Here is a 105,367-nt window from a genome sequence, read left to right on the forward strand (position 1 = left end):
GGAGTCGTCGGCAGCGTCAGATGTGTATAAGAGACAGCCCCCGTACAGCGCCCGCCCCCTCCGAAAGGCACACCGTGACGCAGGACGACGACCTCCTCACCCGGGCCCAGGCCTGGCTCGACGAGGACCCCGACCAGGAGACCCGCGAGGAGCTCGCGCGGCTCATCGAGGCCGGCAGGACCGGTACGGCGGACGAGCTCGCCGTCCGCTTCGCCGGCACGCTCCAGTTCGGCACGGCCGGACTCCGGGGCGAGCTGGGCGCCGGGCCCATGCGGATGAACCGCTCGGTGGTCATCCGCGCCGCCGCCGGCCTCGCCGCGTACCTGAAGGGCAAGGGCCGGGACGGCGGCCTCGTCGTCATCGGCTACGACGCCCGCCACAAGTCGGCCGACTTCGCCCGCGACACCGCCGCCGTGATGACCGGCGCCGGGCTGCGCGCCGCGCTGCTCCCCCGCCCGCTGCCGACGCCCGTCCTCGCGTACGCCATAAGGCACCTGGGGGCCGTCGCCGGCGTCGAGGTGACCGCGAGCCACAACCCGCCGCGCGACAACGGCTACAAGGTCTACCTGGGCGACGGCTCGCAGATCGTGCCGCCCGCCGACGCGGAGATCGCCGCCGAGATCGCCGCCGTCCGCTCGCTGCACGACGTGCCGCGCCCGGAGGACGGCTGGGAGACCCTGGGCGACGAGGTGCTCGACGCCTACCTGGAGCGTACGGACGCGGTCCTGACGCCCGGCTCGCCCCGTACCGCGCGGACCGTCTACACGGCCATGCACGGCGTCGGCAAGGACGTCCTGACGGCCGCGTTCGCGCGCGCCGGCTTCCCGCCGCCCGCCCTGGTGGCCGAGCAGGCCGACCCGGACCCGGACTTCCCGACGGTCGCCTTCCCCAACCCGGAGGAGCCGGGCGCGATGGACCTCGCCTTCGAGGCGGCCCGCGCCGTGGCCCCGGACCTGGTGATCGCCAACGACCCGGACGCCGACCGCTGTGCGGTGGCCGTGCCGGACCCGGCCGCCGAGGGCGGCTGGCGGATGCTCCGGGGCGACGAGGTGGGCGCGCTGCTCGCCGCGCACCTGGTGCGCCGGGGCGTCACGGGCGTCTTCGCCGAGTCGATCGTCTCGTCCTCGCTGCTCGGCCGGATCGCGGAGGCGGCGGGCGTCGGGTACGAGGAGACGCTGACCGGCTTCAAGTGGATCGCCCGCGTCGAGGGCCTGCGGTACGGCTACGAGGAGGCGCTCGGCTACTGCGTCGACCCGGAGGGCGTCCGCGACAAGGACGGCGTCACGGCCGCGCTGCTCGTCACCGAGCTGGCCTCGGTGCTCAAGGAGGAGGGCCGGTCCCTGACCGACCTCCTGGACGACCTAGCCGTGGAGCACGGGCTGCACGCCACGGACCAGCTGTCGGTGCGGGTCGAGGACCTGGGGATCATCGCGCACGCGATGGCCGCGTTGCGCGAGCGCCCGCCGGTCGCCCTCGCCGGTCTGACGGTGGTCTCGGCCGAGGACCTGACGAAGGGCACGGAGGCGCTGCCGCCCACGGACGGGCTGCGCTACCACCTGGAGGGCGACCACCGGGCCCGGGTGATCGTGCGCCCCAGCGGCACCGAGCCCAAGCTCAAGTGCTACCTGGAGGTCGTGGTCCCGGTGGACGGCGCGGACGCGCTGCCGGCGGCCCGCGCCACGGCCGCGGAGCTGCTCGGCGCGCTCAAGCGGGACCTGGCGGAGGCGGCGGGGCTGTAAGCCGCCGACACACGGGCCGGGGCCGGTACGGAATCCGCTTCCGTACCGGCCCCGACCCGTCTCCGGGCGTCCGTCCGCTCAGCCCGTCGCCGCCAGGACCACCAGGAGCAGCAGTCCGGCGACGGCGGGCGCGATGATCTCGTACGCCCAGCGCACCTGCGGCCCGCCCTGCGCCTCCGGGCTGCTCGCGTGGCGCTCGGCGAGCTCGCGCAGGTCGGCGACGGTCTGGTCGGTGGGCGCGGTGCGCGAGGCGCTCTGCCGTACGTCGGCGGTGACGGAGGTACGGCCGTGGGGGTCGTCCTGGGAGGCGCGGGCGGCCCGGCGGGCGGCCTTCTTGCGCTGGCGCAGCGAGACGGGGACGGCCCAGAGCTGGTACTTCTCGCCCTCCTGGGTGAAGGCCTCGCTGGAGTACCCGGCGCGGACGTCGGCGACGGAGGCCCAGGGCAGCGTGATCGTGCGGAACGGGTTGCGGATCCGCAGCCGCCGGTCGTCGGCGTACACGGCGGGCCGGATCGTGAAGGCGACGATCAGCGGCACGGCGAGGACGAGCCCCGCGAGCGCGAGCCAGGGGGCGCGGCCCTCGCCGCGGAGCATCGCGTCACCGGCGAACACGGCCGCGAGCACCAGCAGGAACACCCCGCTCGCGATCCCGAGGGGCGACCGGAAGACCCGGTCGGCGTAGGACTGCTCAGGTGTCGACCCGGAGCTCGGCTCGTGGCGCGGCTCGGGGGTCGGCTCAGGGGTCGTCATGCCGCCGATTCTGCCTCAGCGACCGTGCGGGAGCTCGGGCGGCCCGCACGGCCACGGGGCCGGCGCACAGGACGGTGCCGCCGGTCCGGCGCCCGCCGGCCGGCTCCCCGACGCGTGGAACGGCTCCCCCCGCGCCGTCCTCCGCCTGTGACCTCGCGCTCCGAAGCCCCTCTCCCCTGTACAGGTCGCTACGCGCGTAGATATGCTCGACTGGTGACCATGCCCACCACTGCACCCGCAGCTCTCGCATTCGCCGACGTGACCGCGTCCGACAGTGCGCTGCGCCGCTTCCTCCACGGGCTGCCCGGCGTCGACGCCGTCGGCCTGGAGGCGCGCGCCGCGTCCCTCGGCACCCGCTCGATCAAGACCACGGCCAAGGCGTACGCCATCGACCTGGCCATCTCCATGATCGACCTGACGACGCTCGAAGGCGCGGACACCCCGGGCAAGGTCCGGGCGCTCGCCGCCAAGGCCGTCAACCCCGATCCGACCGACCGCACGACCCCGACGACCGCCGCCGTCTGCGTCTACCCCGACATGGTGGCCGCCGCCAAGGCCGCCCTCGCGGGCTCGGACGTCAAGGTCGCCTCGGTCGCCACCGCCTTCCCGGCCGGCCGCGCCGCGCTCCCCGTGAAGCTCGCGGACACCGCCGACGCCATCGCCGCCGGGGCCGACGAGATCGACATGGTCATCGACCGTGGCGCCTTCCTCGCCGGCCGCTACCTGGAGGTGTACGAGCAGATCGCCGCGATCAGGGCGGAGTGCGGCGACCGCGCCCGCCTGAAGGTGATCTTCGAGACCGGCGAGCTGTCCACGTACGACAACATCCGCCGCGCCTCCTGGCTCGGCATGATGGCCGGCGCGGACTTCATCAAGACCTCGACCGGCAAGGTCGCGGTCAACGCCACCCCGGCCAACACGCTCCTCATGCTGGAGGCCGTGCGCGACTTCCGCGCCCAGACCGGCGTGCAGATCGGCGTGAAGCCGGCCGGCGGCATCCGCAACACCAAGGAAGCGATCAAGTTCCTGGTGCTCGTCAACGAGACCGTGGGCGAGGACTGGCTGGACAACCACTGGTTCCGCTTCGGCGCCTCCAGCCTGCTCAACGACCTGCTGATGCAGCGCCAGAAGCTGGCGACCGGCCGCTACTCCGGCCCCGATTACGTGACGGTGGACTGATCAACATGGCATCTGCATTCGAGTACGCGCCGGCGCCCGAGTCCCGGTCCGTCGTCGACATCGCCCCCTCCTACGGCCTGTTCATCGACGGCGAGTTCGTCGACGCGGCCGGGGGCAAGGTCTTCAAGACCGTCTCCCCCTCCACCGAGGAGGTCCTGTCCGAGGTCGCCCGCGCGGGCGCCGAGGACGTGGACCGCGCGGTGAGGGCGGCCCGCAAGGCCTTCGAGAAGTGGTCCGCGCTGCCCGGTTCCGAGCGCGCCAAGTACCTCTTCCGGATCGCCCGGATCATCCAGGAGCGCAGCCGCGAGCTGGCCGTCCTGGAGACCCTGGACAACGGCAAGCCGATCAAGGAGACCCGCGACGCGGACCTCCCCCTGGTCGCCGCGCACTTCTTCTACTACGCGGGCTGGGCCGACAAGCTCGACCACGCCGGCCACGGAGCGAACCCGCGTCCACTGGGCGTGGCCGGCCAGGTCATCCCGTGGAACTTCCCGCTGCTCATGCTGGCGTGGAAGATCGCCCCGGCGCTCGCGACCGGCAACACGGTCGTCCTGAAGCCGGCCGAGACGACCCCGCTCTCCGCCCTGTTCTTCGCGGACATCTGCCGCCAGGCCGGACTGCCGAAGGGCGTCGTCAACATCCTCCCCGGGTACGGGGACGCGGGCGCCGCCCTGGTCGAGCACCCGGACGTGAACAAGGTCGCCTTCACCGGCTCGACCGCCGTCGGCAAGGCCATCGCGCGCTCGGTCGCGGGCACGGACAAGAAGCTGACCCTGGAGCTGGGCGGCAAGGGCGCCAACATCGTCTTCGACGACGCCCCGATCGACCAGGCCGTCGAGGGCATCGTCAACGGCATCTTCTTCAACCAGGGCCAGGTCTGCTGCGCGGGCTCGCGCCTCCTGGTCCAGGAGTCGGTCCAGGACGAGCTGCTCGACGCGCTCAAGCGCCGCCTGTCCACGCTCCGCCTCGGCGACCCGCTGGACAAGAACACCGACATCGGCGCCATCAACTCCTCGGAGCAGCTGGCCCGCATCACCACCCTGGTCGAGCAGGGCGAGGCGGAGGGCGCCGAGCGCTGGTCGCCCGCCTGCGAACTCCCCTCCTCCGGTTACTGGTTCGCGCCGACGCTCTTCACGGGCGTCACGCAGGCGCACACCATCGCCCGCGACGAGATCTTCGGCCCGGTCCTGTCGGTGCTCTCCTTCCGTACGCCCGACGAGGCCGTGGCGAAGGCCAACAACAGCCAGTACGGCCTGTCGGCGGGCATCTGGACGGAGAAGGGCTCCCGCATCCTCGCGGTGGCGAACAAGCTCCGGGCCGGCGTCGTCTGGGCCAACACGTTCAACAAGTTCGACCCGACCTCGCCCTTCGGCGGCTACAAGGAGTCGGGCTTCGGCCGCGAGGGCGGCCGTCACGGTCTGGAGGCCTACCTCGATGTCTGACGCGAACCGTCTGAGCGTCTTCAAGACCTACAAGCTGTACGTCGGGGGCAAGTTCCCCCGCTCCGAGAGCGGCCGGGTGTACGAGGTGACCGACTCCAAGGGCAAGTGGCTGGCGAACGCGCCCCTCTCCTCCCGCAAGGACGCCCGTGACGCGGTCGTCGCCGCCCGCAAGGCCTTCGGCGGCTGGGCGGGCGCGACCGCGTACAACCGCGGCCAGATCCTCTACCGCGTCGCCGAGATGCTGGAGGGCCGCAAGGGCCAGTTCGTGCACGAGGTCGCGGACGCCGAGGGCCTGTCCAGGAACAAGGCGGCCGTCCTCGTCGAGGCCGCGATCGACCGGTGGGTCTGGTACGCGGGCTGGACCGACAAGATCGCCCAGGTCACGGGCGGCGCCAACCCGGTCGCGGGCCCGTACTTCAACCTCTCCACCCCCGAACCGACCGGTGTCGTCACGGTCCTGGCCCCGCAGGACTCGTCCTTCCTGGGCCTGGTCTCGGTGATCGCGCCGGTGATCGCGACGGGCAACACGGCCGTGGTGGTCGCGAGCGAGAGGGCCCCGCTCCCCGCGCTCTCCCTGGGCGAGGTGCTCGCCACCTCCGACCTGCCGGGCGGCGTGGTCAACATCCTCTCCGGCAAGGCCTCCGAGATGGGTCCGCACCTCGCGGCCCACCAGGACGTCAACGCGATCGACCTGACGGGCGCGTCCGACGACGACCTCGCCCGCGAGCTCGAGATCGCGGCGGCGGACAACCTGAAGCGCGTCCTGCGCCGCCGCACCGAGGACTTCGCGGAGTCCCCGGGCACGGACCGCATGACCGCGTTCCTGGAGACGAAGACGGTCTGGCACCCGACGGGTAGCCTGGGCGCCTCCGGCTCCTCGTACTGAAAGACGCGTGGGGAAGGGCCCCCGGGACGACCCCGGGGGCCCTTCCCCGCGTCCGCGTTACGGGAGCAGCCCCTGCGTCAGCGGTCCGACCACCGGCAGGTCCGCCACGGCCCCGCCCCTGGTGACGTGGTCGGTGACCAGGTTCGTGCCGACCGGCTTGAAGTCGGCGACCTGGGTGCCGAGTCCGTTGTCGAGGGGGTCGACCCCGGTGCCGGCCAGCGGGTTGAGCTTGAGCTGGGTCAGCGGGCCCAGGGCGTAGCCGACCCCGTCGAGCGCGCCCGTGCCGGCCGCGCCCGTGTCCGTCCTGGTCAGGCCGTCGAGCGGCAGCGGCACCGGGGCGGCGGCCTGGGCCCCGGCCCCCGCGCCGACCAGCGCGGCGCCCGCCGCCGTGACGGTCAGTCCGGCCTTGAGCAGGGCGCTGCGACGGGAGGTGCTGGGGGCTGCGTGACGCGCCATGGCGTTCCTTCCAGGGGGTGTTCGGGCGGACACCGACAGTAGTGGAGGTGTGACGCCCGATACCAACGCCCTCCCTGGGGGTCCCCTGCACGGGGGAATGCCTCACACTGGTGTTCCGTGAGTTCCCAACCGATCCCGACCCGGGTCGTCCTGCTGACGGGCCCCTCCGGCTCCGGCAAGTCGTCCCTCGCCGCCGTCACCGGCCTCCCGGTCCTGCGCCTCGACGACTTCTACAAGGAGCACGACGACCCGTCGCTCCCGCTCGTCGCCGGCAGTTCGGACATCGACTGGGACTCGCCGCAGTCCTGGGACGCGGACGCCGCCGTCTCCGCCGTCGTCGAGCTGTGCCGCACGGGGCGGACCGACGTCCCCGTGTACGACATCGCCACCAGCTCCCGGACGGGCCGGGAGGGTCTGGACATCGGGCGGACCCCGCTGTTCGTGGCGGAGGGGATCTTCGCGGCCGAGATCGTGGCCCGCTGCCGCGACCTCGGCGTCCTGGCCGACGCGATCTGTCTGCGCGGCCGCCCCTCGACCACGTTCCGCCGCCGGCTCGCCCGGGACCTCAGGGAGGGCCGCAAGTCGGTGCCGTTCCTGCTGCGCCGGGGCTGGCGCCTGATGCGGGCCGAACGCGCGATCGTGGCCCGCCAGGCGGAGCTGGGCGCCCACCCCTGTGCCAAGCCGGAGGCCCTGGGCCGGCTGGCCGCCGCCGCGGCGGGCCGCCACCGCACCCCGGCCGCCCGCCCGTAGGGGCTCCCCCGACACGCGAGGACGCGCGAGAACACGCAAGAAGCGGACCGTACGAGACCCCCGGGCCCGTACGATCCGCTTCTTCCTTTTCCCCCGTACCCCCGTACGGTTCCCCCGTGCTTCCCCCGCGAGCCCCGTTTCCCCCGTGGGCTCCCGTGGGTCCCCCCCCTGCTTTCCCCCGTGTTTCCCCCCGGCCTTCAGGCCACCAGCTCGCCGAAGGACTCCTCCTCGTCACGGCCGAAGCTCAGCACCTCGTCCTCGCGCAGTCGCCGCAGCGAGCGCCAGATGCTCGACTTCACCGTGCCGACACTGATGTCCAGGATCTCCGCGATCTCCGGATCGGTCCGGCCCTCGTAGTACCGCAGCACCAGCATCGTGCGCTGGAGCTCGGGCAGTCGGGCCAGCGCCTGCCACAGGACCGCGCGCAGTTCGGTGCCCCGCATCGCGTCCGTCTCGCCGACCGTCTCCGGCAGCTCCTCGGTGGGGTACTCGTTGAGCTTGCGGCGGCGCCAGGCGCTGATGTGCAGATTGGTCATGGTCCGGCGGAGGTACCCTCCGACCGCGGCCTTGTCGCTGATCCGGTCCCAGGCGCGGTACGTGGAGAACAGCGCGCTCTGGAGCAGGTCCTCGGCCTCGAAACGGTCACCGGTGAGGTGGTAGGCGGTGGCGTACAGGGAGGCCCGACGCTCCTGGACGTAGGCCGTGAACTCGGCCTCCGAACAACCGGGGCGTTCCCCCGTGGCCTCCCCGTACACCGCTCCCCCGTCAGCGACGGCCACCATGTACGGCGCCTTGCGCTGACGTCCGACGCTGCGAACGCACCCCCGTCCGTTCTGCGCGCCGGACTTCTCCGTGCTCCTGACGACATCGTGGAGACGCGTGACAACTGCGCCGGAGTTCGTGCTGTGCAGTGCGTTCATCTCGCGCCCCCCGTCGGCTGGAGTGTGTTTCGGTCCGTGTGCCAAGAAGCTTGCCCCGGGGACTTCATGGCGCTGTCCGCCGACTGTCACAGGCGTGTCACAGGGCCTGTCGCGGACAGCGTGCTTCCCGACGGTCGAACTCGGACGGCCGCATGGGACAGAATGCTGCCGTGCCTTTTCTGTTGCTGATCGAGGACGACGACGCCATCCGTACGGCCCTTGAGCTGTCCCTGTCCCGGCAGGGCCACCGGGTGGCCACCGCCGCCACGGGCGAGGACGGCCTCCAGCTGCTGCGCGAGCAGCGGCCGGACCTGGTCGTGCTCGACGTCATGCTGCCCGGCATCGACGGCTTCGAGGTGTGCCGGCGGATCCGCCGGACCGATCAGCTGCCGATCATCCTGCTGACCGCGCGCAGCGACGACATCGACGTGGTCGTGGGCCTGGAGTCCGGGGCGGACGACTACGTCGTCAAGCCCGTGCAGGGCCGGGTCCTGGACGCCCGCATCCGGGCCGTGCTGCGGCGCGGGGAGCGGGAGTCGACGGACTCGGCGACGTACGGCTCGCTGGTCATCGACCGGTCCGCGATGACGGTCACCAAGAACGGCGAGGACCTCCAGCTGACCCCGACCGAGCTGCGGCTGCTCCTGGAGCTGAGCCGGCGGCCCGGACAGGCGCTGTCCCGGCAGCAGTTGCTGCGGCTGGTGTGGGAGCACGACTACCTGGGCGACTCGCGGCTCGTGGACGCCTGTGTGCAGCGGCTGCAGGCCAAGGTGGAGGACGTGCCGTCCTCCCCGACCCTGATCCGCACCGTGCGCGGCGTCGGCTACCGGCTGGACGTCCCTGCGTGAGCAGAGGGATCCTCGCGCGGCTGCGCCTCTCCAGTCTGCGCCTGCGGCTCGTGGTCGTCTTCGCCCTGGTCGCGCTCACCGCCGCCGTCGCCGCCTCCGGCATCGCGTACTGGCTCAACCGCGAGGCGGTGCTCACCCGCACCCAGGACGGGGCGCTCAACGACTTCCGGCAGGAGATGCAGAACAGGGTGGCGACGCTGCCGCTGCGGCCCGGCCAGGAGGACCTGGGGCGGACCGCCGAGCAGATGGCGAGCGGCAGCGCGGGCTACCAGGTGCTGCTGCTCGGGGAGCGTGACGAGGGCAAGCCGGTCGTGGGCGCCTCGGACCCGGACGACTTCACCCTGGCCGACGTGCCGCTCTCGCTGCGCGAGGCCGTGGACACCCGGCGGCCGGTGACGGACGCCAACCCGTATCCGTACCACCTGTTCTGGCAGCGTACGGAGCGGGGCGGGACGCCGTACCTGGTCGGCGGGACGCGGATCGACGGCGGCGGGCCCGCCGGCTACATGTTCAAGTCGCTGGCGGCGGAGAAGGCCGACCTGAACTCGCTGGCCTGGTCGCTGGGGATCGCCACCGCGCTCGCGGTGGCCGGTTCGGTGCTGCTCGCGCAGGTCGCGGCGACGACCGTGCTGCGTCCGGTGCACCGGCTCGGGGAGGCGGCCCGGCAGCTCGGCGAGGGCAAGCTGGACACCCGGCTGCGGGTGACCGGCGCGGACGAACTGGCCGATCTCACCCGGACGTTCAACGGCGCGGCCGAGTCGCTGCAGAAGAAGGTCGCGGACATGAGCGCGCGGGAGGAGTCCAGCCGCCGCTTCGTGGCCGACATGTCGCACGAGCTGCGGACCCCGCTGACCGCCCTGACGGCCGTCACGGAGGTCCTGGAGGACGAGCAGGACGCCCTCGACCCGATGATCGCGCCCGCGGTGGCGCTCGTGGTGAGCGAGACCCGGCGCCTGAACGACCTGGTGGAGAACCTGATGGAGGTGACCCGCTTCGACGCGGGCACCGCCCGGCTCGTCCTGGACGACGTGGACATCGCCGACCAGATCACGGCGTGCGTGGACGCGCGCGCGTGGCTGGACGCGGTGGAGCTCGACGCCGAGCGCGGGATCGTGGTGCCGCTCGACCCGCGCCGGCTCGACGTGATCCTGGCGAACCTGATCGGGAACGCGCTCAAGCACGGCGGTTCGCCGGTGCGGGTGTCGGTGCGCACGGAGGACGGGGAGCTGGTGATCGCGGTCCGCGACCACGGCCCCGGCATCCCCGAGGAGGTGCTGCCGCACGTCTTCGACCGCTTCTACAAGGCGAGCGCGTCCCGGCCCCGGTCGGACGGCAGCGGTCTCGGCCTGTCGATCGCCATGGAGAACGCCCTGATCCACGGCGGTTCGATCACGGCCTCGAACTCGGTGGGCGAGGACGGGGAGGTCGACGGCGCGGTGTTCGTGCTGCGGCTGCCCCTGGACGCCTCCGGGATCACCAGCGAGGTGAAGACCCGCAGCGGCCGGGGCGAGGTGGAGGAAGCGTGAGGCTCCGTACCCGCGGGGGCACGGCCCTCGGGAGCGCGGTCGGCGCGGTCGCGCTCGCCGCCCTGGTCGCCGGCTGCGGGATCAGGACGACGTCGGTCCCGGTGGACGCGGGCGCGGCCCCGTCCCGGGTGCCGTGCAGCGTGGCCGAGGACGGTACGGCGGGGACCCCGGCCGGAAGCGTGCCGGTCCGGGTGTTCCTGGTCTGCGGCTCGCAGCTGGAGACGGTGGACCGCCGGTCGCCGCTGCCGGAGGGGGAGGCGGACGCCGATCCGGTGCGGACGGCCCGGCTGCTGCTCTCGCAGCTCCTCGCCGTGCCCTCGGAGGCCGAGCAGGAGGCCGGTTTCACGACCGCGGTGCGCGGTCCGCTGACGGTGGGCGGCGGGCGCCGGGGCGATCCGGCGGGCACGCTGCGGCTGAGCCGGCAGCCGGAGGACCTGGCGCCGGTCGCGCTTTCGCAGCTCGTCTGCTCCTTCGGGGAGGGCGCGGCGGGGGCGGGCGACCGCACGGCCCTGCTCGGCGGCCCCGGTCCGTACGCGCCGAAGCGCTACCGCTGTACGGCGGAGCTGCGCGAGCGCCCGGAGTCCGTGCCGCCGACGGCCCCGCCGCCGACCGCGACGGCCTCGCCCTCGGGGCCGGTCCCGGGGTCGCCCCCGGCGGTCCCGACCGGCTGAGTCGTCGCGCGGCGGAACCGATTCCGCTCCCGGGCACGTCTTGGGGGGCGTGCAGCGTCAGGGTTCGGGCGGCAGTGCCGCCGTGGTCGTCCGCGCGACGGGGTTCGTCCTCCTCGTCGCGCATCTGCTGCTCGTCGCCTGGATCAGTCTGCGCCCACGGGACGTGGCCTGGGTGACCGCGCCGAACACGGTCCCCCTGGACGGGCTGCGGGCCGATCTCGCGCTGGGGTCCGCCGAGGCGGCCCGGCTGATCGGTGAGGGCCTGCTGCTGCTCGCCCCGCTCGGGGTGCTGCTCCCGATGGCCGACGGGCGGCTCGACGTCCCCGGCTGGGCCTCCCTGGTGCGGACGACCGCCGCCGGGGCCCTGGTGTCGCTCGCGGTGGAGCTGCTGCAGACCGCGGTGCCGGGGCAGGTCGTGGACGTGGACTCGGTCCTCCTGAACACGGCGGGCGTGGCGCTCGCGCACCTCCTCCTCGTCCCGGCCGGGCGCAGCCGACTGCGCCGCAGGTCGGAGACGGGCCGGTCGGAGACGGATCGCTCCAAGGGGGGCCGGTCGGGGGCGTCCGGAGGGGCGGGGCGGGGCCGGGGTTCCGCCCCCCTGCGGAACGAGGGTTCTCAGGGTGCGACCCCGACGATTTCCAGGGTCCCGATCGCCCCGTAGACCGACGCTTCGTCCCGCTTTCCGGCGGCAGCATGGAGTCATCGGGAGCCCGACGGAGCGGCTCCCGGACCGACTCCGAAGGAGCCCACCATGGCCGCACTGATCCGCCCCCGTGACGGACGCGTGATCGGCGGGGTGTGCGCGGCGCTCGCCCGGCGCTTCGGCACCTCCGCGACGACGATGCGCGTGATCTTCCTGGCGTCCTGTCTGCTGCCGGGCCCGCAGTTCCTGCTGTACCTGGCGCTGTGGCTGCTGCTGCCGTCGGAGCGGAAGGCGGCGGCGGGCGCGGCCTGGTAAGTCGCCCGTACGCGCCGGAAGGGGCGCGCACCCGGGAAGGTTCCGGGTGCGCGCCCCTTCGGCACGCGTCCTCCGTACGGAGCCGTACGGGGCCGGGTCAGCCGAGCGGCAGGCCGTTGAGCGGGAGGCCGTTCAGCGGCAGGCCGCCGAGGAGTCCGCCGAGCGGGGTGGCGCCGAGGCCGCCGGCGGCGGCGTCGAGCGGCAGGTTCTGGGTGACCTGGCCGGCGGCGGCCGGGAGGGTCCGGGTGGCCTGGTCCAGGCCCTGGCCGAGGACGCCCTGCCCGACGTGGAGTCCCTCGGCGGCGTCGGCGGGGAGCTCGCCGAGGCCGTCGCCCAGCGGAACGGTCTGGCTCACCAGGCCGAGCGCGTCGGGGGCGGCGGGCGCGACCGGGGCGGCGGAGGCCGTGCCGGCGGCGGCAGCGGCGAAAGCGGCACCGAGGGCGGCGACACCGAGCTTCTTGGCGGACTGCTTCATCTGAGAATCTTCCTTGGGGGAATCCGGGGGCTTCGGGAAAGCCGTGCGGGGAAATCCGGGGAACGGGAGTGCAGAGCGGCTCTGCAACCTAACCAGCGGGGGACCCCGCCGCAAACACCGGAAAGCGGCCGGGTGTCGCGCCGACCCGGCCGCCCGCGCTCCTCACCGGAGCCGCTTTTCAGCCCTCCGTACGGGAAGATCCGCTGGTCGCAGCGGTCTGCTGGAACAGCCATTCGGACCGGAGCTCGGCGTATCCGGGCTTGATGACCTCATTGATCATGGCCAGTCGTTCATCGAAAGGAATGAACGCCGACTTCATCGCATTGACAGAAAACCATTGCATGTCGTCAAGCGTGTAATCGAACGCCTCGGTCAGCAGCTCGAATTCCCGGCTCATGCTCGTACCGCTCATCAAGCGGTTGTCGGTGTTGACGGTGGCACGGAAATGAAGCTTCCGGAGCAGTCCGATGGGGTGCTCGGCGATCGAGGCGGCGGCGCCGGTCTGGAGGTTGGAGGAGGGGCACATCTCCAGCGGGATCCGCTTGTCCCGGACGTAGGCGGCGAGCCGGCCCAGCTCCACCGAGCCGTCGTCCGCGACCTCGATGTCGTCGATGATCCGGACGCCGTGGCCGAGGCGGTCGGCGCCGCACCACTGGAGCGCCTGCCAGATGGAGGGCAGCCCGAAGGCCTCGCCGGCGTGGATCGTGAAGTGGTTGTTCTCCCGCTTGAGGTACTCGAAGGCGTCGAGGTGGCGGGTGGGCGGGTAGCCGGCCTCGGCGCCCGCGATGTCGAAGCCGACGACGCCGGAGTCGCGGTAGGCGTTGGCGAGTTCGGCGATCTCCAGGGAGCGGGCGGCGTGCCGCATGGCGGTGAGCAGGGCGCCGACCCGGATGCGGTGGCCGTTCGCCCTGGCCTGCCGCTCGCCCTCGCGGAAGCCCGCGTTGACGGCCTCCACGACCTCTTCGAGGGTGAGTCCGCCCTCCAGGTGCTGCTCGGGGGCGTAGCGGACCTCCGCGTACACGACGCCGTCCTCGGCGAGGTCGGCGGCGCACTCGGCGGCGACGCGGAAGAGGGCCTCCCGGGTCTGCATGACGGCGCAGGTGTGCGCGAAGGTCTCCAGGTACCGCTCCAGGGAACCGGAGTCGGCGGCCTCCCTGAACCAGGCGCCGAGCTTGTCGGGTTCGGTCTCGGGAAGGTTCTCGTAGCCCTGCTCGCGGGCGAGTTCGACGATCGTGCCGGGGCGCAGCCCGCCGTCGAGGTGGTCGTGGAGCAGCACCTTCGGGGCGCGGCGGATCTGGTCCGCGGTGGGGACGCTGTGGGTCTGGCTCGTCATTGCCGCACTCTAGCCCCTACGCGCGTAGAGCGCCCCTCGTGACGCCCGGCTTCCGTCCGGTGCCGGTCTCCGGACTCCGCCGCACGGCCCCGGGCCATGACCGTGACCGCGCTCGGCGCCGAACTGCCGCGCGTCCACCGCTTCCCGTCCGCCTTCCACCGCCGCCGGGCGGCCCGTACCGCCGACTTCCCGGGCGGCTTCGCCGTGTCCGCCGTCGTGGGGGGACGACCACGTGCCGGTCGGCGGGGAGGCCGGCTCCGGGGCGCTGCCCGCTGCGGGGCGCGGCGGACGTCCGGTTCCTCGCCTCGTACGGTTCGGGACGGTCGGCCGCGCGTCCTGCTGCGACCGGGACCGAGCGGGGCCGAACGGGAACGGGGGCACGGGCGTTCGCCACGGGCGGTCGCTTCCGGACGATACGCAACAGAGACCGCGCGTACGGCTGGCGTACACCTCCGCTTCTGAGACTGTTCTGCCATGGCGCACTTCGCACTCGTGGGGCCGCCCGACGCCCGGAGACCCCGGCTCGGACGGTCCGTCGCAGGTTCCGGCAGGTCGGCGGTGGGCGGCGTGGTGCTGCTGCTCCCGGACGGCGAGCCGTCGTCGAGGCGGCGGGCCTCCGCGCGGGCCCACGCGGCGGTGCTGCCGCTCGGGCGCGCCCTGGTGCGGGCGGGCCGGGACGAGGGGCTCGTCGCGCACGTGGTGCGCTACCGGGCGCGCGGCTGGAACGGCGCGGACGCGGACCTCGCGGCGGACGCCGCCTGGGCGGTCGCGGAGGCGGTACGGCGGTACGGCGACGTCCCGGTCTGCCTGGCCGGGCACGGGTTCGGCGGGCGGGCCGCGCTGCGGGCCGCCGGGGAGGAGGCGGTCGGCGCGGTCCTGGCGCTCGCCCCCTGGCTCCCGGAGGACGACGTGGCGGCCGAACCGGAGCCGGTGCGGCAGCTGGTGGGGCGCCGGGTGCTGCTCGTGCACGGCACCAACGACGCCCGTACGGACCCGGAGCTGTCGTTCCGCTTCGCCCAGCGGGCGAAGAAGGCGAACCGGGAGACCTGCCGCTTCGAGGTGCACTCGGACGGGCACGCGCTGCGCCAGTACGCGGACGAGGTCCGGGCCCTGGCCGCCGACTTCGTCCTCGGCGCCCTCTTCTCGCGGCCGGTCGCCCGCCCGCTGACCGACGCCTTCGCCGCGCCCCCGCCGCTGGGGCTTCGGATGCCGCTGGCGGCGGGGTTCGGGGGCGCGCGGCGGCGTTAGGGGCTGTCCGGCGGATCATGGCCGGGACCGCGACCCTGATCCGCCGGACAGGCCCAAGGCCCGGGGGCAGGCTCCTGGAGGACCGCCTCACGCCGGGGGTGCGGGCTCCTTCGGGAGCAGGTGGCCGCGGCGGCTCAGGAGGAACTTCTTGAAGGCGGCCACCGGGGCCGTGTCCGGGTGCCCGTCGAGCCAGGCGACCCCGATCTCGCGGACCGCGCGCGGGGCGGTGACGGTCAGTTCGACGACGCCGGGCCGGGGCACGGCCGGCGGGGGCAGCAGGGCGACGCCGAGCCCGGCGGCGACCAGTCCGCGCAGGGTCTCGGCCTCCTCGCCCTCGAAGGCCACCCGGGGCTTGAACCCGGCCTCGGCGCACAGGTCGTCGGTGATGCGGCGCAGCCCGTACCCCGGCTCCAGGGTCACGAAGGTCTCGTCGGCGGCCTCCGCGAGCCGCACCCGCTTGCGGCCCGCGAGCCGGTGGTCGTCCGGGACGACGAGCCGCAGCCGCTGCTCGTCCAGGCGCCGGGCCACCAGGTCGGGCGCGTCCGGCACCGGCGAGGTCAGACAGAGGTCGAGGTCCCCGGCCCGCAGCCGCTCGATCATGGCCTCGCCGTAGTTCTGGACCAGGGTGAAGCGGACCCGGGGGTGGTCGACCCGGAAGGCGCGGAGGAGCCCGGGGACGGTCTCGGAGCCCATGGTGTGCAGGAACCCGAAGGCGACCCGTCCGGCGGCCGGGTCGGCGTCGGCGCGTACGGTGTCGGCGGCCCGCTCCACCTCGGCGAGCGCCCGCTCGGCGGCGGTGAGGAAGCGGCGGCCCGCCGGGGTGAGGGAGACCGTGCGGCCCCGGCGGGCGAAGAGGGCCACGCCGAGGTCCTGTTCGAGCCGGACCATCGCCCGCGAGAGCGTGGACTGCGGGACGCCCATCTCGGCCGCGGCGCGGGTCACGTGCTCGTGCCGGGCGACGGCCGCGAAGTACGCGAGCCGGGGCGCGAGCAGCAGCCCCATGTCTTCTTCGTTACTGTTCGGTGACAGCCGGGGCTGTGACCTGTACTCATGCGCCATGGGAACGATTACAGCAGTTCCGTGCATTGGACGCATGAAAGCGGCCGTCCTACGTTCGTGGCATGCCTTCCGCCAGTACCAGGGCGGCCGCCACCCACGCGTCCGCCGACACCCGCCTCGCCCCCGGCGCCCCCGGCCACCGCCGCATGAGCCTCGCGCTCTTCGCCGCCGGGCTCGCCGCCTTCACCCTCCTCTACTCCACGCAGGCCCTCCTCCCGGCGATCTCCGCCGGGTTCGGCGCCACCGCCTCCGCCGCCTCGTGGACGGTCTCCGCCGCGACCGGCGCGCTCGCCCTGTGCGTCCTGCCGCTCAGCGCCCTCTCGGAGCGCTTCGGCCGGCGCACCCTGATGACCGCCTCCCTGTCGGTCGCGGTCGCCCTGGCGCTCCTGGTGCCGCTCGCCCCGAACCTGGAGTCCCTGGTCGTGCTGCGCGCGCTCCAGGGCGCGGCGCTCGCCGGGCTCCCGGCCTCCGCGATGGCGTACCTGGCCGAGGAGGTGCGGCCCAAGGCGCTGGTCGGCGCGATCGGCCTCTTCGTGGCGGGCAACTCCATCGGCGGCATGAGCGGCCGGATCGTGTCCGGCTGGGTCGCCCAGCTGTGGGGCTGGCGCGCGGGCCTGGCCGCCGTGGGCCTGCTCTCCCTGGCGTGCGCGGTCGCCTTCCGGGCGCTGCTGCCGAGGGCCCGGCACTTCACGCCGGGCACGCTGAACCCGAAGGCGCTGGCGCGCACCGTCCGCACGCACCTCTCCGATCCGCTCCTGATGCGGCTGTACGCGATCGGCGCGCTGTTCATGACGGTGTTCGGCGCGGTGTACACCGTGATCGGCTACCGCCTGGTGGAGGCCCCGTTCTCGCTGCCGCAGGGCGTGATCGGCTCGGTCTTCCTGGTGTACCTGGTCGGCACGGTCTCCTCGGCGGCGGCCGGGAAGCTGGTCGGCCGGCTCGGCCGGCGCGGGGCGCTCTACCTGGCGGTCTCCACCACGGCCGCGGGCCTGCTGCTCTCGCTCTCCGACGCGCTCCCGGCGGTCCTGGCGGGCCTCGTCCTGATCACGGCCGGCTTCTTCGCGGGCCACGCGGTCGCGTCCTCCTCGGTGAGCCGCACGGCGAGGACGGGCCGGGCGCAGGCCTCGGCGCTGTACCAGTCGGCGTACTACCTGGGCTCCAGCGCGGGCGGCACGCTCGGCGCGGTCGCCTTCCACGCGGGCGGCTGGACGGGCACGGTCCTGATCGGTCTCGTCGCGGTCCTCGGGGTCGTCTCGATCACCCTGTACGGCACGCACAGCGCGCGCGTGGAGGCGCGGCGGCTCCGTCCGGCGACCGCCTGAGCCGCCCGTCCTCCCGGCCGCGCACTTCCCGGAACGGCCCGCAACCGCCAGACTCCCCCGTACGTCTTCGGGGACAGGACTCCAGGGGGTGCAGAGGACATGAGGGAAGTCATACGGCGGACGGGCCGCAGGGCGGCGGTCACGGCGGGTCTGACGGCGCTGGTGGTGCCGCTGACGGTCGCGCTGGGCACGGGGACGGCGGAGGCCGCGTCCTGCAACGTGACCACCGGCCCGTACCAGAAGCAGGTGGAGAAGTTCCTGGGACTGAAGGTCGACGGGCGCCAGTCGTCCGCCGACTGCAAGTCCATCCAGGCCTTCCAGAAGAAGCACGGGATCACGCCGACCGCCGGGTACGCGGGGGAGATCACCTGGCGCACCATGAACACGATGCTCCAGCAGCGGGCGGCCGGGAAGAACCCGAACAAGGACCGCAGGTGTCCGACCGACAAGGGCCGGATCGCCTGCGTGGACCTGACCCGGCAGCTGAGCTGGATCCAGGACGGCGCCACGCTGAAGTACGGTCCGGTGCCGGTGCGCACGGGCAAGGACGGGACGGAGACCCGTACCGGCCTCAAGAAGGTCTACTGGCGGAGCATCAACCACTGGTCGACGCTCTACAACGTCTCCATGCCGTACTCGCAGTTCTTCGACGGCGGCCAGGCCTTCCACTCGACCACCAAGTCGATGTGGAACCCGCCGGGCTCGGGCGGCTGCGTGAACATGACGCCGGCCGACGCGAAGGCGTACTGGAACCTGCTGCGCAACGGCGACGACGTCTACGTGTACGGGCGCAAGCCGGGAACCTGACCCCGGCTGTCAGTGGCCTGCGGTAGCTTCGCTCTCATCGGCACCGGACGGGTGCCGGTGAGGGTGAGCGGGGTGTGGACCGATGAGCGACACCGTGGTCGCGACGACCGAGGAACTCGACAAGTACCGCCGTGAGCTGACCGGTTACTGCTACCGGATGCTCGGGTCCTCCTTCGAGGCGGAGGACGCGGTGCAGGACACGATGGTGCGGGCCTGGAAGGCGCTCGACTCCTTCGAGGGCCGCTCCTCGCTGCGGTCCTGGCTGTACCGGATCGCGACCAACGTCTGCCTGGACGCGCTGAACGCGGGGAACAGGCGGGCGCGGCCGATGGACCTGACCTCCCCGACGCCCGTGGACCGGGCGCAGCTGGTGAAGCAGCCCGAGATCACCTGGCTGGAGCCGGTGCCGGACGGGCGCGTCCTGCCCTCGGTGGCGGACCCGGCGGAGGCGGCCGTCTCCCGTGAGACCGTGCGGCTCGCGTTCGTGGCCGCGCTCCAGCACCTGCCGCCCAAGCAGCGGGCGGTCCTCATCCTGCGCGAGGTGCTGGCGTGGAGGGCGAGCGAGGTCGCGGAACTGCTCGACACCTCCGTGGCCTCGGTGAACAGCGCGCTCCAGCGGGCCCGCGCGACCCTGGCCGAGCAGGCGCCGGCCGCCTCTGACCCGGCGGACCCGCTGGACGAGGAGCAGAAGGCGCTCCTGGAGCGGTACGTGGCGGCCTTCGAGGGCTACGACATGAAGGCGCTGACCGCGCTCCTCCACGAGGACGCGACGATGTCCATGCCGCCGTACGACCTGTGGCTCCAGGGACACGAGAACATCGTGGGCTGGATGCTGGGCGTGGGCGACGTCTGCCGCGGCTCGAAGCTGGTGCCGACGGTCGCCAACGGCTCGCCGGCCTTCGCGCACTACCACCCGGACCCGGAGGGCGGTTACAGCCCGTGGGCCCTGATCGTCCTGGAGCTGCGGGACGGCAAGGTGGCGGGGATGGACTTCTTCCTGGACACCCCGCGCTGGTTCCCGCTCTTCGACCTGCCGGCGAGGCTAGAGGCCTAGCGTTTCGTCCAGTCCGGTGAGCCGGAGCAGGGCCCGCAGCTCGGGCCCCGCTCCCTCGACGCGGAGGCGGTGGCCGTGCCGGGTGGCCGCGAGCTTCAGCCGGGCGAGGGCGTCGACGGCGGCGAGCCCGGCGGGCGCGAGCGCGGCGGCCTCGCAGACGACCTCGGCGGGCGGGGCGGCGGCGAGCCGCGCGCAGAGGCGTTCGACCTCCTCCCGCCCGGGCCGGGCGGTCAGGGTCACGACGAGGGGCCGACGGGTGCCCGGCTGGCTGGTGTCCACGTCCGATGAGACCGGCCGGGGGCCGGGAACTCATCGGAGGCCCCTCCGGCCAGGGCCTGTCCGACCCTGATCCGCCGGACAGGCCCTAGGCTCCCGATCATGACTCTCGAACCTGTCGAACTGGTGATCTTCGACTGTGACGGCGTTCTGGTGGACAGCGAGCGGATCTACTGCCGGGTGGACCGGGAGGTGTTCGCCGGGCTCGGGGCGGAGTTCACCGAGGCGGAGATGGTGGAGCGGTTCGTGGGCTCCTCCCACGAGGTGCTGACGGCGATCCTGGAGGAGCGCATCGGCCGCCCCCTGGAGCCCGGCTGGAACGAGCCCTTCCGGCAGCGGTACGAGGACGCGCTCGACGCCGAGCTGACCGCCGTCGAGGGCGTCACCGAAGTCCTGGACGCGTTGTCCGTCCCGTACTGCCTCGCCTCCAACGGCAGCCACCCCACGATCCGGCGGAACCTCGGCCGCACCGGGCTCCTGGAGCGCTTCGAGGGCCGGATCTTCAGCGCCCGCGACGTCGCCCGGGGCAAGCCCGCCCCGGACCTCTTCCTGCACGCCGCCGCCACGACGGGCGTCCCGCCCGAGCGGTGCGCGGTGGTCGAGGACAGCCCGTACGGCGTCGAGGCGGCCCGCGCCGCCGGCATGCGCGCCTTCGGCTACTGCGGCGGCCTGACCCGCGCCCACCGCCTGACGGGCCCGGGCACGGTGGTCTTCGAGGACATGCGGGCACTGCCGGGGCTGCTGTCGGGGACGGGGCTCTAGCCGAGAGGAAAGGTACTGGTGTCGATCGTCAGGTCGAAGGGGGCGGGGAGGTGGAGGTCCCGGCCGAACTCGACCGCGTCGAGGACCCGGTACAGGCCGTTCTGCGGCTCGCCGTAGAGGGTGGCGGTGGGGCGGCCGGAGTGCCAGCGGTCGACGAGCAGGTAGAGGGGGACGGCGGCGGTGGCGTAGGCCTGGAGCTTCACGATCCGGTCGTGGTTCGCGTTCCACTTCGAGGTGATTTCCACGACGAGCTCGGCCACCGCTGCCGGAACGAAATTGCCCGGTTCCTCGTCCACGACCGCCTCGGGCGCGACAACCAGGTCCGGCATGTACATCCCGGCCCGGTCAGGAAGAGCGAGCCCGAGCGTTTGGTAGACGTTCCACTCTTCGGGAATCTCACGGATCAGGACCCGGTGAACCTTCGCGGCAATGCTGTTGTGCTGGTTGGCAGGCGGTGGCGCCACGGTGACGATCCCCTCGATGATCTCCACCTTGCAGCCCTCGGGGGCGTCCGTCTCTTCCCAGATCCGGACGAGCTCGTCCCACCCGTCACCCCTGGCAGGCTCGGGCTCGACGGCGAGTGCGCTCATGGTGTGCTCCTCAGTCGGTCGTCACCGATCCCAGCATGCCGAACGGGACCGGTGGGGTTCCACCGGTCCCGTTCGCCCGAAAGTGTCAGGCGCATATGCCAGAACGTCAGGCGATGCGGTCCAGGACGATCGGGGAGGGCGTGAAGGCCGTGCCCGTCGGGGCGATGTCCCAGGTGTTCTCCAGGGAGCCCAGGGCGTAGTCGAACTTCTCCGGGGTGTCCGTGTGGAGGGTCAGGAGGGGCTGGCCCGCCGTGACCGTGTCGCCCGGCTTGGCGTGGAGTTCGACGCCCGCGCCCGCCTGTACCGCGTCCTCCTTGCGGGCGCGGCCCGCGCCCAGGCGCCAGGCGGCGATGCCGATGTCGTAGGCGTCGAGGCGGGTCAGGACGCCGGAGGACGGGGCCGTCACGACGTGCTGCTCGCGGGCGACCGGCAGGTTCGCGTCCGGGTCGCCGCCCTGGGCCGCGATCATCCGGCGCCAGACGTCCATCGCGGAGCCGTCGGCGAGGGCCTTCGCCGGGTCGGCGTCCTTGATCCCGGCCGCGTCGAGCATCTCGCGGGCCAGGGCGATCGTCAGCTCGACGACGTCCGCCGGGCCGCCGCCCGCGAGGACCTCGACGGACTCGCGGACCTCCAGGGCGTTGCCCGCGGTGAGGCCGAGCGGGGTCGACATGTCGGTGAGGAGCGCGACCGTCTTCACGCCGCTGTCGGTGCCGAGCCGGACCATGGTGGAGGCCAGCTCGCGGGCGTCCTCGATGTTCTTCATGAAGGCGCCGGTGCCGACCTTGACGTCCAGGACGAGCGAGCCCGTGCCCTCGGCGATCTTCTTGGACATGATCGAGGAGGCGATCAGCGGGATCGCCTCGACCGTGCCCGTCACGTCGCGGAGCGCGTACAGCTTCTTGTCCGCCGGGGCGAGGCCGTCGCCCGCCGCGCAGATGACCGCGCCGGTGGTGTCGAGGACGTGCAGCATCTCCTCGTTGGAGAGCAGCGCGCGCCAGCCGGGGATCGACTCCAGCTTGTCGAGGGTGCCGCCGGTGTGGCCGAGGCCCCGGCCGGAGAGCTGCGGCACGGCCGCGCCGCAGGCGGCGACGAGCGGGGCCAGCGGGAGGGTGATCTTGTCGCCGACTCCGCCGGTGGAGTGCTTGTCGGCGGTGGGGCGGGAGAGCGAGGAGAAGTCCATGCGCTCGCCGGAGGCGATCATGGCCGCGGTCCAGCGGGCGATCTCGTCGCGGTTCATGCCGTTCAGCAGGATCGCCATGGCCAGGGCCGACATCTGCTCGTCGGCGACCGCGCCCCGGGTGTACGCGTCGATGACCCAGTCGATCTGCTCGGGGCTCAGCTCGCCCTTGTCCCGCTTCGTACGGATGACGGAGATGACGTCCATGGGGTGGTGCCTCTTTCTACGCGCATAGAGGGTGAAAGGAGGAGCGGCCCTCCCATCGTGCCGGAAGGGCCGCTCCGAAGTGCTACTTGGACAGGTGGTCCGGGCCGAAGGCCTGCGGGAGCATGTCGGCCAGGGGCAGCAGCCCGGCCGGGGTCTCCAGGACGAGGTCGGGGCCCCCGAACTCGTACAGGAGCTGCCGGCAGCGCCCGCAGGGGACCAGGGGCTCGCCCCGGCCGTCCACGCAGACGAAGTGGGTCAGCCGGCCGCCGCCGGTCGCCTGGAGCTGCGAGACGAGCCCGCACTCGGCGCACAGGCCGAGGCCGAAGGAGGCGTTCTCCACGTTGCAGCCGGAGACCGTCCGCCCGTCGTCCACGAGGGCCGCCGCGCCGACCGGGTAGCCCGAGTACGGGGCGTACGCGCGGGACATCGCCTCGCGCGCCGTGACCCGCAGGGCCTCCCAGTCGGCCTCGGAGAGCTCCGCGGTCACTTGCCCTGGCCCTTCCGGTAGGGCAGTCCGTCCGCCTTCGGCATCCTCAGGCGCTGCGCCGACAGGGCGAGCACGAGCAGGGTGGTGACGTACGGGGCGGCGTCGACGAACTGGCTCGGGACCTCGTCGGTCAGCGCGTACCAGAGGAAGAACCCGGCGGCGAAGACGGCGGAGACCACCCCGACCACGTACTTCTTCCGGTACAGCTGCCAGAGGGCGGCGATCACCAGGAGCAGCGCGACCAGGAGCAGCAGCGCGTGGACGTTCTCGGCGCCGCCGCGCAGCTTGAGGCTGTCGGTGAAGCCGAAGAGTCCGGCGCCGAGCGCCATGCCGCCGGGCATCCAGTTGCCGAAGATCATCGCGGCGAGGCCGATGTAGCCGCGGCCGCCGGTCTGGCCCTCCTGGTAGATGCCGGTGGCGACGATCGCGAGGAAGGCGCCGCCGAGGCCGGCGAGGGCGCCGGAGACGGTGACGGCGATGTACTTGTACTTGTAGACGTTGACGCCCAGGGACTCGGCGGCGACCGGGTTCTCGCCGCAGGAGCGCAGCCGCAGGCCGAAGGCCGTGCGCCACAGCACCCACCAGGTGGCCGGGATCAGCAGGATCGCGACGACGGTGAGCAGCGACAGGTTGGTGACCAGGCCGCCGAGGATGCCCGCGAGGTCGGAGACCAGGAACCAGTGCTTGGCCTGGAGGTCCTGCAACCAGTCGGAGAGCCCCGGAATGGTGATCTTGGTGATCTGCTCGATGCGGGGGGACTGCTTGGAGGAGCCGCCCGGGGCCTCGGCGAACGTGAAGTTCGACAGGTACTGGGTGAAGCCGACCGCAAGGATGTTGATCGCCACACCGGAGACGATGTGGTTCACGTTGAACGTGACGGTGATGACGGCGTGGAGCAGACCGCCGATCGCACCGCCGACGAGGCCGAAGAGGACGCCCGTCCAGGGGCCCCACTGGTAGCCGGCCCAGGCGCCGAACCAGGTGCCGAGGACCATCATGCCTTCGAGGCCGATGTTGACGACGCCCGCGCGCTCGGCCCACAGACCGCCGAGACCGGCGAGGCCGATCGGGACGGCGAGCTGGAGGGCGCCGGAGACCTGGCCCACGGAGGTGAGGTCGTCGGCCCCGGAGACGACCCGGACCAGCGAGAAGAGCACGAGGCCGGCCGCGACGATCAGCATGATCCACGGCAGGGTGAGCTTGCGGCGTCCGCCGCCCTTGGGCGCGGCGCTCGGCTTGGTGGCAGCGGCGGTGCTCATGCCGAGACCTCCTTGTCGGTCTTGAGGGCGCCGCCGGCGGCGAGTTCCTCGCCGACCTTCTGCTGCTGGCGGCGGAGGCCGTAACGGCGGACGAGCTCGTAGGAGACGACCACGGCGATCACGATGATGCCCTGCATGATCTTGGTGATCTCCTTCGGGTAACCGAAGGTGTCGAGCGACGAGGACGCCTTGTCGAGGAAGGCGAAGAGGAGGGCGGCGAAGAGGATGCCGACCGGGTGGTTGCGGCCGAGCAGCGCGATGGTGATGGCGGTGAAGCCGACGCCGACCGGGAAGTCGAGGCTGTACGTGTGGGACTCGCCGAGCAGCGTCGGCATGCCGGAGAGGCCGGCGAGCGCGCCCGAGAGCAGCATCGAGGTGAGGATCATCCGCTTGGCGTCGACGCCGCTGGCCTGGGCGGCGGACTCGCTGGCGCCGGTGGCGCGCAGGTCGAAGCCGAACCGGGTGCGGTTGAGGACGAACCAGTAGACGACGCCGAGCGCGAGCGCGACGAACGTGAAGCCGTAGACGACGCCGTTGCCCTGGCCCATGTCGATGCCGGGGAACCAGCCGGACTCGGCGATCTCACCGGTGGTGAGGTTGTTGGAGCCCTCGGGCTGGACGCCGAAGTTCTTCGGCAGGATCAGCCAGGCCACCAGGGAGGTCGCGATGGCGTTGAGCATGATCGTCGAGACGACCTCGGAGACGCCTCGGGTCGTCTTGAGGATGCCGGCGATGCCGGACCAGAAGGCGCCGGTCAGCATCGCGACGAGCACGATCAGGAGGATGTGCAGCGGGCCCGGCAGCTCGACGGAGGCGCCCACGAGGGCGGAGACCATCGCGGCGAGCCGGTACTGGCCGTCGACGCCGATGTTGAAGAGGTTCATCCGGAAGCCGACCGCCACGGCGAGGGCCGCGAGGTAGTAGATCCCGGTCTGGTTGACGATCAGGACCTGGATGTCGGAGTACCCGGCGTTCTCGATCATGATCCGGATCGGCTCGATCGGGTCGAGTCCGGTCGCGAGCAGCACCAGCACGGTGAGCACGAACGAGGAGACCAGCGCGAGCACCGGTCCCGCCGCGCCCAGGATCAGCCGGTCCTTGTCGAATTTCATCATCGGGCGTCACCGTCTTCGGACTGCTCTTCGGTGCCTTCGAGGTGGCCGGAGGCCGCGCCGGTCATGGCGGAGCCCAGCTCCTCGGGCGTGATGGTGGCAGGGTCGGCGTCGGCGACCAGCTTGCCGCGGTACATGACCCGGAGGGTGTCGGAGAGGCCGATCAGCTCGTCGAGGTCGGCGGAGATCAGCAGCACCGCCAGGCCCTCGCGGCGGGCGTCCCGGATCGCGTCCCAGATCTGCGCCTGCGCGCCGACGTCCACGCCGCGGGTGGGGTGGGCGGCGATCAGGAACTTGGGGGCGTGGCTCATCTCGCGGCCGACGATCAGCTTCTGCTGGTTGCCGCCGGAGAGGGAGGCCGCGGTGACGTCGATGCCGGGGGTGCGCACGTCGTACTCGCGGACGATCCGCTCGGTGTCCTTGCGGGCGGCCTTGGGGTCGAGGACGCCGCGCTTGGAGTTGGGGGCCTCGGTGACGTGGCCGAGAATGCGGTTCTCCCAGAGGGGGGCCTCCAGGAGCAGGCCGTGGCGGTGCCGGTCCTCGGGGATGTAGCCGATGCCGCCCTCGCGGCGCTTGCGCACCGAGACCCTGGAGATGTCCCGGCCGTCGAGGGTGATCACTCCGGAGTCCGGGGTGGCCATGCCCATGAGGGCCTCGATGAGCTCGGTCTGGCCGTTGCCCTCGACGCCCGCGATGCCGAGGATCTCGCCCTTGTGGATGGTGAGGGAGACGTCGTCGAGGAGCTTGCGGCCCTCGGTGCTCTCCTCCAGGACGGTGGTGGCCCTGGCCGGGTCCGGCGGGGCCGCGCTGGTCAGCGGGGCCGCGGCGACGGCGCCGGCCTCGGACAGGGTCAGGTTGCGGACCTGGAGCATCGGCACGTCGGTGACGGTCGACTCGCGGGTCTCCGGGGAGGGCAGCTCGCTGCCGACCATCAGCTCGGCGAGCTGCTTGGTGGTGGCGGTCCTCGGGTCGGCGGTGCCGACCGTGGTGCCCCGGCGGATGACGGTGATGTCGTCGGCGACCTTCAGGACCTCGCCCAGCTTGTGCGAGATGAAGATGACGGTCAGGCCCTCGGACTTGAGCTCGCGCAGGTTGTCGAAGAGCGCGTCGACCTCCTGCGGGACGAGCACGGCGGTCGGCTCGTCGAGGATGAGGATGCGGGCGCCGCGGTAGAGGACCTTGAGGATCTCCACGCGCTGCCGGTCGGCGACGCCGAGGTCCTCGACCAGGGCGTCCGGGCGGACCCCGAGGCCGTACTGGTCGGAGATCTCCAGGATCTTCTTCCGGGCCTTGGCGCCGATGCCGTGGAGCTTCTCGCCGCCGAGGACGACGTTCTCCAGGACGGTGAGGTTGTCGGCGAGCATGAAGTGCTGGTGCACCATGCCGATGCCGCGCGCGATGGCGTCACCGGGGCTGGAGAAGGTGACCTGCTCGCCGTCGACGGCGATGGTGCCCTCGTCCGGCTTCTGCATGCCGTAGAGGATCTTCATGAGGGTCGACTTGCCGGCGCCGTTCTCGCCGATGAGGGCGTGCACGGTGCCCTTGCGGACCGTGATGGCGATGTCCTTGTTGGCGACGACGCCGGGGAATCGCTTGGTGATGCCGTGCAGTTCTACGGCAGGGGGGCTGGACGCGTTGATGACGCACTCTCCTTGGCCGGAAGGAGTGGGAGCGGGAGGGCAGGGCGGGGCGAAGTTATCGTGCCAGGGAGACATCTACACGCGTAGCGCTGCCGAAAGATGAAAATCCGTACGGGAACGGGGCCCGGCTCCGGTGGGGGTCCCACCGTCGCCGGGCCCTGAGGTCGTTGACCTGCGGTTCCTTACGGAGCGGTCTTGACCGTGATCTTGCCGTCGACGATGTTCTTCTTCGCCTCGTTCACGGCGGCGATGACGTCGGTCATCTTCTTGTACGCCGGGTTGGACTCGGACAGGCCGACGCCGTCCTGGGCCAGGCCGTAGCGGATCTCGCCGCTCTGCGGCTTGCCGTCCTTGACCGACTTGATCAGGTTGAAGACGGAGTCCGAGACGTCCTTGGTGACCGAGGTCAGGATGTGGTCCTTGTAGGAGGCCAGACCCGCCTGGTTGTACTGGTCGGAGTCGACGCCGATGGCCCACTTGTCCGCGGCGGCGGCGGCCTCGATGGAGCCCGAACCGGCCAGACCGGCGGCGGCGTAGATCACGTCGGCGCCCTTGTCGAGCTGGCCCTGCGCGGCGGCCTTGCCGAGGTCGGGCTTGGAGAAGCCGTCGAAGTTCGGCGGCTGGGTCAGGTACTGGACGAGCACCTTCGCCTTGGGGTTGGTGTCCTTGACGCCCTGCGCGAAGCCCGCCTCGAACTTCTTGATCAGCGGGACCTCGACGCCGCCGATGAAGCCGACCGTGCCGGTCTTCGACGTCTTGGCGGCGGCGACGCCGGCCAGGTAGGAGCCCTGCTCCTCGTTGAAGACGAGGTTGGCGATGTTCGGGGCGGTCACCGAGGTGTCGTCGATGAGGCCGAAGGTGGTCTTCGGGTAGGCCTTGGCGACCTTGGCGATCGCCGGGGCGTAGGCGAAGCCGACGCCGATGACCGGGTTGTTCCCGGCGCGGGCGAGGGCGGTGAGGCGCTGCACCTTGTCGGCGTCGCCCTCGCCCTCCGAGGGCTCGGCCTCGGTGCCCTTGACACCGAGCTCGTCCTCGGCCTTCTTCAGACCCGCGTAGGCGGCGTCGTTGAAGGACTGGTCGCCGCGGCCGCCGATGTCGTACGCGATGGCGGCCGTGATGTTCTTCGAGTCCGAGGCGGAGCTGGAACCGGCGTCCGTCGAGGACTTGCCACACGCGGTGGCGGAGAGGGCGAGCGCCGCGGAGGCGATGCCCACGGTCGTGATCCTGGTGATCCGGCGCAAGAGGAGGGTCCCTTCAAGACTGACCGAAAGCGCCTCTTCCGGCGCTGGTTTCGCGGCGATCGTAACGCGCGTAGATGTCAGTTAAAGACCCGTTCATGAGTCGTTATCGGATCGTCGCGAACCGGCCGCGCGGGGCGACCGAGGGCGTTCGGTCCGGTACCGGCGGTTATACCGGCGGGGGCGCCCGGCGCGACAGGGGGCGTACGGGGACACGCCGGGCGCTGAGCCGTCCGGGGGAACGGGTGGGCCGGACGGATGAGGGTCCGTCCGGCCGGAAAGCATCGCTCGGGTGTGTACGGGGTCGGGCGTGCGGGTCGGGGCCTGTCCGGGGCCTGGGGCCGGGGTCCGGGCGGGCCGGGGTCCGGGCGGGCCGAGGTCCCGGCGGGCCGAGGTCCCGGCGGGCCGAGGTCCGGGCGGGCCGGGGTCCGGGCGGGCCGGGATCAGGGCAGGCCGGGGTCCGGGCGGGCCGGGGCCGGGGTCAGGTCTCCTGGGTGCCGTTCAGGAGGGCCGCCGCCGTGAAGAGCTCCACGGCCGCCTCGATGGCGCTCTCGTCCACGTCGAAGTCGCCGGCGTGCAGGTCGCGGACGCGGGTGTCGCCGGGGACGCGGACGCCGAGGCGGGCCATGGCGCCGGGGACGTGCTCCAGGTACCAGGAGAAGTCCTCGCCGCCGAGGCTCTGCTCGGTGTCCTCGATCGCGTGCGGGCCGCGCCGGGCGGCCATGGCGTCGCGGAGCAGTTCGGCGACGGCCGCGTCGTTGACGACCGGCGGGACGCCCCGGACGTAGGTCACGGTCGACTTGGCCCGGTGCAGGGACGCGACCTCGTCGATGGCCGCGTGCACCAGGTCGGGCGCGTCGCGCCAGGCCGGCAGGTCGAGGCAGCGGACGGTGCCGGAGAGCTCGGCGTGCTGCGGGATGACGTTGGGGGCGTGGCCGGACTCGATGCGGCCCCAGGTGACGGAGAGGCCCGAGCGGGCGTCGACGCGGCGGGCCAGGACGGCGGGGACGTCGGTGGCGACGCGGGCGGCGGCGGTGACCAGGTCGGTGGTGAGGTGCGGCCGGGCGGTGTGGCCGCCGGGGCCGTCCAGGGTGATCTCCAGCCGGTCGCAGGCGGAGGTGATGGGCCCGGCGCGCAGGCCGATCCTCCCCGCGTCGACCCTCGGGTCGCAGTGGACGGCGATGATCCGGCCGACGCCGTTCAGGGCGCCGGCTTCGACGACGTCCACGGCACCGCCGGGCAGGACCTCCTCGGCGGGCTGGAAGATCAGCCGCACGGCGTTGGGGAGGAGCCCCTGCCGGTCCAGCTCGGCGAGGACAAGGCCCGCGCCGAGGACGGAGGTGGTGTGGACGTCGTGTCCGCACGCGTGGGCGCGGTTGGCCACGGTGGAGCGGTAGGCGACGGTCTTGACGTCCGGGATGGGCAGCGCGTCGAGGTCGGCGCGGATCGCCAGCATGGGCCGCTCGGGGTCCGGCGTGCCGATGTCACAGATGAGTCCGGTGCCGGCCGGAAGGACCTCCGGCGCGAGCCCGGCCGCCTCCAGGCGGGCCTTGAGCGCGGCGGTCGTGCGGAACTCCTGCTTCCCGAGCTCGGGGTGCATGTGCAAGTCCCTGCGGAACATGATCAGTTCGTCGCGCAGGGTTGCGGGCAGCTTTCCGGGCAGAGTGACGGAGCCTGGCTCACGGGACTTCAACTGGTTCACCTTTTGAAGGGTAGGCCTTCAGGGTGGTCAACTGCCCGTTGATCACGAAAAGTTCAGTCCGTTAGGGGAAAGAACCCCGGTTTTCCGGGCTTAGGGACCACCCCATGTGGGTATCCTCACCCGATTGCCCCGCACCGGCGAGGGGAAACATCACCCGAATTCGAGCCTGTCGGTGGGGTGGACCGGCCGGGCGGTGAGCCGGTCGACCTCGTGGGCCGCCGTGCCCGTCACCCCGGACAGGAAGCCCTGCGCGCGCGGGGAGGCGGTCGCCCGCAGCCACTCGGGCGCGATCTCGCAGACGGCGACCTTCACGCCCGTGCCGGCCAGGGCCAGCGGCAGGGTGTGCACCACCGTGGACGGGAAGCTGACGATCGTGCGGCCGACCGGGCCGCGCCGGGCGATCAGCTCCAGGGGCAGCTCGGGCCGGACCACCTGGAGGCCCGTCTCGACCGCGATCCGGTGCAGCTTCCCGGCGCTCTCCCTGCGGTGCGCGAAGTAGCGGGTGGCGCCGTGGGTGCGGGCGAGCTCGCCGACCACGCGCGCGTAGTGGCCGGCGTCGACCACCCCCGTCTCCACCAGCGAGGTGCCGACCAGGTCCGCGCCGCCGGTGAGCAGCGGCGGGCCGAAGCGGGAGCGGGTCCAGGCGTAGGCGTTCGCGGTGACCCCGACGCCCGCCGGGGCCTCCACGGGCAGCGAGGTGAAGATCTCGACGGTACGGCCCCGGGCCGGGGCGAGCCGGCGGCGGGCCAGGGTGGTCACGGGGGCGAGGACCAGTTCGCGCGGGCCCAGGCTGCCCTTGCGGTGCCAGCGGACCAGGCGCTCGCCCCGGCCGAGCTGGGCGGCGAACTCCATGGTCGCGGTGCCGTCGTCGACCACGGTCAGGTGCCGGGGGCCGAAGAGGGTCAGGAGGAGCTGGACGTACCGGGAGAACGGGTCCCCGATGATCACCCGCTCCGCCGAGCGCAGCGGCCCGGCGAGCCGCCGCAGGGTGCGCAGGAGGGCGCCCCGGCCGTCGCGGGCCTCCTGCCAGTGGACGGTGAGGCCCTCGTCGCGGGCCAGCTGGGCCATCCGGCGCAGCTGGCCCCGCGACATGGGGTCGGTCGGCGAGAGGACGACGACCGTGAGGGGGGCTGGCGTGGTGCCGGGTGCCGTGACGGGTGCGGGGGCTCCCGGAGCGGGCTTCCCGGCGGCGGGGGCTCCCGTGGCGGGCGCCCCGGTGCCGGGGGCCGTGTCGGCGGCGGGCTCCCCGGTACCGAAGCCCGTGCCCGTACCCGTACCCGTACCCGTGTCCACACCCGTGTCCGTGGCGGGTGCCCCCGTGCCGGGGGCCGTGCCTATGCCCGTGCCGGGGGCCCGGGTGTGCGCCCATTCCAGGACGTTGAGGAGCTGGACCGGGCTCTCGACGAACGCCAGCTGCCCGGTCATGAGGCAACGGCGCCCTGGACCCGGCGGAGCTTCTTCATCGGGCCGAGCTCCGACTCGTACACCTTCTTGACCCCGTCGCCGAGGGCCGTCTCGATGGTGCGAATGTCGCGGACCAGGCGCGTCAGGCCCTGGGGCTCGACGGAGGCGGCCTGGTCGGAGCCCCACATGGCGCGGTCGAGGGTGATGTGGCGCTCGACGAAGACGGCGCCGAGGGCGACGGCGGCCAGGGTGGTCTGGAGGCCGGTCTCGTGGCCGGAGTAGCCGATCGGGACGTTCGGGTACTCCTCCCGGAGCGTCTGGATGACGCGCAGGTTCAGCTCCTCGGCCTTGGCCGGGTAGGTGGAGGTGGCGTGGCAGAGCAGGATGTTGTCGCTGCCCAGGACCTCGACGGCGTGCCGGATCTGCTTCGGCGTCGACATGCCGGTGGAGAGGATCACCGTGCGGCCGGTGGAGCGCAGCTCGCGCAGCAGCTCGTCGTCCGTGAGGGAGGCGGAGGCCACCTTGTGGGCGGGGACGTCGAACTTCTCCAGGAAGGCGACGGCCTCGGTGTCCCACGGGGAGGCGAACCAGTCGATGCCGCGCTCCCTGCAGTGCGCGTCGATGGCCCGGTACTCCTCCTCGCCGAACTCCACGCGGTGGCGGTAGTCGATGTACGTCATGCGGCCCCAGGGGGTGTCCCGCTCGATGTCCCACTGGTCGCGCGGGGTGCAGATCTCCGGGGTGCGCTTCTGGAACTTGACCGCGTCGCAGCCGGCCTCGGCGGCGACGTCGATCAGGGCGAGGGCGTTGGCGAGCTCGCCGTTGTGGTTGATGCCGATCTCGCCGGTGACGTAGACGGGCTGCCCGGGGCCGGCGGTCTTGGCGCCGAGGGTGCGGAGGCGGGTGCTCATGGTGCGGGTCCTTAGGGTTCGGTGGTGGTGCGTGCGGGGGTCGTGCGTGCGGCGTCGGCACGTACGGGGGTGTCGAGTTCGGGTCCGAGGAGCCAGGCGGCGATCTCGCGGACCGCTCCGGCGCCGCCCGGGGTGGCGGTGACCGCGCGGGCGGCGGCCCGTACGGAGTCGTGGGCGCTGCCCACCGCGACGGGCCAGCCGACGAGGTGGAAGCAGGGCAGGTCGTTGACGTCGTTGCCGGCGTAGAGGACGCGCTGCGGGTCGATGCCCTCGGTCTCGCACCACTCCTTGAGGGCCCGGTCCTTGCGGTCGATGCCGTGCAGGACGGGGATGCGGAGCTTGCGGGCGCGGGCGGCGACGACGGCGTTCTGCTCGGTGGAGAGGATGAGGACGGGGAGTCCGGCGCGGCGCAGGGCGGCGATGCCGAGGCCGTCGCCGCGGTGCGCGGAGACGAACTCGCGCCCCTCCGCGTCGAGGTGGACCCGGTCGTCGGTCTGGGTGCCGTCGAAGTCCAGGACCACCGCGTCCACGTCGGCGAAGCGGGGGGTGACGGGTGCGTCGAGGAGCGGGGCGAGGGCCTTGGCGCGGGCCAGGTCGTGCGGGTCGTCGATCTCCAGGACCCGGGCCGGGTCGGTGGCGACGAGGGCGGTGCGGCCGAAGAAGCGGTGCCGGTGGGTGCGGAAGCCGGGCGCGGCCATGGCGTAGACGGCGCCGGTCTCCAGGTACTCGGGCTCCCGGTCCTGGCGGCGGGGGCGGTGCGCCTTGTCGTGGTTGACGCCCTCGGCGCCCCGCTCCGTCTCGCGCCAGAGGAAGCCGTGCGACGGGGCGGCCGTGAAGGCCGTGTCGGCGGCGCCGGTCAGGATCCGGTCGGCGGTCTCGGCGACCTCTGCGGAGGTGAGGAAGGGGCTGGTGCACTGGACGAGGAGGACCACGTCGGCGGTGCGGCCGTGGGTGGCCTCGAAGGCGTCCATGGCGTGCAGGACGGCGGCCTCGCTGGTGGCGGTGTCGCCCGCGATCGCGGCGGGGCGGTGCACGGCCTCGGCACCGGCGGCGCGGGCCGCGGCCGCGATGGCGGGGTCGTCGGTGGAGACCACGACGTGGGTGACGGAGCGGGCGCCGAGGCAGGCGTGGACGGCCCGGCCGACCAGGGGGACCCCGGCCACCGGGGCGAGGTTCTTGGCGGGCACGCCCTTGGAACCGCCCCGGGCGGGGATCACGGCGAGGACGACGGCCGCGGGGCCCGCGGGGGCGGAGGACGCGGTGCCGGGTGTCGCGACGGGCCCGGAAGCCGGAGCGGCGGCCCCTGGTGCGGCGGCCCCGGTCGTGGCGGGCCCGGAAGCGGGTGTGGTGGTCATCAGAGTTCTCCCAGGCGGCGGATGACGGGGGCCACGCGCTGCACGCCGTGGCGGTACGCGCCCCGCGCGGCCTCCCGGACGATCCGGCGCAGGCCGCTCTCGCGGGGCTCCGGCGCGGTGACGTCCAGGCGGTGGCGGGCGAGGATCCCGGGCAGGTAGCCGGGGGCCGTCTCCGCGGTGTAGTAGGGGCTGATCGGGGGGAGCCCGGGCTGCGCGAGGAGCGCGGCGACCCGGTCGCGGGCCGCGTCGAAGGCCTCCTCGTACGAGCCGTCGGAGGCGACCCCCTGACGGGCGAGCCAGGTCGCGTCGGGCGCCGGCACGGCCCCCTTGTCGAGCCGGTCGAAGGAGGTCAGCAGGCCGGAGCCGACGAAGTGGTGGTTGCCGAGCGCCTCGCGGATCCCGAGGTCGGTGAGGATCGCGGTGGGGATCCGCCGGTGCAGCGCTTCGAGGGCGGCCGTCGAGGAGACGGTGACGAGGAGGTCGGTGCGGTCCAGGACCTCGCCCATGTGCCCGTACACCAGGCGGAAGTTGTCCGGCGGCGCGAGCTCGCGGACCAGCTTCTGGAAGGGGAACTCCTCCAGGTGCGTGGTGTGTTCGCCCGGCTTGGAGCGCAGCTTGAGGAGCACCTCGCGGCCCGGGTGGAGCCGGGCGTGCCCGATCAGCCGCCGCAGCACGTAGGCGCGTTCGGCGCGGGTGACGGGCACGGAGGGCTGCGCGGCGAAGACCAGGGCGTCCCGGCCGGCGGCGGGGGCGTACGGGGCGCCGCCGAGGAAGGGCAGCGCCGCCTCCACGACCGGCTCGGCATCCGCGCCCACCCCTTCGTACACCGCGCGGAAGCGCTCCGCGTCGTGGCGGGAGTTGGCGAGGACGACGTCGGCGCCGTGGCGCAGCAGGAGCCCGTCGGTCAGCTTCTCGTAGACGACGCCGACGTACCCGGTGACGATCACGGGCCGCCGTTCCAGGCCCAGGTCGGCCAGGCCCTGGAGGACGGCCCGGACGGTGCCGCCGACGAGGGCGAGGACGAGGACGTCGTACCCCTCGCCGCGCGCCTCCGCGTCCCGTACGGCGCGCAGGAACTCCGCGCCCGTCACCTCGCGCGGGGCGGCCGCGGACACCCCCGTCTCGGCGAGCTGGCGGGCGGTGGGGGTGGCGCGTCCGCGCAGGACGAAGCCGGTGGGTTCGGCGCTCGCCGCCGTGATGCGGCGCGCGGTGAGGGCGCCCCATTTCCACCGGGTGTCGGAGTCGGCGAGTACGGCGGTCCGTATCGCTTCTCGGGTACGTGATGGCACGTCGAGGACGCTAGAAGGGCATTCCGCTTTCCGGCCCAACTGAGCCACAACAACCGGTGAACAGAGCCTCACCGACGCCTGAAGCGGGACGCCTTCCGGCCGTGCGCGGCCTGATTCCCCCTTTTCGGAAAAGGCGGTTAATCGGCTCGCCGCTTGGTGTTCACCGAACATCCCCCCGCCGGTCGGAGGGAATGCCGGGCCGGCGCCTAGCGTCGGCCGCGTGGTCAAGCTCTCCGTCGTCGTGCCGTTCTTCAACGTGCAGACATACGCCCCCGACACCCTCACGAGCCTGCGGGCCAACGCCCGGGAGGACTTCGAGTTCCTGCTTGTCGACGACTGCTCGTCGGACGGGACCCCGGAGCTCCTCGAACGGGCCGCGCGCGAGATCCCGGGCGCCGTCCTGCTCCGGCACGCGCGCAACGAGGGCCTCGCCACGGCCCGGAACACCGGGCTGGACGCCGCCCGCGGCGAGTACGTCGCCTTCCTCGACGGGGACGACTGGATCGCCCCCGGTTACTACGGCCGCCTCGTCGCCGCCGCCGAGGAGCTGGGCTGCGACTTCCTGCGCACCGACCACGTCTCGGTGACCGGTCGCGAGCGCGGGCTGCGCCGGGCGCCGGTCCCCCGGCGGGGCGAGGTGCTGCGCCCGAGGGACGCGATCCTGCCGGCGCACCGGACGACCTCCGTCGACTACCCGTACGCCTGGGCCGGGATCCACCACCGGCGGCTCCTGGACCGGGGCCTGCTGCACTTCACGCCGGGGCTGCGGACGGCGGAGGACCGGCCGTGGATCTGGCGGCTGCACCGCGAGGCGGAATCGTTCGCGGCGGTCGGCGAACTCGGCGTGTTCTACCGGCGCGGAGTGGCGACCTCCCTCACCCAGATCGGCGACGTCCGGCAATTGGATTTCATCCGCGCTTTCGACCAGGTGATCGCGGAAACGGCGCGGGACCGGGACGCGGATCTCCTTCTTCCGAAAGCCGTGCGCACCTATTGCGCGGTGATCTCCCACCACGTCGGTTCGATCGGGAGGTTCGAGCCGGAAGTGGCGCGGCAGTTGCGGGCGATGAGCGCGGGGGCGCTGCGGCGGATGCCGCAGGACGTCCTCGACGAGGCCCTGACGGCGATGGGCGGGGACCGCGCGACGCTGCTGCGGAGGCTGCGGAGGCGGAGGCCGGCACCGCCGCCGTCCGGGCCCGGCGCCCCCTCGTCCTCCGCCGCGCCGGAGGTGGCCGCGTGAGCCCCCGCCGCACCACCCAGGTCTTCTGCGCCTCCACCCTCTACGGGGCGGTGACGCTCGCCGCCGCGATCGACAGCGGCTGCTTCGGCGCCGCCGACCGCCGCGTCCTCCTGGTCACCAACAACGCGCCCGTACCGGAGACGACCCCCGCGCTCGACGAGGCCGAGGGCTTCACGCGGCTGCGCGGCCGCTTCGACTCCGTCCTCTCCTGGAACGAGGTGATCTCCCCGCTCCACCCGGGCGGCTGGACCCCCCGCGCGAGCGACCTCCCCCTCCTCCAGCGCCATCTGCGCACGCTCTGGGAGCTCGGGGACGACCGGGTCGAACTGGCCCTGGAGTCGATCCAGGTGACGCCCGCGCTCGCCATCGCCCAGCTCCTCCCCGAGGCCTCGATCACGGTGTACGCGGACGGGCTGATGAGCTACGGGCCGACCCGCAACAAGATCGACCCGCTGATCGGCGGCCGGGTGTCCCGGCTGCTCCACCTGGACCTGGTCCCGGGGCTCGCGCCGCTGCTGCTCGGGGAGTTCGGGGCGGTTCCGGAGGCCGTACCGGTCGAGGCGTTCACCAAGTGCGTCGAGGAGCTGGCGGGCCCGGCCCCGGCGGAGGGCCCGGCGTCGCAGGACGGCCCGGCGCTGCTCCTGGGCCAGTACCTGGCGGCCCTGAACCTGCTGACCGCCGCCGAGGAGGAGGAGCTGCACCTGAGGATGGTGCGGGGCGCGGTCGCCCGGGGCCACCGGCGGCTGGTCTTCAAGCCGCACCCGACGGCCCCGGACGCCTGGTCGCGGTCCCTGGTGCGCGCGGCGGAGGAGCTGGGCGCGGAGCTGACGATCGAGGACCGGCCGGTCCTCGCGGAGGTGCTCTACCGCGAGTTGCGGCCCGCCCTGGTGGTCGGCTGCTTCTCGACGGCGCTGCTCACCGCGCGCACCTTCTACGGCCTGCCGGTCGCCCGGGTCGGCACCCGTCCCCTCCTGGAGCGGCTCACCCCGTTCCAGAACAGCAACCGGATCCCGCTCACGGTGGTGGACGCGGTCGTCCCGCCCCTCGACGGCCCGGCGGACGACGGCCCCGGGACCGGTACGGAGGAGCTGAACGACCTGGTCGCGGCGGTCGGCTTCGCGATGCAGCCGAAGATCCGGCCGGACCTGCGGACGGCGGCGGTACGGCACCTGTCGGGGCCGCTCGCGGAGCGCACCCGGCGCCACTTCACCCGCCGCCGCCTCACCGTCCTGGGCCTCCCCGGCGGCCTGCCCCTCCCCCGGCACCCGGGGGTCCGCCGCCTGGCCCGGCGGGCGCTGCGGCTGCGCAGGGCGCTGAAGAGGTAGCCGCCGGGGCCCGGGGCCGGCCGGGGCCCCGGGCTTCGCGCGTACGCGCCCGCGTGCTCAGGCGCGGACGACCGGCTCCTGGAGCTCGGTCACCCACCGCTCCGGGTCCTCCGGGCACTCCAGGTACAGCTCGCGGGCGTACCCGGCGGAGGCGTAGCCGTTGGCGTCGATCCAGGTCGCCAGGGTCTGCGCGGTGGGCAGCACGTCGTCCATCGAGCCGTGGTGGACGACGGTCGCCGCCTCCTCGACGCCGGGCAGGACGTGCACGAGGACGCCTTCCGCCTCCGTCCCCTCCGGGACGGTCATGCCCGCGTGGACGACGACCGAGCCGTCGCCCCGGCCCGCGTCCTCGTAGTACGCGACGCCCGGGCCGAAGCCGGTGACGCCCGCGCCTCCGAGCCGGCAGCACAGCTCGTCGTACAGCGGGCCGATGACGGGGCCGACGTCCTGCGGGCCGAAGCTCGCGGCGACCGCGCTCAGTTCGGCGATCCGGACGGCGGGGATCTGCTTGACGACGACTTCCTGGGTGGACATGCGTCCCTCGCTCTCGATGGCCCGGAGCCGCGCGCCGACCCGGTCGAGCCGGGCCCGCGCCTCCGCCAGGGCCGTCTCCAGCTCGGCCTGGCGCAGGCGCAGCATGCCCCGCAGCTCGTCCGCGTCGATCCGCTCGTCGAGGACGGCCCCCACCTGTTCCAGGGTGAAGCCGAGGTCCTTGAGCGCGATGACGCGGTTGAGCCGGGCCAGCTGGTCCGCCGCGTAGAAGCGGTAGCCCGTGTGCGGGTCGACCCGGGCCGGGCGCAGCAGTCCGATCGCGTCGTAGTGACGCGGCATCCGGACCGACACCCGCCCGTGCCGGGCGAAGTCTCCGATGGTGAACATGACGCCCCCTACGGAACGGCCTCACACGGTGTGAGGGTCAACCGGTGTCCGCCAGGGGGTCAGGCGGCGCTGCTGAGGGAGAGCTTCGCGGCGAAGCCGAGGAAGAGGGCGCCGGCCGCCGAGGTCGCGCCGGCGGAGAGGCGCCGGCGGCGGTGGAAGGCGGCGGCGAGGCGGGTGCCGCCGAAGATGAGGGTCGTGAGGTAGAGGAAGCTGCCCAGCTGGAGCAGGGCGCCGAGGACCAGGAAGGAGAGCGCCGGGTAGGCGTAGCCGGGGTCCACGAACTGCACGAAGAAGGAGATCAGGAAGAGGATCGCCTTCGGGTTGAAGAGGCTGATGATCAGCGCGCGCCGGTACGGGCGCTCGGCGGGGGTCGCCGGGGCGCCCGGGGTCTCCTCCGCGGCCCCCTCCCCGTGCTCCTCGCGCGAGCGCCACGTCGACCAGGCCGCCCGCAGCATCCCGTACGCCATCCAGGCCAGGTATCCGGCGCCCGCGTACTTCACGACCATGAAGAGGACCGGGGTCGTCCGGAGGAGGGAGGCCGCGCCGAGGGCGGCCAGGGTCATGAGGACCGCGTCGCCGGTGAAGACGCCTGCGGCGGCCTTGTAGCCGGTCCGGGTGCCCTTGCGGGCGGCGACGGACAGCACGTAGAGCGAGTTCGGTCCGGGCAGGAGGATGATGAGGACGAGCCCGGCGAGGTAGGTCGGCAGATCGGTGACACCCAGCATGGGCGGAGTGTCGCACGTGAGGACGACGTCCCGCCCCTCTGTTTCGCATCGCGGAAGACCGGGGCGCGCCATCCGGGACGGGCCCCGTCCGACCCGGGAGAAGCGGTGTCCGCGCCTCCGCGAGGGGTCTTTTCCGGCCGTGGTGCGCAACCACTCGGGCGTGGGAAGCATCCCACTACGTACACACGGGTTTTCGGTTTTCGGGGGGGCAAGGATGAAGCGGTCTTCGACCGTCGCGCGCGGCGGCGTCGTGCGCAGAGCGGTGCTGGCGGCGGTCTCGGTGGCGCTCGTCGCGGGGTGTACGGCCCAGGCGGCCGGGACGGGGAGCGGTACCGCGGGGCCCTCGGGCCGCGCCGCGGCGCGGCCGTCCGGATCGGCGTCGGCCCCGGCGTCCGCGTCGCCCTCCGCCTCGGAGTCGGAGTCGGGGTCCGCCACCCCCGGGGCCTCCCCCACGGACGACGGCAAGGCGCCGTCCTCCTCCGCCACCTTCCCCACGCCGGAGCCCTCGGGCTCGGCCTCGGCCTCGGCCTCGGAGGGGGCGTCGGCGTCTCCGGTCCTCATGAAGGACGGGGACGAGAACGAGCAGGTGCGCGAGCTCCAGGCGCGGCTGCGGCAGCTGAAGTTCTTCGACCGCGCGCCCACCGGCTTCTACGGGTCGATGACGGCGCGTTCGGTGAAGTCCTTCCAGAAGAAGCAGGGGCTGACCGGGACCGGCTCGGTGGACGGGACCACCTGGCAGCGGCTGCTCGGCGCGAGCCGGAAGCCGACCGCCGACGAGCTGAAGCCGTCGACCACCAACGCCCTGGACACCCCGGCGCCGGCCTGCATGACCGGCCGGGTGCTCTGCATCAGCAAGGAGAGCCGGACCCTCGCCTGGATGATCGACGGCAAGGTCGTCTCCTCGATGGACGTCCGCTTCGGCTCGGAGAACACCCCGACCCGCGAGGGCACGTTCAGCGTGGGCTGGAAGGCCCGTGAGTGGACGTCGACGATCTACCACACGCCCATGCCGTACGCGATGTTCTTCAGCGGCGGCCAGGCCGTGCACTACTCGTCGGACTTCGCGGCCCGCGGGTACGCCGGGGCCTCGCACGGCTGCGTGAACGTCCGGGACCGGGCCAAGCTCGCGGTCCTCTTCGACCAGGTGAAGGTCGGGGACAAGGTCGTCGTCCACTGGTAGACGCGGAGGAGCGTCGGCAGGGGAGGGGAAAGGGCGCGGGTGGGACCGGGGGAACGTGTCCCACCCGCGCCGGGTGCGCAGAGCCGCAGGTACGGGGGGAACCCCGGCTCGTCGCGCGGCCGATGACCAGTCGGCATTACGTACTGCGCCGACGGGCCGGAAAGTGTTACACCGCGACCGGGAGGCGGGGCGTCGCGCCCGTCTCCGGGGGTCCGGCGGGGCGCACGGGGGCCGGTGCGGTGCGGAGGAGCACCGCCGAGGAGCGGACGGTGCCGTGGCCGTCCCCGCTCCTGTTCCAGGAGTTCCCGTCCGTGCCGCCGTAGTGGCCGCCGTTCTTCGGGCCGTCCTTGGACCCGCTGCCCGGACGGCTTTCGGAGCCGCCCCCGGAGCCGTCGCCCGAGCCCTTCCCGGGGCCGCTTCCGGGTGCGCCGGTGGCGCCGGAGAGGAGGCGGTCGCAGTAGCGGCGCAGGGTGTCGCCGTCGCGCAGGGTCTCCGTGATCCGGCGGCGGCTGCCGTCGTCGAGCTTCCCCGAGCGGTACGCCCGGCAGGCCTCGACGGCCTTCTCCCGGAAGTTCGCGCCGCCGTTCCAGTCTTCGTTCCCGCTCCCGTTTCCGTCCCCGCTTCCTTCGCGGCCGCGGTCGTGGCCGCCCGTGCGGTCCGGGGCCGGGGTCCCGTCCGTGCCCGCCGTGCTCCGGCCGGGCTTCGGGGCGTCCCGCTCGGGCCGGTCCGCGCCGTCGCCGTCACCGCCGTCGCCTCCGGGGGCCGGGGTGGTCGGTGCCGCGGGGTCGTCCGTCCCGGCGGAGGGGGACGAGCCGGGCGTACGGTCGCCGCCGGGGGTCGGCGGCCCGGGTATGCCGAGGTCCTCGCGTATGTCCTCGGGCTCCGGCGAGACGAGCGGGCGGGCGGTGTCCCCGGCCGAGACGGAGCTGGCGGGCGCGGGGCCCACCAGCGGCAGGGCGCCGGTGCCCGCGGCGACGGCGACCCCGCCGACGGCGACGGCGGCGACCGCGGCGGCGAGGCCGTACCGCGTGGAGCGGCCCCAGCGGCGCGGCGCGGCGCCGGGGCGCGCGAGCCGCACCCGACCCAGGTCGGCGGCGCTTCCGGCGGGCGGGCCGGCGGACACGGCGCTGCCGGCGACCGGGCTTCCGGGGGCGGTGCTGCCGGCGGCCGGGCCTCCGGGGACAGTGCTACCGACGACCGGACCTCCGGACGTGCTCCCCGACGCGGAGGCGGCGGCGCGGGCGGCCCTGGCCTCGCGGAAGGCGGCGAGGGCGGCGGCCTCCCCCGGCAGTTCGCCGGCTCCGGCCGATCCGGCACTTCCAGTCGGCCTGGCGCCTCCGGCCGACCCGCCGCCTCCGGCCGACCCGGCGCTTCCAGCCGGTCCGGCGCCTCCAGCCAGTCCGGCGCCTCCGGCCGATCCGCCGTCTCCGGTCGGCCCGGTGGCTCCGGTCGACCCGGTGGCTCCGGCGGTCGGGGTGCGGAGTGCGTCGAGGGCGTCCGCGAGACGCGCGGCCCGCCGGCGCGCGAGGTCGTCGGCGGGGCCGACGGGGTCGACGGGCTCGCCGCGGAGCAGTCGCTCCGCGGTCTCCTCGTCGAGCCACTGGTACCGCTCGTCGGCCATCACATGTCCTTCTGCGTACGCGGACGCCATTGCGTCACACTGCCGGGCGCCACCGCTCCCGGTGTCCGGCCGCGCTGCGGGGGCACGCCGTCCAGGGGGATGACGGTCCCGCCGGGGCCGTCCGGGGCGCCGTCGACCCCGAGGAGTTCGGCGAGCCGCTTGAGGCCCCGGTGCGCGGCGGTGCGCACCGCGCCGGGGCGCTTGCCCAGGGTGTCGGCGGCGCTCTTGGCGTCCAGGCCGACGACGACGCGCAGCACGACGGCCTCGGCCTGGTCCTGCGGGAGCTGGGCGATCAGGTCCATGGTGTGGCCGGTGGCCAGGGCCTCCAGGGCCTCGCTCGCGGTGTCGGACTCGGCGGGCTTCTCGGTGAGTTCGGTCTCGTCGGCGCCGACGACGGGGCGCCGGCCGCGCATCCGTATGTGGTCGAGGGCGCGGTTGCGGGCGATCCGGGCGGCCCAGCCGCGGAAGCGGTCCGCGTCGCCGCCGAAGCGGTCGAGGTCGCGCGCGATCTGGAGCCAGGCCTCGGAGGCCACGTCCTCCGCGTCGGTGTCGCCGACCAGTGTGCGTATGTAGCCGAGCAGCCGGGGGTGCACGGCGCGATACACAGCACGGAAGGCGTCCTCGTCCCCCTGCTGTGCGGCGAGCACCGCGGCCGTCAGCTCCGCGTCGTCCCCCAGCACTCCCCAAACCCTGTTCGTCGGTCGCGTCGTCCCGTCGCGGCTGGTCACCGCCGCGGCCCCGGCCATGGTCCGCCGGACGGGCCCTGACGCACCAGCACGGTACGTGGTGCTCCGGCGCCGCGTCCACGCGGTGTCCGCCCTTTGTACAACTTGCAACCTTCCAGTGCCCGGACGCGGTGTGACAGAAAGCGCACCCCCGGCGCTGATAGGAGTACGGAGCCGTGCTGCGGCTCCGTGGAGGACGACCGGGGCCTCTCCTGTGGGGGGTGGCGGCCCCGGTCGTCTCTCCTTCTCCTCTCTCCTTCCCTTTTTCACGGCCTCCGGACCGTCGGCTCGCCATGCCCTCGCGCATGTCAACCGACGGTTGACACTCCAGGGGTGTCAACCTAGGGTTGCCTCATGACGAATCCAGTCGTTCCGACCGTCCCCGTCCGCCTCGACGAACTCATCGAAGCCATCAAGAAGGTCCACCCGAACGCGCTGGAGCAGCTCTCCGGTGCGGTCATGGCGGCGGACCACCTCGGTGACGTCGCCGACCACCTCATCGGGCACTTCGTGGACCAGGCCCGGCGCTCCGGCGCCTCCTGGACCGACATCGGCCGCAGCATGGGCGTCACCCGCCAGGCGGCCCAGAAGCGGTTCGTGCCCAAGGACCCCGACGCCGAGAAGACGGACCCGAACGCCGGGTTCAGCCGCTTCACGCCCCGCGCGCGGAACGTGGTCATGGCCTCCCAGAACGAGGCCACGGCCGTCGGCAACGCCGAGATCACCCCCTCCCACCTGGTCCTGGGGCTGCTCGCCGAGCCCGAGGGGCTCGCGGCGCACTGGATCGCCTCGCGGGGCGTGCCCCTGGAGCGGGTGCGCGAGGCGGCGGCCGCGACCCTGCCGCCGGGCGTCGAGGAGCCGCCCGCGCTCGTGCCGTACGACGCGGCGGCGAAGAAGGTCCTGGAGCTGACGTTCCGCGAGGCCCTGCGCCTCGGACACCCCTACGTGGGCACCGAGCACGTCCTGCTCGCGCTCCTGGAGCACGAGGACGGGGAAGGCGTCCTGAGCGGGCTCGGCCTCGACAAGGCGACGGCGGAGCGGGAGATCGCCGAGGCGGTCGCCTCGCTCACGATCGAGGCCCCGGAGCAGAAGCCGGAAGCCTGACCGTCCCCTCAGGCCGTGGTGCGGGCCCGGCGGGAGACGACCGCGCGGAGCACCCGGCCGCCCTCGACGGAGAGCTCGCGGGCCCGGCGCAGACCGGTCGGGCCGTGGGCGGCCGATTCGAGGACGGCCCGCTGGCGGCGGAGCTCCCCGGCGAGCAGCGGGCCCGCGCCGTCCGCGTCCCCGGCGCGGCAGCGCTCGACGAGGTCCGCGTCGGCGCCTGCCGCGTCGTACCGCCCGTGCAGCGCGAGGGCGGTGCCGGAGCAGGTGCCGACCCAGGCGCGCAGGGCCTCCGGCGACCACTCCCCGGGGGCGGACGCCAGCATGCCGCGCACGGCCTCCGCCGCGTCCCCGCCGCCCTCGGCGTCCAACTCCACGCGGGCCTTGGCGACGGCCTCGCCCCACGCGCCGCCGTCGGCGCGCGCGACGGCCGCCCAGACGGGCCGCAGGACCTCGCCCCGGTCGGCGGCGAGCAGCGGGAGGCAGCGGTCGAGGCAGGCGAGGCCGGCCGCGGCCAGGCCCCGCTCGTCGGCCCCGTCGATCAGCTCCCGCAGGCTCCGGTCGTTCTCCGGCTTCCCCGACGTCATGGACGCCTCCTCGCCACCCGATACGGACGCGGCGCTTCCCCTTACGTCGCGGGGGGTCGCCTCTTCGTCACTGTGTGGCCGGAATCATGCCAGTGGCTTTCGTGTGCTGCATAGAGGTGAGGCGCCGGACGAAGAGGATCGCGAGGACGGCGGCGATGATGTCGAGCAGACAGCCCGCGAGGGACCAGGAGGCCGCGGTGATGTGGGCGTCGGCGGTCTCGGCCCGCTTGTAGAGCTGCGAGGCGATCCCGCCCACGACCATGCTGGAGACCCAGAACGTCCACCAGGCGTTGAGGAGCGTCAGCTCCCGGGCCTCGTCGGCGGCGTACGGCTGCCACCTGCTGGCCCGCCAGATGTCGGCGGCGATCCCCCTCGGCATCCACAGGTTGACGAAGGGAACGAGCCAGCCGGCGATGGCCCAGCCGGGCTTCCGGCCCTGTAGGTCACCGGCCCAGACCTCGGCGTTCTTCCGCAGCCGGTAGAACCAGACGAGGAAGACGATCCCGGTCGCCACGTACACCATGTACGCGAAGCTGTAGGCCACGTTCAGGTCGAAGGCGCCGAACACGGCCGGGTCGAAGAAGTCGGTGGCGGCGTCGGCCAGCAGGAAGCGGATCTCGAACGTGGCGAGCAGGACGTCGAAGACGGCGTTGCCCGCCAGCAGGGCCACGACGGCGTACGAAAGTCCGTTCGGATTACGGAGCATCAAGACAGGGGTCCCCCAGGGAAGGTCGGCGCCCCTCCCCGAGGCGCCGGCGGCGGCCGTGCGACCGCCGCCGGGGGAACGTACGCGATGCGAAGTCGGTACGTCCATGCCAAAAGCCCTGCTCAGCCGCGCACCCGCTCCGCCAGCGCCCGGAACCGGTCCCAGCTCTCCGTCGGCTTCGCCGGGTTCCAGACCTTCTGGGAGAGGGCCGCCAGGGGGAGCCGGATGCCGGCCGCGACCTGGGCCGGGGTCTGGGAGTTCGCCAGGTCGCACCAGACGGCGAAGCGGGCGCCGAGGATCTGGGGGTCGTACTTCGCCGGGACGGGGCCGGTGCCGCGCACGACGAGCGGGGTCCACTGCTCGTAGATGCGGCGGCCGGTGGGGTACGCGAAGTCGTTGGGCTCGCCGAGGACGTAGTAGAGGTACTCGTCGTTGAGGTTGACCATCCTCCGGCCCTGGCTCAGGTACGAGACGGGCGACCGGGCGCCGATCTCCTTGCCCGTCCAGTACTCGACCTCCAGGTCCTTCGCCGCGTTCACGACCCCGCCCGTGAAGAAGCCGTCGTTCCAGGCCTTGAGGATCTTGCCGGTGGGACGGACGACGGCGGCGCGGTCGTTGAGCCAGCCGGTGGCCAGGTCCTGGACGCGGGCCGAGGGCCCGTACTTCGCCTTCGCCGCCCGCGCCAGCTCCGGGTACGTGGCCTCGGGGTCCTTCGCCATGAGGGCCACGTACTCGTCGGCGCCGAGGTGCCAGTACGCGCCGGGGAAGAGCTGGGCGTACTCGCGCAGCAGGTCGTCGACGATCCTCGCGGACTCCGGGTTCGCGATGTCGACGGCGCCGCGCGGGGCCCGGCCGGTCGCGCTGCGGAGCTGGAGGTCCGGGTGGGCGGCGATGACCGCGCCGAGGTGCCCCGGGGAGTCGATCTCGGGGACGACGGTCACGTGCCGCTCGGCGGCGAGCGCGAGGATCCGCCGCACCTCCGCCTTGGTGAGGTGCTGGGCGGAGACCACCTCGGGGTGGCTGTCGGACGCGATCCGGAAGCCCTGGTCGTCGGAGAAGTGCAGTCCGAGCTGGTTGAGCTTGAGGTCGCCCATCTCCCGGATGCGGTCCTCGATCCAGGCGGCCGTGAAGTGCTTGCGGGCGGTGTCCACGTTCAGCCCGCGCTGCGGCTTGGCCGGCCGGTCGTTCACCGTCCCCTCGGGCATCGCGCCGGTCGCCTTCACCGACTGCTTGAGGGTCCGGGTGCCGTAGAAGACCCCGGCCTCGTCGGGCCCGCTGATCCGCACCCGCCCGTCGCGGACGGCGAGGGTGTACGACTCCGGGGCGCCCGTCCCGCCCAGGGCCAGCTCGACGTCCCCGGGTCCGGCGGCGACGGCGCCCCGGTACGGGATGCCCAGCTCGCCCGCGATCAGCTTCCCCTCGTCGGCGAGGCCGCCGCTGTTCGCGGCTATGACCACCCCGCCGGCGGGCGCCGGCTTCCAGCCGGGGCCGCGGGCGGGCTCGTGGGAGCGGACGGCCGGAACCGTGCGGGGCGCGCTGGAGAGCGGGTACGTACGGGTCGGTGTCGGCGTCGGCGAGGGCTGCGCGCTCGTGGCCGGGCCGGGGGACGGGGCGGAGGGCGAGCCGGCCGGCCCCGCCGCGGAGCCGCCGGAGCAGGCCGCCACGGTGGCCAGCGCCACCGCGGTCGCCAGGAGCGCGGGGCCCCGCCGGGGCCCTCGTATGGAGTACCGCATCAATCGGAATCCTCTCCTACGGATCCGGGTCCGGCCAATCGGGCGACGGTCCGGGACGGACCGGACGGCGGGATCGGAACCCCCGCATCCGGGACGGAGGGAACGCCGGAACCCCGGATGCCGTCACCCAGTGCGGCGGCAACCGCGTCGGCGGAGCCGATCGACGCCCCGTGTTCACCCGCGGGCCGGCGACCGGAACCCCAGCGTCCATCAGGTGTTCCGAAACTCTCCCTTCCGGGTGAAAATCGCGCACTCGTCGGACACTTCCCCCGTCCCGTCGATAACGTTCCGTCACGCCCACCCCATCCGTCCCGGAGTAACCGGAGCCCACGCTGACCAGCGACACGCACGCCCCCTGCCGGAAACCGGGCTCCACGGACGCGTCCGCCATACCGGGCCCGCAGCCCCCCGCGCCCCGGCGCGCCGGCGGTCTCGTCGGCTTCAACGCCACGTCCCACGCCGAGGCCGTGACCCTGCTGCTCTCCTGCTGCCACAGCCTCCGCTGGGCCGAACGGGTGGCGGCGCACCGCCCCTACCCCACGGTGGACGCCCTGCTCGCCGCCGCCGACGAGGCCGGTTACGACCTGTCCCGCGCCGACCTCGACGGCGCCCTGGCCGCCGAGTCCTCCCTGCCGCCGCACCCCGGCGCCCCGCCGGCCGCCCGGACCGCGCTGCGGGCCGCGCACGCCGCGTACGAAAGCAGCTTCGGGCACGCGTTCGTGATCAGCCTCGACGGGGTGCGGCCCGAGGAGCGACTCGACCAGGTTCTGGCCGGAATCCGGTCACGTCTCGGCAACGAACCGGAGGAGGAGCGGGTGATCGCGGCCGAGGAGCTGCGCCGGCTCGCCCGCGCCCGGCTGGCCCTCCGGCTGACCGAAGGGCTCACCGCCCGACACTCCGAGCTGTGATTTCGTCCGGAACGCGGTGTTTCCGGCTCGTACGATAGCCCGTCCGTGCCTGTTTGATCACACCTATGGACCCCGCGCGAGCGAACCGACGACTCGTCGCTACGATGACCGGGGCCGGTGGACCGTACCCGGCCGGGCCAGACCGACAGAGAAGCCGGCCGGCCCCGATCCCCGCTCCCGGAGGGTTTTTCCGTGCCGGCTGGAACGCTGTACCGCGGCCGGGAAGGAATGTGGTCCTGGGTGGCTCACCGAGTCACCGGCGTCCTCATCTTCTTCTTCCTGTTCGTACACGTCCTTGACACCGCTCTCGTCCGCGTCTCCCCCGAGGCCTACGACGAGGTCGTCGCGACCTACAAGACGCCGATCGTCGCTCTCCTCGAGTACGGCCTGGTCGCCGCCATCCTCTTCCACGCGCTGAACGGCCTCCGCGTCATCGCCGTGGACTTCTGGTCGAAGGGCCCGCGCTACCAGAAGCAGATGCTCTGGACCGTCGTGGGCATCTGGGTCGTCCTGATGGCGGGCTCGCTGTACCCCGTCCTCGGGCACGCCGCACGCGAACTGTTCGGGAGCTGACGCCAGACATGTCGACTGACACCACCTCCGCGATCGGCCCCGTCGAGGGCGGCGGCTACGACGTGGACAACCCCGCGCCGTACATCGAGGCCCCCCGCAAGCGCACCGGCAGGACCCCGCGCGCGACCCGCGGCAACTTCGAGATGGCCGCGTGGCTCTTCATGCGCCTCTCCGGCGTGGTCCTCGTCGTGCTGGTCCTCGGCCACCTGCTGATCCAGCTCTTCCTGGACGGCGGCGTCTCCAAGATCGGCTTCGCCTTCGTGGCCGGCCGCTGGGCGTCCCCGTTCTGGCAGGTCTGGGACCTGCTGATGCTCTGGCTCGCCATGCTGCACGGCGCCAACGGCCTCCGCACGGTCATCAACGACTACGCGGAGCGGGCCAACACGCGCCTGTGGCTCAAGGGCCTGCTGTACACCGCCACGGTGTTCACCATCCTTCTGGGCACGCTGGTGATCTTCACCTTCGACCCGAACATCCGCTAGGCACGGGGCTGAGGTAATCCACCCATGAAGATCCACAAGTACGACACCGTCATCGTCGGGGCCGGCGGCGCCGGCATGCGCGCCGCCATCGAGGCGACGAAGCGCAGCCGCACCGCCGTGCTCACCAAGCTCTACCCCACCCGCTCCCACACGGGCGCCGCGCAGGGCGGCATGGCCGCCGCGCTCGCCAACGTGGAGGAGGACAACTGGGAGTGGCACACCTTCGACACGGTCAAGGGCGGTGACTACCTGGTCGACCAGGACGCCGCCGAGATCCTGGCGAAGGAGGCCATCGACGCCGTCCTCGACCTGGAGAAGATGGGCCTGCCGTTCAACCGCACCCCGAACGGCACCATCGACCAGCGCCGCTTCGGCGGTCACTCCCGCAACCACGGCGAGGCCCCGGTCCGCCGGTCCTGCTACGCCGCGGACCGCACCGGCCACATGATCCTCCAGACGCTGTACCAGAACTGCGTCAAGGAGGGCGTGGAGTTCTTCAACGAGTTCTACGTCCTGGACCAGCTGATCACCGAGGTCGACGGGGTCAAGCACTCCGCGGGCGTCGTCGCCTACGAGCTGGCCACCGGCGAGATCCACGTCTTCCAGGCCAAGGCCGTGATCTACGCGTCCGGCGGCACCGGCAAGTTCTTCAAGGTGACCTCCAACGCGCACACCCTCACCGGTGACGGCCAGGCCGCCTGCTACCGGCGCGGCCTGCCCCTGGAGGACATGGAGTTCTTCCAGTTCCACCCAACGGGCATCTGGCGCATGGGCATCCTGCTCACGGAGGGCGCCCGCGGCGAGGGCGGCATCCTGCGCAACAAGGACGGCGAGCGCTTCATGGAGAAGTACGCGCCCGTCATGAAGGACCTCGCGTCCCGCGACGTCGTCTCCCGCTCCATCTACACGGAGATCCGCGAGGGCCGCGGCTGCGGTCCCGAGGGCGACCACGTCTACCTGGACCTGACGCACCTCCCGCCGGAGCAGCTGGACGCCAAGCTGCCGGACATCACCGAGTTCGCCCGTACGTACCTCGGCATCGAGCCGTACACGGACCCGATCCCGATCCAGCCCACCGCGCACTACGCCATGGGCGGCATCCCGACCAACGTCGAGGGCGAGGTCCTCGCGGACAACACCACCGTCGTCCCGGGCCTGTACGCGGCCGGCGAGGTCGCCTGCGTGTCGGTGCACGGCGCCAACCGCCTCGGCACCAACTCGCTGCTCGACATCAACGTCTTCGGCAAGCGGTCCGGCATCGCCGCGGCGGAGTACTCGGCCAGGGCCGACTACGTCGAGCTGCCCGAGAACCCCGAGGCGTTCGTCGTCGGGCAGATCGAGAAGCTGCGCAACTCCACGGGCAGCGAGCGGGTCGCCGACCTGCGCCGCGAGCTCCAGGAGACGATGGACGCCAACGTGATGGTGTTCCGCACGGAGCAGACCATCAAGACGGCCGTCGAGAAGATCGCCGAGCTGCGCGAGCGCTACGAGAACGTGTCCATCCAGGACAAGGGCAAGCGCTTCAACACCGACCTCCTGGAGGCCATCGAGCTGGGCAACCTGCTCGAACTGGCCGAGGTCATGGCCGTCTCGGCCCTGGCGCGCAAGGAGTCCCGCGGCGGTCACTACCGCGAGGACTACCCCAACCGCGACGACGTCAACTTCATGCGTCACACGATGGCGTACCGCGAGGTCGGCAAGGACGGCTCCGAGACCGTGCGTCTCGACTACAAGCCGGTCGTCCAGACCCGCTACCAGCCGATGGAGCGTAAGTACTGATGGCTACCCCCGTACTGGACAAGGTCGAGAAGGACTCCGCCGCCTCGCCGTACATCACGGTCACGATGCGGATCCGCCGCTTCAACCCCGAGATCTCGGACGCGGCGGTCTGGGAGGACTTCCGGATCGAGATCGACCCCAAGGAGCGCGTGCTCGACGCCCTCCACAAGATCAAGTGGGACGTCGACGGCACGCTGACCTTCCGCCGGTCGTGCGCCCACGGCATCTGCGGCTCGGACGCGATGCGGATCAACGGCAAGAACAGGCTCGCCTGCAAGACGCTGATCAAGGACATCAACCCCGAGAAGCCGATCACGGTCGAGGCCATCAAGGGCCTGACGGTCCTCAAGGACCTGGTCGTGGACATGGAGCCGTTCTTCCAGGCGTACCGGGACGTCATGCCGTTCCTGGTCACCAAGGGGAACGAGCCGACCCGCGAGCGCCTGCAGTCCGCCGAGGACCGCGAGCGCTTCGACGACACCACCAAGTGCATCCTGTGCGCCGCGTGCACGTCGTCCTGCCCGGTCTTCTGGAACGACGGCCAGTACTTCGGTCCGGCCGCGATCGTCAACGCGCACCGCTTCATCTTCGACTCGCGCGACGAGGCCGGCGAGCAGCGCCTGGAGATCCTGAACGACAAGGACGGCGTGTGGCGCTGCCGCACCACGTTCAACTGCACGGACGCCTGCCCGCGCGGCATCGAGGTCACCAAGGCGATCCAGGAAGTGAAGCGCGCGCTGATCACGCGCCGTTTCTGAACCACCGCACGGCGGTTGAGCCCGCTTCTGTACGCTCGGCGTGCGGGGGCGGGCTTTCCCGTCCGCACGCGCACGTGTGTCGTTGTGGAGAGCGGGGACTGGACTGATGAGCGAGCCGAACCCTTACGCGGACGGCGAGTACAAGTGGGGTCCGGGGCAGGGCCCCGGGCAGGCACCGGGCCGGGGCGGCGCGCCCGGGACGCCGGGGTACGGCTACCCGCAGGACGCGGCCCCCGGGTACGGGTACCCGCAGCCCCCCGCGTACCCGCAGAACCCGGCGTACCAGCCGACCCTCGCCGAGGGCGTGCCCGTGCCGCAGCAGTTCCCGCCGGCGCCGGCCGGGGCCGCGCCGGTGCTCGCGCTCGGGGACATCACGGTCGTCGGGGACCAGATCATCACTCCGGCCGGGTCGATGCCGCTGAAGGGCGCGGTGTGGAACGCGATGGACATGTCGCGGACCGAGGAGAAGATCCCGACGGTCGCGATCGTGCTCGCGATCGTCTTCGCGCTGCTGTGCCTGGTGGGTCTGCTGTTCCTCCTGATGAAGGAGAAGAAGACCACGGGCTTCATCCAGGTCACCGTGACCAGCGGGGGCCGGCACCACGCGACGATGATCCCGGCGACGGGTCCGGACACCATCCACTGGGTGATGGGCCAGCTGAACTTCGCGCGCTCGCTGAGCGTGTGACCGCGTGAACCCCCGACCGAGCGGCCCCGGGCGCGGGGCCGGGGTCAGTGGTGCCGGGCGTCGGGGGCGGGGTCAGTGAGGCCGGGCGTCGGGGGCGTCGTCCGCCTCCGCCGCCACCATCACCCGGCGCAGCATGTCGTTGAGCAGGGTGCGCTCCTCGGGGGTGAGGACGCCGAGGAGCCGGTACTCCTCGTGGCCGAGGACGTCCATCGCGCCGAGCCAGGTCTCGCGGCCGGAGACCGTGAGCTCCACGACGACCCGGCGCCGGTCGGCGGTCGACTGGGTGCGCCGGACGAAACCGCGCTTCTCCAGGACGTCGAGGCGGCCCGAGACGGAGGCGGGGGCCAGGTCGAGGTCCTGCGCCAGCTCGGAGGGGGCGGCGCTGCCGCCGCGGCCGGCCAGCTTGTGGAGCGTGTCGAACTCGTGGCGCTCCAGGTCGAAGTCCACGAGCGACTGCTCCCTGACCCGGCGCAGATGGACCGAGAGCTTCTTCATCCGGGTGACCGCGCCCTCGACCACGGGGTCGAGGCCGGGCAGGACGGGCTGCCAGCGGGCGACGTGACCGTCGGTCCAGTCGCGCCGTTCCGAGGGGGCGGGGGGCGCGGGGGTCGGGTCCATGGGGCGATCGTACGTCGGGGGCGGGCACACCTCCCCTCCAGGCCTTTCGGAAGCTGATATTTCGCTGACGAATCATTCGTTTCCGAAATGCTCCGCGGCCCATGCCCGCCGTCCCAGCCACCACGGCGCCCGCACCCGTCCGCCACTCCCTGCGCACCCGCTCCTTCCGCCTGCCCTTCGGCGGCTCCCCCGGGCCCGGCACTCGCGGGCACGCTGCTCCTGACCGCCGTCCGGGTGAAGCGGGTGCCGATCCCCGCCGTTCGCTCCGCGCCGACCTCACCGAGGGCCGGCGGGAGGTCCGCTCCCGCGACTGGTACCGGTACCGGCACTGGTACTGGTACTGGACCAGCCTCGTCGGCCACAGCGCCCGGGTCGGCCCGCTCCGGACCGGAGCCGTCGGCTTCCTCCTCGGGGTGCTGCTCGCGGACCGCGTCAGCCCCCGGCGCCCGGTCCTGGCCGCGAACCCCGGCCTCGCCACGTACGCGCTGCCGCCACTCCTGCTCGCCGCCGCCGCGGCGGTGGCGGTGGGCGGCCGCTGCCCGGGGACGGCGCCGGTCCCGGGCGTACGGAGGTTCACCCGGGGCCCGGCCGGCCGACGGGCCCGGGGTTTCCGCTCAGGGCGCGGTCGGCACCAGGACCTCCGCCAGGAAGTCCACGAGGAGACGGGCGGTCTCCTCCGGGCGCTCCAGGGCGGGCAGGTGGCCGGCCCAGTCGAGGTCGAGGCGGCGGGCGGCGGGCAGCAGGCGGGCCAGCTCGTCGGCGACCGCCCGGAAGTCGGGGAGGTCGTGGGCGCCGACGGCCACCAGGGCGGGGGCCGCGATGCGGGCGAGCTCGTCCCGGGTGACTTCGGGGTCGACCGGGCCGTGCTCGTCGGGGACGGGGAGCTGCACCTCGAAGACGTGCCGCTGCGCCCGCCGGACGAGGGCGCGGGCCTCCTCCCCGGCCTCGGGGCCGAGCCAGGTGTCGACGTTCAGCTCGACGGCGGCGTCGAGGTCGCCGGCCTCCAGGAGCGCGCCCTCGCGCTCGCCCCAGGCCCGCAGCTCCGCGCTCGGCTCCATGCCGGGCATGCCGGAGCCGAGCAGGGTGAGGGCCGAGACCCGCTCGGGGTGGCGGGCGGCGAACTCCAGGGCGACCTCGCCGCCGAAGGAGGAGCCGACGACGGAGGCGCGGTCGGCGCCGAGGTGGTCGAGCAGGTCCCGGACGTCCTCCGCGTGGGTGTGCGGGGCGTCGATCGGGGTCTCGCCGAAGCCACGGAGGTCGCAGCGGACGACACGGTGCCCCGCCTGGGCGAGCGCGGAGAACTGCGCGTCCCACATCCGGCGGTCGCAGACCCCGGAGTGCAGCAGGACGACGGTCGAGGGGCCGGTACCGGCCAGGTCATGAGAGAGCGTCACCCGCGCGACCCTAGGCGGCGGGAGGGCCGGGGACCACCTCTTTCCCTCCCGCCCCCTCCCACGCCCCCCTCTCCACTTGAACACGTTCAAGAAGAGGTCTACAGTCAGGGACACCAGCTTTTGAACGCGTTCAAGGGAGGGTGGGGCATGGACCTCACTGTCGTCGCGTACATCGTCTACCTGCTGATCAGCGTGGCCCTGACCATCTGGGTCGCCCGCACGCTCAGCCGCAACGGAAGGATCTTCCTGGCGGACGTCCTGCACGGGAACGAGAAGCTCGCGGAGGCGGTCAACCACCTCCTCGTGGTCGGCTTCTACCTCGTCAACTTCGGCTTCGTCGCCCTCTACCTGAGCCAGGACGACGCCGTCCTCGACGCCCGGGCGCTCTTCGAGGCCCTCTCCGTCAAGCTCGGGGTCGTGCTGCTCGTCCTCGGCGTGATGCACCTCGGGAACGTGTACGTGCTCAACAAGATCCGCCGGCGCGGGGTCATGGAGCGCGAGCAGGTGCCGCCGGTCGGCCCGCAGGGCTGGACCACGCCCCCCAAGGCCGGCCCCTGGGCCCCGCCCGCACCGCAGCAGGGCTGAACCGCCGTGTCGACCGCACCCGGGCGGGGCGCCCCGGTACCGGCCCCCGCACCGGGGGCCCCCGCCCCGCGGACGCCCGTGAAGCGCCTGACCGTGCTGTACGACGCCGACTGTCCGCTCTGCGTGCACCTGCGGCACTGGCTGCTGCGGCAGCGGCAGCTCGTCCCGCTCGATCTGGTGCCGGCCGGGTCCGAGGAGGCCCGGCGCCGGTTCCCGGCCCTCGACCACGCCACCACCCTGCGGGAGATCACCGCGGTCGGGGACCGGGGCCAGGTCTACCGGGCGACCGCCGCCTGGATCGTCTGCCTCTGGGCCCTCGCCGAACACCGGCCGAAGGCCCACTGGCTCGCCACCCCGGCCGGACAGCCCTTCGCCCGGATGACCGTCCTGGCCGCCGCGAAGTGGCGCGAGGCGCTCAAGGGTCCCGGAGAGGGGCCCGGGGAGGGCCCCGGCGGAACCCCCGGGCCGGGCGGCTGCGGGGACGGACGCTGCGAAGTGCCCGGTCCGCCCGGTTAGGCTCGGCTCCGTGAAGGACGTGAAGGAAGAGAAGAAGGCCCCCAAGAGCGAGCAGACCCGCACGCTCATCCTCGAAACCGCGCTCCGGCTGTTCAAGGAGCGCGGTTACGACAAGACGACGATGCGGGCCATCGCCCAGGAGGCCGGGGTCTCCGTCGGCAACGCGTACTACTACTTCTCCTCCAAGGAGCACCTGGTCCAGGGCTTCTACGACCGGATCGCCGAGGAGCACCAGGCGGCCGTCGAGCCCGTCCTGGCCGGCGGCGAGAAGGACCTGACGGCCCGCATCCGGGGGGTGTACCTCGGCTGGCTGGACATCGCGGAGCCGTACCACGAGTTCGCCGCCCAGTTCTTCAAGAACGCCGCCGACCCGGACAGCCCGCTCAGCCCGTTCTCGCCCGAGTCGGAGGGGCCGCGCGAGGCCGCGATCGACGTGCACCGGCGCGTCCTCTCCGGGGCCTCGGTGAAGGTCGACCCGGAACTGTCCGAGGCGCTGCCGCAGTTGCTGTGGCTCCAGCAGATGGGCCTGGTGCTCTTCTGGGTGTACGACCGGTCGGAGGGGGCCGCCAACAGCCGGCGGCTCGTGGAGCGGCTCGCACCGGTCACCGCCCGCGCCATCTCGCTCTCCCGCTTCCGGGTCCTGCGCCCGCTGGTCAAGGAGACCCACGAACTGCTGGCCGACTTCATGCCGACGGCGGCCGGGATGGCGGCCTCGGGCAAGCCGAAGCGGACGGGCGGGAAGCAGTAGGAACGCCGTGGGGCCGTACTCGTGCGAGTACGGCCCCACGGCGGTCCGGTCAGATCCAGCTCAGTTCCCACAGGCGCCAGATGCCGGTGCCGTCCGTCAGGTACTGGGAGCCCGCGACCGCGTCCGTGGAGAGGACGTAGTCCTTCTTCTGCCACAGCGGCACGAGCGGGACGTCGGTGGCGACCTCGGTCTGGATGGCCTTGAAGTCGCCCGTCGCCTTGGACCGGTCGCTGTACCTCTGCGTCGAGGCGATCAGGGAGTCGATCCGCTTGTGGGAGAACCCGTTGTGCAGGGTGTTCCCGGTGCCGACGAGCGGCGCGGTGAAGCTGTCGGAGTCGGGGAAGTCGGGGAGCCAGCCGACGGTGTACGCGTCGAAGTCGCCCTTCGCGTACTGCTTCTGGAAGTCCTCCCACTTGACCTCGACGGTCTCGACGCGGAAGAGGCCGGTCTCCTCCAGCTGCCGCTTGATCTCGGCGGTCTCGGCGGCGTAGGTGGCGTCCTTGCGGAAGCCGAAGGTGAACGTCACCGGCGTCCTGACCCCGGCCGCCTTCAGGATCTGCTCCGCCTTCCCGGCGCTCGGCTCCGGGTAGAGGTCGTAGAACGCGGTGCTGTGGCCGACGAAGCCCTGCGGGATGAGGGAGTACAGCGGCTCGACCGTGTCCTTGTAGGCGCCGGTGGTGATCGCCGGACGGTCGAGGACCGCCGCGACGGCCTGCCGCACGGCCTTGTCCGCCATGGGCGAGCCGGGCCGGACGTTGAAGTTGATGTTGCGGATCTCGGCGCTCTCCGCCTCGGTGACCCGGGTGCCGTCCGAGGTCTCCAGCGTGGAGACGAACTCCGGCGGGAGCTGCCGGTGCGTCACCTGGACGTCCTTCGCCTTCCAGGCGCCGGCGAGGTCCTCGGACTTGGCGTAGTACTTCACGAGGACCGGGCGGCCGGCCTTGGTGACGGAGCCCTTGTACCTCGGGTTGGGCTCCAGGAGGGCGGACTCGCCCGGCTTGTACTCCTTGAGGACGTACGGCCCCGAGCCGTCGACCGCCTGGTCGGGGCGGAGGCTCTTCTCCGGGTAGCGCTCGCGGTCCACGATCGAACCGGCGCCGGTGGCCAGCTTCAGCGGGAACGTGACGTCCTTGGCGCTGAGGTGGAAGGTGACGGTGCGGCCCTCGGAGTCGACGCTCTTCAGGGTCGGGAAGAGGGGCTGCGGGCCGACGTCCGTCTTGATGCCCAGCATCCGCTCGAAGGAGTACTCGACGTCCTCGGCGGTCACCTTGCGCCCGCTGGAGAAGGTGAGGTCGTCGCGGAGCGTGCACCGGTACGTGGTGAGCCCGGAGCCCGCGAACCCGCAGCTCTCGGCGGCGTCCGGCACCGGCTCGGTGAAGCCCGGCTTGAAGGTCAGGAGGGACTGGTAGACGTTGCTGTAGATCGCCCAGGAGCCGGCGTCGTAGGCACCGGCCGGATCCAGTGAAGTGATCTCGTCGGTGGTGCCGACGGTGATCGGATCGGTCCGGACGCCGTCGGAGGGCAGGAGTTGCCAGCCCCCCGCTCCGGCCGCCACCAGTACTCCACAAGTGATGAGGATCCGCAGACGGACCGTCGACCGCATTGCCGTGCTTCCTTTTTTTGGTACCACCCCAGCTGCGGCGCCCCCGGAATTGCCGCGATGCGGTCATCCCATCACACGTATTTCACATGCGGAAGAGAAAACCTTCACATCACAGGTATATGTCCGGGATATGAGACTTTAAGTCGATGAGCAGCACGTATCACTCTCGGTGCAGGGAGTGACGAATCCCTTTTAGGCCTGTTTCGAGGCGAGTTGGACGACCGTGATGTCGGAGGGCGCGCCGACCCGGACCGGGGGTCCCCAGGCTCCCGCGCCCCGCGAGACGTAGAGCTGGGTGTCGCCGTACCGCTCCAGCCCGGCGACGGTCGGGTTGGCCAGTTCCGCGAGGAGGTTGCCGGGCCAGAGCTGGCCGCCGTGGGTGTGGCCGGAGAGCTGGAGGTCCACGCCGTGGCGCACGGCGTCGTGGACGACGATCGGCTGGTGCGCGAGGAGGACGGCGGCGCGGGCCCGGTCGCGGTCGCCGAGGGCGCGGACGAAGTCGGGCCCCCGGCCCTCGCTCTCGCCCGCGACGTCGTCGACGCCCGCGAGGTCGAAACCGGCCGCGATCTCCAGGCGCTCGTTGCGCAGCGGGCGCAGGCCGAGCTCGCGCACGTGGTCGACCCAGGCGTCGGCGCCCGAGAAGTACTCGTGGTTGCCGGTCACGAAGAAGGAGCCGTGGCGGGCGCGGAGCCGGGCGAGCGGCTCGGCGGCGGAGCCGAGGTTCTCGACGGTGCCGTCGACCAGGTCCCCGACGACCGCGATCAGGTCGGGCTGGGCGGAGTTGACGGCGTCCACGATGCGCTGGGTGTGGGCGCGGCCCAGGATCGGGCCCAGGTGGACGTCGGACACGACGGCGATCCGGTAGCCGTGCGCGGCGCGCGGGAGCTTGGCGAGCGGCACGGTGACCCGCTTGACGCGGGGCCCGCGCAGCACGCCGTACGTGCCGTACCCGACGGTCCCGAGCGCGACGGCGGCGGCGGTGCCGCCGACGACCCGGGAGACGAAGAGACGACGGGAGACGTCGGCGGGGGTTTCCGGGGCGGCCGCTGCGGCCGGGGCCTCGGGACCGTCCGGGACGGGGGTCCCCACGACGGTCTCCGCCCGGGGCTCGGCGGCCGCCGCGGCCGGCACCGGCGCGGCCTCGGGAACCACCGGAGCGGGCGCGGGCGCGGCCGTGGCGGCGGGCGCCCGGCGGGCGAGCCGGGCGCGCAGGAGCGGGCGGACGGCCTCGCCCACCACCAGGGCCAGGACGAGGTACAGGAGGACGGCGAGCCACATCTGCCCCGGCCAGGCGATCACCTGCTGGAGCCGGAAGGGCACGCCCGCCCGGGCGGAGACCAGGGCCGCGAGCGAGAGCAGCGGCAGGACCACGACGGCGGCCGTGCCCAGCCGGCGCGGCAGACCGCCGGGCGCCGTCACGTCCCGGACGAGCCGCCGCCACACGTACCAGTGGACGCCGCCGAGCAGCGCGAGGACCACGACCAGGACCAGCAGGAAGACGACCACGCCCCGGAACTCCTTCTTCTTCTAGGCGCCGGTGCGGCGCGCACCCCGTACGGCCCGAGGACGGCTGCCGCCGGACCGCCCGCGCCATCGGGGGCGAGACCGCTCCCGTCACCCCGGGGGTGCTCGATGGAGCCGATCCGTGTGCGGCCGGGCCCCAGCGTACAGAGACCCGCCTCCGGGGCCCGGCGGGGGCGGTTCGATACTGGCGGGGAACGACTCGCCCTCCCGAAGGACATCCCATGAAGCTCAGCCGCCGCGTCTCCTGGTTCCTGCTCGCGTTCGGCGTCTGGTCCTGGGTGATCTGGGTGACCTTCGCGAAGAACCTCTGGAAGGACGGGAGCGGTCTCGCCTTCGACGACGCGGGAGACCCGACGGCCTACTTCTGGGTCCACCTCGCCCTCGCCGTCACGTCGTTCCTCCTGGGGACGGCCGTGGGCGTGATCGGCCTGAGGGGCGTGCGAGCGAACGCGGGCAAGTAGCCCCGCCCGCGCGGCTCGGGGGAGACCGCTTGGACGGGGTGAACGGGAGAGCGGCTACGGCCTGGTGGCGCGAGCGATCAGGGTTCCGATGTGTCCGGGCGTGGGAGCGTCGAGGACCTGTACGTCAGGGTTCGTGAACCCGGCTTTGAGCAGAAAGCTGGTCCACCTGCGGGGGGTGTAGCTGTACCGGTACGTGTACATGGCCTTTCCGGCGAACCCGCCTTTGTACATGCCCTGCGGGCCGTACGCCCCAGGGATGGCCGGCGGGTGGGAGAACGCGAAGACCCCGCCTGGGTTGAGTCGCTGCGCGACCAGCGGCAGGAGCTTGGCAGGGTCGGTGAACCAGACCGCGCCGAAGACGGAGTAAATGGCGTCGTACGTCTCGGTGCTCCCGCTGAGGTGGTTCAGGACTTCGGCGCAGACGAACTGCGCTCCCAGGGGCCCCCACCGCTCGGTGGTGTTGGCGACCATGACAGGCGAGAGGTCCAGGCCGGTCATCTTGACCCCCTGCTGTGCCAAGTAGGCGAGTGCCCGCCCGGTGCCGCATCCGATTTCGAGGGCGGTTGTCGGCGTACCGAGGATTTCGGGTCCGGGGCCGTGGCTGGAGTACTGGGTCCAGCAGAACACCGGATCAGACTCGAACACCTTGCTTTTCGTGCTCTCGGCGAAGGTGTCCCACAGTTCGCGTTCGGCGTCGATGTCATGTCGTGCGGGCAACGGGCTTTCCTCGCTGTGGTGGTGGGGAACGCAGCGGTGCCCCCCGCCCTCAGGTAAGAGAGCGGGGGCAGGCACTCTAGTGCCGGATCAGTGGCTGTCGGGGACCTTGTTGTCACACGGCGAGCAGTCGGACGCGTCGACCGACCACAGCTCCTCGTCGACCGCGAACCCGTTCTGCCGGATCAGCTCGGCGGTACGCGTCACCGTGCCGTCGCGACGCCGCTCGATGAGCGGGGCGTGGTGCTTGTAGTTCCCGCCGTTGTACTCCTCGCAGAGCGCGAAGTAGAGCGGCGTGTCCAGGATGAGCTGGTGCACGCCGATGTCGACGGTGTACCCGACCCCCATGTCCACGCCGGGGTTCTCCATAGCGGTGATCAGGTACGCGATGCCCTGGCCCAGGGTGCGTTCGGCAAGGCTCCGGACAGCCACGCTGTCGCGCAGCAGCAGCCGGACTTCACGCTCCCAGAGGTCGGACACGCCCACGTCGGCGACCAGATGGGGCACCCGGGACGCGAGCGTGTTTAGGATGATGCGCGGATCACGGGTCCGCGTCTGAACGACGGTACTCATCGTGCGGTTTCCTCCTGTGGTCGGAGTTGCTGCACTTGCCCACCCATCCGTCTTTCTTGCTGTCACTCGACGGACGGGAGTTGCACCCGCTCTCCTCCCGGACGGAAGACGGTGGAGCTTCCGATGTGAGTTCACGGGAGGAGAGCGGAGTTCGCAGAGCCGTGCGGTGAGCCGGCCTATGCGGCGAGCCCGGCACAGCGCGTGCAGTGAAGTTTCGCGAGGGCGGCAAGCTGCCGCTTCTCCCGGTCGGTGGCGGGGCGCACACGCGTCCAGGGAACCGACCACTGGTAGCCGGTCGGCCGGACGAGGTGAACCATCCCGCCCGGCGCGAAACCGGAAACGACGCCCACCATGTCATGAGAGGACTCGTAGACCTTGAGCCCCACCATGAGACCGGTGTTCCCATAGGGCTTGGGCCGGGGTTTCACTCCGCCCGGGGTCCGCATTCCCGGCCGAGCCGATTCGCTTCGGCCACGCGTTCCGTAAGCGCATCCGACTGCCGCGCCGGGGCCATCTCTGCCGGGTCGGCTTCCCATTCCCTACCCCCATTCAGTGGGCGAAGCTGGTAGCGCGGGCCGACGTGGCCCATCACGCCCCCACACGCCCCGTTCTCGTGTCCTGGACAACTTCTCCCGGCTCCCACACCCGCGGGTGCGCGCGGGCTCTCAGGTGCATTCACGGCGCCCCTTTCGTTCCAACCCGTCACGCACCCGGAGCAGTACGGGCCGCATAGGCAACGCGTAGCCGCTCCGAGGCACCCACTCCGGCGCGAGTCGCCAGAACCCGCCCGCCTCTATCAGGGCGGCCAACTCGTCCACGTCTTCGATCTCGCGGGCGGGCTTGTGATCCATGTCCGGGGTCCTTCGTTGCGGCGTCGTCCCTTGCGGTGACCTCTGCTCGCACTAGGCAACCGTGCGACTACGCACAGCGGTACCGTTGCAACAGGGGCAGGACTTAAGAGCTTTAAGCGGCTTGATGGCTCGGGGAGTTGAGGACCGGTGGGCAACCCGGAACCGAACGTGGGGCTTGAGCGGCTGTACCGGGAAACCGGGTGGACGCTGCGACAGTTCGCGCAGGAGATCAACCGCTTGGGGACGGAGCGCGGCACACCCCTGCGATACCGAGAGCCGTCGGTGCACCAGTGGCTCAAGGGCCACATGCCGAAGGAGGATGCACGGCCGTTGATCCTGGAAGCCCTCTCCCGCAAGCTCCGGCGCCCGGTGACGCACAACGAGGCCGGGTTCCGCAGAACTCCGACAGATCAGCTTCCCTCCCAGCCCAGTACGGTGGAGGGGCTGTTGGACCTGGGAAGGCAAGACATGGACCCGTCCCGCCGAAGCATCCTCGGCGTCGGCCTCTTCTCCATTGCGCTGACCATTCCCAACTGGCCGGACGTGGTCGGCAGGATGGAAGCCGTCCAGAAAGGCGACGTCCAGCGCATAGGGATGGCCGATGTCCACACCGTTTCCGCGATGACCGAGCGAATCTCTGAGCTGGACGACCAGTTCGGAGGGCGCACCGCCCGGCCCATGGCTGCCGCATTCCTGGTGAACACAGCAGCTCCATATCTGCGGATGGAATCCCCGGAATCCGTCCGCAAAGCCATGATGGGCGCGGTCTCGGACCTCTGCTACCTCACGGGCTATATGGCAGTGGACGAGGGGCTCCACGGATTGGCGCAGAAGTACTATCTAAAGGCACTTGAACTTGCCGGAGCGTCTGAGGATCACTTGACGTTCTGCACCACCCTGCGAGGGATGAGCGTTCAAGCAGTCGACTTGGGGCACGGCGCCCAGGCAATGCGTCTCGCGGACGCCGCGGCGGCTGCCTCACCGCAAGCCGGCCCGCGAATGCGCGCCTTCCTTGTGGGGCAGCAAGCCCATGCGGCAGCGCAGACGGGCGCCCGCGTCCAGGCGCAGCGCTACCTGCGGGAAGCCGAAGTGGCCATGGAAAAGGCGGAGTCGCAGTCCAAGGCTTTCGGCTCTTACGACCCGTCGTCGCTCCTGTACCACACGAGCCAAGTACGATACGAACTCGGAGACATCGCCGGATCAATCGAAGCCATGGAACAGTCCGATCGGATTCGGCAGAGCGTCTATCGCCGTGCCAGGGTCCGGCACCGCTGCACCCTGGCCGAGAGGCAGCTGGAACTAGGCCACCTTGAAGCCGCGTGCCAGACATGGACTCTCGCCCTGGAGGACTACCCCAGTCTCCAGTCCGGAAGGGCGGACGAGCGGATTAGAACCATGCATAGCCGGATTCGCCCGTTCATGAAGAATCACGCAGCCCGTGACCTTTTCGAGCGGGCTCGCCTGGTGACCCCGGAAAGAATGTTGCCCCGATAACGCGAAACAGCCCGCACCCATGGCGCCAGATAGGCGCCATGGGTGCGGGCTTCGGCTCCACGAAAACGCCCAAATGGGCCATGCGCGTTTTTTGCCTCCCTGCCGTGCTTCCAGGGCGCGGAAAGGGGGTCACGCTCTGGTCGAGGGCTCGGGCAAGCGAGGGCGGACACTCTCGGCAGCCCGTCCGCCGGGCTGATGCTTCGCGGTCTCGCGGTTGTGGCACGGCGTACACGGCGGATGCAGACGCGACCACGCGTCGGGATCGGTGACGCCACGTGCGAGCAGCGAGCGGCGCGAGTCGGGGAAGTGGTCGGCCACTGTCGCCGGCTTCGTGCACAGCACGCACCACGGATGGGCGTAGAGGTAGCGGCGCCGGATGTTCGGCCACCGTCGCCCGTACGCGCTCGTCCCCCGGTGTCTCCCGCAGTGCGTTCGCCTGACGCTCGTGAGCGACACAACGGCCACCACGGGCAGTCAGTTCAGGGCACCCGGATACCGAGCACGGGGGGGCGGGGTCGTCGGGGCAAGGAAGGTACCCCCTTCAGCGAGTGGGCGCGAAAGTTGACGCGTACTTCGGGATGCTGTGTTCTGCCCCTATGTCTGAACTCACCGGTCCCGATGACTCGGAGACTGCCGTCAAGAGCAAGTTCGAACTAGCGCTTGGGAAAGTTCACTTGCGCATGGAAAACGTGTCGGAGCGTGTGCAACTAGCCGTTGTCTACGGGGCGACTGCTTGCGCCCTCGGTTTGATCGCTCGCAGCGCGCTAAACGGCAAGGGCGATCAGAGCGACCAGGACGACCTCTAGGCAGCGGGCCCGAACTCCGTCCTGGTCTTGAGCCGGTGGCGTCTCCGGCACAGCACTTGAACGTTGCCGTCCGTGTCGGTCCCTCCCATCGAGAGGGGCCGCACGTGGTCCACGTCTACCGCGTCGGCGGGGAAGTCGTCCAGGCACCAGTCACACCACGCGGCCCCCTTCCGCTCGATGATCCGGCGGAGCCTCGCAGCAGCATCGTTCCGGGCCGCTCGTCGTCGGCTCCGTGCTCGGCGGTTCCGGACGGTCGGTCGTCGCTCGTACGTGCCATGGCGGGTCTTGCAGCGGCCCCGATGGGCCGCCGGCCCCGTGCAGTTCGCCGACGGTTACGAGACGATCGCCAGGCCCGGCCCTGGCACCGAGGTGCACGCGGACTCCGCAGAGAACGCGTAGCCCTCGGGCGCCCTCGCCGGCGGGACCGGTCCGGACTCGGCGAGGGATCGCACGCGCTTACAACCCCTTTCGGCGCCCCCGGTCAAGGGGCGGTCACTCATGGGCGGTGCGATCCCCGCGCCCTGCCTCACGCCCCCTGCGGCCACCCCCGTAACGGTGGGGTGCGTGGTGCACGGGCAGAGCTGGTGTGAGGGCGGGCACTCGGTCCGCCGAGATCTTCCTTGGGGTGAGTGTGCGGTAGTCCCGCTCTCTTCCGGAAGTAGGAGGGACGGACAGATTCCCGCCCCCATGACGGAATGGCGTTCCGACGGACGGTTTGGTTTTCTCCTTATTTTTTCTTGTACATACGAAAAACACTCTGAACCGTCATACCGCCATGGCTCCGCCCGCTGGTCGGCCCCGCTGCGGGCACAGCAAAGCCCCGGCGGTCCGCGAGGGACTACCGGGGCTTCGGCGAGTGCCCGAGTGTCAGAGAGCGGCCAGCGTCTCTTCGTCGTCTTCGTGGTCCTCATCCGTCCCAAGGGTCCGCCAGTGGAGCGTCACGCGTTCCTCGATCGCGATGTACTTGCGGGACACCGGGTCCCGGCCGGGGCCGATGGAGACGCCTGAGAGGAAGAGGTCCAGGAACTCGCGTCGCTTGAACACGTCCCACGCTGCCCAGGGCGAGCCTGCGCCCAAGGGGTCCTCGCCCGGTTCGAACCAGTCCGAGGGGACCTGAATCGCTGCCGTGGTCTGCTCGTCCAGCGCTTCCAACCTGGCCGTGCACTGGTCCTCGAACGTCCGGTACTGCGTCATCGTCGCGCGCCACATGGCCAGCTCGTCCCGCCCCCGGTAGAGCCCCGCCTTGCGGTCGGCCTGGAGTTCGGCGATGGAGTTCCGGACGTGCTCAAGGTGCGCCGCCGTCTCGCGCCGCTCCTCCTGGACTCCGGACAGGTCGCGCTGGAGCGCGAATCGGAGTGCCGCCTCCGCCAACCATTCCCTGTCCTCGTTGTCGTCGACGTCCGCAGCGGCAAGACGTGCCCAGACGCGCCCGGCCACGTAGTCGTCGGCGTCTTTGCGCTTGATGCTCAAGCCGCCGTGGCCCTTGGGGTTGGCGCACATGTAGTAGTCCTGCCCGCCGTTGTTCTTGCTCTGTCCCATGGACCCCGTGCAGATTTCACAGGTGGTGAAGCGCCAGCCGCTCAGGAGCGTGGGTGTGGCCTCTCCGCCCGGTTGCCTGTTGGTCTTGTTGCGCTTGCTGCGCTGCTCCTGGAGTTCCAACCACTTGGCCCCCGCGACGACGCCCCGGTGGGGAGTCAGGGGCGCCCCGCCCTCATCCCTGGCGATCACGTTCACGTACGCCTTGCCGCGCTTCACGCGCTCGCTGGCGAAGCCTCCGATGGCCGGGTGAGAAAGGATCCAGCGGACTGTCTGTGCGCGCCAGCGGATCGGTCTGTCCTCCTTCGACACGCGGCGCTCCCTGATGGACTCCCTCCGCTTCTCGGTGGCACGTCGCCCGGCCTCACCGGGCACCGGTACGTCCTCCGATTCCAGCGTCGTCGCGATCTTGTTGTCGGAGATTCCGGCGAACGACATCTCCACCATGCGCTCGACGATCGCGACGTGGTCGGGGTTGTCCTCGTCCGGCTCCAGGACGGAGACGACGAGGTTGCCGATCTTCTCGCGCACCGCCCTCATGCCGTACGGCGCGGAGCCGGAGTGCCGGCCACCGACGGCCCTGATCTCGTCCTTGGCTCCGCGCAGGCGCTCCGCCTTGATGTCGCTATCCTGCTTCGCGAGTGCCGCGATCAGCGCGAAGATCGCGACGCCGATCGGGTTCGAGGTGTCGAGGAAGGGTTCGAGCACCGAGACGAAGCGGACGCCGTGCTTCTTGAACTCCTTGTCGATCTCCAGGGCATCGTGTGCACCCTTGCGAGTCAGCCGGGACAGTTCGTTGACCACCACTACGTCCACCTCGCCCGCGCGGACAGCGGACATGAGGTCTTCGAACCCCGGGCGGATGGCATTGGGATCCCAACCGGACCGACCGACGTCTTTGAACGTGTGAACCACCTCCCACCCCCGGCTGACGGCCAGCGCCTCGCCGGCCGCCACCTGCGCTTCCGGCGACGCTTCGGACGAGTCGGGGCGCGCCTTGGACTGCCGGGCGTAGACGGCAACCCGCACCGTGTCCAGATGCTCGGCTTCCACGGGCGAAACGAAGGGGGTCAAAGTCCCTCACCTGCTCTTTTCTGTCATTGAAGCTCTAATGGTTAGTTATATAGAGAAAGTAATCCAGATGAACCAGTTCCACACCCCGAACGCGAGCAGGAACCAGGAGACGCGACGGCCGAGCTTCATGGCCCCCGTATCACCGTCGGCCCCCCGGTGGCCGCGTCCGGGTGGACAGGTTGGTTCGAACGGCCTGCCCGGGTTCGGATCTCTGTTCCGTACCTGTACGTTCACGACCGTGTCTGCTTCGAAGAAGACCGCTTGGGCGGTCGCCGCTGCCGTGTTCCTTCCGCTCACCCTCGCCGCGCCGCCGGCCCACGCGGACGGGAAGGACGAGAAGGTCGGGAAGGCCGTCCAGGACACGCAGCCCAAGCCCCCCGCCGTCATGTCCACGGTCGGCGGTGAGCTGCTCGGCAGGCCCGGTACGCAGGTGCGGCTCGGGGCCGGGGCGCCCGTGCTGCCCAAGGAGCTGTCGGCCCGGTCCTGGATCGTCGCGGACGCGGAGAACGGCCAGGTGCTCGCCGCGCACAACGCGCACTGGCCGCTCGCCCCGGCGTCCACCCTGAAGATGCTCTTCGCGGACACCCTGCTGCCGAAGTTCCCCAAGACGCGGAACCACCTGGTCACCAACCGGGACCTGGCGGGCATGGGCGAGGGCTCCAGCCTGGTCGGCGTCAAGGAGAAGCAGACCTACAGCGTCCACGACCTGTGGCTCGGCGTCTTCCTGCGCTCCGGCAACGACGCCGTGCACGTCCTGACCCAGATGAACAACGGCCTCCAGCAGACCGTGAAGGACATGAACGCCCAGGCGGCCGAGCTCCAGGCGCTCGACACCAAGGTGGTCTCCCCGGACGGCTACGACGCCCCGGGCCAGGTCTCCTCCGCGTACGACCTCACGCTCATCGCCCGCAGCGGCATGACGAAGCCGGACTTCCGCGAGTACGCCGCCACGGTCCGCGCCCCCTTCCCCGGCATACAGAAGCCCGGCGAGAAGAAGCGCGAGACCTTCGAGATCCAGAACACCAACCGGCTGCTCACGGGTGACTTCGGCGTTCCGCCGTACCAGGGCATCGCCGGGGTCAAGAACGGCAACACCACGCACGCGGGCGCGACCTTCACCGGGGTCGCCGAGCGGAACGGCAGGGTCCTGCTCGTCACCGTGATGAACCCCTCCTCGAAGGAGCAGCACGCGGTCTACCGGGAGACCGCCCGGCTGTTCGACTGGGGCTTCGCCGCGCTCGGCAAGGTGCAGCCGGTGGGCGAGCTGGTGCCGCCGCTCTCGGCCCGCACGAAGTCGCCCGCGCCCGACGGCACGGTGGGGTCGGCGGGCGGCGGGAACGCCCCCGGACAGCCCGTCCAGGCGGTCGCGGCCGGGCGGTCCGGCGGGGTCGGCACCGCGCTGGCCGTGGTGGGCGGGGCGCTCGTGCTCCTCGCCGGCGCCGTGTTCCTGGTCAACCGCCGCTGGCCGTCGGCCGTGTCGGCGGCACGTCGTCGCGACCGGGGCCGGGGTCCGGAGCCCGAGTCGCCCCGGAAGCCGGAGGCCGGGTCGGAGCAGAAGCCGGAGCCCGAGTCGCCCCGGAAGCCGGAGGCCGGGTCGGAGCGGAAGCCGGAGGCCGGGTCGGGGCGGAAGCCGGGTTCGGCTCAGTAGGCCCGTCCGGATCCGGGGCCGGCTTCTCGCGGGACGAGGCCGCCGCCGTCCACGCCGCGCAGAACAGCAGCAGCTTCGCGGTGAGGTTGATCCAGAGGAGCAGGGCGACGGGGACGCCGAACGCCCCGTACATCGACTTCGCCGCGACCCCCTTCATGTAGCCGCCGAGCAGCAGCTTGAGGAGTTCGAAGCCGACCGCGCCCATCAGCGAGGCCACCACCAGGTCCCGGCGGGGCGGTTCGACGCCGGGCAGCAGGGTCAGGACGTACAGCAGGATCAGGAAGTCGGCGACGACGCCGACGAGGACGGCGGCGGTCTGGAGCAGGACTCCGCCCGCCCCGCCCTCGGAGACGCCGACCTGTTCGGCGCTCCAGCCGACGGCGGTGGAGCCGAGCCAGGAGGCGGCGAGCGAGGCGAGGGCGACGCCGCCGAGGCCGACGAGGATCAGCGCGTCCTTGCCCTTGAGCAGGACCGGGTTGCCCTCGATGTCGTCCAGGCCCCACACCGCGCGCAGGCACTCCCGCATGGAGCCGATCCAGCTGATGCCGGTGAAGAGGAGCAGGGCGCCGGCCACGATCCCGACCGTGCCGGCGTTGTCGACCAGTCCGCCGATGTTCAGCTGGTCGGAGATGCCGGGGACCTGCTCGCCGATCTTCTCCTCGATCCGGTCGAGCTGCTCGTCGCTGAGGAGCGCGGCGCCGACCGCGGCGGCGACGGTGATGAGCGGGAAGAGGGCGAGGAAGGAGAGGAAGGTGATGGCCGCGGCGAGCCGGCTCCAGTGGGCCCGGTCGAGGGTCTCGTACGCGCGCCAGGCGTGGGTGCGCATGAGGCGGACGACCCAGGGGCCGATGACGGGGAGCTTGGTCAGCCAGTCCATGTCGTGCGTGTACCCCTCGATGCGTGCGCTGCGCGGGTGACCGGAGTACGAGAATCCCCCCGTCGGGCCGGTGTGTGTGCGAGCGACATGGTCCCGGGTGCCGGGATCGCCTTCCGGCCCTCCCTTCCGACCTTCCGACCTTGCGACCTTCCTCCTGTCGGATCATCACCCTTTTCGACGAACCACCAAGCCATACACACCAATACCGGCATAAGCAGCATTCCTGCCTATACGGTCGGCTCCATGGCTGTCGAGACCCGCGTCCCGGACGACGACTGCGAAGCCCTCACCGGCTGGGGCCGCACCGCCCCCACCCTCGCGCGCGTGTACCGGCCCCGCAGCCCCGCCGAGGTGGCCGCCGCCCTGCGCGCCCCGGGGGCCAGGGGCGCGATCGCCCGCGGGCTGGGGCGCGCCCACGGCGACGCCGCCCGGAACGCCGGCGGTACCGTCCTCGACATGACCGGCCTCGACCGGATCCGCGCCGTCGACGCGCGCGCGGGGCTCGTGGACTGCGAGGCCGGCGTCAGCCTGCACCGGCTGATGGAGCTGCTGCTGCCGCTCGGCCGGTTCGTCCCCGTCGTGCCCGCCACCCGGTACGTGACGGTCGGCGGCGCGATCGCCGGTGACGTCCACGGCGGGAACCAGCACACCGCCGGCTCCTTCGGCCGGCACGTGGTCTCGCTCGAACTCCTCACCCCCGACGGGGAGGTCAGGACCGTCCGGCCCGGCACCCCGCTCTTCGACGCCACCACCGGCGGCCTGGGCCTGACCGGCGTGATCCTCTCCGCCGTCCTGCGGCTGCCGGCCGTCGAGACCTCCCTGATGCGCGTGGACACCGAGCGGGCCCGCGACCTGGACGACCTCCTCGGCCGGCTCGCCGGGGGCGACCACCGGTACGCGTACTCCACCGCCCGGATCGACCTGCTCGCCCGGGGCGCCGCCACCGGCCGGGCCGTCCTCACGCGCGGCGACCACGCCCCGTACGACGCGCTGCCCCGCCGCCATCCGGCCCGCCGCGCGCCGCTCGCCTTCCGGCCCGTCCGGCTGCCCGCCCCGCCGCCGTACGTCCCCGGCGGGCTGCTCGGCGGCGCCTCCGCCGGGCTCTTCCACGCGCTCTGGCACCGGGCGTCGCCCCGCGCGGCCGCCGGCCGGTTCCGGCCGCTGTCCGGCTTCTTCCACCCGCTCGACGCCGTCCCGCACTGGAACCGGCTGTACGGGCCCGGGGGCGCCGTCCCGTACCGCTTCGTCCTGCCGTACGGGCGGGAGGAGGTGCTGCGGGGGATCGTGCGGCGGATCGCGGGGCGGCGGTTCGTGCCGCCCGCCGTCCTCCAGCGGTTCGGTCCGGGCGGTCCCGGGCCGCTCTCCTTCGCCCTGCCCGGCTGGTCCCTGGCCCTGGACCTGCCGGCCGGGCTCCCCGGGCTCGGGGCCCTCCTCGACGCGCTCGACGAGGAGGTCGCGGAGGCGGGCGGCCGGGTGCAGCCGGTCGGGGACGCGCGGGTGCGGCCGGAGGTCCTGGCCGCGATGTATCCGCGGCTGGACGAGTTCCGGGCGCTGCGGGCCGCGCTCGACCCCCGGTCCGTGCTCGTCTCGGACCTCTCCCGCCGTCTCGGTCTCTGAGCCCTCCAGGAGTCGCCATGAAAGACGCCCTCGGCGCACCGCAGTCCCTGCTCGTCCTCGGCGGCACCTCCGCGATCGGGCTGGCCACGGCCCGCCGGATGATCGCCCGGCGCACCCGTACGGTCCACCTGGCCGGCCGCCCCTCCCCCGCCCTCGACGCCTCCGCCGCGTCGCTGCGGGCGCTGGGGGCCGAGGTGCGGACGGTCGCCTTCGACGCGCTCGACCCCGGGTCGCACGAGGAGCGGCTGGGGGCGGTCTTCGCGGCGGGCGACGTGGACGTGGTGCTGCTCGCCTTCGGGGTGCCGGGCGACCAGGCGCGCGACGAGTCCGATCCGGTCGCCGCCGCCCGGGTCGCCGGGACGAACTACACCGGCGCCGTCTCGGCGGGCCTGGTGTGCGCGGGCGCGCTCCAGGCGCAGGGGCACGGCTCGCTCGTGGTGCTCTCCTCGACGGCGGCCGAGCGGGCCCGCCGCGCCGACTTCATCTACGGCTCCTCGAAGGCGGGCCTGGACGTCTTCGCCCAGGGGCTCGGGGACGCGCTGTACGGCACCGGGGTGCACGTGATGGTGGTGCGGCCCGGGTTCGTGCGCTCGCGGGCGACGGCGGGGCGCCCGGAGGAGCCGTTCGCGACCACCCCGGAGGAGGTCGCGGCCTCGATCGAGCGGGGGCTGCGGCGCCGCTCGGAGACGGTGTGGGTGCCGGGGGCGCTGCGGATGGTGACGGCGGCGGTGCGGCACGTGCCGAGGCCGCTGTACCGGCGGCTGCCGGTGTGAGACGTGCGGTGGCCGGCCGGGCACTCGGCGTGCCGGTGGGGCTGCCGGTGTGAGACGTCCGGCGACCGGCCGGGCACTCGGCGCGCCGGTGCGAGCCGGGCGGCGGCCGGTGCGAGCCGGGCGGCGGCCGGTGTGAGACGCCCGCCCCGGGCTCAGGCGGTCGGCGTCGTGGTCGGCGTGTCGACCGGGCTGCCGCCCTGGGCCGGGACGGCGCGGGTCGGGTGGCCGCTGCCGAACTCGTAGTCGCACAGCTTGCGCCATACCTGGTCCGCGCCCTGCTCGTACAGCGCGAAGGAGCGGCAGGTCCAGGCCGCCTCGTAGCCGGCGAGCTCCTCGTACGCCCGGTCCATCCCCTCCTCGGAGATGCCGTGCGCCACGGTGACGTGCGGGTGGTACGGGAACTGGAGCTCGCGCACGAGCGGCCCGGCCTCGTCCCTGATCCGCTGCTGGAGCCGGTCGCAGGGGGCGACGCCCTCCGCCAGCTTCACGTAGACCACCGGGGAGAGCGGCCGGAAGGTGCCGGTGCCCTTCAGACGTACGGGGAAGGGCTGGTAGCCGGTGGCCACGCGCGCGAGGTGGGCCTCGATCTCCGGCAGCCGCTCCCGGGGGACCTCGGTCGGCGGGACGAGGGTGACGTGGGTGGGGATGCCGTGCGCGGCCTGGTCCCCGAAGCCGGCGCGCCGCTCCTGGAGCAGGCTGCCGTAGGGCTCCGGGACCGCGATCGAAACGCCGAGCGTTACGGTCCCCACGTCGTTCTCCTCCGTCGTTCTCGTTGCGTGCCGGTGCGTGTCGGTGCGTCGCGTGCGTGGGTGGCACGCGGGTGGTGCAGCCGCCAGTGTGCGGCCTGCACCACCCTCGTGGCCAGGGTCCCGGGACTCAGTGCTTGGCGGGCAGGAAGCCCATCCGCTCGTACGTCTGCGCGAGGGTCTCGGCGGCGACCGCGCGGGCCTTCTCCGCGCCCTTGGCCAGGACAGAGTCCAGCGTCTCCGGGTCGTCCAGGTATTCCTGGGTGCGGGTCCGGAACGGCGTGACGAAGTCCACCATCACCTCGGCGAGGTCCGTCTTGAGCGCGCCGTACATCTTGCCCTCGTAGTCCTTCTCCAGCTCGGGGACGCTCTTCCCGGTGAGGGTGGAGAGGATGGTGAGGAGGTTGGAGACGCCGGCCTTGTGCTCCGGGTCGAAGCGGATCACCGTGTCGGTGTCGGTGACGGCGCTCCTGACCTTCTTCGCGGTGACCTTGGGGTCGTCCAGGAGGTTGATGAGGCCCTTCGGCGTGGAGGCCGACTTGCTCATCTTGACCGAGGGGTCCTGGAGGTCGTAGATCTTCGCCGTCTCCTTCAGGATGTACGGCGAGGGGATCGTGAAGGTGTCGCCGAAGCGCCCGTTGAACCGCTCCGCGAGGTCGCGGGTCAGCTCGATGTGCTGGCGCTGGTCCTCGCCGACCGGGACCTCGTTCGCCTGGTAGAGCAGGATGTCCGCGACCTGGAGGATCGGGTACGTGAAGAGGCCGACGGTGGCGCGGTCGGCGCCCTGCTTGGCGGACTTGTCCTTGAACTGGGTCATGCGGGAGGCCTCGCCGAAGCCGGTGAGGCAGTTCATGACCCAGCCGAGCTGGGCGTGCTCGGGGACGTGGCTCTGGACGAAGAGGGTGCAGCGGTCCGGGTCGAGGCCGGCGGCGAGCAGCTGGGCGGCGGCGAGCCGGGTGTTGGCGCGCAGCTCGGCCGGGTCCTGCGGGACCGTGATCGCGTGCAGGTCCACGACCATGTAGAAGGCGTCGTGGGTCTCCTGGAGGGCGACCCACTGGCGGACGGCGCCGAGGTAGTTGCCGAGGTGGAACGAGCCGGCGGTGGGCTGGATTCCGGAGAGCACACGGGGACTGTCGAAGGCCATGCACATCATTCTCTCAGGTGCGGGACGGGTCCCCGCCCGACCGGTGGGACGGGTCCTGTCCGGCGGATGTGACAGGGGGGCCCGGCTCCGGTCGGGGCGGTCGCGGCCCGCGGCGGGTGAGACCGGGAACACAGTGCGCGGGCCGGGCGGGGCGGCCGGACGGCAGGCGTGCCGTGTCGGAGGTTTCCCCGTCCGGTGCGCGAGCGACGATAGGAAAAGGGGCCGCATCCGCCCCGGGCCGCAGGACGAACGGAGACCCCGTGTCGAGGACAGAAGACGCCATCGCTTCGGCGGAGGCCCACAGCGCCCACAACTACCACCCCCTTCCGGTCGTCGTCGCCTCGGCGGACGGCGCCTGGATGACCGACGTCGAGGGGCGCCGGTACCTCGATCTGCTCGCCGGGTACTCGGCGCTCAACTTCGGGCACGGCAACCGGCGGCTGATCGACGCGGCGAAGGCCCAGCTGGAGCGGGTGACGCTGACCTCGCGGGCCTTCCACCACGACCGGTTCGCAGACTTCTGCACGCGGCTCGCGGAGCTGTGCGGCAAGGAGGCGGTGCTACCGATGAACACGGGGGCGGAGGCGGTGGAGACGGCCGTGAAGACGGCCCGGAAGTGGGGGTACGAGGTGAAGGGCGTGCCGGACGGGCACGCGAAGATCGTGGTGGCGGCGAACAACTTCCACGGCCGGACGACGACGGTCGTGAGCTTCTCCACGGACCACGAGGCGCGGGACCACTTCGGGCCGTACACGCCGGGGTTCGAGATCGTTCCGTACGGGGACCTGACGGCCCTGGAGGCGGCGGTCACGGAGAACACGGTGGCGGTGCTCCTGGAGCCGATCCAGGGCGAGGCGGGGGTCCTGGTGCCGCCGGCCGGCTATCTGCCGGGGGTGCGGGAGCTGACCCGGCGGCGGAACGTGCTGTTCGTGGCGGACGAGATCCAGTCGGGCCTGGGGCGTACGGGGAGGACGTTCGCGTGCGACCACGAGGGCGTGGTGCCGGACGTGTACCTCCTCGGGAAGGCGCTGGGCGGCGGGGTGGTGCCGGTGTCGGCGGTGGTGGCCGACCGGGACGTGCTCGGGGTCTTCCGGCCGGGCGAGCACGGGTCGACCTTCGGCGGGAACCCGCTGGCGTGCGCGGTGGCCCTGGAGGTGGTCGCGATGCTGCGGACGGGCGAGTACCAGGAGCGGGCGGCGGAGCTGGGCGACCACCTCCACGCGGAGCTGGGGCTGCTGGTGGGCGGCGGCGCGGTGGAGGCGGTGCGGGGGCGCGGGCTGTGGGCGGGCGTGGACATCGCCCCGTCCCGGGGCACGGGCCGGGAGGTCTCGGAGCGGCTGCTCGACCGGGGCGTCCTGGTGAAGGACACCCACGGCTCGACGATCCGGATCGCCCCGCCCCTGGTCATCTCGAAGGAGGACCTGGACTGGGGGCTCGAGCAGTTGCGGGGGGTGCTGGCGGACTGAGGGACGGCCGTCCGGTTCCGGGGCGGGGCGCGTACGGGAGCGCCGCGCCCCGGCGGCCGGTTTCCGCTCCGAGCCGTGCCTCGGGGACCGCACGGTCCTCGCCTTCGTCCGGGCCGCCACGGAGGAGGGCGTGCGCGTCGCCGCCACGGTGATGACGCGCCTGGAGGCCGGCCACGACCGCGTCCACCCGGCCCGGGTCCGGTGGGTCCTGTCGCGGATCGACGTCCGTCCCGTCACCAGGGAGGTCTCCGACGAGGCGGCCCGCCTGCTCCGCGAACACCGGCTGCGCGGTCGCGAGTACGCGATCGACCCCGTTCTCGCCGCCGTCGCCCGCACCGCCCGGGGTCCCGTCACCGTGCTGACCCCGGACCCGGAGGACCTGACGCCGCTGTGCGGGCCGGCGGTCCGGGTCCTCAAGGCCTGACCGTTACAAGGTCTGACCGTTACGAGGTCTGGCTGTTACGAGGCCCGACCGTCACGGGACCCCGCACGGTCACAGGATCACGTGCGGCAGGAAGCGGGCGTACTCGTCGGTGACGGGCCCCGCCGACTCCCGGATGCCGAGGCCCGCCGCCTCGTCCCGGACGACCCACGCGCCGAGGACCACCCGGTTGCCGTCGAAGTCGGGCAGCGGGGCGAGGCCCTGGTAGCAGCAGGGCTCCCCGTCCCGTACGGAGGGCTCCGTCCCGGCCTCGTGCAGGGTGACGCCCTCGCCCTCGCGGCCGAGCAGCGGCTTGGCGGCCCAGCCGGTGGTGGCGGCGAGTTCGCGCGGTCCGTCGAGGTAGGCGGGCAGCAGGTTGGGGTGGTCCGGGTACAGCTCCCACAGGATCGCGAGCAGCGCCTTGTTGGAGAGGAGCATCTTCCAGGCGGGCTCGATCCAGCAGGTGGTGCCGGTGCCGCCGCCGTTGTCGAGGGTGTCCAGGACGTACGGGCCGAAGCGGTCGGTGGTCAGCCACTCCCACGGGTAGAGCTTGAAGCAGCTGCGGAGGAAGCGGAGCCGGTCGTCCACGAAGCGGCCCGAGAGCCGGTCCCAGCCGATCCGCTCGACGGAGAGCGCCTCGGTCTCCAGGCCGGCCTGCTGGGCGGTCTCGCGCAGGTACGCGACCGTCATCAGGTCCTCGCCGAGCTCGTCGCCCTCCGAGTGCGCGAAGTGGACGGGGCCGGGCGGCAGCAGGTGGGCCTGGCTCCGCCAGGCCTCCACGAGGCGTTCGTGGAGGGAGTTCCACTGGTCGGCGCCGGGGAACCGCTCCTCCATCCAGAACCACTGCGGGCTCGCGGCCTCCACGAGGGAGGTGGGGGTGTCGGCGTTGTACTCCAGCATCTTGGCCGGCCCGGTGCCGTCGTAGCGGAGGTCGAACCGCCCGTATACGGAGGGGAGTTCGTCACGCCGCCGCCAGGACTCGGCGATCAGCCCGGCCAGCCGGGGGTCGGTGACGCCGAGCTCCGCGAAACGGTCCTTCTCCACGATGTGCGCGGCCGCCGCGAGGGACATCGCGTGCAGTTCCTCGACGACCTCCTCCAGCGCCTCGACCTCGGGCAGGGTGAAGGAGTAGTACGCGCTCTCGTCCCAGTACGGGCGCAGCGAACCGTCCGGGTAGCGGGTCAGCGGATAGACGAGCCCCTGCTCCTCGACCGTCCGCTGCCAGTCCGGGCGGGGTTCGATGGTGTGGCGTTCCACGGTCCGGCCGCCTCAGCCGCCGCCGGTGCGGGAGCAGCCGAAGCCGCCGCTGTCGACGGCGGACTTGTTGAAGCTGCCGCCGCTCACCTTGTTGTCGCTGACGGAGCCACCGTAGTAGTAGGAGCCCCGGGGGGTGGCGACGGTGGTGCCGCTCCCGCTGGTACCGCTGCCGCTGCCGCTGCTTCCGCTGCCGCTGCCGCACTCGTAACGGGGCAGCTGCTCCCGGGTCAGCGGGTCGACGCACCGCTTGTCCGGTTCGGAACCGCACGCCGTGATCGTCGCCGCCAGGACGCCCATCCCGCCGAGCACCACCGTGCTCGACCTCAGCCTCCGCATGCCTGTCACCCTCCCCCTTCGCGGTCGCGATCCTCACCGCCGCGCACCTCACGGTCACACATGCCGCGGCCGTCAGTCTAGGCGGGTGCTTTCCGGTCCCAGGACCTAGAGTCATTTCGTGCTCCTCGGGATGATTTGTGCGTTTGCTTCAGCCATCTGCTACGGCACGGCTTCCGTCCTCCAGGCGGTGGCGGCCCGTGCCGCGGAGCCGGGCACGGGCGGCGGCGTGGACGTCGCGCTGCTGTGGCGGGCGGTGCGGCAGTGGCGCTATCTCGCCGGTCTCTGCCTCGACGGGCTGGGGTTCGTCCTCCAGGTCGTGGCCCTGCGGACGCTGCCGGTCTACGTGGTGGGCGCGGCCCTCGCGGCGAGCCTGGCGGTGACGGCGGTGGTCGCCTCGCGGGTCCTGCGGGTGCGGCTGAGCCGGGTGGAGTGGACGGCGGTGGCGGTGGTCTGCGCGGGGCTCGCGATGCTGGCGCTCGCCTCGGGCAGGGAGGGCCACCGGGCGGGGCCGGCGGGCCTGGACTGGGCGCTCCTGGGCGTCGTGGGCGGGATCCTGCTGCTCGGCGCGGCGGCCGGCCGGCTGCCGGAGCGCCCGCGCGCGCTCGTCCTCGGCCTGGGCGCGGGCTTCGGCTTCGGGGTGGTGGAGGTGGCGGTCCGCCTGGTCGACGGGGTGGACCTGACGGACCCGGCCCTGTACGCCCTCCTGACGGGCGGCGGGACGGCCTTCCTGCTCCTGACGTCGGCGCTCCAGCGGGGTTCGGTGACGACGGCGACGGCGGGGATGGTGCTCGGCGAGACGATCGGCCCGGCGGTGGTCGGGGTGGCCTGGCTCGGGGACACCACCCACCCGGGCCTCGGCCGGCTCGCGGTCACCGGCTTCGCGGTGGCGGTGGTGGGCTCCCTGATCCTGGCCCGCTTCGGCGAGGCGCCGGACCCGGGGCGGGAGGGCGGGCGCTCGCACCGGCCCGGATAGCCGGACGGGAGCGGCCGCGTGCGAGGATCCGGCCGGCTGACGGGCTCCGGCGCGCCGGGGGTGTGCGGGTACGGCCCCCCTCAGGCCCGCGGGCTCAATCCGCCCCGCACGGATCGGACTCCGACTCGGCTTCGGCCTCGGCGGCGAAGTCGGCGGGTCGTCCGTCGGTGCCGGGAAGCGCCGACGGGTCGCAGGGAGGGGGCGTCGTGACGGATTCCCAGACGAGGGGAGGCCCCGGCCGGGTGCTCCCTTCGAGCACCTCGGTGGCGACGGCACCGGCGACGCCCACCAGCACCGCCCCCGCCACCAGCCACCGCCCGACACGACTCACCGCCACCACCCCGCATCCCTCGCACGACGCCACCCGGCCGAACGCCCGTACACCGTAGCCCCGTACGGCATCAGCGCCCATGTCTCCGGGCCCCACGCCCCGTGGGGGGCGCCGGCGGTGTCTGGCAGAGTGCGGACCATGTTGCAGGTGTGCCTGAACGGAGTACGGAGCCGGGACGAGGGCCGTCACATCCCGCTGAGTCCGGCCGAGTTGGCGGCCGAGGCGGTACGGGCGGTGGAGGCCGGAGCGGAGGACGTGCACCTCCACCCCCGAGGGGCCGACGGGCTCGACTCGCTGGAGCCCGGGGCGGTCGGTGAAGCGGTGGGGGCGGTGCGGGCCGCCCTACCGGCAGGGGTACGGGTCGGGGTCACCACCGGGGCCTGGGCGGCGCCGGACCCGGAGAGGCGGGTCGAGCTGGTCCGGGCCTGGACGGTGCTGCCCGACCACGCCTCGGTGAACTGGCACGAGGAGGGCGCCGAGGCGGTGGCGGACGCGCTGCTGGAGCGCGGGATCGGGGTCGAGGCCGGCGTCTGGTCGGGGACCGACGGCGCCCGCCGGTTCCGTGCCTGGCCGTCGGCCCACCGGGTGCTGCGGGTCCTGGCCGAGGTGACCGACACCGACCCGGCCACGGCGGCGGCCACCGCCACGGCCCTGCTGCGGGAACTGGGCGACGACCTCCCGGCCCCCCTGCTCCTGCACGGCGAGGACGGCGGCGCCTGGCCCGTGCTGCACGTGGCGGCCGCCCTGGGCCTGCCCACCAGGATCGGCCTGGAGGACGCCCTGACCCTGCCGGACGGCTCCCCCGCGCCGGGCAACGCCCACCTCGTGCGGGCGGCCCGGGGGATCCTCGACGAGCACCGCACCCGACGTCCTTGAGCCCACCCGGGACACCCGCACCCGCACCCGCACCCGCACCCGCACCCGCACCCGCACCCGCACCCGCACCCGCACCCGCACCCCGAACGATCGCGGCACCGCTAAGCGGACCGCACTTCGGACATCAACAGGCGCAGGGTCAGCGAGTGCTTCTCCGGAGGCAGGGCGTCGAGCGCCGCGCGGGCGTACGCGACTCCGCCGGCTCGGTCGCCGGACCGGGCGAGCATCAGCCCCCGGTGCATTTCGAGGTGGGTGGCGAACCTCGGGAGGGAGCCGGGAAGTTCCCGGCGAGCGGTGTCCTGCGCGTCGACGGCCGTCGACTCGTCTCCGAGGCGTGCGGCGAGGAGGGACGTGAAGACGTTCATGCGCCACCACGGCACCGCGTAGTCCGAGGTCTGCTCGTACGACCCCGCGGAGTCGAAGATGCGCCGCCCCTGGTCCATGAGGCGCCGAGCGGTGTCCCGGTCTCCACGGAGAGCCGCCGCGTGGGCCTTGCCCATGATCGCGTTCAGGAGCCCGAGCGAGGGCTTGTCGCTGATTCCCATGGCCTGGTCGGCGAACAGGTCCGCCATCCCGAGGGACGCCCCCTCGTACCCGAGCGCGATCGCGGCGCGCCCCCGGACCCATACGCGGGCCTGGTCGTCCCCCGACCGGTCGGCGGCCTCCGCCGCGAGCCGGTACCAGGTGACCGCGCGGCTGCCGTCGGATCCCGGGAACGTCTTCGCGTACAGCGTCATCAACCTGGCTCCGACCGACCACAGTCGTGGATGCTCAAGCTGCTGCTGCACGACGACGAGTTCGCCGGACACGCGGCGCTGGATGTCGGCCGCACCCAGGCTCATGTACTCGGTGCCGTACGTGGCGAGCTTCTCCTCCCAGCCCTCGATCGTCGGCCCGCCGTGCAGCCGGGCCCCGAAACCGGCCGCCAGCAGGTCCGATGCCACGATCGGCGCTATGGCCGTGGCGGCCACGTCCGACAGAAAGGTACGACGCTTCATCTCGCCCTCAAGGACAGCCAGGGGTACGTCCAGGACAGCGGAGAGACACCGAAGGTAGAAGCCGCCCGGCCGCACCTTCGAACGCTCCCACCGACTGATGTACTCCCGATCGACATTCGTCCGGAACGCTTCGTTGATCTCCTGCGCGAGCCGCCCCTGCGACCACCCTCGGGCCGTACGCAGATCTCGGATCAAGGCACCGACGCTCATGCGGACATCTTGCCCTTACTTTTGCCCTGAGGGTGTGAACGGACTGTGTCCAGGGCCGACTTGCCCCTAGCAATGCCCCTAGTCACTCTGCGTGAGAACCGAAACGCTCTGTGCCATCACGACGTGAGGGACGGTGAGACGTGTCGGACGACGAGTGGACGCCGATCGCGAGGTGCTACGTGGTCGATACCAGTTCGAGCCCACCCCGATTCGGTAAGGTGACGCGCTGCCACGGAGGAAGCGTGTTCCTGCGGCCTCCGGGTGGCGGTGCCGAGTGGGCGGCGTCGCCCGAGGAGGTGCGGCGGCCCACCGAGGCCGAGTGGGCGCGCATCCGTGTCGTCACCACTCCCGTACGGGTGGTGGGTCCGTGACCGGAGAACAGCCCCTCCTCGGCGCCGCGCCGCTCGTCCTCTCCGCAGACCACGAGTTGCGCCCCCGCCCCGAGCCGGCCCCCGGGTGCACCCCGTGCGCGTACCTGGCGAACTGGTTCGACCACTACATGCGCGGGGGCCCGCAGCACGACGAGTCCGCCGCCGTGGACTGCGTGGTGGAGATCCGGAACCATCCGCACGATCCGCCGAAGATGACGCTGAAGGACACCGGCCCGACCGGCGAACAAAGCCGGGAGGCGGTGCAGTGAGCAGGATCTTCGACCTGGTCGACTGGACCCTGCGGCCCGACCGGGAGCGTTCGAAGGCGCCCGCCCGTCTCCGGGGGCCGCCTCGGCGACGGGCGGGCGGAACCGGATTGGACCGGTGTCCCGCCGACTCCCGAAGCGGTACACCCGCCCTGGTGGGGCTCACGTGGGACACGAGACCACCCGGCGGGCTCTCAGGAAGTTCGGACCGAGGAAAGGATCGACATCATGGGTTGGGGAACGGGCAAGGGCGGAAGCGGCGGAAGTGGACAGCACTCCGGCAACAAGGACCCCGGCGAGTCCAAGCCGTCGCCCGACACCGCCAAGCCGAAGGACCCGCCGAAGCACAAGAAGGACGAGTAGGCGATCGCGATGAACGACAGTTCGACGGACATCGCCCTGCGCGCACTGCTCGGTGAGGTGAGCGCCGACCTGGGCGACCTGGAACCGCGTCTGGTGCAGGCCGCGTGGGCGGTGAGGCGCCACCGCTTCCTGCCCGACCGGTTATGGATCGGGGACGGCCTGGAACCGTGTGATCGTGCGGCTTCGCCGGAGGCCTGGCTGCGTGCCGCGTACGCCGACGAGCCGGCTGTGACACAGGTCAACGACGGGGGAAGCCCGGACGGAGAACGGTGGCCGTCGAGTTCCGCGAGTGCCCCGAGCATCGTGTTCCGCATGCTCCGCATGCTGGACGCGGGGCCGAACCACAGGGTCCTGGAGATCGGCACGGGGACCGGATGGAACGCGGGGCTCCTGACCCATGTCGTCGGCCCGGGCAACGTGACGAGCGTCGAGGTGGACCCCGTACTGGCGGCGGAGGCCCGGGACCGGCTGCGTGAGGAAGGGCTCGACGCGACGGTCGTCACCGGGGACGGGGCGGAGGGGTGCACGGGCAACGCTCCGTACGACCGCCTCGTGGCCACGTGCTCCGTACGTTCCGTGCCGCGTCCGTGGCTCGCCCAGGTGAAGCCCGGCGGTGTGATCCTCGCACCGTGGGAATCGCCCTGGCTCTGCTTCGGGTTGCTCCGCCTGATCGTGAACGGCGGGGTCGCGGAAGGACCGTTCTCGCCTCACTCCGCGTTCATGCTCATGCGGGGGCAGCGGACCGACCTCCGGATCTTCCGGGACGTCGTACGTGACGACCACCGGCCCGACGAATCGGCCACCACCCTTTCGCCCCGAAAGGTGGCCGGGAGCGACTTCGACGCACAGTTCGCCATCGGCCTTCAGCTCCGGGACGTATGGCGGGCATGGCACGAGAATCCTGTAGAAGGGGTCGAGACCCGACTGTGGGTGGCGACGACGGACGCCACGTCGTGGGCGGCCATCGACTGGGACGGGAAGTCCGAGGACCGTTTCACGGTATGGCAGTACGGGCCCCGCCGTCTGTGGAACGAGGTGGAAGCGGCCTACGCCTGGTGGACGCTGCACAACCGTCCGGGCCCGGACCGATTCGGCCTGACCGTGACTCCTGAGGGGCAAACCGCGTGGCTGGACACGTCACGTCGGCCCGTTCCCGCGTCCGGCTGATCGCAAGGCCGGCCCCGTCCGTGCACTGCTCCATGGCGCGCGGACGGGGCTCCCCTGTTGTGCAGAGCGGATCCGTGTCACGGCGCACGGTCATGCACTGCCGGATCCCGCTCCGGACTGGGAAGAGACGTCCGGAACGGACATGATCGTCCGCCCTGCGAAGTACGGACTGCCTTCCTTCGCGGGAGGCCACCTAACCGTTCCGGCGCTCGTCCTCACCAGTCCGGTCGGCAGGCTCGGTCACGTACGAGCCCCGACCCGTCACGGTATAGATGAGCCCTTGCTCGCGGAGTACCGAGAGAGCACGGCGAGCGGTTTCCCGCGCGACGCCGTACAACTCCGTCAGCGCCTTCTCCGACGGAAGCGGACGCCCCGGGGGCAGGTCACCGCGCTCGATCTCGGTGGCCAGATCGGCAGCGATCTGCCGGTAGGGAGGCTCCGGGGCCCGGTGATCAATTTCTCTCGCTGACATAGCGAAAGCGTAGACAACGCGCTACTCCCTGCTCGACTTCTAGGCAAGACCAGACAGGGCTAGACGCACCTAGACAGGTTGGCTCAATATGACTCCGCACACAGAGGTGCCCCGGAGGGCCGCTTAGGACCGGTCCTCCGGGGCTTCGCCGATCAGCTGATAGGAGCTGAAACGACATGCGCGATGTTATCGCCCGTGCGCTTTCCTGGGCGTTCTCGATCCTGGCCCCTCGCCGTCCTGGACGTCACACCGCCGCTTTCCTCGCCCGCCAGGCCGAGCCCGTACGCACTGAGCCCGTACGTATCGACCCGTGGCCCAAGTCGTGGCCCACCCCGACCCCCGAGCACGTCCGGGCCCGGTACGCCCCGCTGCGCGGTGAGGACGTAGCGCTCACCCGTCCGTACTGCCGCGCGGGCGGCACGGCGGACCTCGGTCTGGTCTGCGAGCGTCGGCGCGCCGCCGCACTCGCCACGCTCGGCATGGACTGGCCCTACACGTACGAGGGCGCTCCGTTCCCCGCGTCCGCCTTCGCCGCGGTGGGGGTGCCCGCGTGACCCGTAACGGGCCGACCGCCCCTGTGCCCGTCTCCTCGCGGGCGGTGGACCGGCATCCCCGTGGAGGTGAGGCACCACGAGCGCCAGAGCACGCCGTGGCCGTGGCCGCCGGGCCCGTACCCGGCGAACCGGGGCCGGACGCCCGGCCTCACGGCAGCACCCCGCACAGCGCCTCCAGTGCCCCCGGCCACGCGCTGTCCGAGGGAGTGGCGTAGCCGACGACCAGGGCGTCCGGGAACGGGGCGGCGGCGGTGGGGCGGCGGTAGTGGGAGACGCCCTGGACGGCGAGGCCGTGGCGGGCGGCGGCACGCAGGGTGGCGCGTTCGGTGCCGGGCGGGAGGGTCAGGACGGCGTGCAGGCCCGCCGCGATGCCACCGACCCGGGTCGCCGGCGCGTGCGCGGCCACCGCCGCCACGAGCTGGTCGCGGCGCCGCCGGTAGCGCAGCCGCATCGCCCGCACGTGCCGGTCGTACGCCCCCGAGCGCAGGAACTCCGCGAACGCCAGCTGGTCCGGCGCGCTCGACGCCCCGTGCACGGTCCCCTTCGCCGCCGCCACCTCGTCCACCAGGCCCTCCGGCAGGACCATCCAGGCCAGGCGCAGGCCGGGGGCGAGGGACTTGCTCGCGGTGCCGAGGTACGCGACCCGCTCCGGGTCGAGACCCTGGAGCGCCCCCACGGGCTGCCGGTCGTAGCGGAACTCCCCGTCGTAGTCGTCCTCCAGGACCAGGCCGCCCGAGGCCCGCGCCCAGTCCACGACGGCCGTCCGCCGGTCCGGGGGCAGCGCGCCGCCGAGCGGGAACTGGTGGGCCGCCGTCATGAGGACCGCCCCGCAGCCGGTCAGGGACGGCAACTCCTCGACCCTCGTGCCCCGTTCGTCCAGGAGCAGGGCCGGGGTGTCCAGGCCCGCCCGGGCCAGCACGTCGGCGTGCAGCTCCAGGCCGTACGGCTCCACCGCCGCGGCCCGCACGCCGCGGTCCCGCAGCACCTGCCCGAGCAGCGTCAGACCGTGCGCGAACCCGGCGCAGACCACGATCCGTCCGGGCCGGGCGTGCACGCCCCGCGCGCGGGCCAGGTACTCGGCGAGCGCGGCACGCAGTTCGGGGCGGCCGCGCGGGTCCCCGTACCCGAAGGCCTCGTCGGGGGCGGTGGTGAGCGCCCGCCGGTACGCCTTGAGCCAGTCGGCGCGCGGGAAGGCGGCGAGGTCGGGGGTGCCCGCCTTGAGGTTGTGGACGGGGGTGGCCGTGGCCGGAGGGGTGGGGGCCCGGTGGCGCGGCCGGTCCCGGGGCTCCGCGCGGCGGGCCACCCGGGTGCCGGAGCCCTGCCGGGCGGTCAGCCAACCCTCGGCAACCAGTTCGGCGTACGCGTCGGCGACCGTGTTGCGGGCCGTGCCCAGGTCGGCGGCGAGCGAGCGGGAGGACGGCAGCCGGGTCCCCGCCTCCAGGCGCCCGCTGCGCACCGCCTCCCGCAGGGCGTCCGTGAGCCCCGCGCGCAGGCGCGTCCCGCGGAGTTCCAGATGGAGGTCGGCCCCGAAAGTGGCCCAGTCGTTCGGCATGGAAATGGACCATACCCTTGCGCCACCCGGCTCCTACGGTGGACGCCATGACCAGTACCCACACCACCGTCGAGCGCGCCCACGAGCACGCGCCCCGGATGCCCTTCGCCGAGCGGGTCCCCGAGTTCTACCGGGCGATGGTCCGCCTGGAGACGGCCGCCGCCAAGGACGTCGACCCCGTCCTCTACCACCTGATCAAGATCCGGGCCTCGCAGATCAACCACTGCGCGTTCTGCGTCGACATGCACAGCAAGGACGCCCTCGCGGAGGGCGAGAGCGTCGAGCGGATCGTGCAGCTCTCCGCCTGGGAGGAGTCCCGGCACTTCTACACCGAGCGGGAGCTCGCGGCGCTCGCCCTGACCGAGGCCGTCACCGTCCTCACGGACGGGTTCGTGCCCGACGAGGTGTACGCGCTCGCCGCCGCGCACTTCGAGGAGACCGAGCTGGCCCGGGTGATCGCCGCGATCGTCACCATCAACGCCTGGAACCGGATCGGCGTCACCACCCGGATGACGCCCGGCCACTACGAGCCGGGCGCCCCGTAGGCCCCCGGGGCCAGTACGGGCCGGGTCAGTACGGGCCGGATCAGTACGGGCCCGGTCAGTACGGGCCCGGTTCGAAGAACTCCAGGGCCACCCGGAGCACTTCGCGCTGCTTCGGCCACTCCTCCTCCGGGCCCGCCGCCAGGATCGCGTAGTGGTTGCCGTCCGGCGCCGTGAACGCCCGGTCGACCACCTTGCGGCGGCCCCCGTCGCGGTCGTACGCGTACACCAGCTCGGCGGTGTCGGCCGGGGCGTCCGGCTCGCCGGTGATCCGTTCGAGGCTGATCTCCTCGTACCCGGGCTTGGTGGCCCTCCCGTCCTGCGAGGTGCCGCGCAGGGCCTCGTACGGCGTCAGGCCGCCCTCGGTGACCACGAAGACCTGGAGGAGGCTCCGGCCGTCCGGGGCGTTGTAGAAGACGCCCTGGTCGGACTCGGTGCGGTTCCAGCCCTCGGGGATCGCGATCGTGAAGCTCTTGAGGTCCTTCACCGCCCGGTAGCCGGGCGGCGGCACGTCGTCCGAGGGGGTGGCGGAGGTGGTGGGTGCCGGGGTCGGGGCGCCGGGGGGCGTCTCCGTCGTCTCCGGTGTCCCCTCCGGGGCCGACACCGAGCCCGGCGGGGCCGCCGCCGGGTTCTTCCCGTCGCCGTCCCCGCCCCAGAGCAGCCAGCCGCCGACGGAGCCCGCCGCCAGGACGGCCGCGGCCACCCCGGCCGCGACCGCCGTCCGCGCGGGGGACCTGGGCGGCGGGGGCGGGGGCGGCGCGTACCGCCATTCGCCCGTCTCCGGTACGTACTGGGGTCCGTGCCCCGATGCGTACGGGGGGCCGTGACCCGGGCCGTACTCCGATCCGTCCTCCGGGCCGTACCCCGGGCTGTGTCCCGGGCCCGGGCCGTACTCCGGTGCGGTCGGCGGCGGGGGCGGCGGCAGCGGCGGGAGGAGGGGGCCGCCCCCGCCCGTGGGGACGGGTGCGGGTGCCGGGGCACCCGTGCCCGCGATCGTCTCCCAGCTCTGCGTCTCGTCGTTCCAGCGGGCCCCGCCGCCCCCGTACCCGCTCATCTCATCCTCCGAGGAGGGCGGCGACGGCCTGCCCCACGGCCACGCCCGAGGCGAGGATGCCGGTCACGGCGCCGGCGTCCGTGAGGGCGCGGCGCAGGCGGGTGAGGCGGCCGGTGTCCGCGCGGCCGGTGCCCTCGATCTCGTCCTCGGCGTCCGAGAGTTCGGCGTCCAGGGCGGCCGTCTGCTCGGAGGGGACGACACCGGCCAGGTCGGAGCGCAGGCGGCGGATCGCCCGGAGCAGCTCCTCCTGGAGGGGGTCGCGGGCGGGGCCGCTCCCGGTCACGGTGTTGGTGACGGTGTTGTGGTCGCCGATGGTGACGTTGCCTCCGGTGTTGGAGACCTGGATGCCGTCGCGGCGGGGGGAGTTGTCGGGGTCAGCCACGGTCGCCTCCGGGCGTCGAGGTGGTGAAGGTCTTGTTGGTGACGGTGTTGTGGTTGCCGAGGGTCACGTTGCCCCGGGTGTTCTCGATGAACGTGCCGCCCTCGGCGACGTGCACGATCTTCTGCTCGAACTCGGCGGTCTCGTAGCCGGCTTCGCGGAGGGCGACCGTCACGCCGTTCGCGACCCGGTCCTGGATGCTCTTGAGGTAGCGGCTGACGTCCATCTCCTGGAACAGGGAGGCCTCGTCGTCGGAGGCGAGCTCGCGGACCGAGACCCCGGGCCCCTCGGGCAGGGCGTGGGCGTGGCCCGCGGTGAGCAGTCGCCAGGCGTGGCCGAGCGCGCGCCAGAGGGTGACGAGGGCCTGCCCGGCGGAGCGCGGGGTCTGCCCGAGGGCCCAGACGGCCTTGCCGAAGTGGTGGTTGTGCCGGTAGCGGTGGGCGATCCGGTCGGCGTACCGGTAGAGCGGCTTCACCGGCCGCAGGACGTGCGGGGCGACCTCCAGCATCAGCATGCCGCCCTGCGTGTGGACGCGGACGAAGACGGTGGTGACGATCTCCTCGCCCCAGCCGCCGACCCGGATGCGCAGGAAGTGGCGGCGGGTCTCGCCGCCCTCCTCGATGGAGCCCGAGCGGTGCGCCTCGAAGCCCTCCGGGGTGTACGGGGCGGCGGTGCGGGCCGGGAGGCCGTCGACGGGCAGGAAGACCACCTCGTCGATCTCCAGCTCGCGCAGCCGGTCCCGTACGGCCGCCCGGAGCTGCGGCGAACCGTGCGGGGAGGGCACGCGCAGCGCCTCCACGAGCGGGACGACGTGCCGCATGACGGCGCTGTTGTCGAGCGGTTCGGGCGCCTTGCCGTCGAGGTTCTTGCGGGGGCGCAGTTCGACGGAGAGCGACCAGGGCTCGTACGGTTCGCCGGCGCCGCAGAACGGGTCGTCGGCGCCGTACATGACGAGCCGCGCGTGCTGCTCGATCCGGATGCGGTCGCGCAGCCGGCGGGAGCGGGCGCCGTCGGCCTGCTCGGCCGGGTCGGCGCGCTGGTCGGGGAAGCGCTCCCGGGAGAGCTCCTGGGTGAGCGCGCGGGCGAACTGGCCGCGCTGGACGGCCACCGCCCAGGCCACGAGCAGCGGCACGGCGAGGGCGATCCACGCCTCCAGCCGGCCGACGCCCCACACCTCCTCGGCGGCGAGCTGGGTCAGGGCGCCGACGAACTCGCCCGTCTCGGAGAGGTCGCCGAGCAGTTCCCAGCGGTCCTCCTCGTCGCCGAGGGCGAGGAAGAGGAGGAACAGGGCGCCCTGGAGGAGCATGAGCCGCCCGTACCAGCGCAGGAGGAAGGCGGGGACGAGGCGGTACACCGGGGTGGCGGCGGTGGTGGCCCGGCCGCGGATCCAGCGGGCGATCCCGAGCATCAGGAAGGGTGCGACCAGGAGGACGACGAGGCCCTTGGTGAGCGGGAACGCGACGATCCAGAGGGCCAGGACGCCCGCGGCCCAGCCGAGTTCGACGCGGCGGGCGCGCAGCGCGTGGGCGAGGACGCGGCTCGCGTCGTAGCCGAGGGAGGGGGCGGCGAAGCGCTCCTCGTGGACGTACAGCTGGTCGATGACCGCGTCGCGGAAGCCGTCGTCGAGGTACGTCCCGGCGCAGAGCAGCCGGGTCGCCTCGCTGGCGGACGGGTGGGTGCCCGGCGGCCGGGTGCCGGGTGGCGGGGTGCCGTGCGGCGGGGTGCCGGGTGGCGGGGTGCCGTGCGGCGGGGTGCCGGGTGGTTCTCCGGGCTGCTGGGGTACGAACGACTGCGCCAAGACTCCCCCGATGGTGTGGAACTGTCCTTCGCTCCCGAAGAGTTGACCGGGAGCCGGTGGCACAGCATAGGCGAGGGGGAAGCTCCCCGCCGGTGGAAAAACGGCGCCCCCGGTCCGTACGGGCGTCGTACGGGCCGGGGGCGCCGGAGGTGCGGGAGGAGCCGGCTCAGATGAGGCCGAGCTCGCGGACCGCGTCGCGCTCCTCGGCGAGCTCCTGCACGGAGGCGTCGATGCGGGCGCGGGAGAAGTCGTTGATCTCCAGGCCCTGGACGATCTCGTACTTCCCGTCCTTGGTGGTGACGGGGAAGGAGGAGATGAGGCCCTCGGGGACGCCGTAGGAGCCGTCCGACGGGACGCCCATGGAGGTCCAGTCGCCCTCGGCGGTGCCGTTGACCCAGGTGTGGACGTGGTCGATGGCGGCGTTCGCGGCGGAGGCGGCGGAGGAGGCGCCACGGGCCTCGATGATCGCGGCGCCGCGCTTGGCGACGGTCGGGATGAAGGTGTCGGCCAGCCACGCCTGGTCGTCGACGACCTCGGCGGCGTTCTTGCCGGCGATCTCCGCGTGGAAGACGTCCGGGTACTGGGTGGCGGAGTGGTTGCCCCAGATGGTGAGGCGCTTGATGTCCTCGACGGAGGTGCCGGTCTTCGCGGCGAGCTGCGACAGCGCGCGGTTGTGGTCCAGGCGGGTCATCGCGGTGAAGCGCTCGGCCGGGACGTCCGGGGCGGCGGCCTGGGCGATCAGGGCGTTGGTGTTGGCCGGGTTGCCGACGACGAGGACCTTGATGTCGTCCGCGGCGTGGTCGTTGATGGCCTTGCCCTGCGGCTTGAAGATGCCGCCGTTGGCCGCGAGCAGGTCGCCGCGCTCCATGCCCTTGGTACGGGGGCGGGCGCCGACGAGCAGCGCGACGTTGGCGCCCTCGAAGCCCTGGTTCGGGTCGTCGAAGATGTCGATGCCCTTGAGCAGCGGGAACGCGCAGTCGTCGAGCTCCATGGCGGTGCCCTCGGCGGCCTTGACGCCCTGCGGGATCTCGAGGAGGCGCAGCTTGACCGGCACGTCCGCGCCGAGCAGGTGGCCGGAGGCGATGCGGAAGAGCAGCGCGTAGCCGATCTGGCCGGCCGCGCCGGTCACGGTGACATTCACGGGAGTGCGGGTCATGGCGATCTCCGTAAGACAGCTGGCGGTGGGGGTCCCTGCCCCTGGTGCGGGATACCCCTCTTGATCGATCGGTGTCTCGACGTGAAGAGATATCCAGCGGTCAGGCTATCCGACCCGGGCCCTCCTGAATCCCCACCCCCTTGTGGTCCGGCTCACTGCCACCCGTCCGCGCGGACCGTTCCGCCCGCCCGCCGCGCGGGTCCCACCGGCCCGTCGCGCAGGCCCTGGTGCCGTCCGCGAGGGTGCCGCAGGCGCGCGCGGCCGCGCGCGGGGCGACGGCCAGCATCGGGGTGTACGCGTCGGTCTCCGTCGCCGCCGTGTCGGCGCCCTCCGGGACGGTGGCGCGCTCGGTCGCGCCCGCGACCTCGACGGAGACGGTGTCGCCGGGGGCGGCGCCGGTGATCCGGGCCCAGGAGGCCGAACAGGCGGCGCTGTGGCGGACCTCGACGCCGACGGTGCCGACGCGGACGCGTGCGACGGTGACGGCGAGGGGGCCGCCGCACCCCATGGCCTCGGGGTCCCGCCCGGCGCAGTCGGCCCCGGAGCACTTCACCCCCGCGGGGAGGCCGGTACGGGGCGGGGGGCTGGGGGCGGGGGTGGTGGGCGGTGCGGACGCGCGCCCGTCCGCGCCGGCGTCCGCCCCTTCGCCGACGCCGCCCAGGTCGACGAGGAGCAGGGCGGCGGTGACGACGAGCAGGGCGCCGAGGACCCCGGCGAGGTAGAGGAGGAGGGGCGCCCTGCGGGGGGAGGGGCTGGGGGCCCGGTCCTGATCCGGGATCGGGGCCTGGTCCTGATCCGGGGGCAGGGCCGGGCGCGGGTCCGGGGACTCGGCCGAGTACGGGTCCGGGGACCTGGCCGGGCGCAGGTCCGGGGACTTGACCGGGCGCGGGTCCGGGGACCCGGCCGGGCGCGGGTCCGGAGACCCGGCCGGGCGCAGGTCCGGTGTCTTCGCCGGGCGCTCCGGGGCGAGGCGCCGGATCCGCGTGGTGCCGTCGTCGCCGGGGCCGTCGGGAAGGTCGGCCCGGCCGGAACCGGAGCCGTCCCCCTCGGGGCCACCGGGCGCCGTCCCCTCGGGCACGACGCGTCCCCGTGTGCGCTCCCAGCGGGCCACGAGGTCGGCGGGGTCCGCGCCCGTCACCTCCGCGAGGGCGGTCACCGCGCCCCGCGGCACCGGCCGGCGTGCGTTCAGGTACGCGTCCCAGGAGGCCCGTTCGTGCCCGGTGCGTTCGGCGAGGGCCGTCACTCCGAAGCCGCTGCGGTCGATCAGGCGACGGATCCGTTCCGTGAACGCGCGCACCTCCGGGTCGAGTTCCTCCGGAAGCGCCTTCCAGCCGGGCATGCGCGGCCCCCTCGTCCCTGCTCTCGTCCCCTGTCCCGTCCGTGCACGTCGAAGGATGGCAGCTCCGGGAGCGGCGTGGGCCCCGTGCGGGGACGACGTACCGGAATGGTCACTTCCGTGCCACAGCGCGCCGACGGGCCTTGAACCGGCGTCGGCATGCACACGACCCTTGATCACGACGGCGCCCGCCCTCCCACGGGGGAGAGGGCGGGCGCCGCACCCGTCACAAGAGGCCTACGTCACCGTCAGGTGGAGGACGTCCTCCAGGAACGGGATCCGCAGCCAGGGCTTCGGCTGCACCATGAGCGCGAGCAGCACGATCAGACCGCCCATCACCCCGTACGTGATCATGTCCGTGAAGCGGGACCGGACCGCCAGCATGCCCACGGACGGCACCGCCCGCCGCATCACGGCGCCGAGCAGGAGCGCGGCCCCGACCAGGATCGTCCCCACCCGGAAGGACTGGGGGAACGGCTCCGTGCCCACCACGAGCAGCCCGGCCCCGGCCACGCAGAGGACCGTGAGCAGCGGCCACTGGCGCGCGGGCGCCGGGGCGGCGCCGGGCGCGGCGCGCCCGCCGCCCTCGGGGCGCGCGGTGTCGGTGGTGACGGTGGGCGGCCGTCGGCGCGGTCCGCGTCGCATCAGGGAGCTCCCGGGGCTCACGTCAGAGCGCCGCGGCCGCGCGCTCGGCGGCCTCGACGACGTTGACGAGGAGCTGGGCGCGGGTCATCGGGCCCACGCCGCCCGGGTTCGGGGAGATCCAGCCGGCGACCTCGGCGACGCCCGGGTGCACGTCGCCGACGATCTTCCCCTCGGCGTTGCGCGAGACGCCGACGTCGAGGACGGCCGCGCCCGGCTTCACGTCCTCGGGCCCGATCAGGTGCGGCACGCCGGCCGCCGCCACGATGATGTCGGCGTTCCGCAGGTGCGCCGCGAGGTCCCGGGTGCCGGTGTGGCACTGGGTCACGGTCGCGTTCTCGGAGCGGCGGGTGAGCAGCAGCGGCATCGAGCGCCCGATGGTGACGCCGCGCCCGACCACCACGACCTCGGCGCCGTCGATCTCCACGCCGTGGCGGCGCAGCAGGGTGATGACGCCGTTGGGGGTGCAGGGCAGCGGGGCGGGCTCGTTGAGCACCAGGCGGCCGAGGTTGGTCGGGTGCAGTCCGTCCGCGTCCTTCTCCGGGTCCATCAGCTCCAGGACGCGGTTCTCGTCGATGCCCTTGGGCAGCGGGAGCTGCACGATGTAGCCCGTGCAGGCCGGGTCCTCGTTGAGTTCCCGTACGACCGCCTCGACCTCCTCCTGGGTGGCGGTGGCCGGCAGCGTGCGCTGGATGGAGGCGATGCCGACCTCCGCGCAGTCGCGGTGCTTGCCGGCCACGTACTTCTGGCTGGCCGGGTCGTCGCCGACGAGGAGGGTGCCGAGGCCGGGCGTGACGCCCTTCTCCCCGAGGGCCGCCACACGGGCGGTCAGATCGGACTTGATCGCGGCTGCGGTGGCCTTGCCGTCGAGAATCTGGGCGCTCATGGAGCCATCTTCCCGGATGCCCCCCGCCTTCTTCCAATTCGCCCGTGCGGAGGGGGACCGGCCGCGGAACGGAAGGTTGCACTTGCACAACTCCGCGACGTATCGACTGGACAAAAAGTCGGCCTTGCGACGACGATGATCCGCGAAGTGCCGCGGAAAGTGCCGGGGGGAAATCCGCTCAAATGCCGTGAAGGTCCTCCGCGCGGGCCGCGTCGTCCCCGCACAGAGAAATTCACGGAGGAATCCCGCGATGAGCTTCGGCGACCCGAACAACCCCTACGGCCAGCCCCAGGGGCAGGGACAGCAGCCCGGTTACGGCTACCCGCAGCAGGCCCCGCAGGGCGTCCCGCAGCAGGGCTACGGCTACCCGGCGGCCCCGCCGGTCTCGCCGTACGGCGGCGGCTACCCGGGCGCGACCATGGAGATGCCCGGCGGTGTGAAGGCCGCGCGCGTGATGCTGTGGATCCTGAGCGCCCTCAACCTGCTCGGCGGCCTCGTGGTGATCGGCATGTCCTTCGCCCTCGAGGGCGAGCTGGAGAAGTCGGGCGCGAACTCCGCCGACGCGCAGGTCTTCGCCGACCTGGGCCAGGGCGTCCTGATCGTCGTGGGCGTCATCTCGCTCGTCTTCGCCGTCTTCGGCATGGTGCTGGCCGCCAAGTTCAAGTCGGGCGGCAGCGGCGTCCGCGTCGGCTCCATCGTCTGGGCCTCGATCAGCACGCTGTTCAGCCTCTTCTCGCTGCCCCTCGGCATCGTGAGCCTCGTCCTCAGCATCCTGATCATCGTCTTCGTGGCGAAGTCGGACGGCGCGGCCTGGTTCAACCGCAACAAGCAGCAGTACTGATCCGCAGACGGACGGCGGGGGCCCGGTTCCTTCAGGAACCGGGTGGGAGGTCCCGGCCCAGTAGACCCGGTGGTCCGCCGTGAGGTGGGCGAGGAGCGAGACGTCCGTCTCCACGCTCACCCCCTTCGGCACCGTCGCCAGCGCCGCCCGCGCCTGCGCGACCCGCGCGTCCGCCCGGTACGTCTCCGGCTTCGTCAGCTCCCGCAGCGGCAGGTGCGCGGCGAGCGCGAGCGCGACCGCCGTCGCCACCGGGACGACGACCCTCCCGTACGAGACGAGCCAGGCGCGCGGCGAGGTGCGCACCGCGCGGGCGCCGTCCACCAGGGCCAGGAAGACGACCGGCATGAGGATCGCGCTGTAGTGCCAGAGCATGCCCCAGTGGTTGGGGTCCTGGGAGAGGAAGCGCCAGCCCAGGGTCGGCAGGACGAGCAGGACCAGCGGGGAGCGCAGGGCGAGGAAGCCGGTGATCGCGAAGAGGTGGAGGACCATCTCCCAGCGGTCGCCGGAGGCGAGGGCGTCGCCGACGATCTGCCCGAAGGAGGTGTCGGCCCCCTCGCCGGTCTTCTCGATCTTGGACCAGTAGTCGTACTGGCCGAGGCTGCTCGCCGCCGGGATCAGGACGAGGACCGTGAGGGCGAAGGCGGCGACGCCGAAGGCGGCCAGGGCGGCGCCGAGCCGCCGGCTCCCCTTGAGGAAGAGGACCGCGCCGACCATGGCGACGGTGAGCCCCATGTCCTCCTTGACCAGGATCAGCGGGACCGCCCAGGAGGCGGCCAGGGACCAGCGGCCGAGGATCAGGGCCCGGCAGGTCAGGGCGAGCAGCGGGACGGCGAAGGCGATCTCGTGGAAGTCGGACTTCACCGCCTCCTGGAGCCCCCAGGAGAGCCCGTACGCGATCGCGAGCCCGAGGCCGGCGGCCCGGCTGCCGAGCACCTGCTGCGCGGTGCGGCCGACGACGACGGACGAGGCGGCGAAGAGCGCGGCCTGCGCGAAGAGCAGGGCGACCGGCGAGGGCCAGATCCAGTACAGCGGCGCGAGCAGGGCGGTGACCGGGCTGAAGTGGTCCCCGAGGATCGGGAAGCCGGGCCCCTTTATGTCGACGATCGGGGCCCGGAACTCGGCGTACGCGCGGACGGACTGCCCGAAGATCCCGAGGTCCCAGGAGGGGGTGCGGAAGTGCGCGTACTGCACCCAGGAGTAGAGGAAGTAGAGCGCGCAGAGGACGCCCGCGACGATCAGGTACGGGCGGAGGGGGGCGGGCGCGAGGCCGGTCGGCGCCCCGGCACCGGCCGCGTCCGGGGCCTCCGCGGCCTCCGGGGCGCTCGCCGGGGCGGGAATGCCGGCGGCGGGGGCGCCGGCGCCGACGGCCTCCTCGGGGGACTTGTTCCCTACGTCCAACATCACGCCCTCATTACCGGCGGCCGACAGAAGAGCAACCCATTAGAACAGAGACCGCCCGATCGACTGATCCACCGACGCGACGCGGACGGCCCGCCGCCCCGGGGAGGGACGGCGGGCCGTTCGCGTCACGCGGACGCGGGTCAGTGGAAGAAGTGGCGGGTGCCCGTGAAGTACATCGTCACGCCGGCCTTGGCCGCCGCCTCGACGACCAGCTCGTCGCGGACCGAGCCGCCGGGCTGCACGACCGCCTTCACGCCGGCCGCGGTGAGGATCTCCAGGCCGTCCGGGAAGGGGAAGAAGGCGTCGGAGGCGGCGTACGAGCCGCGCGCCCGCTCCTCACCCGCCCGCTCGACGGCCAGCTTGGCGGAGTCGACGCGGTTGACCTGGCCCATGCCGACGCCGACCGAGGCGCCGCCCTTGGCGAGCAGGATCGCGTTGGACTTGACCGCGCGGCAGGCCTTCCAGGCGAAGGACAGCTCGGCCAGCTCCTCGGCGGAGAGGGCGTCGCCGGTGGCGAGGGTCCAGTTCGCCGGGTCGTCGCCGTCGGCCTGGAGGCGGTCGGTGACCTGGAGCAGCGCGCCGCCGTCGACCGGCTTGACCTCGACCGGGTTGGCCGGGGCGCCCTCGGCGCGCAGCACGCGGATGTTCTTCTTCCTGGCCAGGACCTCGACCGCGCCGTCCTCGTAGGCCGGGGCGACGATGACCTCGGTGAAGATCTCCGCGACCTGCTCGGCCAGCTCGACCGTCACCGGACGGTTGACGGCGATGACGCCGCCGAACGCGGACAGCGGGTCGCAGGCGTGCGCCTTGCGGTGGGCCTCGGCGACGTCGGCGCCGATCGCGATGCCGCACGGGTTGGCGTGCTTGATGATCGCGACGCAGGGCTCGTCGTGGTCGTACGCGGCCCGGCGCGCGGCGTCGGTGTCCGTGTAGTTGTTGTACGACATCTCCTTGCCGTGCAGCTGCTCCGCCTCGGCGAGGCCGCCCGTGCCGTCGACGTAGAGGGCGGCGCCCTGGTGCGGGTTCTCGCCGTACCGCAGGACGTTCTTCCGCTCGTACGTGGCGCCCAGGAAGCCCGGGAAGCCGCTGTCGTCGGCCGCCGCATAGTCGTCCGCGAACCAGGAGGCGACGGCCACGTCGTAGGCGGCCGTGTGCCGGAAGGCCTCGCCCGCGAGCCGCTTGCGGGCGGTCAGGTCGAAGCCGCCGGACCGGACGGCGGCGAGCACGTCGCCGTACCGCTCCGGGCTGGTGACGATGGCCACGGACGGGTGGTTCTTCGCGGCGGCGCGGACCATGGAGGGGCCGCCGATGTCGATCTGCTCGACGCACTCGTCCGGGGTGGCGCCGGAGGCGACCGTCTCGCGGAACGGGTAGAGGTTCACGACGACCAGGTCGAACGGCTCCACGCCGAGCTCCGCGAGCTGCTCGCGGTGCGACTCCAGGCGCAGGTCGGCGAGGATGCCGGCGTGCACGCGCGGGTGGAGGGTCTTGACGCGCCCGTCCAGGCACTCGGGGAAGCCGGTCAGCTCCTCGACCTTGGTGACGGGAACGCCGGCCGCGGCGATCTTCCCGGCGGTGGAGCCGGTGGAGACGAGCTCGACACCGGCCTCGTGCAGGCCGCGGGCCAGGTCTTCGAGCCCCGTCTTGTCGTAGACGCTGACCAGCGCGCGGCGGATGGGCTTAACGGTGTCCGTGTTCACCGACATGAACCTTTCGTCCCTCAATGCGGTAGCCGTGCCGGGCGAGACGCCCCACGACGTCGACGAGCAGCGAGCGCTCGACTTCCTTGATGCGCTCGTGCAGAGCGGCTTCATCGTCCGTCTCCCGCACCTCGACCACGCCCTGGGCGATGATCGGGCCGGTGTCGACGCCGTCGTCGACGAAGTGGACGGTGCACCCGGTGACCTTCGCGCCGTACGCGAGGGCGTCGCGCACCCCGTGGGCACCGGGAAAACTGGGGAGCAGGGCCGGGTGGGTGTTGACGACCCGGCCGTCGAAGCGGGCGAGGAACTCCTTGCCGACGATCTTCATGAAGCCGGCCGAGACGACGAGGTCCGGCTCGTACGCGGCGGTGGCCTCCGTCAGGGCGCGGTCCCACTCCTCGCGGCTCGCGTGGTCCTTCACCCGGCACACGAAGGTCGGGAGCCCGGCGCGCTCGGCGCGCTCCAGACCGGCGATCCCGTCGCGGTCGGCGCCGACGGCGACGATCTCGGCGCCGTACCCCTCGGGGTCGGCGGCGACGGCGTCGAGGAGGGCCTGCAGGTTGGTACCGGAACCGGAGACCAGGACGACGAGGCGGGCGGCAGCCACTGGGTCACTCTTTCCGTGGTGTTTGTGCGGTCGTACGAACGAATCGTGTCGCTCGATACGGGGAACCCTACGAATGGCTCGACCGTCAGCAACGATACCGGCACACCGGACGGCCCCCACGGGACGGGGGCGAGGCAGGGCGGTAGCGTCAGGGTCCGACGCCGGACGCGCACCGGGCCGGTCGGGGGCCGGGACGGGGCCGGGCGGCGTGCAGACAGACGCAGACAGACGCAGACAGACGCAGACAGCAGTCGAGACACAGCGGAGACCACGGGTGCGGCCGTGGTCGAGACGACAGAGGGAAGACGTTCAGCAGATGCCGGAACGCCAGTCCACGGACGACAACAACCCGTTCGCGCCGCCGCCCGAGGGCCGGCCGGACCAGCCGTGGCAGCCGCGGCGACCGGAGGGCTCGGGCGGCGACGCGTCCGGGACTCCCGACCCGCCGGGCCCCTCGGACCCGTCCGGCGCGTCCGGCGCGTCCGACGGGCGCTGGAGCCCGCGCCAGCCGGGGCCCTCGGGGGACGGCTTCGGCCGCGGACCCGAGCGCCAGGGCGGCCAGGGGGGTCAGGGCGGGTCGGGACAGGGCGGGTCCGGGCGCGGCCCGGGGCTCCGCTGGGACCCGACGGACCCGGCGCAGCGGCGGGCGCGGTACGCGATCCTCGCCGGCATGTGGGGGTTCTTCTTCGCCCTCTTCGAGATCCCGGAGCTGGCCCTGCTCCTCGGCTCCCTCGGCCTCTATTGGGCGATCAGCTCGCTGCGCGCCAAGCCGAAGGGGGACGGACGGCAGGCGGCGGAGGGGACCGGCGGGGCCGCCGGGGTGTCGTCGGCGTCACAGCCGGCGTCCCAGCCCTCGCGGACTCCGGGGCGGGGCGCCTCCCCGGCGCCCGCCCCGCTGCGGGCGATGCGGACGGCCGCGATCAGCGGCCTGGTCGCGTCGAGCGTGGCCCTGGCGATCGTGGCGGGCGGCTTCACGATGCAGCTCGTCTACCGGGACTTCTACGAGTGCCGGGACGACGCCCTCACCCAGGCGGGCCGGCTGGCCTGCAACGACCTCCTGCCGAAGCCGCTGCGGGCGGGCTTCGGGGTCCGGGAGTAGCGGGACTCACGCGGCGCCGGGGCCCTCGGAGTCCTGCTCCGGCCGTGGCTCCGGTTTCGACTCCGGCTCCGGCTCCGGCTGTGGCTGCGGGTGCGGCTGTGGCTGCGGGTGCGGCTGTGGCTGCGGGTGCGGCTGTGGCTGCGGCTCCGGTTTCGTGGCGGGCTCCCAGGCCGCCGGGAGGAAGTCGTACGGCTCGTAGCCGGTGTCCCCGAAGGGATCCCCGTACAGGTCGTCGTACGGATCGCTGTCGTACGGACCCCTGCCGTACGGACCCCTGCCGTACGGGTCGGCGCCGGGCCCCGGGAGCCCCGGGGCCGCTCCGGTCCGCTGGGCCAGGAGCCGGAACCGGTTCCGGGCCCGGCCACGGTCCCGGTCACGGAGCCGCACCCACTTCAGGGAGGGCATCCGGGAGGGCTTCCCGCCGACGGTGGCGCCCTCCCCCGTCTCCGGCTCCGGCTCCATGGGGTCCGGGGCGGCCGGGACGGGGGCCGGTACGCGCTTCGGCCGCGGGGAGCGGCGGCCCCAGGCCCGTACCCCCAGCGCCGTCGGAACGCCCGCGCAGGCCCCCCACAGCAGCGCCGCGGCACCCGCCTGCCACCACACCGGGCCGAACGCGGCCAGCCGGCCGGAGCCCAGCGGGCCGCCCGCCGCCCCCGCGAGGGCGGCGACGGCCGCCGCGCACGCCCCGGCCGCGCCCAGGGCCGTCAGCACCGTGTCCCGGACGGTCCAGGTCCGCGCCGAGCGGCCCACCCGGCGCCCCAGGAGCAGGGCCGCGGCCAGCGGGACCGCCGCGGCCGACCAGTGGAGCCAGGTGCCGCGCCCCTCGGCGGGCACCGCCGCCAGGAGCGGGAAGGGCGGTACGGCCGGGTCCCCGGCGAGGCCCAGCGGGGTCGCGAGGGCGCCCGTGCCGAGGGAGAAGCCGGGCCCGAGGCCGTACGCGGCCCCCCACACGGCGGCGTTCGGCAGCAGTGCCAGGACGAGCAGCAGAACGGCCGCCCGGCCCGACCACTCCCCCGCCAGGCCCAGGAACAGGGCCTGTGCCCGGTCCGCGCGCAGGGCCAGCGAGATCGCCGCGGCCGCCGCGCCGCCGACGAGCAGCGTCACGAGGCCGAGCCCGGCCGCGCTCGGGAGGACCGCCCACCGCTGCCCGGGGAACGGGCGGCCGAGCGCCGTCCAGGCCCCCGCCGCCGCCGCGCAGGCGACGACGGCCGGCGGCCAGAGACCGGCCGTGACCAGGTCGGCGGGCAGCGGTCCGCCCTCGCTGTGGAGCACCACCGCCGCCGTGACCAGCAGGTATCCCCCGGCCACGGCGCCGATCGCGCCGCTCGGGGAGGGGCGCGGCCGGTTCCGGCCGCCGGCGCCCGGGTCGAGGGTGTCGCGGGCCGCCCGGTGGACGAGCCAGACGGGCAGGGCGGTGAGGAGGAGCGGGACGACGCCGAGGGGCGCGGGCAGGTCGGAGAGGGTGTCCGTACGGATCAGGTCCACGCCGTGGGCGAGCAGCCAGAGCCCGGCGGCGGCGTGCAGGACGTCGTGGGGGCCGCCGTCGGGGAACGGGGAGCTGATCCAGGCCGCGATCACCAGGACCGCGAGGGCGCCGAGGCCCAGTCCGGCGGCGACCCCGCCCCGGACGCAGGCGGCGGCGAGCGCGGCGGAGCGGCCGCCCTGGACCAGGGGATGCTCGGTCACGTGGGTCACGGGGCCATGCTCCCAACGACACGCGCTTTCGCCGCGTAACGGGCAAACATCCGTTGTGTCGCCCAAGATACGTTTATGTACTTTTCCGCCCAGAGAAGCTCTGCGGGAGGTCGACGCCCATGAGCCGGAGCACCGCGGATTCCACCCCCTCCGCCACCCTGCCGACCCCCAAGGAGCGGCGCCGGTTGCGCGAGGCCCTCGCCCTGAGCGAGGAGCAGGTCGCCGAGGCCTTGGGCGTCACGAAAGCCACGGTCAAGGCGTGGGAGAACGGGCGCTCGGCGCCCCGCGGACGCAAGCGCGAGGCGTACGCGAAGCTGCTGCTCGGCACGGGCGGCCCGTCCCCTGCGCCCGCCCCCGCCGGGGGGACCGGGACACGACGGCCGGAAGCGCGGCCCCCCGTGCCCGGGACGAAAGCGACGCCCGAGCCGGCCACGGCCCCCGGCCCGGGAGCGGCCCCTGGCCCGGGAGCGGCGTCCGAACCGGGAGCCGCGTCCGGATCCGGCGCCGCGTCCGAGCCCGGAGCCACGTCCGAACCCGAAACCGCGTCCGAACCCGGAGCCGCGTCCGAGCCCGGAGCCGCGTCCGGGCCGGAAACGGCCGTCGCAAGCGCCGGGGTCACTCCTTCGGCCCCCTCCTCCCCTGTCTCTTCCCGGCGCCCCGCCGGCGACCGGGTCCGGGGCGCGGACGGGCGGGACGCCGAGCCGACCCGGGTCCTTCCTCCCGTACCGGCCGGTGACGGGGTCTCCATGCCGGCGGAGCGCCTGAAACCGGGCGCGCCGGAGGAGGCGGACGCCGCGCCGGGCCTCACCCCCGAAGAGGCGTTCGACGCGCTCTACGCGCACGCCGCGCCCGGCCTCGTCCATCAGACGTTCTTGCTCACCGGCCGCCGGGCGCTCTCCCGGGAGAGCGTCGAGCGCGCCTTCCAGCAGGCGTGGCAGCGCTGGCCCGAGGTCGCGGTCGACGCGGACCCGGTGGGCTGGGTGCGGGCGGCGGCGTACGAGTACGCCCTCTCCCCCTGGCACCGGCTGCGCCGCGCCCACAAGCACCCCGACGCCCCTTCGGCCGAGGCGGGCCGGCGGGGACAGGAGCTGCTCTCCGCGCTGCTCGAACTGCCGCCGCCGTACCGCCGCACCGTGCTGCTCTACGACGGCCTCGGCCTCGACCTGCCGGACACGGCGGCCGAGACGGAGGCGAGCACCCCCGCCGCCGCCAACCGGCTGCTGCACGCGCGCACGGTCCTCGGCCGGAAGGACCCCGACCTCGCCGAGCCCGAGGAGCTGCGCCGGCGGCTGGACGCGCTGGTCGCGGAGGAGCCGGTGGCGGACCTCCCGGCGGCCCGCGCGGTCCGGACCGGCAGCGAGCACCGGATCCGCACCTGGACGCGGGCGGTGGTCGGCGTGACGGCGGTCCTCGTCGCGATGACCGGTTTCACGGCCGTGACCGCGCCGACCCGGTACGTCCCGGTGAACGCGCCGGGCGAGACCGTCAACGGGGTGCCGGTGCGCGGCGGCCCGGAGAAGCTCAGGCCCGAGGACCTGGAGCTCCGCGACCGGCTGCGCTCCGAACCGAACCCGGGCCCCGAGCGCCTGGTCCCGGTGGCCGGGTGACCACCCGTTCGCGAACAAGCCCGTACGCGAGTGGCTCCGTACGCCAGTGGGCCCGTACGCGCATGGGCCCGTACACGCGTGGGCCCCGCCCCCGCCCGGTTTCCCGGGAGGGGCGGGGCCCACGCGCTGTGCGGTGGCGGCGGCGTCAGCCCGCGAGGATCGCGCGCGCCAGCTTGGCCGTCTCGGTCGGGGTCTTGCCGACCTTGACGCCCGCGGCCTCCAGGGCCTCCTTCTTCGCCTGGGCGGTGCCGGAGGAGCCGGAGACGATGGCGCCGGCGTGGCCCATGGTCTTGCCCTCGGGCGCGGTGAAGCCCGCGACGTAGCCGACGACCGGCTTGGTGACGTTGGCCTTGATGAAGTCGGCCGCACGCTCCTCGGCGTCGCCGCCGATCTCGCCGATCATGACGATCAGGTCGGTCTCCGGGTCGGCCTCGAAGGCCGCCAGGGCGTCGATGTGCGTGGTGCCGATGACCGGGTCGCCACCGATGCCGACGGCGGACGAGAAGCCGATGTCACGGAGCTCGTACATCATCTGGTACGTCAGCGTGCCGGACTTCGAGACCAGGCCGATGCGGCCCGGCTTCGTGATGTCGCCCGGGATGATGCCGGCGTTGGACTGGCCCGGCGTGATGAGACCGGGGCAGTTCGGGCCGATGAGGCGGGTCTTGTTGCCCTTCTCCACGGCGTACGCGTAGAACGCGGCGGAGTCGTGGACGGCGATGCCCTCGGTGATGACGACCGCGAGGGGGATCTCGGCGTCGATGGCCTCGACGACGGCGGCCTTCGCGAAGGCCGGCGGCACGAAGAGGACCGAGACGTCGGCGCCGGTCTCCTTGATGGCCTCGGCGACGGTGCCGAAGACCGGCACCTCGGTGCCGTCGAAGTCGACCTTGGTGCCGGCCTTGCGCGGGTTCACGCCGCCGACGATGTTGGTGCCGTCACCCAGCATGAGCTTGGTGTGCTTCATGCCCGTGGCACCGGTCATGCCCTGGACGATGACCTTGCTGTCCTTGTTGAGGAAGATAGCCATGGCTCTGGTGTCCCTCGTCCCTTACTTCGCAGCCGCGAGCTCGGCGGCCTTGTCGGCCGCTCCGTCCATGGTGTCCACGCGCTGCACCAGCGGGTGGTTGGCGTCCGACAGGATCTTGCGACCCAGCTCGGCGTTGTTGCCGTCGAGGCGCACGACCAGCGGCTTGGTGACCTCCTCGCCCTTGGAGGCGAGGAGCTCCAGGGCCTGGACGATGCCGTTGGCGACCTCGTCGCAGGCGGTGATGCCGCCGAAGACGTTGACGAACACGGACTTGACGTCCGGGTCGCCCAGGATGATCTCCAGGCCGTTCGCCATGACCTCGGCGGAGGCGCCGCCGCCGATGTCGAGGAAGTTGGCGGGCTTCACGCCGCCGTGGTTCTCACCGGCGTACGCGACGACGTCCAGGGTCGACATGACCAGGCCGGCGCCGTTGCCGATGATGCCGACCTCGCCGTCGAGCTTGACGTAGTTGAGGCCCTTGGCCTTGGCCGCGGCCTCGAGCGGGTTGGCCGCCGCCTTGTCCTCCAGGGCCTCGTGCCCGGGCTGGCGGAAGTCGGCGTTCTCGTCGAGGGAGACCTTGCCGTCGAGGGCCAGGATGTCGCCGGAGGCGACCTTGGCCAGCGGGTTCACCTCGACGAGGAGCGCGTCCTCGGCGACGAAGGTGTCCCACAGGGTCACGAGGACCTCGGCGACCTTCTCGGCCACGTCGGCCGGGAACTGCGCCAGGGCCACGATCTCGCGGGCCTTCTCGATGTCGACGCCCTTGTTGGAGTCGACCGGCACCTTGGCGAGCTTCTCGGGGGTCGTCGCGGCGACCTCCTCGATGTCCATGCCGCCGGCGACGGAGGCCATCGCCAGGAAGGTGCGGTTGGTGCGGTCGAGGAGGTACGAGACGTAGTACTCCTCGACGATCTCCGGAGCGGTCTCCGCGATCATCACCTTGTGGACCGTGTGGCCCTTGATGTCCATCCCGAGGATGTCCGTCGCGCGGGCGACGGCCTCGTCCGGGGTGGCGGCCAGCTTCACGCCGCCGGCCTTGCCGCGGCCGCCGACCTTCACCTGCGCCTTGACGACCGACTTGCCGCCAAGACGCTCGGTGGCCTCGCGCGCCGCCTCAGGCGTGTCGATGACTTCACCGGCCAGCACCGGTACACCGTGCTTGGCGAAGAGGTCCCTCGCCTGGTACTCGAACAGGTCCACGCGCGTCCGTCCCTTTTCTGATGATCGCGGTTCGTTGTCTGCGTGGGCGTGCCGCGGAGGGCAACGTGACTGCTCTGTCACAAGGGAGGCGTACACGGTGTCCGTGGACGCGGCATGTCCGTCTCGCAGGTTATCGCCGTGTGCCGTGGGTCCCTAAATCGCAGATCACAGGAGAGCGGTGATACGGGTCACAGGGCGTGAGGGCGGCGGGACCGTCCGCGGGGGTCGCGGGAGGGCGGCCCGCGGCGGTCGTGGCAGGCGGGGCCCGGGGTTCCGGCTGCTCACGGCGCGCGGGGCGGCGGAGTGAGGGGCGCCTCGAGGCCGCTGTGATATGGGACTCAGTCGCTCTCCGTCCACCCGTGCGAGTGGCCCGCGACGACGGATTCCGCACTCCGGGTCGCCCCGCGGAGGTCAGCCGGCGGGTATCGGCAGGGGGCGCTTCTCCAGGGCGGCGGCCATGATCTCCGGAAAGAGGTCGGGGGTGCAGGCGAAGGCCGGGACGCCCAGCGCGGCGAGCTCTGCGGCCCGGTCGCGGTCGTAGGCGGGGGTGCCCTCGTCGGAGAGCGCGAGCAGGGCCACGAACTGCGTGCCGGCGGCCTTCATCGCCGCGATCCGCTTCGTCAGTCCGCCGCGGATGCCGCCCTCGTACAGGTCGCTGACGAGGACGACGACGGTGTCGGCGGGGCGGGTGATGCCCGCCTGGCAGTGGGCGAGGGCCCGGTCGATGTCGGTGCCGCCGCCGAGCCGGGTTCCGAAGAGGACGTCGACGGGGTCGTCCAGCCGGTCGGTCAGGTCGACGACGGAGGTGTCGAAGACGACGAGCCGGGTGGCGAGCGTCCGCAGGGAGGCGAGGACCGCGGCGAAGACGGCGGCGTGGACGACGGAGGCCGCCATGGAGCCGGACTGGTCGACGCAGAGCACGACCTCCTTCCGTACGCCCCGGGCGGCGCGGGCGTGGCCGACGAGCCGCTCGGGGACGACCGTGCGGTGCTCGGGCAGGTGGTTCTTGAGGTTGGCGCGGATCGTGCGGTTCCAGTCGACGTCCCGGTGGCGGGGCCGGCTGGTGCGGGCGGAGCGGTCGAGCGCGCCGGTGAGGGTGGCGCGGGTGCGGGCGGCGAGGCGCTCCGTCAGGTCGTCGGCGACCTTGCGGACGACGGCGCGTGCGGTCTCCCTGGTGGTCTCGGGCATGGCCTCGCGGAGGGAGAGGAGGGTGCCGACGAGGTGCACGTCGGGCTCGACGGCCGCCAGCATCTCCGGCTCCAGGAGGAGGGTGGCGAGGCCGAGCCGGTCGATCGCGTCGCGCTGCATGACCTGGACGACGGGGGCGGGGAAGTACGTGCGGATGTCGCCGAGCCAGCGGACGACGGAGGGCGCGGAGGCGCCGAGCCCTGCCGTACGGCTCCGCCCGGGGCCGGTGACGGTGCCGGGGCCGGTGCTCGTGCGGTCGCGGTTGTGGCCGTGGTCGTCCGGGTGCCGGTCGTAGAGGGCGGCGAGGGCTCCGTCCACGGCGGCGTCGGTCCCGGTGAGCGTCCGCCCGGTGCCGTCGGCACCGTCCCCGCCGAGGACGAGCCGCCAGCGACGCAGCCGCTCGTCGGCGGGGTCGGGGGCCGCGGGGGTTGTGGGGGCCGCGGGGG

The 105,367-nt window shown here is 72.8% G+C and carries 101 protein-coding genes and 4 pseudogenes; 47 read left to right on the forward strand and 58 right to left on the reverse strand.

Annotation, left to right across the window (positions count from 1 at the left end; all coding sequences use genetic code 11):
- Positions 1-74: 74 nt before the first annotated feature.
- Complete coding sequence (locus tag OO47_RS19860) at positions 75-1,739, forward strand: phospho-sugar mutase (RefSeq protein ID WP_030217967.1); 1,665 nt, start codon at positions 75-77, stop codon at positions 1,737-1,739.
- 78 nt (positions 1,740-1,817) lie between these two features.
- On the opposite strand, the gene OO47_RS19865 is transcribed toward OO47_RS19860, so the two are convergent.
- The gene (locus tag OO47_RS19865; RefSeq protein ID WP_030217970.1) at positions 1,818-2,489 is read right to left on the reverse strand and encodes a PH domain-containing protein; all 672 of its coding nucleotides are present in this window, start codon (positions 2,487-2,489) and stop codon (positions 1,818-1,820) included.
- A gap of 213 nt (positions 2,490-2,702) precedes the next feature.
- Here OO47_RS19865 and deoC point away from each other — a divergent pair, with 213 nt between their 5' ends.
- The 3 genes from deoC to OO47_RS19880 are packed head-to-tail and all read left to right on the forward strand — an operon-like array spanning position 2,703 to position 5,996.
- A complete protein-coding gene (gene deoC, locus OO47_RS19870) occupies positions 2,703-3,668 on the forward strand; it encodes a deoxyribose-phosphate aldolase (protein WP_199812317.1) in 966 nt (321 codons plus the stop codon).
- A 5-nt stretch (positions 3,669-3,673) separates the two neighbouring features.
- Positions 3,674-5,110, forward strand: coding sequence for an aldehyde dehydrogenase family protein (locus tag OO47_RS19875; RefSeq protein WP_030217973.1), 1,437 nt, complete (start codon positions 3,674-3,676; stop codon positions 5,108-5,110).
- The gene (locus tag OO47_RS19880) at positions 5,103-5,996 is read left to right on the forward strand and encodes an aldehyde dehydrogenase family protein (protein ID WP_030217975.1); all 894 of its coding nucleotides are present in this window, start codon (positions 5,103-5,105) and stop codon (positions 5,994-5,996) included. The genes OO47_RS19875 and OO47_RS19880 overlap by 8 nt, the downstream gene beginning before the upstream one ends.
- A 57-nt stretch (positions 5,997-6,053) precedes the next feature.
- On the opposite strand, the gene OO47_RS19885 is transcribed toward OO47_RS19880, so the two are convergent.
- Entirely contained in the window at positions 6,054-6,452 is a 399-nt protein-coding gene (locus tag OO47_RS19885) for a hypothetical protein (protein ID WP_030217980.1), read from the reverse strand.
- A 117-nt stretch (positions 6,453-6,569) separates the two neighbouring features.
- Between OO47_RS19885 and OO47_RS19890 the strand changes: the two genes are divergently transcribed.
- A complete protein-coding gene (locus OO47_RS19890; protein ID WP_030217983.1) occupies positions 6,570-7,202 on the forward strand; it encodes a uridine kinase family protein in 633 nt (210 codons plus the stop codon).
- 197 nt (positions 7,203-7,399) lie between these two features.
- Here the strand turns inward: OO47_RS19890 and OO47_RS19895 are convergent, their stop codons facing one another.
- On the reverse strand, positions 7,400-8,122 hold the full coding sequence (locus tag OO47_RS19895; protein WP_030217986.1) for a SigE family RNA polymerase sigma factor: 723 nt from the start codon (positions 8,120-8,122) through the stop codon (positions 7,400-7,402).
- Between the two features lie 170 nt (positions 8,123-8,292).
- Between OO47_RS19895 and afsQ1 the strand changes: the two genes are divergently transcribed.
- From afsQ1 to OO47_RS19920, 5 genes are all read left to right on the forward strand, one after another.
- Positions 8,293-8,970 carry a two-component system response regulator AfsQ1 gene (afsQ1, locus tag OO47_RS19900; protein WP_199812318.1) on the forward strand — a complete coding sequence of 226 codons (678 nt, stop codon included), beginning with the start codon at positions 8,293-8,295 and terminating at the stop codon, positions 8,968-8,970.
- Positions 8,967-10,496, forward strand: a complete 1,530-nt coding sequence (locus tag OO47_RS19905; RefSeq protein WP_030217992.1) for a sensor histidine kinase — start codon at positions 8,967-8,969, stop codon at positions 10,494-10,496. The genes afsQ1 and OO47_RS19905 overlap by 4 nt, the downstream gene beginning before the upstream one ends.
- Positions 10,493-11,167 (forward strand): hypothetical protein, encoded by a 675-nt coding sequence (locus OO47_RS19910; RefSeq protein ID WP_051716203.1) that lies wholly within the window; start codon positions 10,493-10,495, stop codon positions 11,165-11,167. Before OO47_RS19905 ends, OO47_RS19910 begins: the two co-directional genes overlap by 4 nt.
- A gap of 49 nt (positions 11,168-11,216) precedes the next feature.
- Positions 11,217-11,828 (forward strand): VanZ family protein, encoded by a 612-nt coding sequence (locus tag OO47_RS19915; RefSeq protein ID WP_030217998.1) that lies wholly within the window; start codon positions 11,217-11,219, stop codon positions 11,826-11,828.
- Between the two features lie 90 nt (positions 11,829-11,918).
- Positions 11,919-12,125 carry a PspC domain-containing protein gene (locus tag OO47_RS19920; protein WP_030218001.1) on the forward strand — a complete coding sequence of 69 codons (207 nt, stop codon included), beginning with the start codon at positions 11,919-11,921 and terminating at the stop codon, positions 12,123-12,125.
- Positions 12,126-12,222: 97 nt separating this feature from the next.
- Here the strand turns inward: OO47_RS19920 and OO47_RS19925 are convergent, their stop codons facing one another.
- Both OO47_RS19925 and OO47_RS19930 read right to left on the reverse strand, forming a co-directional pair.
- Entirely contained in the window at positions 12,223-12,600 is a 378-nt protein-coding gene (locus OO47_RS19925) for a hypothetical protein (protein WP_030218003.1), read from the reverse strand.
- Positions 12,601-12,778: 178 nt separating this feature from the next.
- A complete protein-coding gene (locus OO47_RS19930) occupies positions 12,779-13,933 on the reverse strand; it encodes an adenosine deaminase (protein ID WP_030218005.1) in 1,155 nt (384 codons plus the stop codon).
- 474 nt (positions 13,934-14,407) lie between these two features.
- Here OO47_RS19930 and OO47_RS19935 point away from each other — a divergent pair, with 474 nt between their 5' ends.
- The gene (locus OO47_RS19935) at positions 14,408-15,181 is read left to right on the forward strand and encodes a dienelactone hydrolase (RefSeq protein WP_051716204.1); all 774 of its coding nucleotides are present in this window, start codon (positions 14,408-14,410) and stop codon (positions 15,179-15,181) included.
- A gap of 87 nt (positions 15,182-15,268) precedes the next feature.
- Here the strand turns inward: OO47_RS19935 and OO47_RS19940 are convergent, their stop codons facing one another.
- Entirely contained in the window at positions 15,269-16,240 is a 972-nt protein-coding gene (locus tag OO47_RS19940) for a LysR family transcriptional regulator (protein ID WP_030218010.1), read from the reverse strand.
- A gap of 62 nt (positions 16,241-16,302) precedes the next feature.
- Between OO47_RS19940 and OO47_RS19945 the strand changes: the two genes are divergently transcribed.
- The 3 genes from OO47_RS19945 (at position 16,303) to OO47_RS19955 (ending at position 19,423) form a co-directional block, all read left to right on the forward strand.
- Positions 16,303-17,562: an MFS transporter gene (locus OO47_RS19945; protein ID WP_030218013.1), complete on the forward strand. Its 1,260-nt coding sequence runs from the start codon at positions 16,303-16,305 to the stop codon at positions 17,560-17,562.
- Positions 17,563-17,661: 99 nt separating this feature from the next.
- Positions 17,662-18,369, forward strand: coding sequence for a L,D-transpeptidase family protein (locus tag OO47_RS19950; protein ID WP_030218016.1), 708 nt, complete (start codon positions 17,662-17,664; stop codon positions 18,367-18,369).
- An 82-nt stretch (positions 18,370-18,451) separates the two neighbouring features.
- A complete protein-coding gene (locus tag OO47_RS19955; protein ID WP_030218019.1) occupies positions 18,452-19,423 on the forward strand; it encodes a sigma-70 family RNA polymerase sigma factor in 972 nt (323 codons plus the stop codon).
- Here the strand turns inward: OO47_RS19955 and OO47_RS19960 are convergent.
- Positions 19,412-19,702, reverse strand: coding sequence for an STAS domain-containing protein (locus OO47_RS19960; RefSeq protein ID WP_051716205.1), 291 nt, complete (start codon positions 19,700-19,702; stop codon positions 19,412-19,414). The genes OO47_RS19955 and OO47_RS19960 overlap by 12 nt on opposite strands.
- Positions 19,703-19,801: 99 nt before the next feature.
- Here OO47_RS19960 and OO47_RS19965 point away from each other — a divergent pair, with 99 nt between their 5' ends.
- A complete protein-coding gene (locus tag OO47_RS19965) occupies positions 19,802-20,461 on the forward strand; it encodes an HAD family hydrolase (protein ID WP_030218025.1) in 660 nt (219 codons plus the stop codon).
- On the opposite strand, the gene OO47_RS19970 is transcribed toward OO47_RS19965, so the two are convergent.
- The 12 genes from OO47_RS19970 to OO47_RS20025 all read right to left on the reverse strand — a co-directional run bounded on the left by OO47_RS19970 (position 20,458) and on the right by OO47_RS20025 (position 34,832).
- Complete coding sequence (locus tag OO47_RS19970) at positions 20,458-21,051, reverse strand: Uma2 family endonuclease (protein ID WP_030218026.1); 594 nt, start codon at positions 21,049-21,051, stop codon at positions 20,458-20,460. The two genes, OO47_RS19965 and OO47_RS19970, sit on opposite strands and share 4 nt — an antisense overlap.
- Before the next feature lie 106 nt (positions 21,052-21,157).
- Positions 21,158-22,435, reverse strand: coding sequence for a thymidine phosphorylase (locus OO47_RS19975; protein ID WP_030218027.1), 1,278 nt, complete (start codon positions 22,433-22,435; stop codon positions 21,158-21,160).
- Between the two features lie 82 nt (positions 22,436-22,517).
- Entirely contained in the window at positions 22,518-22,922 is a 405-nt protein-coding gene (locus OO47_RS19980) for a cytidine deaminase (RefSeq protein ID WP_030218028.1), read from the reverse strand.
- On the reverse strand, positions 22,919-24,181 hold the full coding sequence (locus tag OO47_RS19985; RefSeq protein ID WP_030218031.1) for an ABC transporter permease: 1,263 nt from the start codon (positions 24,179-24,181) through the stop codon (positions 22,919-22,921). The genes OO47_RS19980 and OO47_RS19985 overlap by 4 nt, the downstream gene beginning before the upstream one ends.
- Positions 24,178-25,296, reverse strand: a complete 1,119-nt coding sequence (locus OO47_RS19990; protein WP_030218033.1) for an ABC transporter permease — start codon at positions 25,294-25,296, stop codon at positions 24,178-24,180. The genes OO47_RS19985 and OO47_RS19990 overlap by 4 nt, the downstream gene beginning before the upstream one ends.
- A complete protein-coding gene (locus OO47_RS19995) occupies positions 25,293-27,008 on the reverse strand; it encodes an ABC transporter ATP-binding protein (protein ID WP_030218036.1) in 1,716 nt (571 codons plus the stop codon). The genes OO47_RS19990 and OO47_RS19995 overlap by 4 nt, the downstream gene beginning before the upstream one ends.
- A gap of 107 nt (positions 27,009-27,115) precedes the next feature.
- The gene (locus OO47_RS20000; RefSeq protein ID WP_030218039.1) at positions 27,116-28,174 is read right to left on the reverse strand and encodes a BMP family lipoprotein; all 1,059 of its coding nucleotides are present in this window, start codon (positions 28,172-28,174) and stop codon (positions 27,116-27,118) included.
- Between the two features lie 478 nt (positions 28,175-28,652).
- Positions 28,653-29,873 carry an amidohydrolase gene (locus OO47_RS20005; RefSeq protein ID WP_030218042.1) on the reverse strand — a complete coding sequence of 407 codons (1,221 nt, stop codon included), beginning with the start codon at positions 29,871-29,873 and terminating at the stop codon, positions 28,653-28,655.
- Between the two features lie 150 nt (positions 29,874-30,023).
- Positions 30,024-31,298 carry a hypothetical protein gene (locus OO47_RS33445; RefSeq protein WP_037624341.1) on the reverse strand — a complete coding sequence of 425 codons (1,275 nt, stop codon included), beginning with the start codon at positions 31,296-31,298 and terminating at the stop codon, positions 30,024-30,026.
- The gene (locus OO47_RS20015) at positions 31,295-32,188 is read right to left on the reverse strand and encodes an N-acetylneuraminate synthase family protein (RefSeq protein WP_030218047.1); all 894 of its coding nucleotides are present in this window, start codon (positions 32,186-32,188) and stop codon (positions 31,295-31,297) included. The genes OO47_RS33445 and OO47_RS20015 overlap by 4 nt, the downstream gene beginning before the upstream one ends.
- Before the next feature lie 11 nt (positions 32,189-32,199).
- Positions 32,200-33,543, reverse strand: a complete 1,344-nt coding sequence (locus OO47_RS20020) for an acylneuraminate cytidylyltransferase (RefSeq protein WP_078489751.1) — start codon at positions 33,541-33,543, stop codon at positions 32,200-32,202.
- The gene (locus tag OO47_RS20025) at positions 33,543-34,832 is read right to left on the reverse strand and encodes a DUF6716 putative glycosyltransferase (RefSeq protein WP_030218050.1); all 1,290 of its coding nucleotides are present in this window, start codon (positions 34,830-34,832) and stop codon (positions 33,543-33,545) included. The genes OO47_RS20020 and OO47_RS20025 overlap by 1 nt, the downstream gene beginning before the upstream one ends.
- Before the next feature lie 220 nt (positions 34,833-35,052).
- Between OO47_RS20025 and OO47_RS20030 the strand changes: the two genes are divergently transcribed.
- Both OO47_RS20030 and OO47_RS20035 read left to right on the forward strand, forming a co-directional pair.
- Positions 35,053-36,072, forward strand: coding sequence for a glycosyltransferase family 2 protein (locus OO47_RS20030; protein WP_030218053.1), 1,020 nt, complete (start codon positions 35,053-35,055; stop codon positions 36,070-36,072).
- Positions 36,069-37,397, forward strand: a complete 1,329-nt coding sequence (locus tag OO47_RS20035; protein ID WP_030218055.1) for a polysialyltransferase family glycosyltransferase — start codon at positions 36,069-36,071, stop codon at positions 37,395-37,397. Before OO47_RS20030 ends, OO47_RS20035 begins: the two co-directional genes overlap by 4 nt.
- A 57-nt stretch (positions 37,398-37,454) precedes the next feature.
- Here the strand turns inward: OO47_RS20035 and OO47_RS20040 are convergent, their stop codons facing one another.
- A complete protein-coding gene (locus OO47_RS20040) occupies positions 37,455-38,276 on the reverse strand; it encodes a MerR family transcriptional regulator (RefSeq protein WP_030218057.1) in 822 nt (273 codons plus the stop codon).
- A 59-nt stretch (positions 38,277-38,335) separates the two neighbouring features.
- Positions 38,336-39,001, reverse strand: coding sequence for a leucine efflux protein LeuE (gene leuE / locus OO47_RS20045; protein WP_030218060.1), 666 nt, complete (start codon positions 38,999-39,001; stop codon positions 38,336-38,338).
- A 214-nt stretch (positions 39,002-39,215) separates the two neighbouring features.
- Here leuE and OO47_RS34440 point away from each other — a divergent pair, with 214 nt between their 5' ends.
- Positions 39,216-40,181 carry a L,D-transpeptidase family protein gene (locus OO47_RS34440; RefSeq protein ID WP_063831919.1) on the forward strand — a complete coding sequence of 322 codons (966 nt, stop codon included), beginning with the start codon at positions 39,216-39,218 and terminating at the stop codon, positions 40,179-40,181.
- A 166-nt stretch (positions 40,182-40,347) separates the two neighbouring features.
- Here OO47_RS34440 and OO47_RS33450 read toward each other — a convergent pair whose 3' ends face one another.
- The gene (locus OO47_RS33450) at positions 40,348-41,802 is read right to left on the reverse strand and encodes a hypothetical protein (RefSeq protein WP_037624343.1); all 1,455 of its coding nucleotides are present in this window, start codon (positions 41,800-41,802) and stop codon (positions 40,348-40,350) included.
- Positions 41,802-42,482, reverse strand: coding sequence for an RNA polymerase sigma factor (locus OO47_RS20060; protein WP_030218065.1), 681 nt, complete (start codon positions 42,480-42,482; stop codon positions 41,802-41,804). The genes OO47_RS33450 and OO47_RS20060 overlap by 1 nt, the downstream gene beginning before the upstream one ends.
- A gap of 399 nt (positions 42,483-42,881) precedes the next feature.
- Between OO47_RS20060 and OO47_RS20065 the strand changes: the two genes are divergently transcribed.
- On the forward strand, positions 42,882-43,631 hold the full coding sequence (locus OO47_RS20065; RefSeq protein WP_030218066.1) for a Clp protease N-terminal domain-containing protein: 750 nt from the start codon (positions 42,882-42,884) through the stop codon (positions 43,629-43,631).
- An 8-nt stretch (positions 43,632-43,639) separates the two neighbouring features.
- On the opposite strand, the gene OO47_RS20070 is transcribed toward OO47_RS20065, so the two are convergent.
- The 3 genes from OO47_RS20070 to OO47_RS20080 form a co-directional block, all read right to left on the reverse strand.
- Complete coding sequence (locus OO47_RS20070) at positions 43,640-44,215, reverse strand: hypothetical protein (RefSeq protein WP_030218067.1); 576 nt, start codon at positions 44,213-44,215, stop codon at positions 43,640-43,642.
- A gap of 67 nt (positions 44,216-44,282) precedes the next feature.
- Entirely contained in the window at positions 44,283-44,921 is a 639-nt protein-coding gene (locus OO47_RS20075; protein ID WP_030218069.1) for a DUF4328 domain-containing protein, read from the reverse strand.
- 122 nt (positions 44,922-45,043) lie between these two features.
- Positions 45,044-46,654, reverse strand: a complete 1,611-nt coding sequence (locus OO47_RS20080) for a beta-N-acetylhexosaminidase (RefSeq protein ID WP_051716206.1) — start codon at positions 46,652-46,654, stop codon at positions 45,044-45,046.
- Between the two features lie 332 nt (positions 46,655-46,986).
- Here OO47_RS20080 and OO47_RS20085 point away from each other — a divergent pair, with 332 nt between their 5' ends.
- The 6 genes from OO47_RS20085 (at position 46,987) to OO47_RS20110 (ending at position 51,842) form a co-directional block, all read left to right on the forward strand.
- Complete coding sequence (locus OO47_RS20085; protein WP_167345348.1) at positions 46,987-47,562, forward strand: 2-oxo-4-hydroxy-4-carboxy-5-ureidoimidazoline decarboxylase; 576 nt, start codon at positions 46,987-46,989, stop codon at positions 47,560-47,562.
- 192 nt (positions 47,563-47,754) lie between these two features.
- Positions 47,755-48,135 carry a succinate dehydrogenase, cytochrome b556 subunit gene (gene sdhC, locus OO47_RS20090; RefSeq protein WP_015035721.1) on the forward strand — a complete coding sequence of 127 codons (381 nt, stop codon included), beginning with the start codon at positions 47,755-47,757 and terminating at the stop codon, positions 48,133-48,135.
- Positions 48,136-48,143: 8 nt separating this feature from the next.
- Positions 48,144-48,617, forward strand: a complete 474-nt coding sequence (locus tag OO47_RS20095; protein WP_030218080.1) for a succinate dehydrogenase hydrophobic membrane anchor subunit — start codon at positions 48,144-48,146, stop codon at positions 48,615-48,617.
- Positions 48,618-48,641: 24 nt separating this feature from the next.
- Positions 48,642-50,396, forward strand: a complete 1,755-nt coding sequence (gene sdhA / locus OO47_RS20100) for a succinate dehydrogenase flavoprotein subunit (protein ID WP_033209689.1) — start codon at positions 48,642-48,644, stop codon at positions 50,394-50,396.
- Positions 50,396-51,154 carry a succinate dehydrogenase iron-sulfur subunit gene (locus tag OO47_RS20105; RefSeq protein WP_030218087.1) on the forward strand — a complete coding sequence of 253 codons (759 nt, stop codon included), beginning with the start codon at positions 50,396-50,398 and terminating at the stop codon, positions 51,152-51,154. Before sdhA ends, OO47_RS20105 begins: the two co-directional genes overlap by 1 nt.
- Positions 51,155-51,260: 106 nt before the next feature.
- A complete protein-coding gene (locus OO47_RS20110) occupies positions 51,261-51,842 on the forward strand; it encodes a hypothetical protein (RefSeq protein WP_030218089.1) in 582 nt (193 codons plus the stop codon).
- 72 nt (positions 51,843-51,914) lie between these two features.
- Here the strand turns inward: OO47_RS20110 and OO47_RS20115 are convergent, their stop codons facing one another.
- Positions 51,915-52,460, reverse strand: coding sequence for a MarR family winged helix-turn-helix transcriptional regulator (locus OO47_RS20115; protein WP_030218092.1), 546 nt, complete (start codon positions 52,458-52,460; stop codon positions 51,915-51,917).
- 614 nt (positions 52,461-53,074) lie between these two features.
- Positions 53,075-53,854, reverse strand: a complete 780-nt coding sequence (locus tag OO47_RS20120; RefSeq protein WP_030218095.1) for an alpha/beta fold hydrolase — start codon at positions 53,852-53,854, stop codon at positions 53,075-53,077.
- Positions 53,855-54,001: 147 nt separating this feature from the next.
- On the opposite strand from OO47_RS20120, the gene OO47_RS20125 reads away from it, so the two are divergent.
- The 3 genes from OO47_RS20125 (at position 54,002) to OO47_RS20135 (ending at position 55,703) form a co-directional block, all read left to right on the forward strand.
- On the forward strand, positions 54,002-54,439 hold the full coding sequence (locus tag OO47_RS20125) for a hypothetical protein (RefSeq protein ID WP_030218098.1): 438 nt from the start codon (positions 54,002-54,004) through the stop codon (positions 54,437-54,439).
- A gap of 78 nt (positions 54,440-54,517) precedes the next feature.
- On the forward strand, positions 54,518-54,955 hold the full coding sequence (locus OO47_RS20130) for a thiol-disulfide oxidoreductase DCC family protein (RefSeq protein WP_033209692.1): 438 nt from the start codon (positions 54,518-54,520) through the stop codon (positions 54,953-54,955).
- Positions 54,956-54,965: 10 nt separating this feature from the next.
- The gene (locus tag OO47_RS20135; protein WP_033209694.1) at positions 54,966-55,703 is read left to right on the forward strand and encodes a TetR/AcrR family transcriptional regulator; all 738 of its coding nucleotides are present in this window, start codon (positions 54,966-54,968) and stop codon (positions 55,701-55,703) included.
- Positions 55,704-55,752: 49 nt separating this feature from the next.
- On the opposite strand, the gene OO47_RS20140 is transcribed toward OO47_RS20135, so the two are convergent.
- Together OO47_RS20140 and OO47_RS20145 are read right to left on the reverse strand one after the other, a co-directional pair.
- Positions 55,753-57,306 carry an ABC transporter substrate-binding protein gene (locus tag OO47_RS20140; RefSeq protein WP_030218107.1) on the reverse strand — a complete coding sequence of 518 codons (1,554 nt, stop codon included), beginning with the start codon at positions 57,304-57,306 and terminating at the stop codon, positions 55,753-55,755.
- A gap of 192 nt (positions 57,307-57,498) precedes the next feature.
- The gene (locus tag OO47_RS20145; RefSeq protein ID WP_030218110.1) at positions 57,499-58,812 is read right to left on the reverse strand and encodes a metallophosphoesterase; all 1,314 of its coding nucleotides are present in this window, start codon (positions 58,810-58,812) and stop codon (positions 57,499-57,501) included.
- A 239-nt stretch (positions 58,813-59,051) separates the two neighbouring features.
- Between OO47_RS20145 and OO47_RS37885 the strand changes: the two genes are divergently transcribed.
- On the forward strand, positions 59,052-59,291 hold the full coding sequence (locus OO47_RS37885; RefSeq protein WP_030218113.1) for an SCO4848 family membrane protein: 240 nt from the start codon (positions 59,052-59,054) through the stop codon (positions 59,289-59,291).
- A gap of 54 nt (positions 59,292-59,345) precedes the next feature.
- Here the strand turns inward: OO47_RS37885 and OO47_RS20155 are convergent, their stop codons facing one another.
- From OO47_RS20155 to OO47_RS20165, 3 genes are all read right to left on the reverse strand, one after another.
- Positions 59,346-60,008 (reverse strand): class I SAM-dependent DNA methyltransferase, encoded by a 663-nt coding sequence (locus OO47_RS20155; protein WP_030218116.1) that lies wholly within the window; start codon positions 60,006-60,008, stop codon positions 59,346-59,348.
- A gap of 87 nt (positions 60,009-60,095) precedes the next feature.
- Positions 60,096-60,578, reverse strand: coding sequence for a hypothetical protein (locus tag OO47_RS20160; protein ID WP_030218119.1), 483 nt, complete (start codon positions 60,576-60,578; stop codon positions 60,096-60,098).
- A 176-nt stretch (positions 60,579-60,754) separates the two neighbouring features.
- The gene (locus OO47_RS20165) at positions 60,755-60,967 is read right to left on the reverse strand and encodes a hypothetical protein (RefSeq protein ID WP_030218123.1); all 213 of its coding nucleotides are present in this window, start codon (positions 60,965-60,967) and stop codon (positions 60,755-60,757) included.
- Between the two features lie 609 nt (positions 60,968-61,576).
- Between OO47_RS20165 and OO47_RS20175 the strand changes: the two genes are divergently transcribed.
- Positions 61,577-62,923: a hypothetical protein gene (locus OO47_RS20175; protein WP_030218127.1), complete on the forward strand. Its 1,347-nt coding sequence runs from the start codon at positions 61,577-61,579 to the stop codon at positions 62,921-62,923.
- Positions 62,924-63,725: 802 nt separating this feature from the next.
- Here the strand turns inward: OO47_RS20175 and OO47_RS37890 are convergent.
- From OO47_RS37890 to OO47_RS38870, 3 genes and pseudogenes are all read right to left on the reverse strand, one after another.
- Positions 63,726-63,911: an HNH endonuclease signature motif containing protein gene (locus OO47_RS37890; RefSeq protein ID WP_324606522.1), complete on the reverse strand. Its 186-nt coding sequence runs from the start codon at positions 63,909-63,911 to the stop codon at positions 63,726-63,728.
- Positions 63,912-64,596: 685 nt separating this feature from the next.
- Complete coding sequence (locus tag OO47_RS20195) at positions 64,597-66,318, reverse strand: recombinase family protein (RefSeq protein WP_234323235.1); 1,722 nt, start codon at positions 66,316-66,318, stop codon at positions 64,597-64,599.
- Positions 66,319-66,393: 75 nt separating this feature from the next.
- Positions 66,394-66,468, reverse strand: a pseudogene (locus OO47_RS38870) (SCO4848 family membrane protein); the annotation flags it as partial.
- A gap of 109 nt (positions 66,469-66,577) precedes the next feature.
- Here OO47_RS38870 and OO47_RS38875 point away from each other — a divergent pair.
- Positions 66,578-67,843: pseudogene (locus tag OO47_RS38875) on the forward strand (D-alanyl-D-alanine carboxypeptidase family protein); the annotation flags it as partial.
- On the opposite strand, the gene OO47_RS20205 reads toward OO47_RS38875, so the two are convergent.
- Positions 67,791-68,864 carry a YihY/virulence factor BrkB family protein gene (locus tag OO47_RS20205; RefSeq protein ID WP_078489754.1) on the reverse strand — a complete coding sequence of 358 codons (1,074 nt, stop codon included), beginning with the start codon at positions 68,862-68,864 and terminating at the stop codon, positions 67,791-67,793. The pseudogene OO47_RS38875 and the gene OO47_RS20205 sit on opposite strands and share 53 nt — an antisense overlap.
- 243 nt (positions 68,865-69,107) lie before the next feature.
- On the opposite strand from OO47_RS20205, the gene OO47_RS20210 reads away from it, so the two are divergent.
- Positions 69,108-70,481 (forward strand): FAD-binding oxidoreductase, encoded by a 1,374-nt coding sequence (locus OO47_RS20210; protein WP_030218144.1) that lies wholly within the window; start codon positions 69,108-69,110, stop codon positions 70,479-70,481.
- A 17-nt stretch (positions 70,482-70,498) separates the two neighbouring features.
- Complete coding sequence (locus tag OO47_RS20215; RefSeq protein ID WP_030218147.1) at positions 70,499-71,254, forward strand: decaprenylphospho-beta-D-erythro-pentofuranosid-2-ulose 2-reductase; 756 nt, start codon at positions 70,499-70,501, stop codon at positions 71,252-71,254.
- Positions 71,255-71,406: 152 nt separating this feature from the next.
- On the opposite strand, the gene OO47_RS20220 is transcribed toward OO47_RS20215, so the two are convergent.
- Both OO47_RS20220 and trpS read right to left on the reverse strand, forming a co-directional pair.
- Entirely contained in the window at positions 71,407-72,003 is a 597-nt protein-coding gene (locus tag OO47_RS20220; RefSeq protein ID WP_030218150.1) for a 2'-5' RNA ligase family protein, read from the reverse strand.
- Between the two features lie 127 nt (positions 72,004-72,130).
- Positions 72,131-73,144, reverse strand: coding sequence for a tryptophan--tRNA ligase (gene trpS / locus OO47_RS20225; protein WP_030218153.1), 1,014 nt, complete (start codon positions 73,142-73,144; stop codon positions 72,131-72,133).
- 260 nt (positions 73,145-73,404) lie between these two features.
- Here trpS and rocD point away from each other — a divergent pair, with 260 nt between their 5' ends.
- Both rocD and OO47_RS20235 read left to right on the forward strand, forming a co-directional pair.
- Positions 73,405-74,610, forward strand: coding sequence for an ornithine--oxo-acid transaminase (gene rocD / locus OO47_RS20230; RefSeq protein ID WP_030218156.1), 1,206 nt, complete (start codon positions 73,405-73,407; stop codon positions 74,608-74,610).
- A gap of 130 nt (positions 74,611-74,740) precedes the next feature.
- The gene (locus tag OO47_RS20235) at positions 74,741-75,034 is read left to right on the forward strand and encodes a type II toxin-antitoxin system VapC family toxin (protein ID WP_234323237.1); all 294 of its coding nucleotides are present in this window, start codon (positions 74,741-74,743) and stop codon (positions 75,032-75,034) included.
- A gap of 69 nt (positions 75,035-75,103) precedes the next feature.
- On the opposite strand, the gene OO47_RS20240 is transcribed toward OO47_RS20235, so the two are convergent.
- The gene (locus OO47_RS20240) at positions 75,104-76,288 is read right to left on the reverse strand and encodes a glutathionylspermidine synthase family protein (RefSeq protein ID WP_030218162.1); all 1,185 of its coding nucleotides are present in this window, start codon (positions 76,286-76,288) and stop codon (positions 75,104-75,106) included.
- A 12-nt stretch (positions 76,289-76,300) separates the two neighbouring features.
- On the reverse strand, positions 76,301-76,624 hold the full coding sequence (locus tag OO47_RS20245) for a hypothetical protein (RefSeq protein ID WP_030218171.1): 324 nt from the start codon (positions 76,622-76,624) through the stop codon (positions 76,301-76,303).
- A gap of 130 nt (positions 76,625-76,754) precedes the next feature.
- On the opposite strand from OO47_RS20245, the gene OO47_RS20250 reads away from it, so the two are divergent.
- The 3 genes from OO47_RS20250 to OO47_RS20260 all read left to right on the forward strand — a co-directional run bounded on the left by OO47_RS20250 (position 76,755) and on the right by OO47_RS20260 (position 78,804).
- Positions 76,755-77,597, forward strand: a complete 843-nt coding sequence (locus OO47_RS20250; protein ID WP_033209729.1) for a DMT family protein — start codon at positions 76,755-76,757, stop codon at positions 77,595-77,597.
- Positions 77,598-77,803: 206 nt separating this feature from the next.
- The gene (locus OO47_RS36910; RefSeq protein WP_158708676.1) at positions 77,804-77,986 is read left to right on the forward strand and encodes a hypothetical protein; all 183 of its coding nucleotides are present in this window, start codon (positions 77,804-77,806) and stop codon (positions 77,984-77,986) included.
- Between the two features lie 80 nt (positions 77,987-78,066).
- Positions 78,067-78,804: a 3-keto-5-aminohexanoate cleavage protein gene (locus OO47_RS20260; protein ID WP_030218186.1), complete on the forward strand. Its 738-nt coding sequence runs from the start codon at positions 78,067-78,069 to the stop codon at positions 78,802-78,804.
- A gap of 101 nt (positions 78,805-78,905) precedes the next feature.
- On the opposite strand, the gene OO47_RS20265 is transcribed toward OO47_RS20260, so the two are convergent.
- Positions 78,906-80,012, reverse strand: coding sequence for a helix-turn-helix domain-containing protein (locus OO47_RS20265; RefSeq protein WP_030218188.1), 1,107 nt, complete (start codon positions 80,010-80,012; stop codon positions 78,906-78,908).
- A 242-nt stretch (positions 80,013-80,254) separates the two neighbouring features.
- Here OO47_RS20265 and OO47_RS38475 point away from each other — a divergent pair, with 242 nt between their 5' ends.
- The 4 genes from OO47_RS38475 (at position 80,255) to OO47_RS20275 (ending at position 82,179) form a co-directional block, all read left to right on the forward strand.
- Complete coding sequence (locus OO47_RS38475; RefSeq protein WP_267883705.1) at positions 80,255-80,383, forward strand: hypothetical protein; 129 nt, start codon at positions 80,255-80,257, stop codon at positions 80,381-80,383.
- Positions 80,380-80,652 (forward strand): hypothetical protein, encoded by a 273-nt coding sequence (locus tag OO47_RS20270; protein ID WP_030218189.1) that lies wholly within the window; start codon positions 80,380-80,382, stop codon positions 80,650-80,652. The genes OO47_RS38475 and OO47_RS20270 overlap by 4 nt, the downstream gene beginning before the upstream one ends.
- A 225-nt stretch (positions 80,653-80,877) precedes the next feature.
- On the forward strand, positions 80,878-81,012 hold the full coding sequence (locus OO47_RS38480; RefSeq protein ID WP_267883706.1) for a hypothetical protein: 135 nt from the start codon (positions 80,878-80,880) through the stop codon (positions 81,010-81,012).
- A 9-nt stretch (positions 81,013-81,021) separates the two neighbouring features.
- The gene (locus tag OO47_RS20275; protein ID WP_030218190.1) at positions 81,022-82,179 is read left to right on the forward strand and encodes a methyltransferase domain-containing protein; all 1,158 of its coding nucleotides are present in this window, start codon (positions 81,022-81,024) and stop codon (positions 82,177-82,179) included.
- A gap of 193 nt (positions 82,180-82,372) precedes the next feature.
- Here the strand turns inward: OO47_RS20275 and OO47_RS20280 are convergent, their stop codons facing one another.
- Positions 82,373-82,651: a GntR family transcriptional regulator gene (locus OO47_RS20280; protein ID WP_030218191.1), complete on the reverse strand. Its 279-nt coding sequence runs from the start codon at positions 82,649-82,651 to the stop codon at positions 82,373-82,375.
- Between the two features lie 176 nt (positions 82,652-82,827).
- Between OO47_RS20280 and OO47_RS20285 the strand changes: the two genes are divergently transcribed.
- Entirely contained in the window at positions 82,828-83,205 is a 378-nt protein-coding gene (locus OO47_RS20285; protein ID WP_051716208.1) for a hypothetical protein, read from the forward strand.
- Positions 83,206-83,353: 148 nt separating this feature from the next.
- On the opposite strand, the gene pdxR is transcribed toward OO47_RS20285, so the two are convergent.
- A complete protein-coding gene (pdxR, locus tag OO47_RS20290) occupies positions 83,354-84,757 on the reverse strand; it encodes a MocR-like pyridoxine biosynthesis transcription factor PdxR (RefSeq protein WP_030218195.1) in 1,404 nt (467 codons plus the stop codon).
- A gap of 47 nt (positions 84,758-84,804) precedes the next feature.
- Between pdxR and OO47_RS20295 the strand changes: the two genes are divergently transcribed.
- Entirely contained in the window at positions 84,805-85,302 is a 498-nt protein-coding gene (locus OO47_RS20295; protein WP_030218198.1) for a carboxymuconolactone decarboxylase family protein, read from the forward strand.
- A 55-nt stretch (positions 85,303-85,357) separates the two neighbouring features.
- Here the strand turns inward: OO47_RS20295 and OO47_RS20300 are convergent, their stop codons facing one another.
- From OO47_RS20300 to purN, 10 genes and pseudogenes are all read right to left on the reverse strand, one after another.
- The gene (locus OO47_RS20300) at positions 85,358-86,353 is read right to left on the reverse strand and encodes a hypothetical protein (protein ID WP_033209699.1); all 996 of its coding nucleotides are present in this window, start codon (positions 86,351-86,353) and stop codon (positions 85,358-85,360) included.
- 1 nt (position 86,354) lies between these two features.
- Positions 86,355-86,735, reverse strand: a complete 381-nt coding sequence (locus OO47_RS20305; protein WP_030218207.1) for a hypothetical protein — start codon at positions 86,733-86,735, stop codon at positions 86,355-86,357.
- A complete protein-coding gene (locus OO47_RS20310; protein WP_234323238.1) occupies positions 86,728-88,530 on the reverse strand; it encodes a hypothetical protein in 1,803 nt (600 codons plus the stop codon). The genes OO47_RS20305 and OO47_RS20310 overlap by 8 nt, the downstream gene beginning before the upstream one ends.
- 166 nt (positions 88,531-88,696) lie before the next feature.
- Positions 88,697-89,686: a malate dehydrogenase gene (locus OO47_RS20315; protein ID WP_030218213.1), complete on the reverse strand. Its 990-nt coding sequence runs from the start codon at positions 89,684-89,686 to the stop codon at positions 88,697-88,699.
- A gap of 100 nt (positions 89,687-89,786) precedes the next feature.
- A complete protein-coding gene (locus tag OO47_RS33455) occupies positions 89,787-91,025 on the reverse strand; it encodes a helix-turn-helix domain-containing protein (protein WP_063831920.1) in 1,239 nt (412 codons plus the stop codon).
- Positions 91,026-91,259: 234 nt separating this feature from the next.
- Positions 91,260-91,655, reverse strand: a pseudogene (locus OO47_RS20325) (DUF3017 domain-containing protein); the annotation flags it as partial.
- A 34-nt stretch (positions 91,656-91,689) separates the two neighbouring features.
- Positions 91,690-92,550: a bifunctional methylenetetrahydrofolate dehydrogenase/methenyltetrahydrofolate cyclohydrolase gene (locus OO47_RS20330; protein ID WP_030218217.1), complete on the reverse strand. Its 861-nt coding sequence runs from the start codon at positions 92,548-92,550 to the stop codon at positions 91,690-91,692.
- Between the two features lie 232 nt (positions 92,551-92,782).
- Positions 92,783-94,792 carry a DUF2079 domain-containing protein gene (locus tag OO47_RS35230; RefSeq protein WP_234323239.1) on the reverse strand — a complete coding sequence of 670 codons (2,010 nt, stop codon included), beginning with the start codon at positions 94,790-94,792 and terminating at the stop codon, positions 92,783-92,785.
- Positions 94,793-94,932: 140 nt separating this feature from the next.
- Positions 94,933-96,498 (reverse strand): bifunctional phosphoribosylaminoimidazolecarboxamide formyltransferase/IMP cyclohydrolase, encoded by a 1,566-nt coding sequence (gene purH, locus OO47_RS20355; protein ID WP_030218226.1) that lies wholly within the window; start codon positions 96,496-96,498, stop codon positions 94,933-94,935.
- Positions 96,473-97,102, reverse strand: coding sequence for a phosphoribosylglycinamide formyltransferase (gene purN / locus OO47_RS20360; RefSeq protein ID WP_030218228.1), 630 nt, complete (start codon positions 97,100-97,102; stop codon positions 96,473-96,475). Before purN ends, purH begins: the two co-directional genes overlap by 26 nt.
- 316 nt (positions 97,103-97,418) lie before the next feature.
- Here purN and OO47_RS20365 point away from each other — a divergent pair, with 316 nt between their 5' ends.
- On the forward strand, positions 97,419-98,201 hold the full coding sequence (locus tag OO47_RS20365) for a hypothetical protein (RefSeq protein WP_030218231.1): 783 nt from the start codon (positions 97,419-97,421) through the stop codon (positions 98,199-98,201).
- Positions 98,202-98,207: 6 nt separating this feature from the next.
- On the opposite strand, the gene OO47_RS33460 is transcribed toward OO47_RS20365, so the two are convergent.
- Complete coding sequence (locus OO47_RS33460; protein ID WP_234323240.1) at positions 98,208-99,896, reverse strand: cell division protein PerM; 1,689 nt, start codon at positions 99,894-99,896, stop codon at positions 98,208-98,210.
- Positions 99,897-100,015: 119 nt separating this feature from the next.
- Here OO47_RS33460 and OO47_RS38615 point away from each other — a divergent pair.
- Positions 100,016-100,204, forward strand: a pseudogene (locus OO47_RS38615) (helix-turn-helix domain-containing protein); the annotation flags it as partial.
- Between the two features lie 438 nt (positions 100,205-100,642).
- Positions 100,643-101,503 (forward strand): sigma factor-like helix-turn-helix DNA-binding protein, encoded by an 861-nt coding sequence (locus OO47_RS38620; protein WP_324606523.1) that lies wholly within the window; start codon positions 100,643-100,645, stop codon positions 101,501-101,503.
- Positions 101,504-101,648: 145 nt separating this feature from the next.
- Here the strand turns inward: OO47_RS38620 and sucD are convergent, their stop codons facing one another.
- From sucD to OO47_RS20390, 3 genes are all read right to left on the reverse strand, one after another.
- Positions 101,649-102,533 carry a succinate--CoA ligase subunit alpha gene (sucD, locus tag OO47_RS20380; RefSeq protein ID WP_030218244.1) on the reverse strand — a complete coding sequence of 295 codons (885 nt, stop codon included), beginning with the start codon at positions 102,531-102,533 and terminating at the stop codon, positions 101,649-101,651.
- A gap of 21 nt (positions 102,534-102,554) precedes the next feature.
- Positions 102,555-103,733 carry an ADP-forming succinate--CoA ligase subunit beta gene (gene sucC, locus OO47_RS20385; protein WP_030218247.1) on the reverse strand — a complete coding sequence of 393 codons (1,179 nt, stop codon included), beginning with the start codon at positions 103,731-103,733 and terminating at the stop codon, positions 102,555-102,557.
- A gap of 411 nt (positions 103,734-104,144) precedes the next feature.
- Positions 104,145-105,317, reverse strand: a complete 1,173-nt coding sequence (locus OO47_RS20390) for a VWA domain-containing protein (RefSeq protein WP_037665143.1) — start codon at positions 105,315-105,317, stop codon at positions 104,145-104,147.
- Between the last annotated feature and the right edge of the window lie 50 nt (positions 105,318-105,367).

Source organism: Streptomyces bikiniensis, from assembly GCF_000716625.1.
Classification (GTDB): domain Bacteria; phylum Actinomycetota; class Actinomycetes; order Streptomycetales; family Streptomycetaceae; genus Streptomyces; species Streptomyces bikiniensis.

Coding starts and splice junctions, on each gene's coding strand:
- OO47_RS19865 (WP_030217970.1), bottom strand. CDS start 2,489: ATGACGACCCCTGAGCCGACCCCCGAGCCGCGCCACGAGCCGAGCTCC.
- OO47_RS19875 (WP_030217973.1), top strand. CDS start 3,674: ATGGCATCTGCATTCGAGTACGCGCCGGCGCCCGAGTCCCGGTCCGTC.
- OO47_RS19880 (WP_030217975.1), top strand. CDS start 5,103: ATGTCTGACGCGAACCGTCTGAGCGTCTTCAAGACCTACAAGCTGTAC.
- OO47_RS19885 (WP_030217980.1), bottom strand. CDS start 6,452: ATGGCGCGTCACGCAGCCCCCAGCACCTCCCGTCGCAGCGCCCTGCTC.
- OO47_RS19895 (WP_030217986.1), bottom strand. CDS start 8,122: ATGAACGCACTGCACAGCACGAACTCCGGCGCAGTTGTCACGCGTCTC.
- OO47_RS19920 (WP_030218001.1), top strand. CDS start 11,919: ATGGCCGCACTGATCCGCCCCCGTGACGGACGCGTGATCGGCGGGGTG.
- OO47_RS19925 (WP_030218003.1), bottom strand. CDS start 12,600: ATGAAGCAGTCCGCCAAGAAGCTCGGTGTCGCCGCCCTCGGTGCCGCT.
- OO47_RS19930 (WP_030218005.1), bottom strand. CDS start 13,933: ATGACGAGCCAGACCCACAGCGTCCCCACCGCGGACCAGATCCGCCGC.
- OO47_RS19935 (WP_051716204.1), top strand. CDS start 14,408: ATGGCGCACTTCGCACTCGTGGGGCCGCCCGACGCCCGGAGACCCCGG.
- OO47_RS19940 (WP_030218010.1), bottom strand. CDS start 16,240: ATGGCGCATGAGTACAGGTCACAGCCCCGGCTGTCACCGAACAGTAAC.
- OO47_RS19945 (WP_030218013.1), top strand. CDS start 16,303: ATGCCTTCCGCCAGTACCAGGGCGGCCGCCACCCACGCGTCCGCCGAC.
- OO47_RS19950 (WP_030218016.1), top strand. CDS start 17,662: ATGAGGGAAGTCATACGGCGGACGGGCCGCAGGGCGGCGGTCACGGCG.
- OO47_RS19955 (WP_030218019.1), top strand. CDS start 18,452: ATGAGCGACACCGTGGTCGCGACGACCGAGGAACTCGACAAGTACCGC.
- OO47_RS19965 (WP_030218025.1), top strand. CDS start 19,802: ATGACTCTCGAACCTGTCGAACTGGTGATCTTCGACTGTGACGGCGTT.
- OO47_RS19970 (WP_030218026.1), bottom strand. CDS start 21,051: ATGAGCGCACTCGCCGTCGAGCCCGAGCCTGCCAGGGGTGACGGGTGG.
- OO47_RS19975 (WP_030218027.1), bottom strand. CDS start 22,435: ATGGACGTCATCTCCGTCATCCGTACGAAGCGGGACAAGGGCGAGCTG.
- OO47_RS19985 (WP_030218031.1), bottom strand. CDS start 24,181: ATGAGCACCGCCGCTGCCACCAAGCCGAGCGCCGCGCCCAAGGGCGGC.
- OO47_RS19990 (WP_030218033.1), bottom strand. CDS start 25,296: ATGATGAAATTCGACAAGGACCGGCTGATCCTGGGCGCGGCGGGACCG.
- OO47_RS19995 (WP_030218036.1), bottom strand. CDS start 27,008: ATGTCTCCCTGGCACGATAACTTCGCCCCGCCCTGCCCTCCCGCTCCC.
- OO47_RS33445 (WP_037624341.1), bottom strand. CDS start 31,298: ATGACCGGGCAGCTGGCGTTCGTCGAGAGCCCGGTCCAGCTCCTCAAC.
- OO47_RS20015 (WP_030218047.1), bottom strand. CDS start 32,188: ATGAGCACCCGCCTCCGCACCCTCGGCGCCAAGACCGCCGGCCCCGGG.
- OO47_RS20020 (WP_078489751.1), bottom strand. CDS start 33,543: ATGACCACCACACCCGCTTCCGGGCCCGCCACGACCGGGGCCGCCGCA.
- OO47_RS20040 (WP_030218057.1), bottom strand. CDS start 38,276: ATGTTCACCATCGGAGACTTCGCCCGGCACGGGCGGGTGTCGGTCCGG.
- leuE (WP_030218060.1), bottom strand. CDS start 39,001: ATGCTGGGTGTCACCGATCTGCCGACCTACCTCGCCGGGCTCGTCCTC.
- OO47_RS34440 (WP_063831919.1), top strand. CDS start 39,216: ATGAAGCGGTCTTCGACCGTCGCGCGCGGCGGCGTCGTGCGCAGAGCG.
- OO47_RS33450 (WP_037624343.1), bottom strand. CDS start 41,802: ATGGCCGACGAGCGGTACCAGTGGCTCGACGAGGAGACCGCGGAGCGA.
- OO47_RS20065 (WP_030218066.1), top strand. CDS start 42,882: ATGACGAATCCAGTCGTTCCGACCGTCCCCGTCCGCCTCGACGAACTC.
- OO47_RS20070 (WP_030218067.1), bottom strand. CDS start 44,215: ATGACGTCGGGGAAGCCGGAGAACGACCGGAGCCTGCGGGAGCTGATC.
- OO47_RS20075 (WP_030218069.1), bottom strand. CDS start 44,921: ATGCTCCGTAATCCGAACGGACTTTCGTACGCCGTCGTGGCCCTGCTG.
- OO47_RS20080 (WP_051716206.1), bottom strand. CDS start 46,654: ATGCGGTACTCCATACGAGGGCCCCGGCGGGGCCCCGCGCTCCTGGCG.
- OO47_RS20095 (WP_030218080.1), top strand. CDS start 48,144: ATGTCGACTGACACCACCTCCGCGATCGGCCCCGTCGAGGGCGGCGGC.
- sdhA (WP_033209689.1), top strand. CDS start 48,642: ATGAAGATCCACAAGTACGACACCGTCATCGTCGGGGCCGGCGGCGCC.
- OO47_RS20105 (WP_030218087.1), top strand. CDS start 50,396: ATGGCTACCCCCGTACTGGACAAGGTCGAGAAGGACTCCGCCGCCTCG.
- OO47_RS20110 (WP_030218089.1), top strand. CDS start 51,261: ATGAGCGAGCCGAACCCTTACGCGGACGGCGAGTACAAGTGGGGTCCG.
- OO47_RS20115 (WP_030218092.1), bottom strand. CDS start 52,460: ATGGACCCGACCCCCGCGCCCCCCGCCCCCTCGGAACGGCGCGACTGG.
- OO47_RS20125 (WP_030218098.1), top strand. CDS start 54,002: ATGGACCTCACTGTCGTCGCGTACATCGTCTACCTGCTGATCAGCGTG.
- OO47_RS20140 (WP_030218107.1), bottom strand. CDS start 57,306: ATGCGGTCGACGGTCCGTCTGCGGATCCTCATCACTTGTGGAGTACTG.
- OO47_RS37885 (WP_030218113.1), top strand. CDS start 59,052: ATGAAGCTCAGCCGCCGCGTCTCCTGGTTCCTGCTCGCGTTCGGCGTC.
- OO47_RS20160 (WP_030218119.1), bottom strand. CDS start 60,578: ATGAGTACCGTCGTTCAGACGCGGACCCGTGATCCGCGCATCATCCTA.
- OO47_RS20165 (WP_030218123.1), bottom strand. CDS start 60,967: ATGGTGGGGCTCAAGGTCTACGAGTCCTCTCATGACATGGTGGGCGTC.
- OO47_RS20205 (WP_078489754.1), bottom strand. CDS start 68,864: ATGGACTGGCTGACCAAGCTCCCCGTCATCGGCCCCTGGGTCGTCCGC.
- OO47_RS20210 (WP_030218144.1), top strand. CDS start 69,108: ATGGCTGTCGAGACCCGCGTCCCGGACGACGACTGCGAAGCCCTCACC.
- OO47_RS20215 (WP_030218147.1), top strand. CDS start 70,499: ATGAAAGACGCCCTCGGCGCACCGCAGTCCCTGCTCGTCCTCGGCGGC.
- trpS (WP_030218153.1), bottom strand. CDS start 73,144: ATGGCCTTCGACAGTCCCCGTGTGCTCTCCGGAATCCAGCCCACCGCC.
- OO47_RS20245 (WP_030218171.1), bottom strand. CDS start 76,624: ATGCGGAGGCTGAGGTCGAGCACGGTGGTGCTCGGCGGGATGGGCGTC.
- OO47_RS20250 (WP_033209729.1), top strand. CDS start 76,755: ATGATTTGTGCGTTTGCTTCAGCCATCTGCTACGGCACGGCTTCCGTC.
- OO47_RS20260 (WP_030218186.1), top strand. CDS start 78,067: ATGTTGCAGGTGTGCCTGAACGGAGTACGGAGCCGGGACGAGGGCCGT.
- OO47_RS20265 (WP_030218188.1), bottom strand. CDS start 80,012: ATGAGCGTCGGTGCCTTGATCCGAGATCTGCGTACGGCCCGAGGGTGG.
- OO47_RS38480 (WP_267883706.1), top strand. CDS start 80,878: ATGGGTTGGGGAACGGGCAAGGGCGGAAGCGGCGGAAGTGGACAGCAC.
- OO47_RS20275 (WP_030218190.1), top strand. CDS start 81,022: ATGAACGACAGTTCGACGGACATCGCCCTGCGCGCACTGCTCGGTGAG.
- OO47_RS20280 (WP_030218191.1), bottom strand. CDS start 82,651: ATGTCAGCGAGAGAAATTGATCACCGGGCCCCGGAGCCTCCCTACCGG.
- OO47_RS20285 (WP_051716208.1), top strand. CDS start 82,828: ATGCGCGATGTTATCGCCCGTGCGCTTTCCTGGGCGTTCTCGATCCTG.
- pdxR (WP_030218195.1), bottom strand. CDS start 84,757: ATGCCGAACGACTGGGCCACTTTCGGGGCCGACCTCCATCTGGAACTC.
- OO47_RS20295 (WP_030218198.1), top strand. CDS start 84,805: ATGACCAGTACCCACACCACCGTCGAGCGCGCCCACGAGCACGCGCCC.
- OO47_RS20300 (WP_033209699.1), bottom strand. CDS start 86,353: ATGAGCGGGTACGGGGGCGGCGGGGCCCGCTGGAACGACGAGACGCAG.
- OO47_RS20315 (WP_030218213.1), bottom strand. CDS start 89,686: ATGACCCGCACTCCCGTGAATGTCACCGTGACCGGCGCGGCCGGCCAG.
- OO47_RS33455 (WP_063831920.1), bottom strand. CDS start 91,025: ATGCCCGGCTGGAAGGCGCTTCCGGAGGAACTCGACCCGGAGGTGCGC.
- OO47_RS20330 (WP_030218217.1), bottom strand. CDS start 92,550: ATGAGCGCCCAGATTCTCGACGGCAAGGCCACCGCAGCCGCGATCAAG.
- OO47_RS35230 (WP_234323239.1), bottom strand. CDS start 94,792: ATGTTGGACGTAGGGAACAAGTCCCCCGAGGAGGCCGTCGGCGCCGGC.
- purH (WP_030218226.1), bottom strand. CDS start 96,498: ATGTCGGTGAACACGGACACCGTTAAGCCCATCCGCCGCGCGCTGGTC.
- OO47_RS20365 (WP_030218231.1), top strand. CDS start 97,419: ATGCCGGAACGCCAGTCCACGGACGACAACAACCCGTTCGCGCCGCCG.
- OO47_RS38620 (WP_324606523.1), top strand. CDS start 100,643: ATGCCGGCGGAGCGCCTGAAACCGGGCGCGCCGGAGGAGGCGGACGCC.
- sucD (WP_030218244.1), bottom strand. CDS start 102,533: ATGGCTATCTTCCTCAACAAGGACAGCAAGGTCATCGTCCAGGGCATG.